At 32.8% G+C, this 115,343-nt stretch carries 121 protein-coding genes (2 of these 121 cut by a window edge); 90 read left to right on the top strand and 31 right to left on the bottom strand.

Going from position 1 to position 115,343, the window contains the following annotated elements:
• Together QMO72_RS11555 and QMO72_RS11550 are read right to left on the bottom strand one after the other, a co-directional pair.
• A protein-coding gene (locus QMO72_RS11555) for an agmatinase family protein (protein WP_103266100.1) crosses the window boundary here: on the bottom strand, nt 1–206 show its start. It extends 739 nt beyond the left edge of the window; 206 of the gene's 945 nt are visible here — the first part of the coding sequence; the start codon lies at nt 204–206; its stop codon lies off the left edge, out of view.
• Between the two features lie 296 nt (nt 207–502).
• Nucleotides 503–1,747 carry a Glu/Leu/Phe/Val family dehydrogenase gene (locus QMO72_RS11550; protein ID WP_103266101.1) on the bottom strand — a complete coding sequence of 415 codons (1,245 nt, stop codon included), beginning with the start codon at nt 1,745–1,747 and terminating at the stop codon, nt 503–505.
• A 451-nt stretch (nt 1,748–2,198) separates the two neighbouring features.
• On the opposite strand from QMO72_RS11550, the gene QMO72_RS11545 reads away from it, so the two are divergent.
• Nucleotides 2,199–3,536, top strand: coding sequence for an amino acid permease (locus QMO72_RS11545; protein WP_103266102.1), 1,338 nt, complete (start codon nt 2,199–2,201; stop codon nt 3,534–3,536).
• The gene (mmuM, locus tag QMO72_RS11540) at nt 3,537–4,445 is read left to right on the top strand and encodes a homocysteine S-methyltransferase (RefSeq protein ID WP_103266103.1); all 909 of its coding nucleotides are present in this window, start codon (nt 3,537–3,539) and stop codon (nt 4,443–4,445) included.
• 87 nt (nt 4,446–4,532) lie between these two features.
• Here mmuM and QMO72_RS11535 read toward each other — a convergent pair whose 3' ends face one another.
• Complete coding sequence (locus QMO72_RS11535; protein WP_069823435.1) at nt 4,533–5,555, bottom strand: fatty acid desaturase; 1,023 nt, start codon at nt 5,553–5,555, stop codon at nt 4,533–4,535.
• 631 nt (nt 5,556–6,186) lie between these two features.
• On the opposite strand from QMO72_RS11535, the gene QMO72_RS11530 reads away from it, so the two are divergent.
• The 6 genes from QMO72_RS11530 to QMO72_RS11505 all read left to right on the top strand — a co-directional run bounded on the left by QMO72_RS11530 (nt 6,187) and on the right by QMO72_RS11505 (nt 10,540).
• Nucleotides 6,187–6,333 carry a hypothetical protein gene (locus tag QMO72_RS11530; protein ID WP_241966296.1) on the top strand — a complete coding sequence of 49 codons (147 nt, stop codon included), beginning with the start codon at nt 6,187–6,189 and terminating at the stop codon, nt 6,331–6,333.
• 9 nt (nt 6,334–6,342) lie between these two features.
• The gene (locus tag QMO72_RS11525) at nt 6,343–6,570 is read left to right on the top strand and encodes an SRPBCC family protein (RefSeq protein ID WP_241966297.1); all 228 of its coding nucleotides are present in this window, start codon (nt 6,343–6,345) and stop codon (nt 6,568–6,570) included.
• A 223-nt stretch (nt 6,571–6,793) separates the two neighbouring features.
• Nucleotides 6,794–7,753 (top strand): NAD-dependent epimerase/dehydratase family protein, encoded by a 960-nt coding sequence (locus QMO72_RS11520; protein ID WP_069823436.1) that lies wholly within the window; start codon nt 6,794–6,796, stop codon nt 7,751–7,753.
• Nucleotides 7,754–8,051: 298 nt separating this feature from the next.
• Nucleotides 8,052–9,128: a branched-chain amino acid aminotransferase gene (locus QMO72_RS11515; RefSeq protein WP_069823437.1), complete on the top strand. Its 1,077-nt coding sequence runs from the start codon at nt 8,052–8,054 to the stop codon at nt 9,126–9,128.
• 247 nt (nt 9,129–9,375) lie between these two features.
• Nucleotides 9,376–10,068: an HAD family hydrolase gene (locus tag QMO72_RS11510; protein ID WP_103266104.1), complete on the top strand. Its 693-nt coding sequence runs from the start codon at nt 9,376–9,378 to the stop codon at nt 10,066–10,068.
• A gap of 82 nt (nt 10,069–10,150) precedes the next feature.
• Nucleotides 10,151–10,540 (top strand): UCP033725 family protein, encoded by a 390-nt coding sequence (locus QMO72_RS11505; RefSeq protein WP_069823439.1) that lies wholly within the window; start codon nt 10,151–10,153, stop codon nt 10,538–10,540.
• A gap of 105 nt (nt 10,541–10,645) precedes the next feature.
• Here the strand turns inward: QMO72_RS11505 and QMO72_RS11500 are convergent, their stop codons facing one another.
• Both QMO72_RS11500 and QMO72_RS11495 read right to left on the bottom strand, forming a co-directional pair.
• On the bottom strand, nt 10,646–11,308 hold the full coding sequence (locus tag QMO72_RS11500; RefSeq protein WP_103266105.1) for a deoxynucleoside kinase: 663 nt from the start codon (nt 11,306–11,308) through the stop codon (nt 10,646–10,648).
• On the bottom strand, nt 11,301–11,918 hold the full coding sequence (locus tag QMO72_RS11495; RefSeq protein ID WP_069823441.1) for a deoxynucleoside kinase: 618 nt from the start codon (nt 11,916–11,918) through the stop codon (nt 11,301–11,303). Before QMO72_RS11495 ends, QMO72_RS11500 begins: the two co-directional genes overlap by 8 nt.
• Before the next feature lie 62 nt (nt 11,919–11,980).
• Between QMO72_RS11495 and tadA the strand changes: the two genes are divergently transcribed.
• From tadA to QMO72_RS11480, 3 genes are all read left to right on the top strand, one after another.
• Nucleotides 11,981–12,472 (top strand): tRNA adenosine(34) deaminase TadA, encoded by a 492-nt coding sequence (tadA, locus tag QMO72_RS11490; protein ID WP_103266106.1) that lies wholly within the window; start codon nt 11,981–11,983, stop codon nt 12,470–12,472.
• Nucleotides 12,473–12,572: 100 nt separating this feature from the next.
• Nucleotides 12,573–13,445: an HAD family hydrolase gene (locus tag QMO72_RS11485; RefSeq protein WP_103266107.1), complete on the top strand. Its 873-nt coding sequence runs from the start codon at nt 12,573–12,575 to the stop codon at nt 13,443–13,445.
• Between the two features lie 18 nt (nt 13,446–13,463).
• Nucleotides 13,464–14,030, top strand: coding sequence for an NADPH-dependent FMN reductase (locus QMO72_RS11480; RefSeq protein WP_103266108.1), 567 nt, complete (start codon nt 13,464–13,466; stop codon nt 14,028–14,030).
• A gap of 100 nt (nt 14,031–14,130) precedes the next feature.
• On the opposite strand, the gene QMO72_RS11475 is transcribed toward QMO72_RS11480, so the two are convergent.
• The 5 genes from QMO72_RS11475 to QMO72_RS11455 all read right to left on the bottom strand — a co-directional run bounded on the left by QMO72_RS11475 (nt 14,131) and on the right by QMO72_RS11455 (nt 17,571).
• Nucleotides 14,131–14,463, bottom strand: a complete 333-nt coding sequence (locus QMO72_RS11475) for a transcriptional regulator, SarA/Rot family (protein WP_103266109.1) — start codon at nt 14,461–14,463, stop codon at nt 14,131–14,133.
• Between the two features lie 19 nt (nt 14,464–14,482).
• A complete protein-coding gene (locus QMO72_RS11470) occupies nt 14,483–15,301 on the bottom strand; it encodes a transcriptional regulator (RefSeq protein ID WP_286093191.1) in 819 nt (272 codons plus the stop codon).
• A 336-nt stretch (nt 15,302–15,637) separates the two neighbouring features.
• Nucleotides 15,638–16,516, bottom strand: a complete 879-nt coding sequence (gene folE2, locus QMO72_RS11465) for a GTP cyclohydrolase FolE2 (RefSeq protein WP_103266573.1) — start codon at nt 16,514–16,516, stop codon at nt 15,638–15,640.
• A 14-nt stretch (nt 16,517–16,530) separates the two neighbouring features.
• Nucleotides 16,531–17,199 (bottom strand): bacillithiol biosynthesis deacetylase BshB2, encoded by a 669-nt coding sequence (bshB2, locus tag QMO72_RS11460; RefSeq protein ID WP_103266575.1) that lies wholly within the window; start codon nt 17,197–17,199, stop codon nt 16,531–16,533.
• Nucleotides 17,200–17,211: 12 nt separating this feature from the next.
• Nucleotides 17,212–17,571, bottom strand: a complete 360-nt coding sequence (locus QMO72_RS11455) for a YojF family protein (protein ID WP_046837751.1) — start codon at nt 17,569–17,571, stop codon at nt 17,212–17,214.
• Nucleotides 17,572–17,947: 376 nt separating this feature from the next.
• Between QMO72_RS11455 and nagB the strand changes: the two genes are divergently transcribed.
• The 8 genes from nagB to QMO72_RS11415 all read left to right on the top strand — a co-directional run bounded on the left by nagB (nt 17,948) and on the right by QMO72_RS11415 (nt 24,934).
• Nucleotides 17,948–18,676: a glucosamine-6-phosphate deaminase gene (gene nagB / locus QMO72_RS11450; RefSeq protein WP_103266576.1), complete on the top strand. Its 729-nt coding sequence runs from the start codon at nt 17,948–17,950 to the stop codon at nt 18,674–18,676.
• A 119-nt stretch (nt 18,677–18,795) separates the two neighbouring features.
• Nucleotides 18,796–19,428: a 3-hexulose-6-phosphate synthase gene (gene hxlA / locus QMO72_RS11445; RefSeq protein ID WP_073504981.1), complete on the top strand. Its 633-nt coding sequence runs from the start codon at nt 18,796–18,798 to the stop codon at nt 19,426–19,428.
• 1 nt (nt 19,429) lies between these two features.
• Nucleotides 19,430–19,978 (top strand): 6-phospho-3-hexuloisomerase, encoded by a 549-nt coding sequence (hxlB, locus tag QMO72_RS11440; protein WP_103266578.1) that lies wholly within the window; start codon nt 19,430–19,432, stop codon nt 19,976–19,978.
• 242 nt (nt 19,979–20,220) lie between these two features.
• Entirely contained in the window at nt 20,221–21,594 is a 1,374-nt protein-coding gene (locus QMO72_RS11435) for an AMP-binding protein (RefSeq protein ID WP_103266580.1), read from the top strand.
• On the top strand, nt 21,591–22,733 hold the full coding sequence (locus QMO72_RS11430) for a thiolase family protein (RefSeq protein ID WP_103266582.1): 1,143 nt from the start codon (nt 21,591–21,593) through the stop codon (nt 22,731–22,733). Before QMO72_RS11435 ends, QMO72_RS11430 begins: the two co-directional genes overlap by 4 nt.
• On the top strand, nt 22,705–23,091 hold the full coding sequence (locus QMO72_RS11425; protein WP_103266584.1) for a hypothetical protein: 387 nt from the start codon (nt 22,705–22,707) through the stop codon (nt 23,089–23,091). The genes QMO72_RS11430 and QMO72_RS11425 overlap by 29 nt, the downstream gene beginning before the upstream one ends.
• The gene (locus tag QMO72_RS11420) at nt 23,069–23,332 is read left to right on the top strand and encodes a hypothetical protein (RefSeq protein ID WP_103266586.1); all 264 of its coding nucleotides are present in this window, start codon (nt 23,069–23,071) and stop codon (nt 23,330–23,332) included. The genes QMO72_RS11425 and QMO72_RS11420 overlap by 23 nt, the downstream gene beginning before the upstream one ends.
• Before the next feature lie 189 nt (nt 23,333–23,521).
• The gene (locus QMO72_RS11415) at nt 23,522–24,934 is read left to right on the top strand and encodes an MFS transporter (RefSeq protein WP_103266587.1); all 1,413 of its coding nucleotides are present in this window, start codon (nt 23,522–23,524) and stop codon (nt 24,932–24,934) included.
• Nucleotides 24,935–25,335: 401 nt separating this feature from the next.
• Here QMO72_RS11415 and vraX read toward each other — a convergent pair whose 3' ends face one another.
• The gene (gene vraX, locus QMO72_RS11410) at nt 25,336–25,506 is read right to left on the bottom strand and encodes a C1q-binding complement inhibitor VraX (RefSeq protein ID WP_158262872.1); all 171 of its coding nucleotides are present in this window, start codon (nt 25,504–25,506) and stop codon (nt 25,336–25,338) included.
• Nucleotides 25,507–25,787: 281 nt separating this feature from the next.
• Between vraX and isaB the strand changes: the two genes are divergently transcribed.
• Nucleotides 25,788–26,297: an immunodominant staphylococcal antigen IsaB family protein gene (isaB, locus tag QMO72_RS11405; protein WP_103266589.1), complete on the top strand. Its 510-nt coding sequence runs from the start codon at nt 25,788–25,790 to the stop codon at nt 26,295–26,297.
• A 128-nt stretch (nt 26,298–26,425) separates the two neighbouring features.
• On the opposite strand, the gene thiD is transcribed toward isaB, so the two are convergent.
• On the bottom strand, nt 26,426–27,256 hold the full coding sequence (gene thiD, locus QMO72_RS11400) for a bifunctional hydroxymethylpyrimidine kinase/phosphomethylpyrimidine kinase (protein ID WP_103266590.1): 831 nt from the start codon (nt 27,254–27,256) through the stop codon (nt 26,426–26,428).
• Between the two features lie 252 nt (nt 27,257–27,508).
• Here thiD and QMO72_RS11395 point away from each other — a divergent pair, with 252 nt between their 5' ends.
• The 4 genes from QMO72_RS11395 (at nt 27,509) to QMO72_RS11380 (ending at nt 30,476) form a co-directional block, all read left to right on the top strand.
• The gene (locus QMO72_RS11395) at nt 27,509–28,165 is read left to right on the top strand and encodes a uracil-DNA glycosylase (RefSeq protein WP_103266592.1); all 657 of its coding nucleotides are present in this window, start codon (nt 27,509–27,511) and stop codon (nt 28,163–28,165) included.
• Nucleotides 28,166–28,167: 2 nt separating this feature from the next.
• Nucleotides 28,168–28,545, top strand: a complete 378-nt coding sequence (locus QMO72_RS11390) for a DUF5327 family protein (protein WP_103266593.1) — start codon at nt 28,168–28,170, stop codon at nt 28,543–28,545.
• A 24-nt stretch (nt 28,546–28,569) separates the two neighbouring features.
• Nucleotides 28,570–28,932 carry a DUF423 domain-containing protein gene (locus QMO72_RS11385; RefSeq protein ID WP_199196641.1) on the top strand — a complete coding sequence of 121 codons (363 nt, stop codon included), beginning with the start codon at nt 28,570–28,572 and terminating at the stop codon, nt 28,930–28,932.
• A gap of 62 nt (nt 28,933–28,994) precedes the next feature.
• Nucleotides 28,995–30,476, top strand: a complete 1,482-nt coding sequence (locus tag QMO72_RS11380; protein ID WP_103266596.1) for an APC family permease — start codon at nt 28,995–28,997, stop codon at nt 30,474–30,476.
• 494 nt (nt 30,477–30,970) lie between these two features.
• On the opposite strand, the gene QMO72_RS11375 is transcribed toward QMO72_RS11380, so the two are convergent.
• The 3 genes from QMO72_RS11375 to hemQ form a co-directional block, all read right to left on the bottom strand.
• Nucleotides 30,971–31,423 carry a threonine/serine exporter family protein gene (locus QMO72_RS11375; protein ID WP_046837043.1) on the bottom strand — a complete coding sequence of 151 codons (453 nt, stop codon included), beginning with the start codon at nt 31,421–31,423 and terminating at the stop codon, nt 30,971–30,973.
• A gap of 11 nt (nt 31,424–31,434) precedes the next feature.
• Nucleotides 31,435–32,208, bottom strand: a complete 774-nt coding sequence (locus QMO72_RS11370; RefSeq protein ID WP_103266597.1) for a threonine/serine exporter family protein — start codon at nt 32,206–32,208, stop codon at nt 31,435–31,437.
• A gap of 506 nt (nt 32,209–32,714) precedes the next feature.
• Nucleotides 32,715–33,464 carry a hydrogen peroxide-dependent heme synthase gene (gene hemQ, locus QMO72_RS11365; protein ID WP_046837045.1) on the bottom strand — a complete coding sequence of 250 codons (750 nt, stop codon included), beginning with the start codon at nt 33,462–33,464 and terminating at the stop codon, nt 32,715–32,717.
• Between the two features lie 164 nt (nt 33,465–33,628).
• On the opposite strand from hemQ, the gene pta reads away from it, so the two are divergent.
• From pta to QMO72_RS11335, 6 genes are all read left to right on the top strand, one after another.
• Nucleotides 33,629–34,618 carry a phosphate acetyltransferase gene (gene pta / locus QMO72_RS11360; protein WP_103266599.1) on the top strand — a complete coding sequence of 330 codons (990 nt, stop codon included), beginning with the start codon at nt 33,629–33,631 and terminating at the stop codon, nt 34,616–34,618.
• Nucleotides 34,618–35,454, top strand: coding sequence for a lipoate--protein ligase family protein (locus tag QMO72_RS11355; protein ID WP_103266601.1), 837 nt, complete (start codon nt 34,618–34,620; stop codon nt 35,452–35,454). Before pta ends, QMO72_RS11355 begins: the two co-directional genes overlap by 1 nt.
• Nucleotides 35,455–36,207: 753 nt before the next feature.
• Nucleotides 36,208–37,131 (top strand): mevalonate kinase, encoded by a 924-nt coding sequence (mvk, locus tag QMO72_RS11350; RefSeq protein WP_103266603.1) that lies wholly within the window; start codon nt 36,208–36,210, stop codon nt 37,129–37,131.
• A gap of 5 nt (nt 37,132–37,136) precedes the next feature.
• On the top strand, nt 37,137–38,120 hold the full coding sequence (gene mvaD, locus QMO72_RS11345) for a diphosphomevalonate decarboxylase (RefSeq protein ID WP_103266627.1): 984 nt from the start codon (nt 37,137–37,139) through the stop codon (nt 38,118–38,120).
• A 12-nt stretch (nt 38,121–38,132) separates the two neighbouring features.
• On the top strand, nt 38,133–39,209 hold the full coding sequence (locus tag QMO72_RS11340) for a phosphomevalonate kinase (RefSeq protein WP_069823468.1): 1,077 nt from the start codon (nt 38,133–38,135) through the stop codon (nt 39,207–39,209).
• Nucleotides 39,210–39,443: 234 nt separating this feature from the next.
• Nucleotides 39,444–41,057: an alpha-glucoside-specific PTS transporter subunit IIBC gene (locus QMO72_RS11335; RefSeq protein WP_103266604.1), complete on the top strand. Its 1,614-nt coding sequence runs from the start codon at nt 39,444–39,446 to the stop codon at nt 41,055–41,057.
• A gap of 52 nt (nt 41,058–41,109) precedes the next feature.
• Here QMO72_RS11335 and QMO72_RS11330 read toward each other — a convergent pair whose 3' ends face one another.
• Nucleotides 41,110–41,871 (bottom strand): MurR/RpiR family transcriptional regulator, encoded by a 762-nt coding sequence (locus tag QMO72_RS11330; protein WP_103266605.1) that lies wholly within the window; start codon nt 41,869–41,871, stop codon nt 41,110–41,112.
• A gap of 201 nt (nt 41,872–42,072) precedes the next feature.
• Here QMO72_RS11330 and QMO72_RS11325 point away from each other — a divergent pair, with 201 nt between their 5' ends.
• From QMO72_RS11325 to QMO72_RS11260, 14 genes are all read left to right on the top strand, one after another.
• Nucleotides 42,073–43,158 carry a Gfo/Idh/MocA family protein gene (locus QMO72_RS11325; RefSeq protein ID WP_103266607.1) on the top strand — a complete coding sequence of 362 codons (1,086 nt, stop codon included), beginning with the start codon at nt 42,073–42,075 and terminating at the stop codon, nt 43,156–43,158.
• Nucleotides 43,159–43,175: 17 nt separating this feature from the next.
• The gene (locus tag QMO72_RS11320) at nt 43,176–43,892 is read left to right on the top strand and encodes a ThuA domain-containing protein (protein WP_103266609.1); all 717 of its coding nucleotides are present in this window, start codon (nt 43,176–43,178) and stop codon (nt 43,890–43,892) included.
• A 19-nt stretch (nt 43,893–43,911) separates the two neighbouring features.
• Nucleotides 43,912–44,949 carry a Gfo/Idh/MocA family protein gene (locus tag QMO72_RS11315; protein ID WP_103266611.1) on the top strand — a complete coding sequence of 346 codons (1,038 nt, stop codon included), beginning with the start codon at nt 43,912–43,914 and terminating at the stop codon, nt 44,947–44,949.
• Nucleotides 44,950–44,976: 27 nt separating this feature from the next.
• Nucleotides 44,977–45,945 (top strand): sugar phosphate isomerase/epimerase family protein, encoded by a 969-nt coding sequence (locus QMO72_RS11310; RefSeq protein WP_103266614.1) that lies wholly within the window; start codon nt 44,977–44,979, stop codon nt 45,943–45,945.
• A 291-nt stretch (nt 45,946–46,236) separates the two neighbouring features.
• Nucleotides 46,237–46,578, top strand: a complete 342-nt coding sequence (locus QMO72_RS11305) for a YuzB family protein (RefSeq protein WP_069823475.1) — start codon at nt 46,237–46,239, stop codon at nt 46,576–46,578.
• Nucleotides 46,579–47,121: 543 nt separating this feature from the next.
• Nucleotides 47,122–48,057 carry an aldo/keto reductase gene (locus QMO72_RS11300; RefSeq protein WP_103266615.1) on the top strand — a complete coding sequence of 312 codons (936 nt, stop codon included), beginning with the start codon at nt 47,122–47,124 and terminating at the stop codon, nt 48,055–48,057.
• A gap of 233 nt (nt 48,058–48,290) precedes the next feature.
• Complete coding sequence (locus QMO72_RS11295; protein ID WP_069823477.1) at nt 48,291–48,833, top strand: flavodoxin family protein; 543 nt, start codon at nt 48,291–48,293, stop codon at nt 48,831–48,833.
• A 134-nt stretch (nt 48,834–48,967) separates the two neighbouring features.
• A complete protein-coding gene (locus tag QMO72_RS11290) occupies nt 48,968–49,447 on the top strand; it encodes a GNAT family N-acetyltransferase (protein WP_103266617.1) in 480 nt (159 codons plus the stop codon).
• A 35-nt stretch (nt 49,448–49,482) separates the two neighbouring features.
• Nucleotides 49,483–50,781, top strand: a complete 1,299-nt coding sequence (locus QMO72_RS11285; protein WP_046837060.1) for an HD domain-containing protein — start codon at nt 49,483–49,485, stop codon at nt 50,779–50,781.
• 182 nt (nt 50,782–50,963) lie between these two features.
• The gene (locus tag QMO72_RS11280; RefSeq protein ID WP_069823479.1) at nt 50,964–51,476 is read left to right on the top strand and encodes a YwhD family protein; all 513 of its coding nucleotides are present in this window, start codon (nt 50,964–50,966) and stop codon (nt 51,474–51,476) included.
• 201 nt (nt 51,477–51,677) lie between these two features.
• Complete coding sequence (locus QMO72_RS11275; RefSeq protein ID WP_103266619.1) at nt 51,678–52,091, top strand: YwiB family protein; 414 nt, start codon at nt 51,678–51,680, stop codon at nt 52,089–52,091.
• The gene (gene argS / locus QMO72_RS11270) at nt 52,092–53,759 is read left to right on the top strand and encodes an arginine--tRNA ligase (protein WP_103266621.1); all 1,668 of its coding nucleotides are present in this window, start codon (nt 52,092–52,094) and stop codon (nt 53,757–53,759) included.
• A gap of 169 nt (nt 53,760–53,928) precedes the next feature.
• Nucleotides 53,929–54,567: an endonuclease III domain-containing protein gene (locus tag QMO72_RS11265; RefSeq protein WP_103266623.1), complete on the top strand. Its 639-nt coding sequence runs from the start codon at nt 53,929–53,931 to the stop codon at nt 54,565–54,567.
• A gap of 58 nt (nt 54,568–54,625) precedes the next feature.
• Nucleotides 54,626–55,516: an ABC transporter substrate-binding protein gene (locus QMO72_RS11260; protein ID WP_103266624.1), complete on the top strand. Its 891-nt coding sequence runs from the start codon at nt 54,626–54,628 to the stop codon at nt 55,514–55,516.
• A gap of 206 nt (nt 55,517–55,722) precedes the next feature.
• Here the strand turns inward: QMO72_RS11260 and QMO72_RS11255 are convergent, their stop codons facing one another.
• On the bottom strand, nt 55,723–56,145 hold the full coding sequence (locus QMO72_RS11255; RefSeq protein WP_103266625.1) for a VOC family protein: 423 nt from the start codon (nt 56,143–56,145) through the stop codon (nt 55,723–55,725).
• Nucleotides 56,146–56,991: 846 nt separating this feature from the next.
• Here QMO72_RS11255 and QMO72_RS11250 point away from each other — a divergent pair.
• The 6 genes from QMO72_RS11250 to QMO72_RS11225 all read left to right on the top strand — a co-directional run bounded on the left by QMO72_RS11250 (nt 56,992) and on the right by QMO72_RS11225 (nt 62,134).
• Nucleotides 56,992–57,942 (top strand): FecCD family ABC transporter permease, encoded by a 951-nt coding sequence (locus QMO72_RS11250; protein ID WP_103267798.1) that lies wholly within the window; start codon nt 56,992–56,994, stop codon nt 57,940–57,942.
• A gap of 87 nt (nt 57,943–58,029) precedes the next feature.
• Nucleotides 58,030–58,728, top strand: coding sequence for an HAD family hydrolase (locus QMO72_RS11245; RefSeq protein WP_103267797.1), 699 nt, complete (start codon nt 58,030–58,032; stop codon nt 58,726–58,728).
• A 4-nt stretch (nt 58,729–58,732) separates the two neighbouring features.
• Nucleotides 58,733–59,533 carry an alpha/beta fold hydrolase gene (locus tag QMO72_RS11240; RefSeq protein ID WP_069823486.1) on the top strand — a complete coding sequence of 267 codons (801 nt, stop codon included), beginning with the start codon at nt 58,733–58,735 and terminating at the stop codon, nt 59,531–59,533.
• Nucleotides 59,534–59,718: 185 nt separating this feature from the next.
• The gene (locus QMO72_RS11235) at nt 59,719–60,225 is read left to right on the top strand and encodes an SA0570 family protein (RefSeq protein WP_103267796.1); all 507 of its coding nucleotides are present in this window, start codon (nt 59,719–59,721) and stop codon (nt 60,223–60,225) included.
• A 201-nt stretch (nt 60,226–60,426) separates the two neighbouring features.
• A complete protein-coding gene (locus QMO72_RS11230) occupies nt 60,427–61,137 on the top strand; it encodes a hypothetical protein (protein ID WP_069823488.1) in 711 nt (236 codons plus the stop codon).
• A gap of 196 nt (nt 61,138–61,333) precedes the next feature.
• The gene (locus QMO72_RS11225; protein WP_103267799.1) at nt 61,334–62,134 is read left to right on the top strand and encodes an alpha/beta fold hydrolase; all 801 of its coding nucleotides are present in this window, start codon (nt 61,334–61,336) and stop codon (nt 62,132–62,134) included.
• 288 nt (nt 62,135–62,422) lie between these two features.
• Here QMO72_RS11225 and sarA read toward each other — a convergent pair whose 3' ends face one another.
• From sarA to QMO72_RS11210, 3 genes are all read right to left on the bottom strand, one after another.
• Nucleotides 62,423–62,797: a global transcriptional regulator SarA gene (sarA, locus tag QMO72_RS11220; protein WP_069823490.1), complete on the bottom strand. Its 375-nt coding sequence runs from the start codon at nt 62,795–62,797 to the stop codon at nt 62,423–62,425.
• Between the two features lie 359 nt (nt 62,798–63,156).
• Nucleotides 63,157–64,089, bottom strand: a complete 933-nt coding sequence (locus tag QMO72_RS11215) for an efflux RND transporter periplasmic adaptor subunit (RefSeq protein WP_103267683.1) — start codon at nt 64,087–64,089, stop codon at nt 63,157–63,159.
• 116 nt (nt 64,090–64,205) lie between these two features.
• A complete protein-coding gene (locus tag QMO72_RS11210) occupies nt 64,206–65,135 on the bottom strand; it encodes a DMT family transporter (RefSeq protein WP_103267682.1) in 930 nt (309 codons plus the stop codon).
• 264 nt (nt 65,136–65,399) lie between these two features.
• Between QMO72_RS11210 and QMO72_RS11205 the strand changes: the two genes are divergently transcribed.
• Complete coding sequence (locus QMO72_RS11205; RefSeq protein ID WP_103267681.1) at nt 65,400–65,645, top strand: hypothetical protein; 246 nt, start codon at nt 65,400–65,402, stop codon at nt 65,643–65,645.
• A gap of 289 nt (nt 65,646–65,934) precedes the next feature.
• Here the strand turns inward: QMO72_RS11205 and QMO72_RS11200 are convergent, their stop codons facing one another.
• A complete protein-coding gene (locus QMO72_RS11200) occupies nt 65,935–66,162 on the bottom strand; it encodes a DUF2922 domain-containing protein (RefSeq protein ID WP_069823494.1) in 228 nt (75 codons plus the stop codon).
• A gap of 22 nt (nt 66,163–66,184) precedes the next feature.
• Nucleotides 66,185–66,391, bottom strand: a complete 207-nt coding sequence (sroA, locus tag QMO72_RS11195) for a sigS mRNA-stabilizing protein SroA (RefSeq protein WP_103267680.1) — start codon at nt 66,389–66,391, stop codon at nt 66,185–66,187.
• A gap of 146 nt (nt 66,392–66,537) precedes the next feature.
• On the opposite strand from sroA, the gene QMO72_RS11190 reads away from it, so the two are divergent.
• From QMO72_RS11190 to QMO72_RS11150, 9 genes are all read left to right on the top strand, one after another.
• Nucleotides 66,538–67,089 (top strand): tyrosine-type recombinase/integrase, encoded by a 552-nt coding sequence (locus tag QMO72_RS11190; RefSeq protein WP_103267679.1) that lies wholly within the window; start codon nt 66,538–66,540, stop codon nt 67,087–67,089.
• A gap of 22 nt (nt 67,090–67,111) precedes the next feature.
• Nucleotides 67,112–69,508: a DUF4040 family protein gene (locus tag QMO72_RS11185; RefSeq protein WP_103267678.1), complete on the top strand. Its 2,397-nt coding sequence runs from the start codon at nt 67,112–67,114 to the stop codon at nt 69,506–69,508.
• Nucleotides 69,495–69,920, top strand: coding sequence for a Na+/H+ antiporter Mnh2 subunit B (mnhB2, locus tag QMO72_RS11180; protein WP_046837082.1), 426 nt, complete (start codon nt 69,495–69,497; stop codon nt 69,918–69,920). Before QMO72_RS11185 ends, mnhB2 begins: the two co-directional genes overlap by 14 nt.
• Nucleotides 69,917–70,267 carry a Na+/H+ antiporter Mnh2 subunit C gene (mnhC2, locus tag QMO72_RS11175; protein WP_069823498.1) on the top strand — a complete coding sequence of 117 codons (351 nt, stop codon included), beginning with the start codon at nt 69,917–69,919 and terminating at the stop codon, nt 70,265–70,267. The genes mnhB2 and mnhC2 overlap by 4 nt, the downstream gene beginning before the upstream one ends.
• Entirely contained in the window at nt 70,257–71,759 is a 1,503-nt protein-coding gene (mnhD2, locus tag QMO72_RS11170) for a Na+/H+ antiporter Mnh2 subunit D (RefSeq protein WP_199196652.1), read from the top strand. Before mnhC2 ends, mnhD2 begins: the two co-directional genes overlap by 11 nt.
• Nucleotides 71,759–72,241 carry a Na+/H+ antiporter Mnh2 subunit E gene (gene mnhE2, locus QMO72_RS11165; RefSeq protein ID WP_069823499.1) on the top strand — a complete coding sequence of 161 codons (483 nt, stop codon included), beginning with the start codon at nt 71,759–71,761 and terminating at the stop codon, nt 72,239–72,241. Before mnhD2 ends, mnhE2 begins: the two co-directional genes overlap by 1 nt.
• Nucleotides 72,238–72,540, top strand: coding sequence for a Na+/H+ antiporter Mnh2 subunit F (mnhF2, locus tag QMO72_RS11160; protein WP_046837085.1), 303 nt, complete (start codon nt 72,238–72,240; stop codon nt 72,538–72,540). The genes mnhE2 and mnhF2 overlap by 4 nt, the downstream gene beginning before the upstream one ends.
• A complete protein-coding gene (locus QMO72_RS11155; RefSeq protein ID WP_046837086.1) occupies nt 72,515–72,961 on the top strand; it encodes a Na+/H+ antiporter subunit G in 447 nt (148 codons plus the stop codon). Before mnhF2 ends, QMO72_RS11155 begins: the two co-directional genes overlap by 26 nt.
• A gap of 431 nt (nt 72,962–73,392) precedes the next feature.
• Nucleotides 73,393–75,444 carry a cation:proton antiporter gene (locus QMO72_RS11150; protein ID WP_103266349.1) on the top strand — a complete coding sequence of 684 codons (2,052 nt, stop codon included), beginning with the start codon at nt 73,393–73,395 and terminating at the stop codon, nt 75,442–75,444.
• 302 nt (nt 75,445–75,746) lie between these two features.
• On the opposite strand, the gene mntC is transcribed toward QMO72_RS11150, so the two are convergent.
• Genes mntC through QMO72_RS11135 form a run of 3 tightly spaced genes read right to left on the bottom strand, consistent with a single transcriptional unit; the run spans nt 75,747 to nt 78,249 of the window.
• Nucleotides 75,747–76,670 carry a manganese ABC transporter substrate-binding lipoprotein MntC gene (gene mntC / locus QMO72_RS11145; RefSeq protein WP_103266350.1) on the bottom strand — a complete coding sequence of 308 codons (924 nt, stop codon included), beginning with the start codon at nt 76,668–76,670 and terminating at the stop codon, nt 75,747–75,749.
• Entirely contained in the window at nt 76,667–77,500 is an 834-nt protein-coding gene (locus QMO72_RS11140; RefSeq protein ID WP_046837089.1) for a metal ABC transporter permease, read from the bottom strand. Before QMO72_RS11140 ends, mntC begins: the two co-directional genes overlap by 4 nt.
• A gap of 26 nt (nt 77,501–77,526) precedes the next feature.
• Nucleotides 77,527–78,249, bottom strand: coding sequence for a metal ABC transporter ATP-binding protein (locus QMO72_RS11135; protein ID WP_103266351.1), 723 nt, complete (start codon nt 78,247–78,249; stop codon nt 77,527–77,529).
• A 120-nt stretch (nt 78,250–78,369) separates the two neighbouring features.
• On the opposite strand from QMO72_RS11135, the gene QMO72_RS11130 reads away from it, so the two are divergent.
• Complete coding sequence (locus tag QMO72_RS11130) at nt 78,370–79,014, top strand: metal-dependent transcriptional regulator (protein WP_073504939.1); 645 nt, start codon at nt 78,370–78,372, stop codon at nt 79,012–79,014.
• A 125-nt stretch (nt 79,015–79,139) separates the two neighbouring features.
• On the opposite strand, the gene QMO72_RS11125 is transcribed toward QMO72_RS11130, so the two are convergent.
• Complete coding sequence (locus QMO72_RS11125) at nt 79,140–79,892, bottom strand: M50 family metallopeptidase (RefSeq protein ID WP_103266352.1); 753 nt, start codon at nt 79,890–79,892, stop codon at nt 79,140–79,142.
• Nucleotides 79,893–80,132: 240 nt separating this feature from the next.
• On the opposite strand from QMO72_RS11125, the gene tarA reads away from it, so the two are divergent.
• Complete coding sequence (tarA, locus tag QMO72_RS11120; protein ID WP_103266353.1) at nt 80,133–80,879, top strand: N-acetylglucosaminyldiphosphoundecaprenol N-acetyl-beta-D-mannosaminyltransferase TarA; 747 nt, start codon at nt 80,133–80,135, stop codon at nt 80,877–80,879.
• Between the two features lie 84 nt (nt 80,880–80,963).
• On the opposite strand, the gene tagH is transcribed toward tarA, so the two are convergent.
• Nucleotides 80,964–81,758, bottom strand: coding sequence for a teichoic acids export ABC transporter ATP-binding subunit TagH (gene tagH, locus QMO72_RS11115; RefSeq protein WP_103266354.1), 795 nt, complete (start codon nt 81,756–81,758; stop codon nt 80,964–80,966).
• Nucleotides 81,759–82,155: 397 nt separating this feature from the next.
• Here tagH and QMO72_RS11110 point away from each other — a divergent pair, with 397 nt between their 5' ends.
• The 4 genes from QMO72_RS11110 (at nt 82,156) to tagD (ending at nt 85,763) form a co-directional block, all read left to right on the top strand.
• On the top strand, nt 82,156–82,956 hold the full coding sequence (locus QMO72_RS11110; protein ID WP_046837095.1) for an ABC transporter permease: 801 nt from the start codon (nt 82,156–82,158) through the stop codon (nt 82,954–82,956).
• Nucleotides 82,957–83,125: 169 nt separating this feature from the next.
• Nucleotides 83,126–84,217, top strand: a complete 1,092-nt coding sequence (tarB, locus tag QMO72_RS11105; RefSeq protein WP_103267692.1) for a teichoic acid glycerol-phosphate primase TarB — start codon at nt 83,126–83,128, stop codon at nt 84,215–84,217.
• Nucleotides 84,214–85,272 carry a glycosyltransferase family 2 protein gene (locus QMO72_RS11100; protein ID WP_103267691.1) on the top strand — a complete coding sequence of 353 codons (1,059 nt, stop codon included), beginning with the start codon at nt 84,214–84,216 and terminating at the stop codon, nt 85,270–85,272. Before tarB ends, QMO72_RS11100 begins: the two co-directional genes overlap by 4 nt.
• Nucleotides 85,273–85,364: 92 nt before the next feature.
• A complete protein-coding gene (gene tagD, locus QMO72_RS11095; RefSeq protein WP_069823508.1) occupies nt 85,365–85,763 on the top strand; it encodes a glycerol-3-phosphate cytidylyltransferase in 399 nt (132 codons plus the stop codon).
• Between the two features lie 326 nt (nt 85,764–86,089).
• Here tagD and pbp4 read toward each other — a convergent pair whose 3' ends face one another.
• Nucleotides 86,090–87,385, bottom strand: coding sequence for a penicillin-binding protein PBP4 (gene pbp4 / locus QMO72_RS11090; RefSeq protein ID WP_103267690.1), 1,296 nt, complete (start codon nt 87,383–87,385; stop codon nt 86,090–86,092).
• A gap of 239 nt (nt 87,386–87,624) precedes the next feature.
• Between pbp4 and QMO72_RS11085 the strand changes: the two genes are divergently transcribed.
• The 12 genes from QMO72_RS11085 to QMO72_RS11030 all read left to right on the top strand — a co-directional run bounded on the left by QMO72_RS11085 (nt 87,625) and on the right by QMO72_RS11030 (nt 100,827).
• The gene (locus QMO72_RS11085) at nt 87,625–89,343 is read left to right on the top strand and encodes an ABC transporter ATP-binding protein (RefSeq protein ID WP_103267689.1); all 1,719 of its coding nucleotides are present in this window, start codon (nt 87,625–87,627) and stop codon (nt 89,341–89,343) included.
• A gap of 381 nt (nt 89,344–89,724) precedes the next feature.
• Nucleotides 89,725–90,954, top strand: a complete 1,230-nt coding sequence (locus QMO72_RS11080; RefSeq protein ID WP_046837101.1) for a NupC/NupG family nucleoside CNT transporter — start codon at nt 89,725–89,727, stop codon at nt 90,952–90,954.
• A 508-nt stretch (nt 90,955–91,462) separates the two neighbouring features.
• Nucleotides 91,463–92,299, top strand: coding sequence for a YitT family protein (locus QMO72_RS11075; protein ID WP_103268121.1), 837 nt, complete (start codon nt 91,463–91,465; stop codon nt 92,297–92,299).
• A 341-nt stretch (nt 92,300–92,640) separates the two neighbouring features.
• A complete protein-coding gene (locus QMO72_RS11070; protein ID WP_103268120.1) occupies nt 92,641–93,444 on the top strand; it encodes an ABC transporter ATP-binding protein in 804 nt (267 codons plus the stop codon).
• Between the two features lie 10 nt (nt 93,445–93,454).
• Complete coding sequence (locus QMO72_RS11065; protein ID WP_046837104.1) at nt 93,455–94,456, top strand: FecCD family ABC transporter permease; 1,002 nt, start codon at nt 93,455–93,457, stop codon at nt 94,454–94,456.
• Nucleotides 94,453–95,469 (top strand): FecCD family ABC transporter permease, encoded by a 1,017-nt coding sequence (locus QMO72_RS11060; protein WP_103268119.1) that lies wholly within the window; start codon nt 94,453–94,455, stop codon nt 95,467–95,469. Before QMO72_RS11065 ends, QMO72_RS11060 begins: the two co-directional genes overlap by 4 nt.
• Before the next feature lie 156 nt (nt 95,470–95,625).
• Nucleotides 95,626–96,591, top strand: coding sequence for a dihydroxyacetone kinase subunit DhaK (dhaK, locus tag QMO72_RS11055; RefSeq protein WP_103268118.1), 966 nt, complete (start codon nt 95,626–95,628; stop codon nt 96,589–96,591).
• Nucleotides 96,592–96,624: 33 nt separating this feature from the next.
• Nucleotides 96,625–97,200: a dihydroxyacetone kinase subunit DhaL gene (gene dhaL / locus QMO72_RS11050; protein WP_103268117.1), complete on the top strand. Its 576-nt coding sequence runs from the start codon at nt 96,625–96,627 to the stop codon at nt 97,198–97,200.
• Between the two features lie 2 nt (nt 97,201–97,202).
• Nucleotides 97,203–97,565, top strand: a complete 363-nt coding sequence (dhaM, locus tag QMO72_RS11045; RefSeq protein ID WP_103268116.1) for a dihydroxyacetone kinase phosphoryl donor subunit DhaM — start codon at nt 97,203–97,205, stop codon at nt 97,563–97,565.
• Nucleotides 97,566–97,764: 199 nt separating this feature from the next.
• Nucleotides 97,765–98,265, top strand: a complete 501-nt coding sequence (locus tag QMO72_RS11040; protein ID WP_069823517.1) for a hypothetical protein — start codon at nt 97,765–97,767, stop codon at nt 98,263–98,265.
• 339 nt (nt 98,266–98,604) lie between these two features.
• A complete protein-coding gene (locus QMO72_RS11035) occupies nt 98,605–99,672 on the top strand; it encodes a YkvI family membrane protein (protein ID WP_069823518.1) in 1,068 nt (355 codons plus the stop codon).
• Nucleotides 99,673–99,795: 123 nt separating this feature from the next.
• Complete coding sequence (locus QMO72_RS11030) at nt 99,796–100,827, top strand: alpha/beta hydrolase (protein WP_069823519.1); 1,032 nt, start codon at nt 99,796–99,798, stop codon at nt 100,825–100,827.
• A 114-nt stretch (nt 100,828–100,941) separates the two neighbouring features.
• Here QMO72_RS11030 and QMO72_RS11025 read toward each other — a convergent pair whose 3' ends face one another.
• Nucleotides 100,942–101,448 carry a GNAT family N-acetyltransferase gene (locus tag QMO72_RS11025; protein WP_103268115.1) on the bottom strand — a complete coding sequence of 169 codons (507 nt, stop codon included), beginning with the start codon at nt 101,446–101,448 and terminating at the stop codon, nt 100,942–100,944.
• 120 nt (nt 101,449–101,568) lie between these two features.
• Between QMO72_RS11025 and QMO72_RS11020 the strand changes: the two genes are divergently transcribed.
• The 5 genes from QMO72_RS11020 to QMO72_RS11000 all read left to right on the top strand — a co-directional run bounded on the left by QMO72_RS11020 (nt 101,569) and on the right by QMO72_RS11000 (nt 106,361).
• On the top strand, nt 101,569–102,486 hold the full coding sequence (locus QMO72_RS11020; RefSeq protein ID WP_103268114.1) for an NAD-dependent epimerase/dehydratase family protein: 918 nt from the start codon (nt 101,569–101,571) through the stop codon (nt 102,484–102,486).
• Nucleotides 102,487–102,500: 14 nt separating this feature from the next.
• Complete coding sequence (locus QMO72_RS11015; protein WP_103268113.1) at nt 102,501–103,181, top strand: response regulator transcription factor; 681 nt, start codon at nt 102,501–102,503, stop codon at nt 103,179–103,181.
• Nucleotides 103,168–104,190 (top strand): sensor histidine kinase, encoded by a 1,023-nt coding sequence (locus tag QMO72_RS11010; RefSeq protein ID WP_103268112.1) that lies wholly within the window; start codon nt 103,168–103,170, stop codon nt 104,188–104,190. The genes QMO72_RS11015 and QMO72_RS11010 overlap by 14 nt, the downstream gene beginning before the upstream one ends.
• Before the next feature lie 532 nt (nt 104,191–104,722).
• Nucleotides 104,723–105,340, top strand: coding sequence for a DUF47 domain-containing protein (locus QMO72_RS11005; protein WP_069823523.1), 618 nt, complete (start codon nt 104,723–104,725; stop codon nt 105,338–105,340).
• Between the two features lie 13 nt (nt 105,341–105,353).
• Nucleotides 105,354–106,361, top strand: coding sequence for an inorganic phosphate transporter (locus QMO72_RS11000; RefSeq protein WP_046837117.1), 1,008 nt, complete (start codon nt 105,354–105,356; stop codon nt 106,359–106,361).
• Nucleotides 106,362–106,808: 447 nt separating this feature from the next.
• Here QMO72_RS11000 and QMO72_RS10995 read toward each other — a convergent pair whose 3' ends face one another.
• A complete protein-coding gene (locus QMO72_RS10995) occupies nt 106,809–107,618 on the bottom strand; it encodes a LysM peptidoglycan-binding domain-containing protein (protein WP_069823524.1) in 810 nt (269 codons plus the stop codon).
• A gap of 439 nt (nt 107,619–108,057) precedes the next feature.
• On the opposite strand from QMO72_RS10995, the gene QMO72_RS10990 reads away from it, so the two are divergent.
• The 4 genes from QMO72_RS10990 to QMO72_RS10975 all read left to right on the top strand — a co-directional run bounded on the left by QMO72_RS10990 (nt 108,058) and on the right by QMO72_RS10975 (nt 110,931).
• Nucleotides 108,058–108,711 carry a Bax inhibitor-1/YccA family protein gene (locus tag QMO72_RS10990; RefSeq protein ID WP_069823525.1) on the top strand — a complete coding sequence of 218 codons (654 nt, stop codon included), beginning with the start codon at nt 108,058–108,060 and terminating at the stop codon, nt 108,709–108,711.
• Nucleotides 108,712–109,140: 429 nt separating this feature from the next.
• Nucleotides 109,141–109,488 carry a transcriptional regulator, SarA/Rot family gene (locus tag QMO72_RS10985; protein ID WP_103268111.1) on the top strand — a complete coding sequence of 116 codons (348 nt, stop codon included), beginning with the start codon at nt 109,141–109,143 and terminating at the stop codon, nt 109,486–109,488.
• A gap of 218 nt (nt 109,489–109,706) precedes the next feature.
• Nucleotides 109,707–110,423, top strand: coding sequence for a YebC/PmpR family DNA-binding transcriptional regulator (locus QMO72_RS10980; protein ID WP_069823527.1), 717 nt, complete (start codon nt 109,707–109,709; stop codon nt 110,421–110,423).
• A 1-nt stretch (nt 110,424) separates the two neighbouring features.
• Nucleotides 110,425–110,931 (top strand): cupin domain-containing protein, encoded by a 507-nt coding sequence (locus QMO72_RS10975; protein WP_103268110.1) that lies wholly within the window; start codon nt 110,425–110,427, stop codon nt 110,929–110,931.
• A gap of 73 nt (nt 110,932–111,004) precedes the next feature.
• Here QMO72_RS10975 and QMO72_RS10970 read toward each other — a convergent pair whose 3' ends face one another.
• Entirely contained in the window at nt 111,005–112,117 is a 1,113-nt protein-coding gene (locus tag QMO72_RS10970; RefSeq protein WP_103268109.1) for a 5-methyltetrahydropteroyltriglutamate--homocysteine S-methyltransferase, read from the bottom strand.
• 213 nt (nt 112,118–112,330) lie between these two features.
• Here QMO72_RS10970 and QMO72_RS10965 point away from each other — a divergent pair, with 213 nt between their 5' ends.
• From QMO72_RS10965 to QMO72_RS10955, 3 genes are all read left to right on the top strand, one after another.
• Nucleotides 112,331–113,089 carry a ribonuclease FAU-1 family protein gene (locus QMO72_RS10965; RefSeq protein ID WP_286093190.1) on the top strand — a complete coding sequence of 253 codons (759 nt, stop codon included), beginning with the start codon at nt 112,331–112,333 and terminating at the stop codon, nt 113,087–113,089.
• A gap of 206 nt (nt 113,090–113,295) precedes the next feature.
• Nucleotides 113,296–114,156 carry a LysR family transcriptional regulator gene (locus QMO72_RS10960; protein WP_069823531.1) on the top strand — a complete coding sequence of 287 codons (861 nt, stop codon included), beginning with the start codon at nt 113,296–113,298 and terminating at the stop codon, nt 114,154–114,156.
• A gap of 83 nt (nt 114,157–114,239) precedes the next feature.
• A protein-coding gene (locus QMO72_RS10955; RefSeq protein WP_103268108.1) for a sugar efflux transporter crosses the window boundary here: on the top strand, nt 114,240–115,343 show its 5' portion. 108 nt of this gene lie beyond the right edge of the window; 1,104 of the gene's 1,212 nt are visible here — the first part of the coding sequence; its start codon is at nt 114,240–114,242; its stop codon lies off the right edge, out of view.

The raw sequence follows: 115,343 nt of genomic DNA, 5'->3' as shown, positions 1-115,343 counted from the left end.
TTGAGTTCAGGTAAATACTGACTATAACGCGCTGAAGATACTCTGATTTGTTTAGGACCAAGTTCGACACCTGTATAATCGCCCCAGGTGCTTTCCCCTTCAAATGGAGCGCCATAAACAATGACATCTGTATCGAGTGTATGAGATTGTGCTAAGTTTTTACTATTTAAAAAGCATGGTACATTACCGTAAATATTATGCTTCATTATGTAAATCATCCCCTTTATTGTAAATAATTATATAGAGCAATCTTTAGTATTTCAAATAAATCTGAAAATTCTAATATTTAATATAGTAAAATGATGGAAAAGTTAATTATATTTTCAGGAAAAGTCAGAAGCTTTAAAATGTATTTTGAAGCGTATCGTCAATAGATTATTCATAGAAAGGGTATATTCTATAAATAAAAACCAAACGCTTTTTTAACGTTTGGTTTTCTAAGTTTTGAGAGATAGTCGTATAAAGCATTACAATCATTTGGACGAGTGCTTTAGTTATAAGGCTACGCCCACCCACGAAAACGAGAAGCTTCAGCTGTACGTTTAATACCTATCACGTAAGCTGCTAAGCGCATATCTATTTTTCTGTCATGTGCTAAATCATATATATTATTAAAGGCATCAACCATTTTATGGCGTAGTTTAGTATTTACTTCTTCTTCGGACCAATAATAGCCTTGATTATTTTGCACCCATTCAAAGTATGATACCGTAACACCACCGGCACTAGCGAGAACATCAGGGATTAATAATATACCACGCTCATTTAAAATACGTGTGGCTTCCTGAGTAGTAGGGCCGTTCGCCGCTTCTGCAATAATATTAGCTTTAATATCATTGGCATTGTCGGCAGTAATTTGATTTGATAATGCAGCCGGTACAAGAATATCACAATCTAGTTTTAGTAAATCCTTATTAGAAATAACGTCATCAAATAAATGTGTCACGCGACCATGTTGTTCTTTAAGTTCGAGTAAATGTTCTATATCTAAACCATTTGGATCGTAAAGAGCGCCATAGCTTTCGGAAATCGCAACGATCTTTGCACCCATGTCGTGTAGAATTTTAGCGATAAAACTACCTGCATTCCCGAATCCTTGAATGACAACACGAGAATTAGTAATAGAAATATTGCGACGTTTTGTAGCTTCTTCGATAGTAATAACTGCACCAAGTGCAGTCGCACGATTACGTCCTAGGGAACCACCTAAAGCTAATGGTTTGCCAGTAATGAATGCGAACGCGTTTGAGCGATTAATCATGCTATATTCATCCATCATCCATGACATAATTTGAGGGTTAGTATATACATCTGGTGCGGGTATATCGCTTGAAGGACCTACAAATTGCGATATTGCTCTAACATAAGCGCGTGATAAACGCTCAAGCTCTTGGTTGCTCATTTGTCTAGGATCACAAATAATACCGCCTTTACCACCACCATAAGGTAAATTTGCAATGCCACATTTTAACGTCATCCACATTGAAAGGGCTTTGACTTCTTCTTTAGTGACATCCGGGTGAAAACGAATACCACCTTTAGTAGGTCCGACCGCGTGATTATGTTGTGCGCGATAACCTGTAAAGGTTTGCATAGTGCCATCATCCATACGGATAGGGATGCGTACTTCTAAAAAGCGTAAGGGTTCTTTAATTAATTCATACATGCCTTCATCGAATCCTAATTTATTTAAAGCTTCCTTAGTAATCTGTTGTGTTGAAGATACTAAGTTATTATGATCTGTCATAGTTATTCTCCTTAATGCGTTATGATTATATTTTATGTACTTACTATTAGAATGTTATCTTTATTGAGAATTAAAATCAATGAAGAAATCTAATTTTTATAAATATTTTGAAAATTCAGACTCGTGGATAACGATAATATTATAGGCGCAAACTATATACAGCAAAGGATTCAGGTTGATTATAAGATTGCTATTATAAAAATATGGAATGTATGAAATTATTAAATAATGAATATATATGAGCTTTGTATTTTTTCAAAGTATTTTAATATGCCTTTAAAATGAATTTGATTAATGTATATTTTAATAACGTATAGCTTAACATTATAAAGTAACTTCTGTAGTTGGCATTTATTTACTATTGACTAAATTTTCAGAAATAAATAGAATGATTAATTATACTCAAATTTTTTATAAGTATTGAGTGCTTAAAGATGAGGAGAAGAGATATATGGAACAAACAACGTTTAAACGTGCCATGAAACAACGTCATCTAATGCTATTGAGCTTTGGTGGTGTAATTGGTACAGGCCTATTTTTAAGTTCTGGATACACATTGCAACAAGCAGGGCCATTGGGGACGGTCTTATCTTATGTTATTGGTTCTATTTTAGTCTACCTAGTCATGTTATGTTTAGGGCAATTAGCGATAAAACATCCAGTGACAGGAGGGTTTCATGTATATGCTAGTAAATACATACATCCTGCAGTTGGTTACATCGTTGCATGGTTCTATTGGCTAACCTGGACAGTAGCACTGGGGTCAGAATTTACAGCAGTCGGTTTGTTGATGCAGAAATGGCTTCCAGATATACCCGTATACATATTTGCAACCATAGCAATTATTTTAGTACTAGTATTTAATATTATATCGACACGTTTTTATGCAGAGGTCGAATTTTATTTCTCACTAGTTAAAGTAATCGCAATTATAGTGTTCATCCTTCTAGGTGTTTTAGTCATTATCGGATTGATTCATTATGCTGGATATCAAGGTTTACATACAATTACACAACGATATACAAATCCTACGTTCCCACATGGACTAGGTTCTGTATTTTTAACGATGCTGGCGGTTAATTATGCTTTTAGTGGTACGGAATTGATTGGTATAGCAGCGGGAGAAGCTGAAGAACCTGAAAAAGTTATACCGAAAGCAATCAGAGCAACGTTATGGCGCTTGATTGTCTTCTTTATAGGAACCATCGTTATTATTTCTATTTTAATTCCTAGCTATCAGGGTAAATCATTAAAAAGTCCCTTTGTAGTTATTTTTCAAGAAATGGGCATTCCTTATGCTGGGGACATTATGAACATAGTTATCATCACTGCTTTGCTTTCTGCTGCCAATTCAGGTTTGTATGCAGCAAGTAGAATGATTTGGAGTTTATCCAATGAAGGTATGTTCCCTAAATGGTTTGGTCATCTCAATAAATATCAAATGCCAATTCGAGCAACGTTATTTAGTATGATTGGTGGTTTGTTAGCATTATTATCGAGTGTATATGTAGCAGATTCATTATACGTAGTCCTTGTGTCGATAGCTGGATTAGCAGTTGTGATTGTCTGGATGAGTATCTGTGTTTCATATTTCAATGCTAAAAGAATAGATCGAAGTTTGAAAATACACCAATCTGTTCCTATAATTGGTTTTACGCTTTGTCTTGTTTCATGTATTGGTATGATCTTTGACCCGAATCAAGCCCCTGCGTTATACTTTGGTTTACCATTTGCAGTACTTGCTTTAGCCTATTACTATATTAAATATAATAAAAAAGGAGACGCATAAATGCGCTTATTAGAAAAATTAACTGCACAACGTCCTATTATATTAGATGGCGGTCTTGCCACAACATTAGAACAAGCAGGTTGTAATTTAAATTCATCTTTATGGTCGAGTGAAGTATTGCGACATCAACCAAATAAAATTCAACAAGCCCACAGTGCTTTTACAGAAGCAGGTGCTGATATTATATTAACAAGTACATATCAAGCCAGTTATGATACTTTTTCAGATATTGGTTTAGAGATAGAAGAAATTGAACAATTATTTTCAACTGCTGTGGACGAAGTTAACAAGGCCACATATGATAATCAGGTTGTAGTAGGTAGCTTGGGGCCTTATGGGTCATATTTAAGTGATGGTTCTGAATATACGGGGAACTATGAACGAACTCAAGAAGATTACTATCATTTTCATAAGGCAAGAATCGATGCACTGATCTCTAGGGGGATTAATGATTTTGTATTTGAAACTGTACCAAATTTTAGTGAAATTAAAGCGATAGCCGAATACATTATTCCTCGTTACAGTAATACACAAACGTTTTGGTTATCAGTGACTGTTGACGAACAAGGGGATTTGTCAGATGGCACAGCATTTGAAACATTATGTGAATATATGACACATCATAGCCAAACACTCCCTATATTTGGTATTAATTGCTCAACAGTAGAAGGTATCAATCAAGCTATGAGTAAAGGTTTAAAGGACTTGTCGCAAACTATTGCACTATATCCAAATGGTGGTGCGCATTATGATGCAGAAACCAAGCAGTGGGAAAATGAAGGGGATAGTAGTCAAATTATAGACCAATTACCTAGTTGGATTGAACAAGGTGTTAGAATTGTGGGCGGTTGTTGTCAGACAACGCCAGAAGATATTAAAGCGATTAAAACATTACTTATTGAAAAATAGTGAGAGTAATAAAAAAATAGCATCACAAAAGGGAACACCTACTTTTTAGTAGGCGTTCCCTTTTGAATTGTTGTACCTAGCACTCAATTAGCGTTGTGATTGTGTGCGTGGTATTTTATATTTTTTTGAAAACTCTTTAAATGTAATGAAGCGTTTATGGCTTTCATCATACAATTTGAATTTCAATGAAGATAAGCTTTCAATAAGTGTAATTGAAGTTGCATGATGCAATGGTTTAACATTTTCATGTGTAGCTTCTAAAGCATAGTTAGGAATTCTAGGATTTAGATGATGTACGTGATGATATCCTATATTTCCAGTAACCCATTGAATAAATTTTGGTAATTTATAATAAGAGCTACCATCTATTGCTGCTTTAACATAATCCCACTCAGAAGCTTCTTCAAAATAAGAATCTTCAAAGGTATGTTGGATATAAAATAACCATATACCAAGCATGCCAGAAATAAATACCATAGGTGCAATCATAGCAAAAAATTGCCCTGGACCTAAAATAAATATAAGACCAACATGTAATATAATTAAGAAAATATTATTGAGGTATGTGTTTAGACGTTCATTCCATTTAGCATCTTTTGAATTAAAGCGATTTGACACAAATACTAAGAAAAATGGGCCAATTACAAACATCACAAAAGGATTACGATAAACTCTGTAGGATAAACGTGTGAACTTAGATGATGCTTGATATTCTTCAACCGTCATTACCCAAATATCGCCGATGCCACGTTTTTCTAAGTTACCACTACCCGCATGGTGTATGAGATGTTCTCTACGCCATTTTCTGTATGGGAAGAATGTGAGGAATCCAGTAATATTTCCCAGTAAATCATTGTGCTTTTGTTTTTTTAAATAAGATCCATGACATGCATCGTGAAAAATAATAAATGTTCTAATTAAAAATATTGAAGCAAAAATACTACAAATGATTGCTAATGACCAATGTACATTGTATAAAAGGCCTCCCAAAACAATGAGTGCAAAAAGAGGTAGTAATGTATTTATAATTTGAATTGTACTTTTTGTATAACTTGTCTTCGCGAATGGCTTAACCATCTTGTGTAATAATTTCTTTTTATCTTTTTCCATATTCACCAAACTTTCTTTACTTAAAAAGTCAAAAGGATCATTTCAGACTTTTAAGCATTTAATTTATTGTATATAATTCCCGTACCGATTACAAATATTTGCAAGAAAAGTTTGAATAATTCAAATGAATATATAATGCTTATTGAATCTACCGGCTACTTTAAGAATAAAATAAATTTTTTAACTTTATTTACTATATGGTAATTGAACAATTCGAAATGGATGCAATTTAAATCTTTGAATACATTAGCATTTTATCAAAATGAAGTTTAGGGGAATTGAATATTTAAATTTTCTAATGGTATTCATACGACTGGGTTAGTACAAATCTTTTTTGTACTTGTAATTGGGTCTTATTTATCACATCAAATACGCGTATAGGTGTAGTGGCATCGCCACTATGGTTTATCTTTTCAAAGTATTATTCACTTAAGGTATAAAAAAGTAACTCAAAAATTCTAGATAATTTTAAAAGAAAATGGGTAGAGTATAGTAACGAAAGTCAGAAATAGTCATCGGAGTGTTAAAAGCACAACGTCATGATATTTCTGGCTTATTTTTATGAGATATAAGGGGTGATATATAAATGATAGAGGTAGAATATGATAAAGGTTATATTGGGGTTTAACAAATGCTAACAGTACCTATAAATAAGACAGCATCAAATATTTTCAACTATTTAAGCACGACAGAAGGGATACAACAGTGGTTTCCTCAATTAGAAATTTGTGAAAGAAAAATAGATGGCAAAATGTTATTTCATATAGATGGGCATTAATATATAGGAATGTACATTACTGATTTTGAGCAAAATAAAGTGATTGGTTATACTTGGGATCTTGGACAAGTGAAATTTGAGTTGAATCAGCTTGAAACAACAAATGAGCGGGTATTCAAGGAATTTTTACCATATGAGTTTCCACATATTGGACTAGATTTTGCTGGATGGCAATTCCAAATGGAAAACCTAAAAGCGCTTATAGAAAGTAATAAGAAATTAGACCAACAACTATAAGATTTTGATTATAGAAAAGTTGAAATAGAAAAAGTATTACATTTAAAAGAATAACAGTATATTAAAACTAGACATTAGTAATTGACCTTGATAGAATATACAAAGATTGTACACACAAAGTATACATAAAAGCGCTTTCATGTTATTGTATATATGAAAAAATGCTTTTTGTCCATGTCAAAAAAACATTACAATTTCTGTAATGCACAAGGGAGATAGAAATATGAAAAAAATTATGATTACTGGTGCCTTAGGACAAATTGGAACAGAACTCGTTGTTAAATGTAGAGCATTATATGGGAATGACAATGTATTAGCGACAGATATTAGAGAACCTGAAGCAGACTCAGCTATAGCGAATGGACCATTTGAAATATTAGATGTTACAGATAAAACACGTATGTATGAATTGGTAGAGTCATTTAAACCAGACACGTTTATGCATATGGCTGCGCTATTATCAGCAACTGCTGAAAAAAATCCATTATTTGCTTGGGACTTAAATATGGGAGGACTTATGAATGCATTGGAGGCTGCACGTGAATTTAACTTACAATTTTTCACACCAAGTTCAATTGGTGCTTTCGGACCTTCCACACCTAAAGTAAATACACCACAAGTCACGATTCAACGTCCAACGTCTATGTATGGTGTGAATAAAGTCGCAGGCGAATTATTATGCCAATACTATTTTGAAAAATTCAATGTCGACACGCGTAGTGTGAGATTCCCAGGTTTAATCTCACACATTAAAGAACCAGGTGGTGGGACAACAGATTACGCCGTAGATATTTACTTTAAAGCAGTAAGAGAAGGACGCTATGCAAGTTTCATCGATAAGAATACATTTATGGATATGATGTATATGGAAGATGCAATTAATGCAATTATTCAATTGATGGAAGCAGATGGCGTTAAATTGATTAATCGCAACGCTTATAATTTAAGTGCTATGAGTATCGAACCAGAAATGGTCAAAGAAGCAATTCAAGAATATTATCCAGAATTTGAATTAGACTATGAAGTGGATAGCGTTCGACAAGCAATTGCTGATAGTTGGCCGAATAGTATTGATGTAAGTTGTGCTAGAGCAGAATGGGGCTTTGATCCACAATATGATTTAAACAAAATGACTAAAGTGATGTTAGAAGCGATTGAAGACAAAGAAAAAGTACAATCATAATATCAATAGCCTAAATAGATGCTTAATCATAAATAATTAAAAACCCATAAAAACCTGTCTGACTTTTAAATGTTAGACAGGTTTTTATCCATTTATATGAGCAGTATATTTTATAGAAAAGCATGTATTTATAAAAATAAATAGAGAATAGTATGGCTTAAATTAATTGGAGTAGTGTTCAATAGTAGTAAATTGTATTGTTGATATATTTTAAATTTTTTGAAAATTATTGAACAGAAGTTCTCATATTGGTATAATTTAATATAAATACTTAAAATTGCATTGGGAGGAAATCATCATGTCAGAAAAAATTAAATTTGAACAACGTGAAAACCTAAAAGAGAAGCCGGATCCAACTGATTTAGGTTTTGGAAAATACTTCACAGACTATATGCTAAGTTTCGACTATGATATTGACCAAGGATGGCATGATTTAAAAATCGTACCTTATGGTCCGATTGAAATTTCTCCAGCAGCACAAGCTATCCATTATGGCCAGTCTGTATTCGAAGGATTAAAGGCTTATAAACATAATGGTGAAATTGATTTATTCCGCCCATCTGAAAACTTTAAACGTATAAACCATTCACTAGCACGTTTAGATATGCCACAAGTAGATGAAGCGCAAATCTTAGAAGGATTGAAACAACTTGTTGATATCGAACGCGATTGGGTACCAGAAGGTGAAGGCCAATCTCTCTATATAAGACCATATGTATTTGCTACAGAAGGTATTTTAGGCGTTCGTCCATCTGCTTCGTATAAACTATTAATTATTTTATCACCATCAGGATCATATTATGGTGGTGCATCATTAACACCAACGAAAATCTATGTTGAAGATGAATATGTACGTGCGGTTCGTGGAGGTGTTGGTCACGCGAAAGTTGCTGGGAACTATGCGGCGAGTTTACTTGCTCAAACAAATGCAGCTGCCCAAGGTTATGATCAAGTATTGTGGTTAGATGGTGTGGAACAGAAATATGTAGAAGAAGTGGGTAGTATGAATATCTTCTTCGTAGAAAATGGCAAACTTGTCACACCAGAATTGAATGGTAGTATCTTGCCTGGTATTACACGTAAGACTATCATTGAATTAGCAAAAGAATTAGGATATGAAGTTGAAGAACGTCGTGTATCTATTGATGAGCTAATCGAAGCACATAATACAGGTGCTCTTACAGAAGTGTTTGGTACAGGTACTGCTGCAGTTATCTCTCCAGTAGGTCAATTGAAATACGGTGGCACTGAAATCGTAATTAACAATAATGAAACTGGTGAAGTTACTCAAAAATTATACGATAATTATGTTGGTATCCAAAGTGGTAAACTTGAAGACCCTCAAGGGTGGAGAGTTGTAGTACCTAGATATTAATTACATGTTTTATACAATAAGCGCTTCAACCATGATGTGATGGTTGAAGCTTTTTTGTTGTTTGAAATTGAAAAAATAAATATGATAAAGTACTGCACAATAGCTATTTAACGATACGAATACTACCCTAAATATTGAAATTAAATGACTTACAGTTCCATTATTTGTTTCGTATTACTAGTTTATATTAAAATATAATATGGTGATAAATTTAATAGATAGTTAATACATAGGAGCTGTTCAAACAATGAAGTGGATTTTATTTGATAAAGATGGAACATTAATCTATTTTGATCGTAGTTGGATGAAGATTGGTTTACAGTTAGTAGAAGACTTTATGACAACTTATCAAGAAGATATCAAGGATGTTGAAGCAGGATATGTGTATTTAGGTATTATAGATGGAGAGATACAACCTGGTACAATTATGGCCTCAGGTGCATTAGATGAAATGGTGCAAGCATTCTGCGAAATTGCTAATCAAGATGTTACCCAATGGGCCCAAAATAGAAGTCAAACACTCGTTGATAATCGAATTCCTGAAAATGTCGTTGTAGAAGGTATAGATGAAACATTAGCAACTTTGAAAAATCAAGGCTATAAAATGGGCATTGTTACAAGTGACTCTAACAAAGGCGTACAACAATTTTTAGAAGCCACAAATTTTAGTCAATTCTTTGATGTTATTATTTCTACTGAAGCTGATGCTGTTGAAAAACCAAATCCAGAAGTGTTAAATCCATTATTTAATAATTATAAAGTAGCTCCACACGATGTAACGATTGTAGGTGATACTGCAAATGATATACAAACAGGAGTGAATGCCAAGTTAGGTCTATCTATTGCAGTATTGACAGGTGTTGGTTTAGAACACGAATTTGATAAAGCTGATCACGTTGTCGCAACTGCGAATGATGTTATAGGTATATTAAATCAATAGGCGGCGCGCTCAAATTATGTCATAATATACATAACGTATATTATGATTTTTTTATATTTAATAATAGCATTGAGGTGGTCAAATGATAGATGGTAAATATGCAACTTATCAAGGAGACACATATAAAGTAGTTGAGATTATTAGCAATGAAGTAGTGTTAGTAACTGAGGATGCCGAAGCGCTGGACAAAGGTTTTGAAGCACAAACGATAAACACTTCCGCACATACATTATATTTCAAGCGTGTTGCAAGAGATGATTTAGACGAACTATACGCATTGTATCAAGAAGCAAGATATGAAGGTGCGATTTTTGACTTATATCAAGATACAGAAGGTCAACTCTATATAGGTACGGAAGACCAAGACAAGGCAAGTACATTTGGTTTAGAACAAACCGATGAAGATTATTATAGTAAATATGTAACAGATGATGAGATAGAAAAGATTATTTATCGTAGTCACATCGAGTAGACAATAAATCATTAAATAGAATAAGCGTCCTATCAGAGTTTAATGTTCTGGTAGGACGCTGCTAAAGAGTATAGATAAGTCGAGATTTTTGGTTAGACAGAGTGACTAACGTTGATCGACCTTGCGATAGGCTTCAATAATATGACTGATTTTATCAATGACAGGATCTAATGAATCTGGATCAGCATGTAAATCATATTCATTAATATTAACACGTACAACAGGACATGCATTAAATTCACTAATCCAGTCGTCGTAGCGTTTGAATAATTTCTTCCAATATTCAGGCTCAGTTTCAATTTCCATCTGGCGACCACGTTGGTTTATACGATCAATCACTTCATCATAGTCACACTCTAAATAGATTAAAACGTCTGGTTTTGGGAAATAAGGTGTCATAACCATTGCATTAAATAATTCTGAATATGTCTTGAAGTCTTCAGGCGTCATCGTACCTTGTTCTTCATGCATTTTTGCAAAGATGTCGACATCTTCGTAAATAGAACGGTCTTGTACAAAGCCGCCACCGTACTCAAACATACGTTTTTGTTCTTTGAAGCGTTCTGCTAAGAAGTAAACTTGTAAATGGAAACTCCAACGCTCAAAATCATTATAAAACTTATCTAAATAGGGGTTGTGGTCAACGTTTTCAAATGAAGTTCTAAAGTTTAAACGTTCGGCTAAAGCACTTGTTAAAGTTGATTTACCTACACCAACTGTGCCAGCAATCGTAATCACAGCATCTTGAGGGATACCATATTTATTCATGAATTTTTCCTCCAATTAGGGATTGTAATAAATTTAAAATATATTGATAATCATCATTGTGTTTTACAAAATCAAGGTGTGTCGTATCGATGCGCATGACACGTTCGCCATCATTTTTTAATGACTGGTAATAAGCGTTGTAATCACGTTTTAAATTTAGTAAGTAATTATCTTCAATTTGATGTTCAAAACTACGATTACGGTGTGCAATACGCGCTTTTAAAACTTCTAAATCTGCATCTAAAAAGATGATGATATTGGGCATTTCTAAATCTTCAGTTAAAATATCATAGATTCTTGAAAATTTATTGTATTCTGTATGTGTGAGTGTATTGTGTGCAAAAATTTTATTTTTATAAATGTGATAATCACTTACAATACCTGAATGCAAGGCTGCAATATCTTGAAATTGTTTGTAACGATTACATAAAAAGAACATTTCTGTTTGGAAACTCCATTTAGAAATATCTTCATAAAAATCAGATAAAAAAGGATTTTCATTTACAATTTCTTTTTCGTGATAGTAGTTGTAAGATTGACTAAGTTTATCTGCTAGAGAAGACTTGCCGACACCAATCGGGCCTTCCACAGCTATAAAAGGTTTTTTCATATTTACCGCTCCAATGTTAAAATAGACAATAAGTATTGTACCATATGTGAGGTGTGAGACACATGACAAGAGATCAATTTTATATGAAAGTTGCGATTGCTGAAGCTGAAAAGGCAGGGGCCATTGGTGAAGTACCGATAGGAGCAGTCATAGTTAAAGATGATGAAGTTATTGTTCGAGCGCATAATTTGCGTGAATCACTGCAAGATCCAACGGCACATGCTGAACACATAGCGATTCAAAAAGCAGCGGCTTTGTGTGGCAATTGGAGATTAGAAGGGTGTACATTATATGTCACATTAGAGCCTTGTGTGATGTGTGCGGGATCAATTGTTATGAGTCGGATTCCACATGTAGTATACGGCGCTAAAGATCTAAAAGGGGGCTGTGCAGGAAGCCTAATGGACCTCTTACAAGAATCTAGATTCAATCATCGTGCAACAGTAAAAACAGGCGTTTTAGAAGAAGAATGTGGGCAATTATTAAAAAATTTCTTCAAAAATATTAGGAAAAATAAAAAAATCAATCAAACAGCGGATAATACAAATGAGTGAACATTTGGTAGAATATGAATATGTTACAAAATTATGGCAAATGAGAATGATGTGTAATTCAATTTGTATTATTGATCATAGTAGGAAATGAGGAGAACGAATGATTAACTTAATTGCGACAGATATGGATGGTACTTTATTAAATGCAGCGCATGAAATATCCGAAGAAAATATTCAAGCAATCCAATATGCACAATCTCAAGGAATTACCGTGGTTATAGCTACAGGACGTGCTTTTTATGAAGCAAACACGCCGATTAATCAAACAGATTTAAAAGTGCCATATATATGTTTGAATGGTGCTGAAGTCAGAGACGAATCATTTAATATCATGAGTACATCTAATTTAAATCGTGAGCTTATCAATAGAGTCACAGCTGAACTTGATAACGAAAACGTGTATTATCAACTTTATACCAACTTAGGTATCTATACAGAAAATCCTCAACGAGATTTAGATATATATATTGATATTGCAGAACGCGCAGGTCAAACAGCAGATGTAGAAAAAATAAAAAGCGGTATTCAAAAACGTATAGATAATGGGACTTTAAAAGTTGTAGATAACTATGACAAAATAGAAAATACACCAGGTGAAATCGTTATGAAAATACTTGCTTTTGACAGTGATTTAACAAAAATTGATCGTATGAGTAAAAAATTAGCAGAATCAGAAAGTCTTGCGATTTCTTCATCATCAAGAGGCAATATTGAAATTACACATGCGGATGCACAAAAAGGCATTGCATTAACAACCATTGCAGAGCGTCTTAATATTGATATGGCAAATGTTATGGCGATAGGCGATAATTTGAACGATATATCTATGCTAGAACGTGTTGGTTATTCTGTAGCAATGGACAATGCGACTTCAGAAGTTAAAGAAGTAGCGAAATATGTAACAGATACAAATGAACAAAGTGGTGTAGGGAAAGCCATTATGAAATTACTTAAAGAAAATAATGAAAAATAATATGAGGTGAATGAAGAAATGAAAGGCTTAATAATCGTAGGTAGTGCGAAAGTCGGTTCGCATACAACTGCATTAGCACATTTTTTAAAAGGGCATTTCGAAGCACATGAATTTGAAGCGGAGATTTTTGATTTAGCTGAACGTCCCATCCATCAATTAGATGTTTCAGGTGCGTCACATCCTAGTGAGACTTATAAAGCAAATATCCAAGCATTACAAACTAAAGCTAGAGAAGCAGACTTCTTTGTTATTGGTACGCCAAACTATCATGGCTCTTACTCTGGTATTATAAAAAATGCTTTAGACCACTTAACGATGGATGACTTCAAGATGAAGCCAGTAGGTCTTGTTTGTAATAGTGGTGGTATCGTAAGTTCAGAACCACTATCTCATTTACGTCTTATCGTTCGTACATTGCTTGGAATTGCTGTTCCAACACAAATTGCTACGCACGATACAGATTATAATAAATTAGAGGATGGTACTTTATACTTAGATAACAATGAATTTCAATTACGCGCAAAATTATTCGTAGATCAAATCATTTCATTTGTGAAGAATAGCCCATATGAACATCTAAAATAAGGTCGTTTGTCCAATGACGAGAAATGATTAAAGACTGGAAAATCCCTAGTACATATTGTAAGGGGTTTTCCAGTTTTTATATACGAAGAATCAATTTTATTTAAGCATTAATGATTGAAGTGACAATAACATGGTATTGCTCTATAGTGGCTTTAATTTTAATTAAATTTATATCAAACAAGTAAATGCAGCGTTCGTCTTGGACACCTCTCGATTTATTGAAGAAACCGAGTTCTATGAGGTGATTAAGCTGTGTAGAAATAGGTGTGTGTGTTAATTTTAGCGCTTGCCTCAGTAAGGATAAATCAACTTTTTCTTTATTAAGCATAAGTAATTTATCTAAAATTATTATTTCCGAAAAATTGAGACTTAAATTTTGTTTTATAACTTTTTTTATTAAAAGCCTTTTTTCTTCATAAGCTATTGTATTCATATTTATCACCTCAGTAAATTTATAACTTAATTTGAATTTGTTTAAGTATTTGTTGTTGACTTAAAGTCAAAGCGTTTATATTTTTATATTTAAAAAGCTTGAATATATTTTTATTAGGAATATATCCTGTAATAGTTTGAAAATGATATATATAGCTCTCGTAAGAGTGAAATTGATATTTTTTCCAAACTGTTTCTAGTAATAATCCAGATAATAAATCACAAATTGAAAAATAAATTTTTGAAGCAATAATGTAGTTTGAAAGTGTGCAGTGCATCATTACGGAAAACTCACGAGATAAATAGCTAGGTTGTACAAAAAATGTGTTAGCAATATGCTGACAAGTCAGTTGATATTGATTATTGTCATTAATATAGGCTGTGACATTTTTGATTAAAGTCAAAGTAGTATGATCAGTTGGTGCCGGCTCCATTTCATATTGAACTTTAATATGATTTAACATATTTAATTGCTTTGTTGTTTGAATACTGGAGTCATTTATAATAGAAAAGATAATATCAATAAAATTTGACTTTAGATGAGATATATTAACTGTATTTAATAATTCTTTAGTTGTTGATTGAGTCATCGACTTGTTGTAAATATAGTAATTATTTATAGATAAACATAAAAGGATGCCTTCAAAGGATAATACGCTGATAACATCACTATCATAAACATAAAATAGATACCCTGGGGTAAGTTGTTGAAAATGCATATTGCGTAGTATGGTCATTGTGCCTTCTAATAATAGGTAAATATTTAAAAAATGATTTGTTTGTAGACGATAAATAGGAGAAGTTGTGTTGTTATATAGAGTCAAACGATAATCAAGCATAGGTATTCACCACAAGTGTAAATGTTGTAATTAATGGTACTTTATAATAGTAAGTTTAATATAAAATTTACATACATAACACTATCAAATTTTAATATTTAATATGCAAAATTTTAAAAAATAAGAGATTTCTCAAACAATTATGTAGGATATTTTAATGAAATTTAAAAAAATATAACTTTAAACTGAATGTAAGGGGGCATTATTTTTGGAAAATGAAGTTAACTGCAAAAAAGTATGGATAATGAATTGGAAATTTGTAAAAAAAGAGTGTTAACACGTCATCTCGTAGATGCATGTTAACACTCTGAATAATTATGAGTTGAAAATAAAAAATTATTTTCTGTATTTTAATTTGGCAAATGCATCATGTTGATGAATAGATTCTTCGTTTCGACATTCGATGTCAAAGCCGTCTATCCATTCAAAGTCAACTAAATCGGCAGCTATCAAACGGATAAGGTCTTCAACAAATCTCGGATTTTCATAGGCGCGTTCAGTAACACTTTTTTCATCTGGGCGTTTTAAAATTGGATATAAAATAGAGCTGGCATTCGCTTCCATAGCATCTAAAATTGTATCTTTATAATCGTCAGTTAACGCAACATTTTTATTAATATATGCTTTAACAGTGACGATACCGCGTTGATTATGTGCAGAATACTCACTTATTTCTTTTGAACAAGGACATAATGTTGTAACGGCAGCTTCAATAGTAATCTCTTTTCGCGTTACATCTTTTTTATCAATTGCTAAACCATACGTAACATCAGCATGACCAACTGCTTTGATTTGAGTCACTGGACTATAGCGATCATAGAACCATTTTGCAGATACATCTAGGCCTGCAGCATTTTGATTCATACTGTCTTGTAAACTACGTAATAATTGATAAAGTGTGTCGAAATTTAACTCAATACCATTATTATAATGCTTTTCAACACTTTCTAAGATACGGCTCATATTAATGCCTTTTTCATCTTGATTTAAACTGGTGGAGAAACTAAAGTTACCAGCAGTTTGAAATCGATCTAAAAGTACTGGATACACTAAGTTTTTAATTCCAACTTCTTCTATTTCGAACAAGAAGTTTTTATGTGTGCTTTGTAGATCTTTCATTTTTTCTTTTATTGTTGGTTTAGTACCATCGATAGGGTCTACGGAACCAAAATGCTTCCAACGACCCTCTCGTGTAGATAAGTCAAATTCAGTCATGCTATTGCCTCCACTTAAGATTCAAAGTTATAAGTCCAATAAGGTTCTACTTCTAAGAAGCTGTGTACTTTCTCGCCAGGGACATCCGGTGTTGCAAGTTGTTCTAAAAACGGACCTGTTTGAGATGCATGAGCTTCAAATGCGCGTAGTTTAACCTCTTTATAATCACTGATCTCATTTAGAATGTCCGGTTTACCTAATTTTTCAGGTGCGTCATTACTAAATGCTACAAGTTGTAAACGTGGTCTTTCTGATTCAGGCATACGCCCAACAGTTCTTACGACCGCTTCTGCAGTCGCTTCGTGGTCTGGGTGAACAGCGAATTGTGGGTAGAAAGAAATAATCACAGATGGGTTTAATTCATCTATAAGTGATTTTACCATTGCATCCATTTCATTATGAGGTTCAAATTCTACTGTTTTATCACGTAAACCCATTTTGCGTAAATCAGTAATACCGATCGCTTCCATTGCATTTTCTAATTCTTTTTCTCGAATGTTGGGTAACGATTCACGTGTTGCAAATGGTGGGTTACCTAAATTGCGGCCCATTTGTCCGAGTGTTAAGCATGCGTATGTGACTGGAATCCCGTTGTCAATATATCTTGCTAAAGTTCCTGCAGATGAGAACGATTCATCATCTGGATGTGGAAATATTACTAAAACTTGGCTTTCCTCTGCCATGATTCGCCCTCCTTATACTTGAAACGGTTGCGTACTAATTTCTAGAGCAGCAGCAAGTTGACCTTCATAGTTAAAACCTGCTAATAGAAATTCACCGTTATCATTAACTTCATAGTGCGTTAATCCTTGAACATAGACCCAACCATTATCTTTAAGTTTAAGTCCAACACGATAAGGGTCTTTGTTACCACCTTTAAGTTGTGCATGTTCGTAAGTAACTTGAATGTTTCTTAAAAAAGTTCCTGCATTAAATACACGTTGGTCGAAGTGTGCAGCGTATGCACCATTTGTGGTTTCGACATGTAAGTATACAGGCTGATTCGCATATGAAGAAAGTAAATCTTGTACTTTTTCCGTATTTATTTGTTCCAAAATTTTGCCTCCTTGCTTTCATAACCTAACACTACAAAATTCAATTATAGTCATTGCTCTTCGCAATTATTTTAGAATATATAAGTCTACCTTATAGTTTAAACTGACTTGTATACATTTTCTACTAGTAATGTGAATTTTATATATAACAAGCGCACTTTATTTTAAGATTATTTATCCATTCTACTAAAAACCACACCAGAAATGTATAACTCTGCTCAATTATTTATAAAAGAATTTATATTTAGCTTAAAAATGATTAAGGAAGCCTATTTCTGTCAAATATAACATAGACACGTATAATGAATATATGTAAGTAGTACGACATACTAAAATTATAGAAATGCTTTTATTACATGTTTAGGGGGGAGAAATAATGAATATAACTAATTTAGGTACAAGAGACTATGCATCTTTTTATGTAGCCTGTGAATTATATAAACAAATAACACAGCATCCCCATAGTAAATTAGGGTTAGCTACTGGCGGTACGATGATAGAAGTTTATCGTTTTTTGGTAGAGTTACTTTCTCGTAATAATATAGATGTTTCTGGAATTGAAACATTTAATTTAGATGAATATGTTGGGCTAGCTGATAACCATGAAGAAAGTTACCACTATTATATGAATGAAAATCTATTCAAACGTTATCCTCATTTTAATGCTTCGCTTATACATTTACCTAATGGCAACGCTGAACATCTGGATGAAGAAGCGCAAAGGTACGAAGCACTCATCAATCAACAAGGACCTGTTGACATTCAAATTTTAGGCATAGGTGAAAATGGACATATTGGTTTTAATGAGCCAGGCACAGATATAAATAGTCGGACGCACATCGTGGACTTAACTTATAGTACAATCAAAGCCAATAGCCGTTACTTTGAAGATGAAGCAGAAGTTCCGAAACAAGCTATTTCCATGGGCTTATCAACTATAATGCAGGCAAAGAAAATTATTTTGTTAGCTTTTGGTGAGAAAAAGAGTGTAGCAATTGAAAAGTTATTACAAACTAAATTAGATTCCCAATTTCCAGCATCTATATTGCATACACACCCTAATGTCGAAGTATATGTTGATGATGCATCAGCACAACAACTATAAATTCGTTTAATATCATGCACTTCGGGTAAACATTTTATGTAAAAGTATTTGATGTTTCATGATGTGATATGAGTTATTAAGTTATTAGTGATACATTAATTCAAGAAGGGATGATCATATTGGAATTACAACTTGCAATTGACTTATTAAATAAAGAAGAGGCTGCAGAACTTGCCAATAAGGTTAAAGATTATGTTGATATTGTAGAAATTGGCACGCCAATCGTTATTAATGAAGGATTACCTGCAGTACAATATTTAAATGATAATATTGAAGGCGTTAAAGTATTAGCAGATTTGAAAATTATGGACGCAGCAGATTATGAAGTTAGTCAGGCAATAAAATATGGTGCCGACGTTATAACAATTTTAGGTGTAGCTGAAGATGCTTCAATAAAAGGTGCGGTCGAAGAGGCACATAAAAATGGTAAGGAATTATTAGTAGACATGATTGCAGTACAAGATTTAAAACAACGTGCTAAAGAATTGGATGCATTAGGTGCAGATTATATCGCGGTTCATACTGGATATGATTTACAAGCAGAAGGAGAATCCCCACTAGAAAGTTTACGCCAAGTTAAATCCGTAATTACCAACTCTAAAGTTGCAGTAATTGGTGGTATCAAACCAGATACAATTGAAGAAGTTGTTGCAGAGGACCCTGATTTAGTTGTAGTAGGTGGCGGTATTGCCAATGCAGATGATCCTGTTGAAGCAGCAAAACAATGTAAAGCTGCGATTGAAGGAAAATAATATGAGTGAAATTACAAATTATCGTTTAATCTTAGATGAATTGGATCATACACTGTCTCACGTTAGAGATAGTGAAGCACAAGCGTTCTTAACGCAGGTGGTTAATGCAAACCAAGTATTTGTCTCAGGAAAAGGGCGTTCAGGTTTCGTTGCAAATAGTTTTGCGATGCGTCTGAACCAGTTAGGTAAGTATGCATATGTTGTTGGAGAATCTACTACACCTTCAATTACCGAAAATGATATATTTATAATTATTTCAGGGTCAGGTTCCACGGAACATTTAAAATTATTAGCAGATAAAGCGAAATCTATAGGCGCTGAGGTCGTATTATTAACGACGAATCCAGCATCAGCCATTGGTCAACTTGCTAGTTCTATTATTGAATTGCCTGCAGGTACTAAGTATGATGCTGAAGGTTCAACACAACCATTAGGTAGTTTATTTGAACAAGCGGCACAAATATTTTTAGATAGCATTGTGTTAGACTTGATGTCTGAATTCAATATTGATGAAGAAACAATGCAACAAAATCACGCAAATTTAGAATAGTTGTTTATATTTCAAAGCATTAACAATATTTATATTGTTAATGCTTTTTAAATACATAAAATGGGAATACTAACCCAATTTTACTTTTTCAATAACTTATAGGGGAACGTATGAGCGATTGTTAATCGTTTTTGTAGAAAAATGGGAATTTTATTGAAGTAGTCACCACAATCTTGGGAGGATATTTTAATTTAGTAATGTTAATATAAAAAGTATAAAAGTTTACAAAGTGGTGTGATTATATGTTAGAACTATTAAATAAAATAAGACAACATGCACGGATGCAACCCACCCAATGTGCATTAAAATTTGAACAATCTGCTGTGAGTTATCAAACATTAGAACAAAATGTTCAACAGTGCGCGCGATCGTTATATGAAATTCCGAGAGAGAGTTATGTAGCATTAATTATAGAAGATCCGTTACAAACAATTACTTATTATTTAGCTTTGTTAGAAAGGGACTGTATCCCGTGTTTATTAGATTATAGGTGGCCGCAACAACAAATAGATACGTTAATAAGCTATTATGGAATGTCTTATATTATTGATAGTAATAATCAAGTTATCAAGGTGATGAGACAAGATAGTAAATTAATTAAGCAAGATGCAACATTATTACATGTTGGATTTACATCCGGAACAACTGGTTTGCCAAAAGCCTATTACCGTAATGAGCCCTCATGGATTTATTCATTTGAACAGAATGACAAGCTCTTTGATACAGTGGTAGATTTGATAGTTGCACCAGGGCCTTTGTCACATTCGTTATCTTTATACGCATGTATCTATGCATTGTATAGTGGGAGAACATTTATAGGACAAACGCACTTTGATGCGAGTAATTTATTACATTCTATACAGCTTCTTAAGTGTGAACATATGGCTATGTTTTTAGTACCTACAATGTTAGAAGCATACACTGCGCATCGTACAGTGATATATCAGCGGCATTATATTTTTACAACGGGGGATAAGCTCCAATATAAAGTTAGAAATAGAGTAGAACAACTTCTACCGAATGCTATTTTAATAGAATTTTTTGCTACATCTGAAGCAAGTTTTATTAGCTATAATTATCATGATAAAGCGCCTCATTATTCTGTAGGTATGCCTTTTGAAAATGTGAATATCCAATTAATCAACCAGGATGAAAAGGGGATAGGTTTGCTAAATATTCAAAGTAATATGGCGTTCAGTGGTTATGTTGGTGAAGAAGATTCAGAAAAAGAATGGATAGAAACTGGAGACTTTGCTTCACTTGATAAACAAGGATATTTATTTTTACATGGTCGAAGATATGACCTTATGATTATTGGCGGAAGTAATGTTTATCCTACTGAAGTCGAACGTGTGGCGCAATCCTATGAATATTTCGAGGAGGTGTTAGTTATTGGAGTACCTCATGCAAAATTTGGTGAAATTTCAGTTTTACTTTACACAGGCGATATAAAGATCGCATACCGAGCATGTAAAACCTTTTTATCAAAGCATTTAGCGCGGTATCAAATACCATCGAAATTAATTAAAGTAGATAAAATGGAATACACACAAAGCGGTAAAATCGCACGTAAGCACATGAAACAGCGCTATTTAGAAGGAGGGTTCAACTCATGAAAGAAGCGGTTATTGTAGCAGCTAAAAGGACAGCTTTTGGTAAATATGGAGGAATGATTAAACATTTAGAACCTGAACAATTATTAAAACCTTTGTTTAATCATTTCAAAGATGTACATCCACAGGTTATGTTAGCGATAGATGATGTCATTTTGGGGAATGTGACTGGCAACGGAGGAAATATAGCGAGGAAGTCATTACTAGAAGCTGGATTAAACCAACAAATCCCTGGTGTGACGATTGATAGACAGTGCGGTTCAGGATTAGATGCTGTTATTCATGCGTGTCGGATGATTCAAGCAGGTGCAGGTACAATATTCGTAGCAGGCGGTGTTGAGAGTATCAGTCGTGCACCGTGGAAAATTAAAAGGCCACAATCTATATATGAGACACATTTACCTGAGTTCTATGAGAGAGCCTCCTTTGCGCCAGAGGGACAAGACCCATCAATGATAGAAGCGGCAGAGAAAGTAGCTCATGTATATCAAGTATCACGAGAAACACAGGACGATTATGCGTGGAAAAGTCATAGAAAAGCTATAACAGCATATGAAAATCAAACTATTTCTCGAGAGATACTGTCTTTTAATGTCAATGGTAAAGCGTTTAACAAAGATGAAAGTATAAAACCTAAATTAACTCAGCGTACTTTATCTCGTTTGAAACCGATATTACCTAATGGAACAATCACAGCGGGTAATTGCTGTATGAAGAATGATGGCGCGGTCTTACTAATGGTGATGGAAAAGGAAACCGCTCATGATTATGGATTTAAGGCAGGGTTAGATTTTATAGACAGTACTACAGTTGGTGTTGATCCAACATTATTAGGTATAGGTCCTGTACCAGCAGTTTCGAAATTATTGAAAAGACAAAACTATGCAATAGAGGATATCGATGCATTCGAGTTAAATGAAGCTTTTGCCTCTCAAGTAATAGCAAGTCAGCATGCATTAAACATACCAGAAGTGAAATTAAATGTCTTTGGTGGTGCAATTGCCACAGGACATCCCTATGGTGCAAGTGGTGCAGCGTTAGTAACAAGATTGTTTTACATGGAACAATACCATAGAACAATTGCAACGATGGGCATTGGGGGTGGAATGGGTAATGCAATCTTATTTGAACGATGGTCATGAAGTATTAGAAATTATGTTTGATGAAATAGAAGTTCAAACATATAATCGTTTGTTTAAGCTTCAACCATCAACTATAGTTCCATCTTTATTTTGTGCACGGTTGTGGCCAAAATTTCAACTGTTCCAACCGTTTTTACGTCAAAATATATTGTTGAGGGAAACAAAAATAGATCAAAGGGCAACAGTTCATATAAACGAAAAATACATTGCCCACATGTATTTTTTAGGAAAACAAAAAGTGCGTCAATTTATGAAATATACCTTTAGATTAGAAATAAATAAAAATGAAGAAAATTGTATTTCTATTACACAAATATTTTTGGAGGATATTTCAAATGATACAAATGACTCCCTATGAAGTGAAAACATATTTACAACTTATAAAAGATGAAAATCCACTACATAATCATATAGTGCCTGGACAAATGATAGTGCAAATCGTTTTTGCAGAGCTGAAAATAAACTGGAGTGCTTATAAAATAAAGTATATTGAAAGTGTTGAAGTATATGAGTTTATTCATTTTGAATATATTGAGAATGAGAAGGTAATTGTTTCAAATCTTGATAAGAGGGTAAAAATCCACATCCTTAAAAATTAAATGACAGCGTATTTTTATATAGTGTTAATTTATTAAAAAAAGTAAATGTGATTACTTTTTTCTTTTTCATTCTAATTTATTGCTTTTTGAATAAAAATAATAAAATAGAAAATTAGAAAATTGTATTCAATTTGACAAAATAAATTAACTACGTATAATAATATAACATGTTAAAGGAGTGACATGTTCATGGATTATGACAAGGATTTTGATAAAAGTAACATAAATAAGGTGGATCCTAAAGCTGCCAAAAAGACTGTGTTTGCTACAGGTATTGGTAATGCCATGGAATGGTTTGACTTTGGCCTATATTCTTATTTAGCAGTTATACTCGGACAAAACTTTTTCAGTTCGGTAGAAAATGATCAACTCAAAACAATTTTTACATTTGCGACATTTGCAATTGCGTTCCTACTTAGACCAGTAGGTGGAATTATCTTTGGTATGATTGGAGATAAATACGGTAGGAAAGTAGTATTAACCACAACAATTATTATGATGGCATTCTCAACGCTACTCATTGGTTTATTACCTACATATGATCAAATTGGTGTTTGGGCACCAATATTACTCTTGCTTGGTAGAGTATTACAAGGATTCTCAACAGGTGGAGAATATGCAGGCGCAATGGTTTATGTAGCAGAGTCTACACCAGATAAAAAACGAAATACGCTTGGTTCTGGCCTTGAAATAGGAACATTATCAGGTTATATAGCAGCATCAGTATTAAGTGGTTTATTATTCTACTTCTTAAGTGATGATCAAATGGCATCATGGGGCTGGAGAATTCCGTTTATACTTGGTTTATTCTTAGGTATTTTTGGTTTCTATTTAAGAAGAAAATTAGAAGAATCACCAGTTTATGAAAATGAAATAGCAACTAAAACCAAGAGAGACAACGTAGGTTTCTTAACAATTGTAAGATATTATTATAAAGATATACTGGTATGTTTCGTAGCAGTAGCATTCTTTAATTGTACAAACTATATGGTAACGTCTTATATGCCATCGTATTTACAAGAAATCGTAAAACTTGATAGCACAACAGTTTCTTTACTTATTACATTGGTTATGGCTGTAATGATTCCATTAGCATTAATGTTTGGTAGACTTGCTGATAAAATAGGCGAGAAAAAAGTATTTTTAATTGGTTTAATTGGTACAGCAGTATTTAGTGTAATCTCATTCTCATTATTCCAATCTTCATCATTAGTGTTGATTTGTGTAGGAATCTTTATCTTAGGCTTTTTCTTATCAACTTACGAAGCGACTATGCCGGGTTCATTACCTACAATGTTCTACACACATATTAGATATAGAACATTAGCTGTGACATTTAATGTATCCGTATCATTATTTGGTGGTACGACACCATTAATTGCTTCTTCATTAGTAGCTAAGACAGGCGATCCATTATCTCCTGCGTATTACTTGGCAGCAATTAGTGTGGTAGGTATCATAGTTATTTCATTGTTACATGTGAGTACTTCAGGTAAATCACTCAAAGGTTCTTATCCTAATGTAGAAACTGATCAAGAAGCTGAGTATTATGCAAATAATCCTGATAAAGCTATGTGGTGGGCAAAAGATAAGCGCGTATAATTAAAATAAAACATAAAATCTGTTTCCGACTCGAACTAAGTTCGAGTCTTTTTTTATTTTTAAAATGATAGAATGTTGATAAAAGTGATGATTTTTATGTTATGTAATTAGGATAAATGATTTTTGCATATAAAAAAGAGTGACGCATGAATTAGAATAGCTTCGAGGTTGCTCTCCAAGCAAAAAACAAAGGGGACAATCTTTGTCTAATTCATGTGTCACTCATAAGGGGTGAGTGTTTATAGGGATGTGTTATGCAAAGTATAGATAAGGGGACAGCCTATCCGTACTTTGATCTGTTACCTTTTTTAATTCTTATCGGGAGTTATTTGTATATCGTTTCTTCTAATTTTATATTTCAATAGGACTTCTGTTGTCTCTTCGATGGATTGAAAATGCTTTTAATAACTTAATTTCATGTTATCAACATCATCTTCAAGTAGAGAGAGTAACTTATATAATTCATTTTTGCTGAAGTTTTCATCGAATTTAACAGTTATCGCTTTGAAAGTTTTGGTGATAATTTCATATATGGGGTTACCATTTTCAAAAGCCTGTTTGTAGATAATCATGTTGTAATTCCCTCCTTTATCTCTCTACACTTATTATACTAATACATATATTGATCAATCACATGGGGCTTCCGTATCAACTTCATATCCGACTATTGTAGGATGAGGTAGTGAAATAGTGTGAAACCAGTAAATTTCATAGCGCGCATAGTAAATAATATAAAAGAGGAAGCATTTAATTGGCTATTATATAAAAAATACACGTTGCATATTTTGTAATATAGATGTAACATTGTAATTGAATAGTAATATTACTCTAAAAAGATAGGGAGTGGTGCTTTATGAACAAGATTGCTAAAGTAATGATAGCAACTAGTATGGTATTCGGAACTGCACTCGGAGTAAGCATTACAGAAGGAAGTATCCCTCAGAATGAAGCGACAGCAACTACGACGCAATCCTCCTTTAATTATTACGGCTATACAGCAGATGGCGGCGAATTTGTGTTAAGCCAATCTTTTTATAATGGATTAAATTCAGGGGATGTTGTGTTTAATGGTATTAAGGTAAACAGTCGATATGTAGCTCAGCCATCAGTTAAAATCATTAATGATCAAATTTTCCAACAAGTACATGGCGATAAAGCAAATTCAGTTGAATTTGATTTACAAAAGCATGCAGTTAGTTTAGAAGAAATGAGAGTACAATTTGGAGCGAATTTCACATATCAGCCACCAATTCATGGTGAGAAGGTAAGTGCATCAGATGGCCTATATGAATATCAAGTTGGCGAGGGAAATATTATTTTTCATATGACTAATGGTTATGTGAATAGTGTTACAGTATCTTAAAAAATGAGCTAAATGTAAAACTCCCACACTATATCAAATTACAGTGTGGGGGTTTTACTATTAAATAATAAAAATAAGTAAAAGTGTAAATTTTTCTTGTATCAACACATTAAAGTGAGATTATTTTTTTAAACTTCAGTCACTTCAATGTCGATATGTTCAATACGGTTGTATGCACCGTGGTCAACAGGTCCTACAAAATCATTCATTTTCCAACCATTTTTAATAGCAGATGCAACAAATGCTTTAGCTGCAATGACAGCTTCTTTTGGTGATTTTCCATTTGCCAAGTAAGCCGTGGTAGCAGCTGCAAAAGTACAACCAGCGCCATGATTATAACTTTGTTGGAACATGTCTGTTGATAATTGATAGAATTGTGAGCCATCAAAATAAAGATCATATGATTTATCTTGATCTAGGGCTTTTCCACCTTTAATAATAACATGTTGTGCACCTTGTTTATGTATAACTTCAGCGGCTTTTTTCATGTCTTCAATAGTGTGTAGTGTTCCCAAGTTTGAAAGCTGTCCTGCCTCAAACAGATTAGGTGTTACGACAGTTGCTTTTGGTAATAAGTGTTCAATCATCGCATCTGTATTCCCGGGATTTAATACTTCATTTTCCCCTTTACAGACCATAACAGGATCAACCACAAAGTAATCAGCACCGGATTCGATATATGCTTCACCAGCACGCTTAATGATTTCTTGCGTTCCTAACATACCTGTCTTTACAGCATCTGGTCCGATTGAAATTGCTGTTTCTAATTGTTTCTCGAATACATCAAATGGAATTGGAGTCACATCGTGAGACCAAGTTGCTTTATCCATTGTAACGATTGATGTAAGTGCTACAATGCCGTATGTATTTAGCTCTTGAAAAGTTTTTAAATCTGCTTGCATACCTGCACCAGCGCTCGTATCTGAACCAGCAATTGTTAATGTTTTTTTCAATGCCATGAATCTTCACTCCCTAAATATCTTTTAATATATCATATCACGTTTGTCGAGTATTCTAAATATGCAGTTATTGTTATATCAGCGTTAAAATGAGACCTTAAAATTATTTTTTTGATAGGATAAGTGGATGGTTTGTATGCCATAGTATTAGAACATATGAGTGCATAAGCACCACGCATCACAATAAATTGAGAAGTGGTTCTAACTTACGTAATTGGGATATGTTAATATATTAAATGAGGTGAGACGCATATGGAATGGTCAGATGTTTTTCATGAAATTACCACGAAACATGATTTTAGTGCTATGCATGAGTTTCTAGAAAAAGAATATACAACAGAAATCATATATCCAGACAGAGATAATATATATCAGGCTTTTGATCTAACGCCATTTGAGCATGTGAAGGTTGTCATATTAGGTCAAGATCCATATCATGGGCCAAATCAAGCGCATGGTTTAGCATTTTCAGTACAACCAGATGCCAAATTTCCACCTTCACTCAAAAATATGTATAAAGAGCTTGAAGATGATTTAGGTTGTAAAAGGACTACGCCTCATTTACAAGATTGGGCTCAAGAAGGGGTCTTATTGTTGAATACAGTACTTACGGTTCGTCAAGGTGAGGCGCATTCACATAAAAATATTGGTTGGGAAACCTTTACTGATGAAGTAATAACAGCTGTTTCTAAGAAGTTATCCAATGTTGTGTTCATTTTATGGGGGAAACCCGCACAGCAGAAAATTAAATTAATTGATACCACGAAACATCATGTTATTCAGTCGCCGCATCCCAGCCCGTTATCTGCTTATCGAGGTTTCTTTGGTTCTAAACCATATTCACAAACGAATATGTACTTGCAAGAAAAGGGGATGACTCCTATAAATTGGTGTGAAGGTGAGGAATAAAAATGGAAAAAGAGAAAATTATACAACTGATTGAACAAGAACTAGTGCAAGCAGATGAAGCGCATAACAGTGTAGAATTTGAAAAGCATATGTATGCCATTCACACACTTACCGGTCTTATTACACATACGTCAAATCAAACTTATAAAGATGATTTGTCTTCAGTATCTAACTCATTCAAATCGACAGCTCAAAGCAATGTGGATAAACCATTGTCTCAAACAAAGCAAGAGCATCACGGAATATCTGCTGAAGAGCTTCGCGCAATGGGGGGAAACGTAACATCACAAGCACATACAGTTTCAGATACCTCGCTTTCATCTAATAAGTTAGTAACTGATGATGAAATAGGCAATGGCGATTCGATTTTTGATTTTTAAATTTGGAAGGATGTAATTTATATGATGAAAGTGTTTATAATATTAGGTGCACTAAATGCGATGATGGCAGTAGGAACAGGGGCCTTCGGTGCACATGGATTAGAAAATAAATTATCAGAAAAATATATGTCAGTTTGGGAAAAGGCAACTACTTACCAAATGTATCATGGTCTAGGATTAATAGCTCTTGGCATCATAAGTGGTACTACTTCTATCAATGTTAATTGGTCGGGTTGGTTATTATTCTTTGGTATTGTATTTTTCAGTGGCTCTCTATATGTTTTAGCACTAACACAAATTCGTATACTTGGTGCCGTTACACCAATCGGAGGGGTTTTATTTATCGTTGGTTGGTTAATGCTCGTCATCGGAACGTTTAAATTATAAAAATATAATTGTTTAAGAATTCGCCTTGGGGTTATAATACAACCCTGAGGTGAATTTTATTTATGAGTGAAAATAACAATCAAGTCGATAGAGGCGATTTAAAGCAAAACTTATCTGAAAAATTTGTGTGGGCAATTGCTTATGGTTCATGTATAGGATGGGGTGCATTTATTCTCCCTGGTGACTGGATAGGACAATCTGGTCCTATATCTGCAGCAATAGGTATTGTCATTGGTGCGCTATTAATGATACTTATCGCAGTAAGTTATGGCGCATTAGTCGAACGTTTTCCAGTTTCTGGTGGCGCATTTGCATTTAGTTTTTTAGGTTTTGGAAGATACGTTAGTTTCTTTTCTTCCTGGTTTTTAACGTTTGGATATATTTGTGTTGTAGCATTAAACGCAACAGCATTTAGTTTACTAATTAAATTTCTATTGCCAGATGTTTTGGAGACTGGCAAACTTTACACCATTGCAGGATGGGACGTTTATATTACTGAAATACTTATTGCATCAGTTTTATTAATCGTATTTATGTTCATTGCTATTAAAGGCTCTAGTGTGTCCGGATCATTGCAGTTTTATTTCTGTGTAGCAATGGTTATTACAATCTTACTATTGTTTTTCGGATCATTTTTTGGCAGTAATTTTTCTTTAGAACATTTACAGCCGTTAACAAATGAAAAGAAAGGTTGGTTTACATCCATTATTATGATTGTGGCAGTGGCGCCATGGGCATATGTTGGTTTTGATAATATTCCTCAAACAGCAGAAGAATTTGATTTTTCACCTAACAAGACTTTTAAATTAATTGTCTATAGTTTGTTTGCTGCAGCACTTACTTATGTATTGATGATACTTTATACAAGTTGGTTAAGTACTGCTTCTACAAGCTTAAATGGTAATTTATGGTTAACTGGTGCAGTAACACAAGATGCTTTTGGTTATATTGGTTTAGCTGTATTAGCAATCGCAATAATAATGGGCATATTTACAGGATTAAATGGATTCTTAATGAGTTCTAGTCGCTTGCTATTTTCAATGGGGCGTTCAGGCATTATGCCTTCGTTATTCAGTAAGTTACATAAGAAATATAAAACGCCATATGTGGCAATTATTTTCTTAGTGGCTATTACGTTAATTGCGCCATGGTTAGGACGTACAGCATTAACGTGGATTGTTGATATGTCTTCGACAGGTGTATCTATTGCATACTTTATTACTTGTTTATCAGCAGCCAAACTTTTCAGCTATAAAAAAGCGAGTAATACATATGGTCCAATATACAAGACCTTTGCAATCTTAGGCACAATTGTATCATTTGTGTTCTTACTCCTACTTTTAGTCCCTGGCTCGCCAGCATCGCTTTCCGCGCCGTCTTACATTGCGTTAGGTGGTTGGTTAGTGATAGGTCTTATATTCTTTGTAGTACGTTATCCGAAGTTGAAAAAAATGGATAATGATAAACTGAGCAGACTTATTTTGAATCGAACAGAAGATGAAGTTGAAACATTAATCAATGAAAATAAAGTAGATAAAGCATAATATTTAAGATTTCTAGAATTTAAAATATGTCATTTACATGCGATAGTTATAACTTGTGTCATTTTAAAAGCCAACAAAGTTCACATACTTTGTTGGCTTTTAATTCGTATATTGTTCTACCGGATATGTAGAGGTGTCATGATGCTTTCTTTTTAAAAATAGGTTTAGATACTTATCAATTACCTAAATATGGGGTTATAGGATAGGTATAAATAGGATTGATAATGTTAGGGGAAGTGTTGCATCGGCACTGATAGCTACTATAGTAACAACAATATGCCAGATGCAATGCACAGTTCTTGTTGCATATTAAGGAAGATTTTTGAATATCTATAAGTATATTGATTATATTATTTCTACCCATATTTTTTCTAAGTAGAAAAGATATGAGCACCAATCAACAAGTACTTGTTGAAGAAGTATGGATCAAAAAACGACCCAGTCCACTAAGGATTGAGTCGTTTTTTGATTTGCATTAAATAGAGCGTTGTATTTTAAATTCGCTTTTTTCGTTTTGTATTACCAGAAATAATGAGCTTTGAAATCTGGTCAGCAAAGAGTAAACCTAATGCAATTGCACCAGCGATTAACATTACTTCTAATATGGTATTAATTGCTTTACTGAATTGTAATATTATAAGGTTTTTAGTGGCATCAAATGCGAGGCCACCTGGTACAAGTGGAATGATTCCGGGTATCATAAATAGAATTACGGGTTCTTTTTTTAATCGGGCCATAATATGGCTTAAAAGTCCAAGTGCCAGACTGCCAAAAAAACTTGAATATATAGTGTGTAATTGAAAGGCTTCGAAAAAAAGTGTATATATCATCCAACCACAAGCACCTACAATACCAACTGTATTATACAATCGTTTCGGCACATCAAATATGACACCGAAGAATAGTGAAGCCGTATAACTAAATAATAAATTTAATATCCAAAACATAGGCATTGCTCCTAAAAAATAATGAGTATTGTACCAACGCCAGCCCCGATTCCGAAAGCAGTCACTAGAGCTTCTAAAGACTTAGTAGTAAACATTAACATATGACCGGCAAATAAATCTTGAATTGCATTTGTGATTAATACACCAGGTACAATGGGCATTACTGCCGCTATAATGATTGTTGATATTGAACCACCTGGTATAAAATAATGACCAGTTACAGCAAACAGTCCGATGACAAGTGCTCCCATGAATTCGGGTATGAATTGTGTGTGTAATTTACGATCTAATATTTCGACAACGATATAGCCAAAGGAACCAGCCACAAGTGTTGAAATTACATCGACGAAATGACCAGCTTGTAAATATAAAAAGCTGATTGAAATGATTGCAGAAGCTATAAATTTGAAAAGCAAATCATGATTCATACTTTGTTCCGTGTGAATCTGAGTTAGTTCTTGATAAGCATCTTCAAGAGAAAGATTACCTAAGGATAATTGTCTAGACACTTCATTTGTTCTTGAAATTCTATGAAGGTTAGTATCTCTCGTTTTTATTCTGAAAATTCTCGGGTATGACTCGTTATGCAACACAAAGTTTATGACTGTGTTTGTAACAAAGCTATGACTCTCTGTATAGCCTAACGTATTTGAAATACGTGTCATGGTATCTTCCACACGGGAGGCTTCAGCACCAGATTCAAGTAAAATTCTCCCAGCAAGTACGATAACATCTTTAATTAATCGTTCATCATAACCGTCTATATTTTGAGTGTATGTTGTCATTTAATCACCAATAATAAAGTATTTAACTAACCCAATGTTTATTGGAAACATTGGGTGGAAATAAGTTATTGAATTATTATTTTTTATTGTAACACTTTATTATTACGAATTGGCGTATTAATTACGAGGAAAGTAGTGGGGAAATAAATTTTGTACAATTCTAGGAAGTCATTTATGTTTCAAATGTTTCAAATAGGTTAATATAAGATTAGTTAACTGTTACAGACATATATTGAGTAGCGACAATATAGCAGTTAATAATGAAGTAGTGATTAAAGTTCTCCCAGACACACTACATAAAAAGGCCCCTTATATTTAAGTAAGGGTGCCTTTTTATATTTATACACAGTCACATTACTGAATTGTTATGAATCAGCACCATAAATGCTGTATCTGTAGTCAATGGCATATGCTATAAAAGCACAAAAACTGCCAACAAGGTGATGAACCTTATCGACAGTTATACGTAATACACTCCATATTAAGTAGCTATTAGTGACAGTAAATTATACTGAAAAAAGACTTTGTAAATTTTCTTTTGTAATGATATGGCCAACATAAAAACTTCCAAAGTCGCCATATCTTGCAGTAGTTTCATCAAATCTCATTTGATATACAATTTTTTTGAATTGTAATGGATCTTCAGCAAATAGGGTAACACCCCATTCATAGTCATCAAAACCGACTGAACCAGTGATGAATTGTTTAATTTTTCCAGCATATTGACGACCAATTTTACCATGGTTATACATAAGCTCTTGTCGTTCTTCTAATGAAAGCATATACCAGTTATATGTTTCGTTACGACGCTTATCCATTGGATAGAAGCATATATATTCGGATTGTGGTAATTCTGGATAGAGTCTTGGTTTAATATGTGGGTTCTCATATGGATCTTCATCTGATTTTCCGGCAAGATAGTTACCTAATTCAATAATTGATACAAATGAATATGTTGGAATTAAGAAATCCGTAATCTTTAATTTATTAAATTCATTTTCAAAAGCATTTAAGTCTTTCAGTTCAGGACGTAATGCCCATAAAAGAATATCAGCTTTTTGACCTGTAATATTATAAAGTGCGTGATCGCCAACGTGATTTGTGCGTGCCTGTTCGTGCTTATTTAAAAATGATTGCAACTCTTCCACGAGAGATTGTCGTTCTTCTTCTGGAACTAAACGTAGGCTAGACCAATCAATAGCATATAATAAATGTAAACTATACCAACCGTCTAATGTTTCTGGTGCTTGTGGCATTTGAATCGCTCCTTTAAAGTTTCTTTGTCTTTACAACAAAATTCTACCATAAAGGCAAGAAGATAACATAAGCAAATGATTACAAATTGGTGACATGGAATTCTATAAAAAAATGACGTATAATAGTGATGGAAAATAAATAGATTTAAAAATTCGAGGAGGCCATTATGTCTTTATTAGATGTATTACAAGAAAAACTTTCAGGTGAAAATGTAAAAATCGTATTACCCGAAGGTGAAGATGAACGTGTATTAACAGCAGCAACTCAATTACAAGCTACAGATTATGTTACACCTGTGTTATTAGGTAACGAATCCAATGTGAAAGCTCTAGCTAGTGAAAAAGGATTGGATATTTCTGAGCTAGAAATTATTGATCCAGAAACAAGTGAGTTAAAGCAAGAATTAGTGACAGCTTTTGTCGAGCGCCGCAAAGGTAAAGCGACTGAAGCACAAGCACAAGAAATGTTGAAAAATGTAAACTATTTCGGTACGATGCTTGTTTATACAGGTAAAGCTGATGGTCTAGTAAGTGGTGCAGCACACTCTACAGGAGACACAGTGCGTCCTGCATTACAAATTATTAAAACAAAACCCGGTGTAACAAAAACCTCTGGTATCTTCTTTATGATTAAAGGAGAAGAGCAATACATCTTTGGTGATTGTGCAATCAATCCTACGCTTGAGGCACAAGATTTAGCTGAAATTGCAGTAGAAAGTGCTAAATCTGCGAAAAGCTTTGGCATGACACCACGTGTTGCAATGTTAAGTTTTTCAACAAAAGGTTCTGCAAAATCAGACGATGTTGAAAAAGTATCAACTGCAGTAGACTTAGCGCAAGAAAAAATTGAAGCTGACAACATTGAAGACGTTATTGTTGATGGAGAATTCCAATTTGACGCAGCAATCGTGCCTGAAGTTGCTAAGAAAAAAGCACCTGATGCTAAGATTCAAGGAGATGCAAATGTATTTATCTTCCCAAGCTTAGAAGCGGGTAACATTGGATACAAAATTGCGCAACGTCTTGGAGGTTACGATGCAGTAGGACCTGTATTACAAGGACTTAATTCACCAGTGAATGATTTATCTCGTGGTTGTTCTATAGAAGACGTGTATAACTTATCAATCATCACTGCTGCGCAAGCATTACAATAATGGATTTAGCAAGTAAATATTTTAGTGGTATAGATTGGCGTTATATTGACCACTCTTCTGGATTAGCACCAATGCAGTCATTTGCATTTGATGATACATTTTCAGAAAGTGTGGGCAATGATTTATCTAGTAATGTGGTACGTACGTGGATACACCAACATACTGTTATTTTGGGTATACATGACTCACGTTTACCATTTTTACAGGATGGCATACGATACTTAACTGAAACGCGTGGGTATAATGCGATTGTAAGAAATTCCGGTGGACTTGGCGTTGTATTAGATCAGGGTATACTTAATATTTCACTTATTTTTAAAGGGAAAAATGAAATTACAATTGATGAAGCATTTACAGTTATGTATTTATTAATAGCTAAAATGTTTGAAGATGAAGATGTGGAGATTGAAACACACGAGATAGAACAATCTTATTGTCCAGGGAAATTTGATTTAAGTATTGATGGCAAAAAATTTGCCGGCATTTCTCAGCGGCGTGTTCGTGGTGGAATTGCTGTCCAAGTGTATCTTTGCGTAGAAGGTGATGGTAGTGAACGTGCAGCTATGATGAGAGCTTTTTACCAACATGCACTAAAGGGACAAGAAACAAAATTTAAATATCCTAATATAGATCCACTATGTATGGCTTCACTTGAAACATTGTTAGGTAGAACAATTACCGTACAAGATGTGATGTTCCAATTATTATATGCACTCAAAGATTTAGGTGGACGTTTAAATATGGAGCCTATTACAGATGATGAATGGGTGAGTTATGAAGGCTATTTTGAAAAAATGATAGAGCGTAACGCAAAAATTAATCGTAAAATGGAATAATATAAAAAAACGCAGACCGATACTTTGTTTAACAAATATCGATTTGCGTTTTTTTATTAAATATAGCGATATATTTAATGTTTGTACTTACAACAAGTTATATAAAGCTCAAAATATTTAATGATTTACCACAGGTACGGTCTAAATAGCGTATGATGTAGAAAGTGATTAAACTTTCGAAACAAATTTTTTTGGGAATTAAGAGTGATAATTATGCAGTAATCAAGAAATTTTCCTAGTTGGTTTTTTCTAATTGTTGAATTATAGAAGGTAAAAAAGTAATATAGTGAAAGTGTAGTTAAAAATACGTTTATGAATAAATTCATTGAAATTCAACTTAACTTTTTGAATATAAGACTGTAGAGTTTTATAATGGGAACGTATTGATTATAATTAGTAGCAGGTGTTAACTTTTTTATGACTTCAAATACTATGAATAATTATAATAATAGAAGAAATAACTATGACTTGAGATGTATAGCATTATATGAAAAATATGAGATAATATATAATGATAAAAATGAAATTTAGCTAAACATCTATATATTTATCACAGCATAGACAGCAAATATATATACTTAAAATAAATGTGTAGTAGATTGTCGAATAATTGAACTCAGCGTAAAATTTCCTGGGAAATTATTACGTTAGCATAATGATATGCGAAGTAACGTAAAATAAGGTTTCGTCTAAGATGATGTGTGAAGTACATAAAATATAAATTTAAAGAATATACTAAAGGTGATTGAGAATATGGCACAACATGGATATGGGGAAGCGAATGGTAAAGTAATATTAATTGGAGAGCATGCGGTGACTTTTGGAGAACCAGCAATTGCCATTCCTTTTACAACTGGAAGAGTGAGAGCCACTATAGATGCGATTGAAGATTCACATTCTTCATACATAAGTAGTGATGTTTATGATGGCGAGTTAGAATACGCACCTGAACATTTGAAGGCTGTCATTACACGTTTTATAGAAAAGTACAATATAGCAACGCCAATTAAAGTTTCAATTGATACGAATTTGCCAGCTTCTAGAGGCTTAGGGTCTAGTGCAGCAATGGCAGTAGCATTTGTACGTGCAAGTTTTGACTATTTAAATAAACCCTTATCAGATGAAACACTGATAGAGGAAGCTAACTGGGCAGAGCGCATTGCACATGGTAAGCCAAGTGGCATCGATACGCAAACTATTGTTTCAAATAAACCAGTGTGGTTTCAGCAGGGTGAAGTAACTATGTTAAAACCTTTGGAATTAAATGGTTATATGGTTGTCATTGATACAGGTGTACGTGGTTCTACAAAACAAGCTGTAGAAGATGTTCATAATTTATGTGAAGAAGACGAAATGTATCTACAATATGTGGAACATATTGGGAAACTGGTCTTTGAAGCGAGCGATGCAATTGAACACCACAACTTTGAAAAATTAGCTACAATCTTCAATCTGTGCCAAGATAATTTAAGAACTTTAACAGTAAGCCATGATAAAATTGAAACATTACTTGAAGCAAGTATAAAGCAAGGTGCGATCGCAGGAAAACTAACAGGCGGGGGACGTGGCGGTAGCATGATTGTACTTGCTACAAATTTAGAGATTGCTGAAAAAATCGCACAAAGCGCACAGGACTTAGGCGCACATCATACATGGATTGAATATTTAGGAGGTTAATGACATTGGTTAATAGTGGTAAAGCACGTGCGCATACAAATATTGCATTGATTAAATATTGGGGAAAAGCGGATGAAACTTACATTATTCCAATGAATAATAGTTTATCTGTGACATTAGATCGCTTTTATACAGAAACAAAAGTTACATTTGATGAGCGCTATACAAAAGATACGCTTATTTTAAATGGAGAGGCTGTAAATGAAAGTGAAGCGACTAAAATACACAAATTCATGAATATCGTGCGAGAACAAGGTCAGACTTCAATGTATGCATATATTGAAAGTGATAATTTTGTTCCCACAGCAGCAGGTTTAGCATCTTCAGCAAGTGCATACGCTGCATTAGCAGCAGCCTGTAATGCAGCTTTAAATTTAGAATTAACAGATAAAGATTTATCTAGACTTGCACGTAGGGGGTCTGGATCGGCTTCTAGAAGTATTTTTGGTGGTTTTGTGGAATGGGAAAAAGGGCATAATGATAAGACGTCATACAGTTTTCCTATTGATGCAGATCATTGGGAAGATGATTTAGCGATGATTTTTGTTGTGATTAATAATAAGTCGAAAAAAGTTTCAAGCCGCGCCGGTATGTCTTTAACACGTGATACATCACGTTTCTATCAATATTGGTTGGATCATGTGGATGAAGATATAACGGCAGTTAAACATGCAATCAATCAAAAAGATTTCGTGCAATTAGGTGAAGTAATTGAAGCAAATGGTTTAAGAATGCATGCTACGAATTTAGGAGCACAACCACCATTTACTTACATGGTAAGTGATAGTTATCAAGTGATGGAAATTGTCCATCAATGTCGAGAAGCTGGCTACCCTTGTTACTTTACAATGGATGCTGGACCTAATGTTAAAATACTAGTGGAAAAGAAAAATCAAAAAGCTGTAATAGATGCGCTACATAAATCATTCGATGAAGAACAAGTGATTGCAAGTGATATCACACGTACAGGCGTTGAAATTATTGAATAAGGAAGAGATAAAATGATTCAAGTAAAAGCACCAGGAAAGCTTTATATTGCAGGTGAATACGCGGTTACTGAACCTGGATATAAATCCGTGTTAATTGCAGTAGACCGTTTTGTAACAGCTTCAATAGAAGAATCAAATGCAATCCATGGCACTATACATTCTAAGACTTTACATCATGAGCCTGTAACATTTCAAAGAAATGAAGACGAAATTGTAGTCTCAGACGTACATGCAGCCAAACAGTTAAAATATGTAATTACAGCAATAGAAGTATTTGAACAATATGTTCGTAGTAATCAAATTCATCTAAAACATTTTAATTTAACAATTGATAGTAACTTAGACGATGCAAATGGTCATAAATATGGTTTGGGTTCAAGTGCGGCAGTCTTAGTATCAGTCGTTAAAGTGCTAAATGAATTTTACGATACGCATTTGTCAAATCTCTATATCTATAAACTTGCTGTTATCGCTAATATGAAATTACAAAGCTTAAGCTCATGTGGTGATATTGCTGTAAGTGTCTATACAGGTTGGTTAGCCTATAGCACGTTTGATCATGAATGGGTCTCACAGCAAATAGAAGATACTTCAGTAAATGAAGTGCTAAAGAAAAATTGGCCAGGTCTTCATATTGAACCGTTGCAAGCACCTGAGAATATGGAAGTACTTATTGGTTGGACTGGTTCTCCGGCTTCATCACATCATCTTGTGAGTGAAGTTAAACGCTTGAAGTCAGATCCTACATTTTATGGTAAATTCTTGGAACGCTCACATGCATGTGTTGAAAAGTTGATTCATGCGTTTAAAACGAATCATATTAAAGGTGTACAACAAATGATTCGCTTGAATCGTGAAATTATACAATCTATGGATAAAGAGGCTACGATTGATATAGAAACGTCACATTTAAAAGTGTTGTGTTCGGTTGCTGAAAAATATGGCGGTGCAGCTAAAACGTCTGGTGCAGGTGGTGGCGATTGCGGTATCACAATTATCAATAGTGACATTAATAAGCGCTCGATTTATGATGAATGGATAGAAAACGAAGTAAAACCACTAGAATTTAATATATATAACGGACAATAATAAGGAACAGTATTCTAGTATCAATATTAGAATGCTGTTTTTTGTTTACAAAATGTTGTAATTATTTGTGATAACGAATCAGTGGAACGTTGGAAAATTTACCACTTAGTGAAAAAGAAATCATTCCTCGATATCTTTTCTCTAAATGTTGAGCGAACATTGAACTAGAAGTGAATTAAGCATATCATCACCTTAAGAAATCGTTTTCAAAATACCACATGAAAAGGTGATTTTATGAATATTGCACGTAATTTTGGAGGAGCAATACGTAGATTTGGTGGCGCAATGATTGTGCCAGTGTTATTGTTTCCTTTCTTTGGTATTATCATTGGTATCGCAACACTTTTTAAAAATGAGGCAATTATGGGGAAATTGGCTGATAGCCATAGTTTGTGGTATCAAATATGGTCGTTAATTGAAAATGGTGGTTGGACATTATTTGAAAATATTGAACTTATTTTTGTGATTGGATTACCGATATCGCTTGCTAAAAAATCGGCAGGACATGCAGTCATGTCATCCGTAGTTACTTATTTAATGTTTAATTATTTTATTAATGGCATATTAAGCACATGGGGACCTGTTTTTGGCGTTGATTTTAAAGGTAGTGCAGGTGAAGGGACAGGAATCACAGAATTAGCAGGTATTAAAACTTTAGATACAAATATCATAGGTGCACTGATCATTTCAGGGATTGCGATTTGGTTGCATAACCGGTATTACGATAAAAAATTACCCGAATCTGTGGGTATTTTTCAAGGATCACCATTTGTTATAATGATTGCTTTCTTTTGTATGATTCCGTTAGCGTTTCTGACAAGCTGGGGATGGCCAATTGTACAAGGTTGGATTGCATCATTACAAGTGTTTTTAGCCTCATCTGGTTATATTGGTGTATGGTTATTCCACTTTTTAGAAAGAATATTAATTCCAACAGGACTACATCATTTTATTTATACGCCATTTGAGTATGGGCCAGCTGTTGTGAATGGAGGTGTTAAATCTTATTGGATTTCTCATCTTACCGAATACTCTAAAACGACTAAGCCATTAAAAGAAATCTATCCAGGTGGGGGTTTCTTACTACAAGGAAATATTAAAATGTTTGGTTCTATTGGTATTGCGCTAGCGATATATTCTACAGCGAAAGCTCATAAAAAGAAAGAAGTGGGCGCGCTATTAATTGCAGCAACATTAACAGCAGTTTTTGCAGGTATAACGGAACCGTTAGAATTCACCTTTATTTTTGTAGCCCCATTTTTATTTTTAATTCATGCTATATTAGGTGCGACAATGGTTACAATTATGAATGCATTCGGATTAGTAGGAAATTTAGGTGGCGGTTTTATTGAAATAGCCGCTACGAATTGGATTCCACTATTTGGGGCTCATTGGGGGACATATATTGCTCAGTTTGTAATAGGTATTCTCTTCATATTTATATATTATTATCTATTTAAATGGATTATATTGAAATTTGATATACCGATGCCTGGTAGGGAAAAAGAAGATATCGACGCAAAACTGTATACAAAAAAAGACTATAAATCAAATAAGAAACACGATAATGAAAATCAACAAACATCAGAAAATGAATATGTTGAAAAGGCAAATGTGTATTTAGAAGGTTTGGGTGGCAAGCGTAATATCGTCGATGTGACAAATTGTGCGACAAGGTTACGCGTTACTGTAAAAGATCCTGAAAAGGTCAAAAATGACAGTTACTTTAAAATATCTGGTGGCGCGCATGGTTTGGTAAAGAGTGGTCAAAATGTGCAAGTGATTGTCGGCCTATCTGTGTCACAAGTTCGTGAAGCGTTTGAACAACTTATAAATAAAGACAATTAGCATTTATTCATAAGTTGTAAATATGTTTTTCAATATAAAACAACATAAGACTTTATGTTGAAGAAAATTTAGAAATTTTATAGTTATGGTAGGATCTTGCGATAAAGTCAAAAACAACATAATAAGGTGTAAAACTAAAATACTCAGTTTTGTTAAAAAATTGAATCGGTGCACTATTAACATATATATTGAAAGCTGCATTTTTAGCAATATAATTATCGTGTAATGTCGTGATAGACACATAACGAAATTCACGTGATTTAATTAATTGTATAGGTTCTTTTAAATTTTTAGTTTCACCTGAAAGAGAAATAATAAATAATAAATCATCGACGTTCATTTGATTGATAGCTAATTTAAATTCTGTTTCATCATTAAGCACAATAGATTTTTTAGAAATGGACAACATATGACGCTGTGCTTCACGTGCCACATTTTGTTGGGCCATGCCAGTGCCAAAGATATAGATGAATGGTGCTGCCTCTATTAATTGATTAAGTGGTTTGTAATCGAACATTTCGAGGTGTTCCACTGTTCTTTGAATATCTTCAATAATAGGATCGATACCTACTGGATGAGAAGGTGGCACATTACTTTCCATTTTCAAGTAAAATTTGAAGTCACTATATCCTTCAAACCCAAGCTTTTTAACTAACCTGTGGATTGTAGAAATTGAGGTATGTGTTTTTAAACTTAAGTCGTGAATTTTCATATTTGAAATTTGATCATTGTATTGGTGTATGACATTGATAATATGTAAATCATTTTCTGTTAAATGTTCAAAGTGTTTATTTATGAGTTGATCCAGTATCATGTGAAACGAGGCCACCTATTCATTGGAAAATTTTCCGAATTTTGAAAATACATTCTAATCTTAATATATCATTTCTAAATACGTCAAACTTATTGGTGTTTTTAACATTATATTTTACTATGAATGAAAGATATAAAAAGTTTACAAAATACTTTTTGTAAGCGTTTTCTTTAAATGGTGATTAAAAAAGGGGATGAAACTATGAAGTTAAACGTAGGGATCATTGGTTGTGGCGGTATTGCTAATGGTAAGCATTTACCAAGTTTAAAAAAAGTAACAGAAGTATCGATGGTGGCTTTTTGTGATATAGATATTAACAAAGCAAAAGATGCAGCTGAAAATTATGGTGTAGAAAATGCACGAATACATGAAGATTACAATGATTTACTACAGGATGAAGCTATTGACGTCATTCATGTATGTACGCCTAATAATACACACAAAGACATAACTGTTGCAGCATTAGACGCTGGAAAACATGTCATGTGTGAAAAACCCATGGCTAAAACATCCAAAGAAGCGAGAAGTATGATTGAAGCTGCGAAACGTAATAATAGAAAACTAACTATAGGTTATCAAAATAGATTTAGAGCTGATAGTCAATATTTGCATGAAGTGACGCAGCAAGGTGAGCTTGGGGAAATCTACTATAGTAAGGCACTTGCAATTCGTAGACGTGCTGTTCCTACATGGGGCGTATTTTTAGATGAAGAAAAACAAGGTGGTGGACCATTAATAGATATTGGAACGCATGCTTTAGATTTAACGTTATGGATGATGAATAATTATGAAGCAGAATCTGTTATGGGTTCGACTTTCCATAAATTAGGAAAAAAAGAAAATGCTGCAAATGCATGGGGACCATGGGACCCTGAACATTTTACTGTTGAAGATTCAGCATTTGGATTTATTAAGATGAAAAATGGTGCAACCATTATATTAGAGGCGAGTTGGGCGTTAAATTCCTTAGATGTAGATGAAGCGAAATGCTCCTTGTCTGGAACAGATGGTGGTGCGGATATGAAAGATGGCTTACGCATTCACGGTGAAAATTTAGGAACATTATATACTTCGAAAATTGAAGTCGATAATGCAGGAGTGGATTTCTACGATAGTGAAAAGATTGATGAAGCTGAAGAAGAAGCCCGTTCATGGATTCAAAGCATCATTCACGATACGGAACCTGTCGTTAAACCACAAGAGGCCTTTGTAGTAACACAGATATTAGAAGCTATTTATGAATCAGCGCAAACTGGAAAAGCAGTTTATCTTAATGATAATGCATAAAAGGAAGGAGAAAATATATGAATATTACAATATGGAATGAATATCGTCATGAAAGAGAAAATGTTGAAGTAAAAAAAGTTTATCCTGAAGGTATTCATCACGCGCTTGCTTCTTTTTTAAAAGAAACACATCATGTGGAAACAGCAACTTTAGATGAAATAGAACATGGGTTAACTGAACAATTACTAGAGCAAACAGATGTTTTAATTTGGTGGGGACATAAAGCACATGAAGAAGTAGATGAATCAGTTGTAGAAAGAGTAAAAGCACGCGTATTAGATGGCATGGGTCTTGTAGTTTTACATTCCGCTCATTTTTCTAAAATCTTTAAATCATTAATGGGAACAACGTGTGATTTGAAATGGCGAGAAGCAGATGAAAAAGAGCGGTTATGGGTAGTTGATCCTACACACCCTATTGTTGAAGGGTTAGATAGTTATATTGAATTAGAGCAAGAAGAGATGTATGGTGAACATTTTGACATACCTGTTCCTGATGAGACGGTGCTCATTAGCTGGTTTGAAGGTGGAGAAGTATTTCGAAGTGGTGTGACATTCAAGAGAGGGAATGGCAAAATATTTTACTTTAGACCAGGTCATGAAAGTTATCCGACATACTATAATAAACAAATACAACAAATTATTAAAAATGGCGTGAAGTGGGCGTGTAATAATCAAACGCCGAAACACCAATATGGAAATGCTCAACCATTAGAAAAAATAGATGAGAAATAGGTTGGGGAGGTTTGATACTATGGATAAGTTGAAAGTAGGCATTATTGGTTGTGGTGGCATCGCATGCCAGAGACATATACCAGCTTTTCAAAATTTGAGTCATTTAGTTGAAATTGTTGCAGTTCAAGATATCAACTCAACATTGGCGCAAAAAACTGCGCAAGATTTTCACATTGAGCACACGTTTGAACGTTATGAAATGTTATTTGAATACGTGGATGCTGTGGCTATTTGTACACCAAATAAGTTTCATGCAGAAATAAGTATTGCAGCATTAAATGCAGGCGTACATGTATTTTGTGAAAAACCTATGGCCATGAATCAGTTAGAGTGCGAACAAATGATAGAAGCATCAACACGCGCTGGAAAACTGCTTGCAATAGGATATCATTATCGTTTTACAGATGCGGCTATTACTGCCAAAAAAGCTATAGATGATAAAGTGGTTGGCGAGGCATTGGTAACGCGGGTGCAAGCGTTACGAAGAAGAAAAGTACCAGGATGGGGCGTTTTTACGAATAAATCCTTACAAGGCGGTGGCAGTTTGATAGACTATGGCTGTCATTTATTAGATTTATCAATGTGGTTGTTAGGTGATGTTGAACCAGTAGAAGTAATGGGTAAGACCTACAATAGACTCAGTAAGATACCTAACCAGATTAACGACTGGGGGGCGTTCGATAATGAATTGTTTGATGTTGATGATCATGTCACAAGTTTTATTACTTTTGAAGATCAATCTTCCATGCAGTTTGAATGTTCATGGTCGGCCAATATCAAAGAAGATACAAAACAATTGAGTATTTCTGGTGTGGATGGCGGGGTCAGTCTATATCCTTTTGAAATTTATCAGCCGCGATTCGGTGCATTTTTTACAGAACAAGCAACTGCTGAACATGATGAGGATATTGCTGCACAAAGACAAGCACTTAATTTTGTGAAAAGTTGTCTTGGGCAAGCATCCTTAGTAGTACAACCAATGCAAGCACAAAGAATAAATGTTCTAATAGATGCAATATATAAAAGTGATGAATTAGGTCATAGTATTCGCTTGTAATATGATTAAAATAAAGGGGCGTTGTATATGAAAATAGGTGTGTTTTCAGTTTTATTTCAAGATAAAAATTTTGAGGAAATGTTAGATTATGTTGCGCATGCTGGGGTTGATATGATTGAAGTTGGTACAGGTGGCAATCCAGGAAATCACTTCTGTCCATTAGAGGAATTATTATCAGATGAAAGTAAACGCAGTAAATTTTTAGAAACGATTCAACAAAGGGGATTAAGTATTAGCGCGTTGAGTTGTCACAATAACCCGATAGCACCTAATTTAGCAGATGCACAGCGTGACCATGATACGTTATTTAGAACGATTAAATTAGCTTCTTTACTGAAGGTTCCAGTAGTTAATACATTTTCTGGAGTAGCAGGATCAGATGAAACAGCTAAACTGCCGAATTGGCCAGTCACACCATGGCCTACAGCTTATTCTGATATTTTAGAATGGCAATGGGAAGAAAAGTTAATACCGTATTGGAAAAAAGCAGCAGATTATGCTAAAGCACACAACGTGAAGATTGGTATTGAGCTTCATGCGGGTTTTTTAGTACATACACCTTATACTTTGTTGAAATTGAGACAAGCAACGAATGATGCTATTGGTGCTAACTTGGATCCGAGTCACTTATGGTGGCAAGGTATTGATCCGGTGGCTGCTATAAAAATATTAGGACGTGAAAATGCCATTCATCATTTTCATGCCAAAGACACATATATTGATCAAGAAAATGTGAATATGTATGGTTTAACAGACATGCAACCCTATGGTAATGTACAGACTCGAGCTTGGACATTCCGCACGGTAGGTTACGGTCATAGTCCACAAGTGTGGGGGGAAATGATTAGTGCACTTAGAATTAATGGTTATGATTATGTAGTGAGTATAGAACATGAAGATCCTATCATGTCGATAGAAGAAGGATTTAATAAAGCTGTGAGTAATTTAAAAGCAGTGAATATAGAACAGGCTTCACCAGAACTATGGTGGACATAAAATAATAATATGATTTAAGCAAATTATAGTATGAGCAATGCGCATGCTATAGTTTGCTTTTTAAATTTATTAATATACGACATGTGAACTTTGATAGGTGTATGATTATACGACATGCTTAATTTAAAACTTGAAATTTTTATTGAAAAGAGTAAAATAAGTAGAGTTGAAATTGCTAAGTATAAGGCTCACAATACATTAAATATATCGATATATATCTATACTATTAAAACAGAAACTTAACGTTGTGCAACTTAAATTAGTATTCTATTTAGAAAGGTGGAGACGTAGTTGCAAAATAAATTTTTGATTTGTGATGATTGTCAGGGCGTTAATTGTAAATCGTTGGAAAAAAAATTAACAAAGCTAGATCCTGAAGCAGAAATTGAAATTGGTTGTCAGTCTTATTGTGGCCCTGGTAGACGAAAAACATTTGCGTTTGTGAACAATCGGCCGCTAGCTGCACTGACAGAAGAAGAACTTATGGATAAAGTAGTCAAGCAACTACAGAAACCAAGAGATCCAGAAGAAGAAGAACGTTTAAGACAACGCAATGAAGAACGCAAGCGTCGTAAAGAAGAGCAAGATAAAAAGCTCAAAGAGAAGTTAGCACGCCGAAAAAATACGAACTAAATACAAAAAGAGGCGCTTGTATAAGTAGCTTATTTAAGATAAAAGTACACTGCTGTTTAAAAACAGAGGTGTATTTTTTAAATGCACAATTATTTAAATGAGATGATTTGATACTATAGACAATTCATCGTCCAATGTTTATGGGAGTTATCACATTGTTATAAACTGAGTGTTATAGAAAGCTTTGCAATAAGAGCAGTGAGCGAGTACTATATTAGATTCTTTATAGACTTATTGCATTGATAAATGGATAAAAGCAATTTAACAATGTGATTTTTTATAAAATTACCATAAATAATTAAAAAAAGCCGTTTTATAGGCAATATATTTATCATATTAGTAAAATAATGCTAAATTTTATATAGATTATTTGTTTAGTGAGAAATTATAATGTTCTTATATAAAAATATTATGATAAAGGACTATTAAAATGGTTCGAATGGGGTAAACATAAAAGTGAAGTTTGCTTAAAAGAGTGATTCAAGCGCTATATGTTTAATCGAGATAATTTTAAATCAACAATTTTTACAGGGAGCTGAGATAATGACTAAAAAAGTACAACTAGGAAAATCAGATGTATATGTATCACCAATTGCGCTAGGTACAAATGCAGTAGGTGGACATAATTTATATAATGATTTAGATGAAGAACAAGGTAAAGAAACTGTTCGTACGGCGGTTAGAAATGGTATTACATTATTGGATACTGCTTTTATATATGGTCCAGAGCGTTCTGAAGAATTAGTAGGAGAAACAGTGAAAGAATTTTCAAGAGATGAATATGCTATTGCTACAAAAGGTGCACACTATTTTGATGAAGACGGCAATGTACATTTATCAAATGATCCTGAGTTTTTAAAAGAACAAGTTGAGCAAAGTCTAAAACGTCTTCAACTAGATTATATTGATTTGTATTATATACATTTCCCTGATGAATCTACACCTAAAAATGAAGCAGTGGCGGCACTTAAGGCACTTAAAGATGAAGGCAAGATTAAAGCGATTGGTGTTTCGAATTTTAATTTAGACCAATTAAAAGAAGCGAATAAAGATGGTTATGTAGACGTGGTACAAATGGAATATAACTTATTGAATCGTGAAAATGAACATATTTTTAAATATGCTGAAGAAAATCAAATTACATTTATTCCATATTTCCCATTAGTATCAGGAATTTTAGCTGGTAAATATACAGAGCATAGTACATTTAATGATTTGCGAGCTGAAAACCCTGAGTTCCAAGGTGAAAAATTTAAAGAAAATCTAGAAAAAGTAGAACAACTTAGAGATATTGCAGATAATCATAAAGTAGATGTGGCACATATTGTATTGGCATTTTATTTAACTAGACCTTCTTTAGATGTAGTAATTCCTGGGGCTAAACGTCCTGATCAAGTTGTTGATAATTTAACAACACTGGATGTTAAGTTAACAGATGAAGAAATAGAGAAAATCGAACAAATATTTCCAGTAAAATAGTCGCAAGAAGTAGATGAACCCAAGTGCGTTTGTCTACTTTTTATATATTATATACAAATGTATATCGATATTCGTAATAAATAATTTAAATTGTGAATGTATTTTTAATCTACTATTTAATAATCTTCTCTTTTAGTGTAGGATTATTAATTAAGTTAAGTAGAGTGATAAAAATATAATTTTTTGAATTTTGGATAGGTATATCATTAAAAAGGTAGTAGAAGGAGATTAATATGATCACAGTTTTATTTGGGGGCAGTCGACCAGATGGGAATACTGCTCATTTAACTAAGATGGCCATAGAAGGATACGACTACGAATGGATAGATTTAACAGAATATCAATTGAATCCGGTTAGAGATGTAAGGCATGATAATACGCTTATAGAAGCTTATGAAGATGACTATAAAATGATTATTGATAAAGTGTTAGCAAGTGATACTGTCATTATCGCTTCTCCAATTTATTGGTATAGTTTATCTGCCTCTATGAAGGCATTCATTGATCATTGGTCTGAAACATTAATGGATCCTAAATATAAAGATTTCAAAGCACAAATGTCTAAAAAAGATTTCAGATTGATTATTGTTGGTGGCGATTGTCCTAAAGTAAAAGCAAAACCCTGTATTACACAGGTTAAATATAGTTTGGAGTTTTTAGGGGCAAGTTTATCTGGCTATATTATTGGAACTGCTGAAAAACCAGGTGACATTGAAAAAGACATTTATGCACTGAAAAGAGCAGAAGAATGGCAACAAACATTAAGTAATAAATAAATATATGGATGGAAGTTTGAGCGATGATTTTTATTGCTCAAACTTTTTTTATCTAATCAGATAAAGTATTTTGAATACTAGAATTATGATATAATATAGCTATTATTACCTATCGTAAATAAGGGGAGAGCATCATGCATAAAGTTAGAAAAGCAACGCCAGAAGATGTTGTTGGCATCAGAGATGTAGCAACGAAAGCTTGGTATAACACATATTTAAACATCTATGCAGCTAAGACAGTAAATGAATTGTTAGCTGCTTCATATAATGAGCAACATCTGTTGAAACGATTAGAAGATCAATTGTTTTTAGTTGTTGAAGAAGATGATGAAATCATAGGATTTGCCAACTTTATAAATGGGACTGAGTTATATTTGTCTGCGCATTACGTTAGACCCTCATGGAAACATAATGGTTATGGCTCAAACCTATTAAGTGAAGGATTGAGTTACTTTAAAAATGAATATGACGATATTTATTTAGAAGTCGATAATAAAAACGACGATGCTGTATCATTCTATGAACAAAAAGGTTTCGAAAAAGTGCGTTCATATACGCATATAATGTATGGTGAAGCTATGGACTTAGCATTGATGCGTAAATCGTTAAAATGATATGCCAAGTATAGTGGTGAACTAGGAGGACTAAATTGACATTTACAAGTTATGCTACACAGAAGTTACCTGAAGAAAAAGTATTTAAAGATCCAATTCATAGATATATTCATGTTAAAGACCAAGTCATTTGGGATTTAATCAAGACAAAGGAATTTCAACGGTTAAGACGCATTAAACAATTGGGTACTTTATATTTATCGTTTCATACAGCAGAGCATAGTCGATTTGGCCATTCTCTAGGAGTATATGAAATTGTGCGTAGATTGATTGATGACTCCTTTGATGGGAGAGAAGCTTGGAATAATGAAGATAGACCATTAGCGCTATGTGCCGCACTCTTACATGATTTAGGACATGGGCCTTTTTCACATAGTTTTGAAAAGATATTTAATACTGACCATGAGGCATTTACACAAGCTATCATTACTGGAGAGACAGAAGTAAACGAGGTGCTGCGTCGTGTTTCTGATGATTTTCCGGAACAAGTAGCAGAAGTTATTAATAAAACACACGATAATAAGTTAGTCATTTCTATGATCTCGTCACAAATTGATGCAGACAGAATGGATTATTTGCAACGAGATGCTTATTTTACAGGCGTCTCTTACGGTCAATTTGATATGGAACGTATTTTAAGATTAATGCGTCCTTCTAAAGATGAAGTGCTAATTAAAGAAAGTGGTATGCATGCGGTAGAGAACTTTATTATGAGTCGCTATCAAATGTATTGGCAAATCTATTTCCATCCTGTAAGCAGGGGTGGGGAGGTGCTACTCAATAGTTGCTTGAAACGCGCTAAACAACTATACGATGAAGGTTATATATTTAAAATGCAACCTAACGACTTTATCCCGTTCTTTGAAGGAACAATGACAATTGAACAATACGTTGATTTGGATGAAGTTGTTGTATTATATTACTTAAAAGCATGGGTTAATGAAGAAGATGAAATATTAAGCGATTTAGCACGTCGTTTTATCAACCGTGATTTATTTAAACACATGCCATTTGATGGTTCTATCATAACAATCACTGAATTGAATGACTTATTCATACAAGCAGGGATAGATCCTAATTATTACTTTGTAAGTGAATCATTTACTGATTTACCTTATGATTATGATCGTCCAGGTTCAAACAGACAGCCAATCCATTTATTGAGACGCAATGGCAAGATTAGAGAAATTAGTAGCCAATCACTTGTGATTTCTAGTATTACAGGAATAAATAGAGAAGATTATAAACTGTATTATCCGAAAGAACTTATTACTGAAATAGAAGATGATCATGTGCGTAATGCGATCATTAGTATATTAAACGAATTAAATTAATAACAATTGCGAAACACAGTCCTGCGGATAATCTAGTGATTTGAGTTTTATAGTATAAAAGTTGTAAAATACAATTAACTGTATGACGAATAAATCATAGTTTTAAAGTGACAACTTAAAGTGTATTTATGAGTATAGTTGACGTAAGCTAAAGAGTTTGAAATTACAGGAGGTGCTTTCTAGTGGCTGAAAATAAAGGATTTAAGTTTAATATAGTAAAAAATGATCCGCTAGATGGACATAAAGGTACGAATATTGGTTCAATTAGTTTAGATAATGTAGCTCCCGTATTTATTGATGTTGAGAATAAGGAAGCTTTTATAGATATTGGTGGAATGCATGCGCGTGCTAGCGTTGAAAAAGGCGTGAAATGGATCAAAGAAAAAGACGTAGTAGAAGGTGAAGGCGCAAAAGCATACTGGCTTTGTTGGGTTACTACTGAAAGAGGAGAAAATGGTCCTTACTATGCTGGGGTAACGGGATGCTATTTATTGGTAAATAAAAGTATTCGTAGAGGGTATAAAAGTATGCCTGAACACGTAAATATGATGGATAAATCGATGAAACATCAAATAGACATTGACCATATAGGTGAAGCCAACAAGGAAGTTTTAAGAGATTTCTTGAAAACACATGATATAAATATGTGGAACAATTCGGACGAAGCATTGCACAAAGTATTGGAAAGTAAATAAGTATCACTGAAGAAACCAAGTGCTAAACAATAAGTAGTTTGGTTTCTTTTTATTTTATAGTAGCCATGCGCACAGACTAGAATGAAAAGAAAGCTGTAAACATTAAAGCCATGGTGTTAAAATTATTTTAGCAACTGTAATGCACATTTCAAGTATGCTATAATGATGTGTATTATTTTAAAGATTAGGGTGAAACGTACATTGGAAAACAATGTTGAAATCCATACAAAACAAGTGGTAAAACAAAAAGATCATAAAGAAAAATTTTCATTAAATACACAAGGGTCTTGGCAAAAACGTAAAGCAGAGTTTATACGTTATCAGGAACAAATCGAAGCAGCAACTGTAAATGTTACAGTTAAAATCGAAGCGACCGGCGTGAAAATTATTCGCAATGGAGAAATAAAAATGAATCTTCATTTTGTAGAAGGTGAAGATACCATTACTTTATATGAAATTAGTGGTGGTCGTATACCATTAACCGTACGTACACATTCCATTTTGCACTTTGTAACAGGTGATGGCGGAAAATTAAAAGTACATTATGATTTAATTCAAGATGAAGAGAAGATGGGTTCTTATCAATATGAAATAACTTATAAGGAGACACCGTAAATGAATATAATTGACCAGGTGAAACAGACATTAATCGAAGAAATTTATAAAAGTATTCAGCAGGCACAACTTGTGGATGTAAGTGAAGTGCCAGAAATAAAAATAGAAATTCCAAAGGATAATAAAAACGGAGACTATTCAACAAATATTGCAATGGTCTTAACTAAAATAGCAAAACGTAATCCTCGTGAAATTGCTCAAGCAATTGTAGATAACTTGGATACATCTAAAGCAAAAGTAGAAAAAATAGATATTGCTGGTCCTGGATTTATTAATTTTTATTTAGATAATACGTATTTAACAGCTATTATATCTGAAGCAATTGAAAAAGATGAAAAATTTGGACATGTAGAAGAAGCTAATGGTCAAAATGTCTTATTAGAATATGTGTCAGCAAATCCAACAGGTGATTTACATATTGGCCATGCACGTAATGCAGCTGTAGGTGATACGTTAGCGAACATTTTAGAAGCGGCAGGTTATCATGTAACAAGAGAGTATTATATTAATGATGCAGGTAATCAAATTACTAAATTAGCACGTTCTATTGAGGCACGTTATTTTGAAGCACTAGGCGAGACGGCTTATAAAATGCCAGAAGATGGTTATCATGGTAAAGACATTATTAATATTGGTAAAGATTTAGCTACTAAACAACCTGAATTAAAAGACCTTTCTGAAGACGAACGCATAAAAACGTTTAGACAACTTGGCGTTGATTATGAAATGGGCAAATTAAGAACAGATTTGTCTGATTTTAATACACATTATGATAATTGGTTTAGCGAAACTTCATTATACGAAAAAGGTGAAATTCAAGTAGTTTTAGATAAAATGGCTGAACTTGGTTACACATATGAACAAGATGGTGCGACATGGTTACGTACTACAGATTTTAACGATGACAAAGATAGAGTGCTAATTAAAAAAGATGGTAATTACACTTACTTCTTACCAGACATTGCTTATCATTTTGACAAGATACAACGTGGTAATGACATTTTGATTAACTTATTTGGTGCAGATCATCATGGTTATATAAATCGTTTGAAAGCTTCAATGGAAACATTTGGTGTTGATAGTGATCGTCTTGAAATACAAATCATGCAAATGGTGCGTTTAATGAAAGATGGCGAAGAAGTTAAGATGAGTAAACGTACAGGGAACGCGATTACTTTACGTGAAATCATGGACGAAGTGGGCGTAGATGCAGCACGTTATTTCTTAACTATGCGCAGTCCAGATACGCACTTTGATTTTGATATGGAACTTGCTAAGCAAGAATCTCAAGACAATCCAGTGTACTATGCACAATATGGGCATGCGCGTATTTGTTCTATTTTAAATCAAGCAAAAGAAAGAGGGATTACACCTTCAACTGATGCAGATTATGCGCTTATTACCAATGATAAAGCCATTGATTTATTAAAAAAAGTTGCGGAATTTGAAAAGACAATCGAAAGCGCAGCAGAGCATAGAGCGCCACACAGAATTACAAATTATATTCAAGATTTGGCTGCACATTTCCACAGATTCTATAATGCTGAAAAAGTATTAACAGATGATGTTGAGAAGACAAAAGCGTTAATTGCTTTAATTGATGCAGTTAAAATTACTTTACGCAATGCATTACATTTAGTAGGTGTCAATGCACCAGAAGCTATGTAAATAATAAAGCAGTTTAAATTGAATGTTTAATAGAGCTCGTGATAGATTTGTAACACTGTTGGATGCAAACCCCAAACCGTGTTAACCAATCATTGCAGCTCTTTTTTTCTTTTATACTATAATAATTAGAATGCTATTTATTTTAAGTGAATAGGAGTTGAGTTAAATTATGCTAGATACCTACACCTTATATCGCAAGTTATATGAGCACATGGGACCCCAAGGTTGGTGGCCAGCAGAATCTAAAATAGAAATTATTTTGGGAGCGATATTGGTACAGAACACAAACTGGAGAAACGCGGATTACGCCATTCAAACATTAAAAAAGAAGACGCAATTACAAGCGCAAAACATTTTAACGTTAGAAGTAGAAGAACTTCAAACATTGATAAAATCTAGTGGCTTTTATAAAAATAAAGCCCAAACCATCCGCTCACTATTACGCTGGTTGCAGCAATTTAATTTTGACTATCAAGCAATAGCCGAAAAATATAAAAATGATTTAAGAGCAACTTTATTAACCATTAAAGGTATTGGGAGTGAAACGGCTGATGTACTTATCGTATATATATTTGGTGGTGTAACCTTTATTCCCGATAGCTATACACGTAGAATTTATAAAAAACTCGGTTATAAGCATACTGAGAACTACGAAAAATTAAAAAAACATATTATGTTACCGGAAAATTTTACAAATGAAGATGCGAATGAATTTCATGCATTATTAGATAACTTTGGGAAAAATTATTTTAATGGTAAAGATAAAAAGAAATACACATTTTTAGATTATTATTTTGAAATAACATAGTAGATAAGCACTGAGAATTTGATATGATAGATGTAAAAGACAATGAGGAGACAATAACATGAAAAAAATATACAAAATACTCTATCTTTCTACCATTTTAGTGTTATTGTTAGCGGCTTGTGGGACAGGGCAAGATCAAGCTAACCATAAAACTGAAAAGTCGGATACCCCTTCTTATCATAGAATCATATCATTGATGCCTAGTAATACAGAAATACTGTATGAATTAGGTTTAGGAAATAAAGTGGTTGGAGTATCAACTGTGGATGACTATCCAAAAGAGGTAAAAGACAAAAAACAATTTGACGCGATGAAATTAAATAAAGAAACTTTGTTGAAGACAAAACCAGATTTAATATTAGCACATGAGTCACAAAAAGCGACAAGTGGTGAAGTATTAAAGGCATTGAAAAAAAGTGGTGTAAAAGTAGTTTACGTAAAAGATGCGCAATCTATTAATGAAATGTATGACACATTCAATCAAATTGGTACAATAACAGGTAAAGAAAAAGCTGCGAAAGCGCTTGTAAAAGAAACAAAAAATAATATAGAAAAAGTAAAAGCATCAATTCCTAAAAATAGTAAATCCCAGAAAGTATTTATGGAAATTTCCTCACAGCCAGAAATATATACTGCTGGCAAACATACTTTTTTTGATGATATGTTAAAGCAACTGAAAACCCAAAATACCTTTTCTAATTTAGAAGGATGGCAAAAAGTGAGTAAGGAAGCAATTATTAAGAAAAATCCAGATATCATGATATCTACTATGGGAATATCTAAAGAAGATTATAAAAAAGAGTTATCTCAACGTGGTGGATTTAAAGATATAAACGCTGTGAAGCAATCTAACATAGAAGCGGTAAATGGTGACGAAATTTCTAGACCAGGCCCACGTATAGACGATGGTTTAAAAGCTCTGAGAGATGCTATTTATAAAAATAATTAACATGAATGGCAACTTCATTTTTTTAGTTCAATCTGGTATTTAAACTGCAAGTGAAAAATATTTCGTAACATACCTTAATACTTCAACGTAGTTCTTTTAAAAATCAAATAAAGGTATATAAAATGAATAGCCAACCCAAATAAAATGGGTTGGCTATTCTATTTCAAAGGATAGGGTGGTTTGTATTTAGAAATCATAATGCAGATTTATTCTTTAATTTCTAAATCGGGGTTCCATACTACTTCCCATAGATGACCGTCTGGGTCTTGAAAATACCCTGAATAACCACCCCAAAAAGCTTTGTGAGGTTCAGTTATGATAGTAGCGCCAGCGTTTCTTGCTTCTTCAATGACCTGATCTACTTCCTCTTTATGTTGAACATTATGCCCTAGTGTAAATTCTGTTGGACTAGCGGCGCCTTGGCTTAATTGAGCATCATGAGCAATGTTTTTACGTTCAAATACTGAAAACATTAGTCCTGAATTTAATGTAAAAAAGGCGACAGCGCCATGTTCAAATTCTTGACCTATAATACCTTCTGTAGGTAATCCCAAACCATCTTTATAAAATGATACTGCGCCTTCTAAATCATCTACGCCTATAGTGATAACTGTTATTCTTGGTTTCATAATAAGGTCTCCTTAATTTTGAAATGACTTTTATAATCAGTAATTTTAATAATGGTAATTATTCACTACAAATATTCATTATATTTATTATATAAAAAGAATGAGTAAAGTTTTGGTTGTATTGATACTATCATAAAAATAACTCCAAATTAAAATATATCACTAAATATTACAATAGTTACGTTGTTAAAAGGATATTCATCATGAAGAACTTCATACTAGGTGCATATATAATAGCTTTCACATTTTAGGTATTTTTACCAATTACCTATCATTTACAATAATTGATTATATTGGATTTGGGGTAATGCTTATCACACTGAATAGTCTATCAATCGGGCAGTATAAATGAGCAATCGTCGTAATGTTAAACATTGTTTCGATGATAAGATCCATCATATTTTCTTTATATCTATTGAATTTTAATGAACAGGCAGTAAGTTAATTCAAGCCAGAAACGCCTGTTAAATTAATTGTTATTTATACAATTATCATTTACTTTATTAGCATATTAATCGCTAAGCTACTTACATATGTAAACACAGAATAACAAATGATTAGAGCATAAGTTGATTGTTTGTTATTTATTTTATGATCTAGTTATAGCAATAAAAGAATAAAGTTAACTCCATAATTTAAGGGATTTCATTTTGTCTTTTTGATAACATTGGGTTAGTAATTAATTGTGTGCTTTTCCACTTTTTAGGTGCTAGGTTCCTTGAGTATTTAAAAAGCACATACCATCTTAGTAGATATTGTTGTCCATAATTTAAAATACTATAGTTTTAATTTTGAACAGATGGTATTGTAATAATTGAAAGATACTACTGAAAGCGTGGCAAAAAAATGAGGTACTATAAGACATTAATCATTTGGATAAGTGTACTTATTATAAGTATATTATTAAGTTTATTATGGGGTATTGGTGACTTAAATGGTTTATTATCAAAAACCATCCTCTTTCAGGTCAGAATTCCAAGAACGTTAGAAGCGTTATTAGCTGGTGTAGGTTTAACGCTTGCTGGGCATATGTTTCAGACATTGTTAAATAATCCATTGGCAGATAGTTTTACTTTAGGATTAGCAAGCGGTTCTACATTTGGCTCAGGTTTAGCAGTAGTACTTGGTTTATCATTTTTTTGGTTACCGCTGTTTTCTGTTATATTCAGTATTACTACGCTTATTTTAGTTATTGCTTTAACTACAGCAATGTCGAGAGGTTATCCAGTACGTACATTAATACTATCAGGGATAATGATAGGCGCATTATTTAATGCATTGTTATATGTACTCATAATATTTAATCAAAATAAGTTGAATAATATCGTGAATTATATGTTTGGTGGATTCTCTTCTGCAGAATATAATGAAGTTATTTATATCGGCGTTGTGTTAGTTATAGGTGGGTTGATTTTATTCGGTATGATTTCAAAAATCAAATTATTACAACTTGGACATTTACGTGCCAAATCATTAGGGTTAAATGTTCAAAGTGTTACTTATGGGGTTTTGCTTATTGCATCTATCTTAACTGCTGTTATTGTCGCATATGTAGGCGTTATTGGCTTTGTAGGTATGGTAATACCACAACTTGTAAAAAGGCACAGCCAAAATTATGATTTGGGACAACAAATGATACTTAATATGATAATTGGTGGTACAATTATGGTGCTTTCAGATTGGTTAGGAAGTATTATCTTAGATCCATTCCAAGTGCCAGCAAGTATTATACTGGCTTTATTGGGTATTCCTGTTTTATTTTATATAATGATTTCACAACCCCGTATATATGAATAACACAACTCATTTAAAAGCCATCATGGAATATAAATTGTAGTATTTATAAAAAAGAAAATAAACGTTTGAAATAAAGAGGTTATGAATATGGACTTAACTCAAGTAAAAGCAGTTGTATTCGATTTAGAAGGTACACTATTAGATCGTAAAAAATCTAGAGATAAATTTATAGAAGAACAATATGAAAGATTTCATGATTATTTAGTGCGTATTCAACTTGCAGATTTTAGGAAAAAATTTATAGAATTAGATGATGATGAGGATCATGATAAACCAGAATTATATAAAGCAATCATAAAAGATTTCCATGTTGATCGATTAACATGGAAGGACTTGTTCAATGATTTTGAAATGCATTTTTATCGTTATGTGTTTCCTTATTATGATACTTTATATACACTTGAAAAGTTATCGACATATGGATATTTGACTGGGGTAATTGCGAATGGTAAATCAAAAATTAAGCAATATCGCTTACATGCTTTAGGGGTTGAAGATGCTATTAACTATCTTACTACGTCTGAAACAGTTGGATTTCGTAAACCGCATCCAAAGATTTTTGAGGATATGTTATCTCAATTGGGTACCAAGCCCGAAGAAACGATGTATGTTGGCGATGACGCGCTCAATGATGTGGCCCCAGCGAGAGCAATGGGGATGATTAGTGTGTGGTTTAAAGAAGATGATGATGTTGAAGTAGAACCTTTACCAGAAGAGGTGGATTTTACTATTACAACGATGGAAGAACTATTATCGATATTACCAATTGCGAAGAAAGGAAGCTGACAGTATGGAATTATTTACCACAAATGATGGCATAACATTAAACTATAGAACGAGTGGTGAAGGCAATGCCATTGTTATGATTCACACTGCGTTTGATAATTTAACTGTTTTTAATGAGATTGAAAAGAAATTTAATACAAATCATCAAGTTGTACTTATTGATTTGAGAGGGCACGGTTATTCTGATAAACCAAATAATATACATTTTAAAACATATGCAGAAGATGTTAAAGCTTTATTAGATTATTTGTATATTGAAAAATGTGCATTTATAGGTCATGAGATGGGCGCTTCTATAGCAGTTTCAATTGCAGCAGAATTTCCAACACTTGCTACATCCTTAACATTAGTTAATCCAACAATGTTAAATGACATGAATCCAGCTGAAAGATTATATCGTAAATATGCTAACAAAATAAGGAATTGGGATGAAGAGAACCAACAAAAATTTCTTGATAATCATTTATATTATTCAAAACGAAAGGTTAAGAAATTTTTGAAGCAGTTAGATAACACAAATGGCATCGCGACAAAAAATGAATTATCGGCTGTAAAACAGTCATTTAATGATAATAATATTTCTTATTATTTAGGGAAAGTCAATTTACCAACATTAATTATTGTTGGTCAACATGGAGAGCGGACTAGTGTTGTTGAAGCTAAAGAGTTTGGTGATTATATTGGCAATGTTAAATTTGAAGTTTTTAAAGAATCAGGTCTTTATCCGTTTGTAGAAGAAAAATCTAGATTTATTGAACTTAGTAAAGATTTTATTAAGGAACATGAAACGACGGTAACAAATTAATTGAATAAGGTAATATGAATAGACATTAAGACAATAATAGTAAATATACCTCTTTAAATTGCTTTCTTATTACAGTGACGAAAGTTTTGTAATATTTCTGTAACCTCACTGTTAATTAAGTAATATTTATAGTACAATATGAATAAGGAAAAAGTAACGCATAATTAATAGAAGGAGAGAGTGCTATGAAAAAATTAGTAGCAGCAGTTTTAGTCACAGGTTTGGCATTTTCTGGAGTTAATGCAGGAAGTGCTTCAGCAGCTTCAGGTAACTCTATCCAAAGTGTTGATCAACTTCAACAAGGTGACACAACTTTAGAAGGCGCTAAATTAGGATCATCCATTCAAAGTGTATTGAAAAATAATAGCAAACCTATTTATTCACATAGACCTGATGGTAAAGAGCATTACTATGAGTTTAAACAAGATGATGGCGTGCTAGTCGTAACTACGGACGGTAAGAAGAACGAAGGTAAGATTACACGTGTTTCTATGAGCTATAATGATACAGATGGCCCATCTTACAATGAGGTAACTGAGCATGTAAGCCACAATGCTATTACACGTGAACATTATAATAATGTGACAGGTAATTTTGGTTATATTCAAGATGATGATGTGTCATATCAATTTAGTTCAGCATCACCAAGTGATAAAGATATTAAACTATATCGCATAGATATTAGTAAATAAACATCACTGGAAACACATAAAGTGAATAACATAACCGGCAAGTGTGAATTTAATACTTGTCGGTTATTTTATTTTCAAATTATGAAAAAGTATGAGATTATAAATTAAATTGCAGTAAACAAATACAACATTTATCAATAAAAAGGTAAATATTATTATTTACTGGATAAATTTTTAATAATATTTTTTAAGGAGCCTACCATGAGAGTTAATGACAAAGTATTAGTAGAAAATATTAATGATTACTTCACTCATAAAGGTCTTTCACCGAATTTAATAGATGATATTAAGGAAAAATTGAAAAAAGATTTTCATAAATCGGAAGCTCAAGACAAGGATTATATTGAGTATAGAAGTAAGTCGCCAGCAGAAATTATTTTGACCATACAACGCAATTTATTTACATTGCAGCTCAACCCTATTGTATTTTTTATTGTGAATTTTATATTATTGTCCTATTTATATGATAAACATTATGTATCATTTCAAGCTGCTTCAGGATTATCAATATTCTATTGTTTGGTGATTTTACCAATTTCAATATTTATTTACTTGCGGATTGATTGGAAAAACTATTTGTACAGTAATAAATTTGAGAGGATTATTGGTTTGATTGTGGCAGGTGCTGCGTTTGTGCTCGTTATTGTTCATGCATTTGATTTGAATTTAGGTATCGTAGCAGTAACCATATACGCACATCAATTTGTATTTTTTGTAGGAATTATATTTAGTATTTCAGGGATTTATTTTAGAAGGTTAGAATTTACTGGCATTGGATTATTATTATGTCAAAAAACAATAGATGCTATGATAAAGAATTCAAGCATTGCCCAAATCGGATCCATAGTTATATGGGTATTATTACTCATTGTGATTATTTACTATACGATACGTATATCATCAAGAAATTAAAGTAAGCGTGAATATATATATGAAAAAGCATCCATCAATAAGATAACGATTGTTTCGGTTATCTTGTTGGTGGATGCTTTTTATGTAGGATAACATAAAGGGATTTGTAGTAAATCAAATATAGAAGAATAATGAATTGTAGCGTAATAAACTTAAAATAAGGGTATATTACTTTTGTAAAGGGAGGTGACCCATGATGAAAAAAATTGAAACGAGTTTCGGCAACAAGATTGCATACATCCGCGAGGGTCAAGGTATTCCTATTATATTAATTCACGGGCTTGACGGAAACATGGCTTCTTTATATGACTTAAAAAATAAATTAAAAACCAATTTTGAAGTTATTATTTATGACGTAAGAGGTCATGGTAAATCATCAAAACCCAATTCTTTTCATTTGCAAGATCATGTCTCAGATTTGAAGATATTGATGGATAAATTGAGCATTGAACCAGCACATTTAATTGGATACGATATGGGAGGGGTAATTGCAAAGCACTTTACTGATCTATATGAAACAAGCGTAAGATCACTCACACTCATTGCTTCTAACTTAGATAATAGTGTGCATGGATTAAATAAGTTGATGATTGAACATCAAGATGAAATTGAAGGCTTTGATAAATCTGAAGCGCTCATTATTTTATTTCCTTATTTGTACAAAAAACAAGATATTGCTAAAAAGTGGTTTCAAAACCAATTGATATATAGTCGCCAGTCGTCTGAAGATAGTGCTATTGCAACAAGAGCTTTGATGAATTTTCCGGAGTATGATAAAGATAATGTAATTCAGCATGTGAACGTTCCTACTTTAGTTGTCTATGGTCACTATGATCCGTTATGCTCTAAAGAAAGTTTTCAACAATATTATGATGCATTTACCTCATTAAAAATATTTGAATTTAATCATTCAGGCCATGCACCACATGTAGAAGAAACTGAGCATTTTATGGAGGTTTATCTTGAATTTGTAAATGCTTTGGAATATCAAAATTAAAACTAATAATTAAATAAAAATAACTTTGGAATTCAAGGAAAAAATAATAGTTTGATTATGAACAGGAGCAATTACTATCATTTAGTAATTGCTCCTGTTTGCATAAATATTACTTTTTGAGTATTATAAAATATGTTGAAAATTAGCGTTTGAATTAAATTAAGCTTTATAAAATATTGAGGCGAAATGTTATTTATTATTATATTGGAATTAAGGCACAATAAAAACCCACCAACTATTGTAAGTGGTGGGTAGTTTGTATGCATGGGTTAGTACCTTTAAGCCTTTTTAAACTTCTTTATCGTCATTAGCATCTTTAATGCGTTGATTAACACGTGACAATAACTCATTGATTTTTTTACGTTGTTTAGTATTAACTAAAATTAAAACAGTTCTTTCATCGTGTTCGTTACGTTTCTTATCGAAGTAATCTTCTTGTGACAAGTTTTTAACAGCTTTAACCACTTGGGGTTGTTTGTAGTTTAAATGGTTAATGATATCTTTTAAATAATATTCTTCATTTTCGTGTTCGCTAATATATGTTAATACTGCGAATTCCTCGAAACTTACAGAAAATTCCTTTTTAATAATACCTTTTAATTTGTCAGCATATGTGACCATAGCTAATAATTCAAAGCAATCATTGATTTTTGTGATAGCCATCTTAATTCCTCCCTATTTCAATTCCCAATTTAGTATACATATTAAAAATATTTTTGTATAATTATTTGTCTTAATTCAAAGTTGAATACAAAGATTCTTCATAATTTATGACTCAATTATATTTGAATAAAATTTATTAAAGCCTCTTTTATTTAGTTTATTATAACTAAATAAAAATAGAAAGTAAACAAAAAAGTGTTTAAGCGTTACAATAATGATTTCTGTATTTAATACAATTATTTACAGACCAATCAAAGAAAATAATTTTATTCTACTACATTTCAATTCCTTGTCATTAGATAAAAATCAAACAAGAATATTAAAAAAATTAAAGCGCTTACTAATTATGATGTGCACATCTAATTTTTAGAGCGCATGATATCAGCATTTTTAACAACTACATCTCCGGGTTTTAATCCGTCAACGATTGTTACATGTTCTTTATTACCCATATTTTTAGTTTTAATAACCCGTTTAATAAATTTATTATTTTTTCGTATAAAAACAAATTGTCCGTGATATATTGTGGATTTTGGTAATTCAATCATATGATTTGGAACTTCAATTTTGACATGCTTCCCAATCGGGAGATTGTTTTGGGAAATAATTTCTACTAAATAGCGAGAATATTTAAGGTTTTTTTGAAAATTAATCGGTAATTTTGCAATATAGCATATTTCACCAGAAAAAGTCTTTTGTGTTGAATGGCGTATCGTCACTTTATCTTTTAAATGTAATGATTCGATTATTGATTCAGGAACTGCTGCTTTTATGAGCATTTTGGAATTATAAATATGAAGGATGATATCTTCATTTTGAGAAGGGGAATGATTATTCATATAGATGGTACCTGTTTCGGGAGCGTATACTTTTGTACGAAGTTGGTTTTGTAATTGCTCAATATCTGCTTGCAACTTTAGCATTTCTTGTTTAAGGAAGTTTAAGTGGGAACCTTTATTTTGTTTTAAATAGAATAGTTGTTTTTGTTTAGAGGTTATTTGCTGTTCAATCGATGGGTTATAATATTCAAAAAGAACTTGGTTTTTTTTAATTTTATCATTGGATTTTACAAACCAATCATTAATATAGCCTTTGTTTTTGTCATATACAATGGAAGTAATTTTCGCGGGCACTTTTTTGCCAACGAACATGAAAGGCTTGTTATACGTTATTTTAATTGTTTCAATAGAAGGATTTGTGGAGGAAAGTTGTGTTTTAAAATAGATACTGCAGAAAATGATTATAGTTGTAATTATTGTTATGATCACACATATCATAATCACTTTTTTCATGGATGTCACCTCTAGTAATAATGGTGATTATATTATACATCCAAATCATATTTGTGAGGATAAAAAAAGCGAGTCATTTACTATATATTGAAAGTAAATGACTCGCTGCTACAATTTTAAAATAATCTTAATAAAATAATACCAATCATAATTGCTATAATGCCACTAACTTTTCGAAGGGTAACTTTATTGACATGAGTGCCAAGTAAACCAAAGTGATCAATAATGATGCCCATCAGCATTTGACCTAGCATAACGATAATTGTAGTGAGCGCTGCGCCCAGGTGAGGCATCAAAATAATATTCGTAGTGACAAAAATAACGCCTAAGATGCCACCAATAAAATAAAGGGGCTTAATTTTACCTGGTTTCGTATCATACGAACTCAGCTTAAGGCTACGGTTAAAGATGAGTGTTAAGACAAATAATGCTATTGTACCCACAGTAAATGATATCAGAGCTGCCATTACTGAAGAGTGTATTTGTTGTCCTAATGCACTATTTGTAGCCGTTTGGATTGGTGGACAAAACCCAAAAATAAAACCAACTATAATCCAAATATAGATTTTCGAATGTGTCTGTGTAGCTCTTTTATTACTGCGAACATAGTTCATTAAGACAATTCCTATGATTAAAAAGAGAATACCGAACACTTTAAATAATGTAAAAGTTTCTTGTTCTGCACCAAACCAACCCAATGTGTCTATTGTGACGCCCATGATGATTTGCCCTGCTACTGTCATTACGACAGTTAAAGAAGCGCCTAAACGAGGTAACAGCACTAAATTGCCAGTGAGAAAAATAACCCCTAGTAGACCACCTAAAAACCATATATAACTAAAAGATTGATTATCATAAAAATGCGGTGAGAAAACATGAGGATTGATAATAATGTTAAGTAAAATTAAAAAAATTGTACCTGTTGCAAATGATATTGTGGATGCGTAGAAGGAAGATCGTGTATAAAGACTTAATCTAGAATTAATAGAAGTCTGAAAAGGAACGACCATACCTGCAATAATGCCTACTATATATAAGAGAAACATTAAATCACTCTTTCTGAAAAGTTTGTCTATATCATTATATAGTAAAGTATAAAATAATCATATGTATTAATTTGAGGAAAAAGGTTTTGTAGTTGTAATAAATAATGATGTACACAATACACAAAGTGTAATAAGATATATAAGGTGAATCTTTTCGGAAATAAAAAGGTTAACTATTATAATGAATATTGAATATACACAACTTAGAAAAATAAATATTATTAAATAATAAGAATGTTATTAAGAAGTGAGTGACTGAATATATTGAAGCAACTTTCCATAATTCGTCTTTTAGATGAGGAAACTTTTTTTGTAGGAGCAGGTAATGACGAAGGTATACAAAATAATCAATTTATTGAAATATTAAATCCAAGAAGATCTTATAAAAATTTGGCGCAGATTATCGAAGTTTATGACCAATACGCATTATGTAAAAAATTAGGTAAAAAGAAGATATTTTTTGGTGATAGAGTCAGATTGAGACCGCTGAAAATTAGTGATATTGAATGATTAAATAGAGTAATAAAATAATTTATATATTATATCAAGGATATTAAAATAGTGTATTTTAAGCCACAGAATACAAAAACCAAACGCAAATGACGTTTGGTTTTTTATTATTATCGAGATAAATATAATGAGTAACAAAAATTTGGCGTGAATATCCAGGAATTAATGCAGTTGAATATTGAGGGTTAAACATGTGCTTCAATAAATTATGTCATTTTGAAAAACTGTCGACAAAGTCGCGCGTCTTTGCCAACAGTTTCTACATATATCATATAAGCAATAGTGACATTTATTTTGTAAGTGTTTCGAAGATGACTTTGGTTGATTTATCTATAATTTGGGCTGAATGCACCTTTGTAGGAATACCGGCTTTAGGTCTGAAGATATCTAGTGCGATTAATTTGTTCATACCTTCTTTTACAGCAGTATCATTGAGAAAATGCTCAATTTTGGGCAATTGAATTTTTATAGACTTGTTTACGGCATCGTTGAAAATAAGTTCGAGTGTTTGTGCCATTGCAATGCGTCCTCCTTAATATTTAATTAATCGTTTCGGTTTTGATAACTTCTAGTGTTTCAAAACGTTCCCCTGTGATTTGTTCGATAATAGATTTAAAGCTCTTTAATTGCTCAGGCGTTGCTTCTGTATTTAGATTAGCAAAGTGGCGTTTGAAAAGGGATGCTTTTCCATCTTTATCGTACAATACACGTGACAATGTAACAGCAAGTTGATTGATTTGATTCATATTGTAACCTCCTTTCATTATATATATCGAAATAAAAAGGCAAAATGGTCAAAAAAGTTTAAAAAAATATTCTTAAACACTTTCATGTTACTTAAATATCATATATCATTAAATAAGAAACATTTAAGATGGTCAGAGGTGAATGTATGAATCAAGTGGATCCAATTAGGGATATTAAAGAAATAAAGGCGATGTATGAAGTGTTAAGCCGTAAGTCTAAAAGAGATTATTTATTGTTTAAGTTTGCTATACATACGGGGGTTAAGTTATCGGAGTTATTAAACCTATGTGTAGTAGATGTTAAAGGAGAACATGATGATATAAAGATGTATTGGTTAGAAGACCATGCGCCGAGTATTTATATAAAATTACCTGAAACATTACGACATGAATTATCACAATTTATTGCACAAGCACAATTGAAGGATGATGAATTATTGTTTCAATCGAATCGTACATTAAAAGGGCTTTCTAGACAACAAGCATACCGTATTATTCATGCTGCGGCAGATGAATTAGGTATGCTACATATTGGTCTAACAACATTAAGGAAGACGTTTGCATACCATGCTTATCAGTCCGGCATTTCAATTTCAATTATTCAAAAATACCTTGGGCATCAGACGACATTCGAAACGATGAAATTTATTGGCATTTCGACAAAAGCGAGTAAAACAACCATCGCTTTGAGTTTATAATTAAATAAAAAGGAGGAATAGGATGAGCTTAGTATATCTGCTTAGTGCTTTGTTACTCATAATGATTTTACTATTATTTACGTTAACAAATCACAAGTTACAACAATATGTCGGGCAATTTGTATTGATAGCACCAATTATTTCATCAATATACTTTTTGTGGCAAATACCACGAGTTATGCAAGGACATTTCGTAACGGTTCAAATCCCATGGCTTACGCTATTAGATATTAATATTGATTTTAGAGTTGATGGTTTAAGCTTATTTTTTAGTTTATTAATATCATTGATCGGTTTAGCAGTTTTTTATTATGCGACACAATATTTATCTAAAGAACATGATAACTTACCACGTTTTTATATCTACTTATTATTATTTATGTTCAGTATGATAGGTGTTGTAACTTCTAATAACACAATACTTATGTATGTATTTTGGGAATTAACGAGTGTATCTTCATTCTTACTTATCGCGTATTGGTACAATAAGGGAGAAAGTCAATTTGGTGCTATACAATCATTTATGATTACAGTATTTGGTGGTCTTGCCTTATTAGCTGGATTTATAATGATTTATATAGTGACCGGAACCAATTCAATTTCTGAAATTATAGGACAAAGTGATAAAATAGCACAAAGTAATTTATTTATTCCTATTATTATCATGATCTTATTAGGAGCATTTACAAAATCTGCACAATTTCCATTTCATATTTGGCTTCCTAAGGCCATGGCAGCACCGACACCGGTAAGTGCATACTTACATTCAGCTACAATGGTTAAAGCAGGTATTTTTTTACTATTTAGATTTACGCCAGTGTTGGGGTTGAGTGATTTCTACATTTACTGTGTTACATTTGTTGGTCTAATAACAATGATATTTGGTGCAATTAACGCTACTCGCCAGTTCGATTTGAAGGGAATATTAGCCTACTCTACAATTAGCCAACTAGGAATGATTGTATCAATGGTAGGTCTTGGTGGAGGATTTGCACAACACCCCTCTGGTGAAGCTTCTAAGGTCTATGGATTAATACTATTTGCAGCATTATTTCACCTTATGAATCATGCGCTCTATAAAGGTGCATTATTTATGGGGGTCGGAATCATAGATCATGAAACAGGTACACGAGATATTCGAAGATTATCAGGGTTAAGAAAGGTATTTCCTATAACACATATAGTCATGTTACTTTCTGCATTATCTATGGCGGGTATACCTTTTCTAAATGGATTCTTAAGTAAAGAAATGTTTTTTGAAAGTTTAGTTAGTACAAATGAATTACCACAGTTCAATATGATACTTACTATAATTATCACAGTGATTGGGGTAGTGGCGAGCATATTTACGTTAATCTATGCTGTTTATATGATTAAAGAAGTTTTCTGGGGGGATCCTCAACAAGCAGATCTACCTTTAAAATCGCCACACGAACCATTCTTATTCACACTACCTTCTGCAATTATGATGATTTTGTTGCCGGTGATTTTTTTCATCCCCAATCTATTTGGAGAATCGATCATTCTACCGGCATTACGAAGTATCACAATTGGAGAAAATGTAGATGGATTAGCGCCACATATTTCACAATGGCATGGTTTCAATTTACCCTTAATGTTAAGTGCTATCGTAATTATAGTTGGTTTTATAGCAGCACTTAAAATAGATTGGAAACAATATGCCAATCATATTAAAGTGAAATCAATTACGGAAATTTACTTAGGTTCATATAAACATTTCGAACATTATTCAGGATATAGTATTCGTGCATTGATGAATAACCGTTTAAATCATTACATCACGTTAACACTATTGATTTTTATAATGATTGTAACTTACGGCATTATTGAAGCAGGATTTCCAGAAGTGCATCAAATTCATGTAAGTGAGTTTGGACCACTGGAAGTCATTACCCTCATCGTTGTATTCGTTCTAGGAATAGCTTTAACATTTATTCGTCAACGTTTAACGATGGTTATACTAAATGGTATTATCGGTTATTGTGTAACCATTTTCTTCATATTAATGAAAGCACCTGATTTAGCATTGACACAACTGGTTGTAGAAACAATTACTACCATATTATTTATCGTCAGTTTTTCAAGGTTGCCAAACGTGCCGCGTACAAAAGTACATAAGAAACGTGAAGCAGTGAAGATTGTTGTTTCACTGATGATGGCAGTTATCGTCGTGACGCTTGTATTTATTGCACAACAAAGTGATTCAATGCCTACGATATCAACGTTTTATCATGATGCATATAAATTAGCAGGTGGTAAAAATATAGTGAATGCGATACTTGGAGATTTCCGTGCTTTAGATACATTGTTTGAAGGACTGGTACTTATTATTGCTGGTTTAGGTATTTATACATTACTTAACTTTAAAGATAGGAGGGGTCAAGATGAAAGAGAATGATGTAGTATTACGAACGGTAACCAAAATTGTTGTATTTATATTATTAACTTTTGGGTTTTACTTGTTTTTAGCAGGACATAATAATCCTGGAGGAGGCTTTATTGGTGGTCTCGTATTTAGTTCAGCCTTCCTATTGATGTTCTTGGCCTTCGATGTTAAGCAAGTGTTAGTATCTTTACCACTAGATTTTAGAATATTAATGATTACAGGATCTTTAGTATCATTTGCTACAGCAGTTATACCTATGTTTTTTGGTAAACCGTTCCTTTACCAAACAGATGCACATGTACAATTACCAATTTTAGGGGAAGTACATCTAACGACGGTTACGCTATTTGAAGCGGGAATCGTATTAGCTGTTGTAGGTGTAGTTGTAACAGTAATGCTGTCCATTAGTGGTGGTCGCTCATGAATTTAATCTTATTATTAGTCATTGGCTTCTTAATATTTATTGGAACGTATATGATATTATCGGTCAATTTAATCCGTATTGTAATAGGTATTTCGATATTTACCCATGCAGGTAACTTAATTATTATGAGTATGGGACACTATGGTAAAAATATGTCTGAACCATTAATTGGAGAGGGGAACGAACATTTTGTTGATCCCTTATTACAAGCTATTGTACTAACGGCAATAGTCATTGGGTTTGCTATGACTGCCTTTTTATTAGTTCTTGTATATAGGACATACCGTGTTACAAAAGAAGACGAAATTGATGTGTTGAGAGGTGATGATGACAATGATGATGAGTAATTTGTTGATTTTGCCATTACTTCTACCTGCAGTGTGCGCTTTAGCGCTAGTCTTCATACGTACACAAAGTAGATTATCTAGAATTTTTTCAATTGGTACCATGGCAGTGAGTACGATAATTTCATTATTATTACTTGTTTATGTGATGTACAATAAGCCTATTGCTTTAGACTTTGGAGGATGGAAGGCGCCGTTTGGCATTCAGTTTGTAGGAGATTCGTTAAGTTTGTTAATGGTAACGACTTCGAGTTTTGTTGTAACGTTAATCATGGCGTATGGTTTTGGGAGAGCAGAAAAAAGGGCGATCCGTTACTACTTACCAAGTTTTATTTTATTCTTAACAGTTGGTGTCATTGGTTCATTTTTAACAGCAGATTTATTTAACGTATATGTAATGTTTGAAGTGATGTTATTAGCGTCTTTTGTATTAATTACATTAGGACAATCAGTAGAACAGTTACGTGCAGCTATCATATATGTTGTTTTAAATATATTAGGATCGTGGCTTTTACTTTTAGGTATTGGACTATTGTATAAATTAACAGGTACATTAAACTTTGCATTAGTAGCCCAAAGAATAGGTGAAATGGATAATCAAAGTTCGATTGTTATTGTATCTATGGTCTTCCTTATCGCATTTGGTGCGAAGGCAGCTTTAGTACTCTTTATGTGGCTTCCTAAAGCTTATGCAGTACTTAATACTGAGCTAGCGGCACTATTCGCTTCATTAATGACTAAAGTGGGGGCTTATGCCTTGATTCGTTTCTTTACATTAATATTTGATGAACATGATGGTATAACACATCCACTGCTCGTATTTTTATCTTGTATTACAATGTTAATTGGTGCATTTGGTGTACTTGCTTATAAAGATATTAAAAAAATTGCTGCATACCAAGTCATTCTATCAATTGGTTTTATTATATTGGGGCTAGGTTCAAATACTTATGCAGGCGTAAATGGGGCAATATTTTATTTAGCTAACGATATGGTCGTTAAGACGCTATTGTTCTTTCTTATAGGAAGTTTAGTTTATGTTACTGGATACAGACAATATAGACATTTACATGGTTTAGCCAAACAAGAGCCGTTTTTTGGTGTAGCTTTTGTGATTATGATATTAGCTATTGGCGGCGTGCCACCATTTAGTGGTTTTCCAGGAAAAGTATTTATATTTAAAGGTGCGATTGAAAATGGTAATTATATAGGGCTAGCGTTAATGATTATTACCAGTCTCATTGCGATGTTCAGTTTATTCCGTGTATTTTTCGTGATGTATTTAGGCAATGAAAAAAAAGGCGAAGAAAAAATATTTAAAGCTATTCCTGTCTATCGTAAGAGTCTCATAGCTATTTTAGTAGGCACAGTATTAGCAATGGGTATTATAGCACCACTTATATTTAAAGTTACGGATAATGCTACACACTTAAATATGGATGATGGACGCTATGAAAAAGCGGTTAATCCTCATTTGAAGAAGGAGGCTAAATAATGAGACAAGTCTTACTTAATATTGTCATTGCTTTTTTGTGGGTTTTATTTCAAGATGAAGACTCTTTTAAAGCATCTACCTTCTTCGCTGGCTATCTTATTGGATTGTTAGTTATTTATATATTACATCGCTTTTTTGGGCAACAATTTTATTTGAAAAAAGTTTGGGTAGCAATTAAGTTTTTAGCGGTCTACCTGTACCAATTAATTACATCTAGTATTACTACAATTAACTATATATTATTTAAAACAAAGGATTTAAATCCAGGTTTAGTAACATATGAAACAAAGTTAGATAGTGACTGGGAAGTTTCATTTTTAACAATATTAATTATAATTACTCCAGGGTCCACAGTTATAAGAATATCGAAGAAGAAGCAAAAGTTCTTCATACATGCTATTGATGTTTCAGATAAAGAAAAACAAAAATTGCTAAAAAGTATTAGACAATACGAAGGACTCATATTGGAGGTGACAGAATGATAGAATCTCTTATTGATTTTTTCATTACAAGTGCCTTAATCATATTTGGAATAGCATTATTATTAACGTTGTTCAGGTTAATTAAAGGCCCCACAACTGCAGATAGAGTCGTAGCATTTGATACAGCAAGTGCAATTCTTATGTCAATTGTAGGTGTGTTAAGTATTGTATACGGGACATTTTCATTCCTAGATTCAATTTTACTTATTGCTATCATTTCATTTGTTAGTTCCGTGTCAATTTCCAGATATATAGAAGGGGGACACGTGTTCAATGCAAATAACAAGCGAAATCGTTAATTTATTAGCTGCATTTATGATGTTTTTAGGAAGTATTATAGCGCTAATCAGTGCGATTGGATTGATTAAGTTCCAAGATGTGTTTCTACGAAGTCATGCATCGACAAAAAGTTCTACGCTTTCGGTTTTGTTAACGTTAGTAGGCGTTATTATTTATTTTATTTCTTCACAGGGCTATTTGAGTGTAAGATTAATTTTAGCGTTAGTGTTCATTAATTTAACAGCACCAGTTGGAGGGCATTTGATCTCACGTGCTGCTTATCGTACAGGCGCTTATATGTATCGCAAAAGTGATGCACCGAGACAAACCAATATTCTATTAAGTTCCACTGAGAATAATACATTCGATCAATTGAAAAAACGTGCACAAGATAGGGAAAAACGTAGACGTGAAACATATGAAAAAGAGCAGGATTATTAACACATAGACTATAAATGATTGGAAATCACAATCCTCTCACCAAGGTTGACACTCAAAAGTGCGCACTTTGTTGAGGGGATATTTTTTAGGCGAGAATAAATGTGTAATTTCACACCATAAAGAAAGTTGCATTTTTATTATTAAATAGTAAAGGTATAACGAGTTGAATGTAATGGTTTAACTTTAATAATTTTAAAAAATACCACTTGAGAAGTGCAATACATTTAAGAAGTGGGTAAAAAAATGATAAAATAATATATATTTGTAATTGTGTTAATTTTTAAATTATTAGTCGAACAGTAAACCCTAAAGCTGTTTGTAAATAATCTATAAGGGTTTGGGACACATTATGTTCATTAGAAGACAGTTTAATTTATGTTTCAACCTCAACAATTATGAAACAAATAATTTAGTTGAAAAGAGGTGAAACCTTGCAAATATTTGAAACGATTCTTGTTTTTTTAGCGTTAGTCATCGCTAGCTCCTTTGTGCATACTTTCCTTCCTAAAGTACCATTAGCTTTCATTCAAATCATTTTAGGTGTGTTGTTATATGTAACGCCGGTCCCTGTCGAATTTAATTTCGATTCTGAATTGTTTATGGTGGCATTAATTGCGCCATTGCTATTTGTGGAAGGAGTTAAAGTTTCGCGTGTGCATTTAAGGCGTTATATTAAGCCGGTATTAATGATGGCGTTAGGATTAGTGGTCACCACTGTAATTGTAGTTGGATTATTTGTTCATTGGATATGGCCAGATTTACCTATGGCTGCTGCTTTTGCACTTGCTGCAATTCTATGTCCTACTGATGCCGTAGCTGTTCAAGCAATCACTAATGGGAAAGTTTTACCAAAAGGCTCTATGACAATTTTAGAGGGTGAATCACTTCTGAATGATGCGGCGGGTATCATATCTTTTAAAATTGCTGTAGCTGCACTAGTAACAGGAGCATTTTCAATGGCAAACGCTGTTGAACAATTTCTTGTTTCGTCGATTGGTGGGTTTATAGTTGGTATCTTAATCGGTGTTGCGTTAGTAAGGTTTAGGGTAACTTTATCTCGACGTGGCATAGAAAATATAAATATGTTTACATTTATTCAACTCGTCACACCTTTCATCACATATATAGTGGCGGAAATGTTCCATGCATCAGGTATTATTGCCGCTGTAGTTGCCGGTTTAGTGCATGGGTTTGAACGTGATCGTATCGCGCAAGCACGTACCAGACTACAGATGAGTTATAATCATACTTGGAATATTTTGGGATACGCTTTAAATGGCTTTGTCTTTACAATTTTAGGCTTTTTAGTGCCTGAAGTAGTGGGGAGAATTATCGAAAATGAACCACACAATTTAATATTCTTAATTGTCGTTACATTTTTAATTGCATTAGCAATTTATTTATTTAGATTCTTATGGGTTTTTGTATTATATCCATATTTTTATTTACCAGTCAGTCCGTTCCAAAAAATGATTTCTCATAATGAAGATGAAGATAAAGCAACAGAATCACCACCGAGAAGAGGGATGTATGCTTTTATTATGTCATTATGTGGTGTGCATGGAACGATTTCGTTAGCTATAGCACTGACTTTACCCTATATGCTAGCAAATCATCACTCGTTTATTTTTAGAGACGATTTACTTTTTATAGCATCAGGTATGGTGATTATCAGTTTGATTGTTGCACAATTTTTATTACCTTTAGTCACACCTACTGCTAAAAAGCCTAAGATACAAGGCATGAATTTCAAACAAGCCCGTGTTTACATTTTGGAAAAAGTAATTGATAGTTTAAATCAAGCTTCTACGGTAGAATCTAGTTTTCAGTATGGGAATGTGATTAAAGATTATCATGATAAATTAGCATTCTTAAGAACAGTTGAGAATGAAGATGAAAACACGAAAGAATTGCAACGATTGCAAAAATTAGCTTTCGATGTAGAGAATAATACTTTAAATAGCTTGGTTGAGAATGGAGATATTACTACGAACGTATTAGATAACTATATGCGTTATTCAGAACGTACTCAAGTATATAAACAAGCATCTTTGCTACAGCGTATTAAAGTTGAAATTCGAGCCATGTTGTTAAAGAGAAGAATTAAACATAAAGTTAAAACGAACGCTGCTTCTTCTTTATCTGTTGTAGATAACTTGCAAGAAATTTCAAATGTAATGCGTACGGTACATTATCGTGTAGTAAGCCGTCTTGCAAAAGAGACTACAGAAGATAATAAACTAGAAATAGGTATGATTTGTGATAGTTATCTGTTACGAACAGATAATTTAACGCCATCCAATTTCTTTAATCCTAAAAATGAAAATTCAATAACAAAAATCAAATTAACTGCGCTTAAAGAACAACGACGTGTGTTAAATGAACTTATTGAAGATGAACAAGTAAGTGAAGTGACAGCTTTGAAAATACGTGAAGCTATAAATTATGATGAAATGGTTATTGTTGATAGTTTAACGGATTAAAATTTGAAATAAACATAAAAAACAGTTTTCCTATATTGGAAAGCTGCTTTTTTATGTTAAGCATTGTATGATCAATAATTTAAGAAAATAGTGCCTTTTTACGTCATATATATGTGTCACTGAATTTCATTTGATGAAATTCCTGACTCTAAAAAACTCCATCAACGGGGGGAGGAACCAACCGTTGATGGAGTATGGGAGATGATTATAAGGCTTGAATACCACCATGCCGTACGTTTTAAGGAGGGTAACGTACGACATGGGGCTATTCACCTACGAGTGAGGTTAATAGCCTAAAACTTTTATTTCATACTGCCGTGAATCGTTTCGATATTTTCTTTCATCATATCGTAGTATGAATCTCCTTTAGATCCTTTTTTACCAATAGAATCAGTGAATACTTCACCATAGATATCTTTCTTAGTTTCTTCGCTTAAACTTTGCATGCTCTTATGGTCTACACTTGTTTCGACAAGTAAATGTTTTAAGTTGTTATCTTTAACGAATTCAATGGCTTGTTTCATCTGTTCAGGTGTACCTTGTTTTTCAGTGTTGATTTCCCAAATATAGCCTGGTTTAATGTCATACTGTTTAGAGAAATATTTAAAGGCACCTTCACTTGTTATCATGGCACGTTGATTTTTCGGAATGTCATTAAATTTTTCGTGACTTTCTTTATTAAGCGTTTCTAATTTAGCAATGTAATCTTTACTGTGACCTTGAATATCATCCGCATGTTTCTCGTCATGCTTTAGTAATGTATCTCTAATTTTTTCAACATATTTTATACCATTTTCTAAGCTTAACCATGCGTGAGGGTCTTGTTTAGACGCATCACCTTCAGCATCATTTAAATATAATGGTTTAACATTTTCAGATACTTTTACTACAGAGCTATCATCAGGTGATTTATCTGCTTGAGACAATGCTTTATTAAACCAACCGTTACCTGTTTCTAAATTTAAACCATTGTAAAATACAATGTCAGCATCAGTTAAAGCTTTAATGTCCTTAGGTTTCACCTCGTATTCATGAGGATCTTGTCCAATTGGAACAATGCTGTGAATTTCAATGTTATCTCCAGCTGTATGTTTGACCATATCGTATAATATAGAATTGGTTGTAACTACTTTTAGTTTTTCATTAGAGGATGTATCGCTTTTATCATTACTACACGCACCTAAAAAAAGTAATAAAATAAGAGCGAGTGATATTAATTTTTTCATGAAACCTGTCCCTTCTTATTGAAAAGTTGTAATTTATTGCATATAAAAATAATAATGTAAATAAAGAATGCACATAATACAATTGTAGCGCCACTAGGTATGTTATATACATAGCTGAAATAGAGACCAACAATAGCGCTAATAGTACTTATAACACTTGAAATAATCATCATGGTATGTAATTTTTTGGCAATTAAAAATGCAGCTGAAGCGGGTGTGATTAATAAGGCAACAACTAAAATAATACCTACAGTTTGAATGCTAGCAACTGTTACAAGAGACAATAAGAGCATTACAAAATAATGTATTAATGTAGTGTTTAAACCGCTCATTCTACTAAATATTGGATCAAATGTTGATACCATCAATGGTCTGTAAAAGACGATGATTAATAACATGACGATGATACCTACAACAATTGTTGACCAAAACGTAGAATGTGTAACTGCTAGTAAGTTACCAAATAAAATATGATATAAATCTGTAGAGCTATTAATAAGGCTAATTAAAATAACTCCCGTTGCTAAAAAAGCAGTGAAACTTATACCTATGGCAGCATCGGGTTTAGTTTTACTACTTTTGGTAATAAACCCTATAAAAATACTAGCAATCATGCCCGTGACTAATGCGCCAATAAACATTGGTATGCCGAATAGGAATGATAAGGCAACACCTGGTAAAACAGCATGGCTCATAGCATCTCCCATGAGAGAGAGGCCTCTAAGTACGATGAGACAACCAACTGTACCGCATACGATTCCCACGACGATTGAAATAATAAGCGCATTGCTTAAAAATTGATAATCAAATAAATGGTTAAAAAACTCCATGTTAAGTTACGTCCTTTCTAATGCATTTAAGCCATGTTATTTTGAATCGGAGCATTTAAAAACGTATGATTCAAATGTTCTGGTTTCATGGCGGTAACACTATCTCCAAAATAGCGAATGGATTTATTTAATAGGATGACACGATCAAAATAAGTTTCAGCTTTCGATAAATCGTGATGAACGATTAATAGTAACTTTCCTTCTCTTTTTAGTTGTCTTAATTGTGACATAATGATTTCTTCACTATGGAAGTCAATGCCAACAAAAGGTTCATCCAATAAATATAATGTACTCTCGGTCATTAATGCTCGAGCGACAAGTACACGTTGCAATTGGCCGCCACTTAATTCAGATATTTGACGGTGTCTTAAATCTTCTAATTCCAAAGTTTTCATCAATTGATTTAATTTGGTTTTAGTTTCTGCATTTACCCATTTAAACCACCCAATATCTTTGTATGCTCCTGATATAACGACATGTTCCACATCAATTGGAAAATCCAAATCGATATGTGCTTTTTGTGGAATGTAGGTAATAGACTTCAAGACATTTTCGACAGGGGTTCTATTTAAATGTGCTGTTCCAGTCGATTTAAATTCACCTATAATTGATTTGAGCAGTGATGATTTACCAGCACCATTTGGCCCCATAATTCCAATGATTTCACCTTGAATAGGGATGTCCAGATTAATATGTTGTAAGACCAATTTATTACCTAAAGTGAGATTTAAATCTTTAATTTCTAACATATTAGCCCTCCTTAATTTAATTTTTAGGTTAACCTAATTTAATTAATCATATACTATGAACTTTTAGCGTGTCAAGTCAATTCATGGTATAATAAGGACAATGAGTTGAGAGGTGAGATAATGCTAACTGAAGAAAAAGAAGACTATTTGAAGGCGATTTTAACGCATGATGGTGACCGTTCTTTCGTTTCAAATAAGACACTATCCCAATATTTAAACATTAAGCCACCATCCGTCAGTGAAATGGTAAATCGTTTAGAGAAGTCGGGATATGTAGAAACAAAACCGTATAAAGGCGTACAACTTTCTAAGGAAGGTTTAACATATACATTAGATATTATTAAGCGACATCGTTTACTAGAACTATTTTTAATAAAGATTCTGCAATATAATTGGGAAGAAGTGCATCAAGAAGCAGAAGTTTTAGAACATAAGGTTTCGCATTTGTTTGTAGAGCGCTTGGATAAGTTATTAGATTATCCAACGACATGCCCACACGGAGGTGTTATTCCTCGTAATAATGATTATAAAGAGATTTATACAACGAATTTATTATCATATGAAGCAGGGGACAAAGTAACGGTTAAACGTGTGAGAGATCGAACAGAATTGTTAGTTTATCTTACGAGCAAAGACATTCTAATTGGAGAAGAAATTACGCTTATTAATAAAGATGATACGAATAAAGTGATTATTGTACAAAAAGAAGAAAACATCACTATTTTAAGTTATGATAACGCAGCACATATATATGTAGAAAAATAGAAATGCTCTTTTGGAAAGCGTGGAGCTGTAGTTGACTTTTTATAAATGGAAATAAAAGCATAGAAGATTATAGTAATACAAGAAAAAGCATGGTATTTATGTAAGAGACATAAATACCATGCTTTTTAGCTAGGAAAAAAATAGGAAAGCAATAGTTGATAGACGGTAAATAAATTGATAGCAATCCAAAGTATACTATATAAGAACGTAGGGATATGTGTTAATTCTTTTAAAGTACTGCCATCCCATGATATAGATTGTTGTGAAAAAGTAAGTCTAAAAATAGTCCAAGACGATTGTAGGACTTCGCCTAATAACACTGCTAATATGAAATGATAAGTGATTGTTAAGATATAGGACATCATGAAGTGGCTATCATTTTGAAATAATAAGTAAAGCAATATAATAAGTAAAATAACCATAATAATCGGAACTAACTTTCGTGAAGTTAATATTAAAAAATAAACAAAGATCAATAAGTAGGACGCTATAAATAAGCTAGGGTATTGCGTATCTATAGCTAAAAAACCTAGTAGTAACATGAGTGGTGGCATGACATAACCACCAAAAGTTGTAATAGTTTGGCCAAGACGATGTTTTGATTGTGTAATAGCATATCCTTGTTGAGATGTTTCCATCCGTTCGGTAGGAGAAGCTACAATGACCAAATCTTTTGCCTTTCCTCCACTAATTTTATTGAAGAGTATATGTCCGAATTCGTGTGTGAGCACTGGTATATAATTTAAATAAATATCTAAAATACGATTTATAGGTTTGTTGCGGTAGTTATGAATAATTATGTATAGTAATGCTACAAACATCACCCAGTAAAGATTGAGTTGGATAGCAAAACTGAAAAATTCATGTAGTTTTGTCATAGTATAACCTCGATTTAAATTTTCAAAAGCATGTATACATTAGCTTTATATTTTTTGCATATAGTTTAGTATAAAGTATTGTTGATGAGAAAGCATTTAGACTTTGGATGTATATTTTATGTGCGAGACCTTGAACAATTACATTTTTATATGTGTTAAGCGGGTCATGTGTTAAAATTACAATAATTAAAATAAAGATTAATCAATTATAAGGTATATTGAGTTAGGAGCATATGCATAATGACAGAAAGCAACAAGCTGAACAAGGTTGATATTTTATCAGTATATTTTGATAATGTCACTTTAATTGATATGCAAGAAAATATTAAGCAATTTTTCTTATCAGAAGCAAAAGATAATTTATTTATCGTTACTGCTAATCCTGAAATCGTAGATTATGCAACTGAGCATAATGAATATCGTAATTTAATTAATCGTGCTGATTATGTTATTCCTGATGGGACAGGCGTTGTTAAAGCCTCTAAATTATTGAGAACACCACTTAAAGAACGTGTTCCTGGTATTGAAATGATGGAAAGCTGCTTGGACATCGCTAACGATAAACATCAAAATGTATTTTTATTAGGTGCAAAAAATAATATTGTCATACAAGCGAAACAAAGATTAGAACAAAAATATCCTAATATTAATTTTAATTACCATCATGGCTTTTTTGATTTCTCAGATGAAAGGGTATTGGAACAAGTGATATCTTTTAATCCAGATTATATATTTGTTGGTATGGGGTATCCTAGACAAGAACAATGGATTGAACGTCATATGGAGTGTTTTAATCAAACTGTTTTGATGGGCGTTGGAGGCGCTCTGGAAGTGTTTAGCGGAACTAAAAAAAGAGCACCGATGCTATTCAGACGTTTAAATATAGAATGGATTTATCGAGTAATTATAGATTGGAAAAGGTTAGGTAGATTAAAATCTATTCCTAAATTTGTTTTTAAAGTTATTAAAGTAGCGATAAAAAAATAAAAACCAAAAGCGTGAATTACAAGTTAATATTAACTGTAATTCACGCTTTTAATCAATCTGATAAGTTATATGGATAATGTACTTTTATTTAACCACAAATCTTGAGTTGTCTAACTCGCTTCTAAATTTCTTTTGTTCAGCTTTTGAACGTTTTTTGAAGTCATTTAAGAATTTTTCATACTCTGGCAACACTTCTTCTAAGTCCCCATATTGTTTGAGTTTTCCGCCTTCAATCCAAGCGATTTTAGTACAGAATTCACGAACTTGTTTCATATTGTGGCTTACAAAGAAAATTGTTTTTCCTTGGGCTTTATATTCGAAAATTTTGTCTAAACATTTTTGAGCAAACGTTTGATCACCAACAGATAGGGCTTCGTCAATAACTAAGATGTCAGGGTTTGTAGTAATGTTAATTGAGAAACCTAATTTTGCGCGCATACCACTAGAATATTTTTTAACCGGTTGGTAAATAAATTCACCTAATTCACTGAATTCAATAACTTGTGGTGTTAATTCTTTAATTTCTTTTCTTGAGAATCCCATACAGAGCATTTTAAATTCAATGTTTTCGACGCCAGTTAATTGACCATTTAGGCCGGCATTGATAGCGATAACGCTAACGTCACCATCACGCTGAATATTGCCTTCAGTAGGTGATAAAGACCCACCAATCATATTGCTCAAAGTAGATTTCCCAGAACCATTGATGCCTACAAGGCCGATGACATCGCCTTCATAAGCTTTTATAGATAGGTCATTTAAAGCGTAAAATGTTTTGTTCTTATGAAAAGGCACAATAGCATCCTTTAAACGCTCTTTATTATTACGATAAATACGATACTCTTTAGTTACATGTTCAATGTTAACCGATACATTCATAATTTAACCTTCCTTATTTACAGTTACTTTAAGTATATTATATATTATATTAGTTGTTAAATTTATTAACCTATTGTAAAGTAAGTGAGTACAATTTAACGATTTCAACTCTTATACAGTTGTTAAATTTTACTGAATTTAGAATGTAAAATCAACTATAAAGATAAAATAAATGGAAATATAAAAAATAAAACAACTTTTATTTTGTTTTCACTAGCTTTTGCTTTCATCTTTAGTATACAGATTAATATATTCATAGCATATCTAATAGTGGAAATTTACGAAAGTAAAGAATTGTTGTTATGATAGGGAGCAAGTCGTATATTAAACTTGAATGCTTTATTGTCATGAGAAAATAGTGATAAAGTCAAATCGATTGAAAGTGTGGTTTAGTTAAATGAATGCAGTTTGGGTAGTTTTGAAGGAGCATTTAAAAAATTTCTATCTTATTCAAAGGTTAGCACAGTTCCAATTAAAAATTTCTAATACGAATAACTATTTGGGAATGGCGTGGGAATTAATTAACCCAGCATTACAGATAATGGTTTATTGGTTTGTATTTGGTTTAGGAATTAGAAATAATGGTCCAGTAGACGGCGTTCCATTTATTTATTGGTTACTTGTAGGTATTAGTATGTGGTTCTTTGTAAACCAAGGTGTTTTAGAAGGTACCAAAGCGATAGCGACGAAATATAATCAAGTGGCTAAGATGAACTTTCCATTGTCCATTATACCTTCATATATCGTTATGAGTAGGTTCTACGGGCACATTGCATTATTGGCAGTGGTCATTTTATTGTGTATGTTATCAGGTTTTTATCCAACGATATATACTTTGCAGTTATTGCTTTATGTGCCATTCGCTTTAATTCTCACAACAACCATAGCTTTGTTTACATCTACTTTAGGTGTATTAGTTAAAGATACACAACAGGCGATTCAGGCTTTAATGAGAATGGTGTTTTTCGCATCATCTATTTTAATTGTACCACCAGAAGGTATTGTTAAAGATGTAATGCAATTAAATCCAATATACTATTTGGCAGAGGCTTACCGCTCTGCAGTGTTACATAAAGAATGGTATTTTATTACACATTGGGAGTTAACATGCTATAACTTGTGTATTATACTGCTATTATTTATGGTAGGTTCTTTCTTACACATGAGATACAGAGATCATTTTGCAGACTTTATGTAAGGCGCATAATCAGATTCTTGGTTAGGTAGATAAATGAAACTTTAAATGACTAAATAGATATCCTTTAATGACTTGCATAGAGTCGTTAAAGGATTTTTCTATAATTTTAACTATAAGATAGATATAATATAAGAAATGGAATTCATAATTCAAGTTGGCGGTGGAAATGTTGAGGCAAATAATTAAAAAACTTTATATGACTATTATTAGTTTTTTAAATTTAATTTATAGTGGAAAAAAAGTGCAAGACCATCATATTGCGGTAATCATGACGTTTGCAGAAGATGTGTTACCAATTATAGAAGCATTAAATAAAAAAGATTATCAAATTACTGTTATCAGTAAAGAAGAAAATAGAAGATATATTCAACCATTTGAAAATGCGACATTTATACCTGCAGGAAACAAACAAGTTTTCAAACATATAAAGGCGTTAAGTGTAGCTAAAATAATAATTATAGATACTTATTATTTAATGTTAGGTGGTTTTAAAAAGAAAACAAATCAGACCGTTATACAAACTTGGCATGCTGCAGGTGCATTAAAAAATTTCGGGCTGACAGATCACCAAGTTGATTTATCCAATAAGCATATGGTTAATCAGTATAGAAAAGTGTATCAAGCTACGGATAAATATTTAGTTGGGGGAGATGCCATGGCCACTTGCTTTAAAAATGCTTTTGAAGCAACAGATGATCAATTCTTAAAAACAGGTTTGCCGAGACTTGTGCCCTATAGCACTATAGATATTGTAAAAAGGCAACAAGAATTAAAAATTCAATATGGCATAGAGGGCAAGGTTGCGATATATGTCCCTACGTATCGAGAACATCAACAATCTAATCGCGATATTGATAAGGAGAAATTCGAATCAGAATTACCGCATTATACTTTGTTGAATAAACTACATCCATCTATCGCAAGCGACAATCAAACAGAAATAGATTTACAATCTTTAATGATTATGGCAGATATCATTATTAGCGATTATAGTTCATTAGCGATAGAAGCGAGTCTGTTAAATAAACCTACATTATTTTACGTTTATGATGAACAACGGTATGAGAAAGAACGTGGTTTAAATGAATTTTATAATAACATTCCAAGCCAATATAAAGTTTATGACGAAGTTCAATTAGTAGGAAAATTAAAAGAAGATTCAGTACCTTTCATGCCATTGTTTGAGTCATGGCATGAATACAATGGTAAAGATAGTTTGGAACAAGTCGTTAATTATATAGAGAAAATGGTGAAAGTATGAAAATATCAATAATAATTCCTGTATATAATGCAGCACATACGTTGCGTAGAGCTATTGCTTCAGTAGATACCAAACATCAATACGAAATTATATGTATTAATGATGGCTCTACTGATGAGAGCGCAATGGTTCTAGAACAGTTGCAAAAAGAATATAAAAATATTGTCTGTATAAATCAAGAAAATCATGGGGCAGCAGCAAGTAGAAATAAAGGGCTGTCATATATGACCGGTGATGTATTTATGTTCTTAGATGCAGATGATGAATTTTTACCAAGTCGTATTGATTTTATGGCAGATTATTATCAACAGGATGAGCATGTGGACATCGTTATTGGCCAAATAGCTAGAGAGAATAATGGTGAATGGCAGACCATCGCAACACACCATGCTATACAAAAGCAAGAAAAAGTAAGTTTAGCGCAATGTCCAGAAATCATGCAGTCCATCGGTCCGGGTGGTAAAATGTTTAGTAATCGATATGTTGATATACGATTTGATGAAGATATTGTGTTTTGTGAAGAACATTATTTTATGATTCAAGCATATAAAAAAGCAAGAGATATACAGCTTTTACCAAATATTGTTTACGGTTATAATGAAGTTGAAGGCTCTGTAACTGATCAACGGGCAGAGCAATTTGAAACTTATATAAGAGATGCAATAAATGTAAGAAGACGTGTTATGGAGACTTTATTGTTACCTGAAGAACGAATATACTATAGTTATCGTATGGATGAATTAATTGTCAGTTATTTGTTACAAGCACATTTGATGAAACACAAGGCAATGACACAGCAATTATTACAAACGATAATCACATATATTAAAACGATGCAATCAACGGATTATTCTGGTGAGGCACTGTTTAGAATTGTGAGTGTCCTTGAACGTGGAGGTAGCAACTGGACTAAATCGCTTTACACTCAATGGAGAGAAGCACTATTGAGCGTAGGTATAGGCAGACCTAACTATTATCGTTTTAAAGTGGAAATATTACCGAGACATGCAAAATTCAGAGGAAAAATGAAGTTGAAGCGGTATTTGAAACGATGAATTTTTGCAGAATTCGTAAACTTTGTATCAATATGCTATAATTTTTAAAAATGTAAAATTAAAATAAATTTTTTGTTAAGGAGTAAATAAAAATGAAACGTGTTATCACTTATGGAACGTACGATTTATTACATTACGGTCATATTGAATTATTAAGAAGAGCCAGAGAAATGGGCGATTATTTAATCGTTGCACTTTCTACAGATGAATTTAACCGTGTTAAAAATAAGAAATCTTATTATAATTATGAACAACGAAAAATGATGTTAGAATCTATTCGTTATGTTGATCTTGTTATTCCAGAAAGCGGATGGGGTCAAAAAGAAATAGATGTTGAACGTTTTGAAATAGATAAATTTGTTATGGGCCATGATTGGGAAGGTGAGTTTGACTTCTTAAAAGATAAATGCGAAGTTACTTATTTAAATCGTACAGAAGGTATTTCTACAACTAAAATTAAAAAAGAACTTTATGGCGATTCAGAAAAATAAAGATTATTCTTTTTGAATAGTAAAATGAGTAGCTTTAAAAGTAAAATATGATATTCGAAATCACAGTATATCGTGCGTCTAGTTTTTATCACATGGATTGTATAATGTGTTCTTACATTAGAAAATAATATGGGTGAGACATTACAGCATCGAATTTATACTTAAACAAGTAAGTATGTTCAAAATTGTGAAAGTTCAATCATAAAAAAGTACACCTCCATTTTAATGGGGGTGTACTTTTTTATGATTGAAGATGGTTATATATTAGCCTGTTTGACTTGTTATTAGATATAGCTCATTTTAATGATGAACTAGAGTGATGACTTCTATTTACTTTTTCTTTTTCTTTTTTTAACGGTATCGATGATTAAAAAAATTACAATGGCGAGTGCTGCAATGATAAACAATGTTCCTATTAATGTTAATAATGGATGTTCATCCCATGAAGATTTTACAATTGTTGTCGCTTTGTGTACAAGCGGCTTATTAACATCTACAGATGGAGGGCCATATTTACTAGAAATAAAGTCACGGTCGTATTCAATATGTACTTTACCATCCTCTACAACAAATTTGTAATCTTTTTTGGTGAAACCGCGTGGGATGACATCATAAAAGTCTTTCTCTACAAAATACGTATGACCATTAATCTTATGTTCCCCTTTAGCTAATATCTTTTGATATTTGTACTGATCAAAGGACATATTCATTAATGCGTTTCCCATCATATTACGTTGTTTTTCTCCACCGAGATTATCATAATTGCCTGCTCCCATAATGGTTTGAACAATCCTAAATCCATCACGCTTAGTAGTAATTGTATGATTATAGTCTGCTTGATCGCTTGAGCCAGTCTTCAAACCGTCAGTCCCTTTTAGACTCATGTCTGCACCTTCAAGTGAATGGTTGAAGGTGTAGTAGGTTACACCATGTTGAGTTGGAGCAAGTTGCTTGGTAAAATATAAAATTTTAGGTGTATCTTTAATCGTGCGTTGTGCTAAAATATCGAAATCTTTTGCTGTAGATGTTGTACTGTCCTCAGCTTTGTATTTCTTTGGTGCAAAATCTTTCAATTGATTATTTTCAGCACCGGTAGGATTAACGAAGTGTGTATCTTTCATACCTATAGATTTAGCTTTCTCATTCATCTTATCAGTAAAGTCAGAAGTATTCCCAGATACTTCATTTGCTAAAATTAAAGCAGCAGCGTTACTAGAAGCTGAAACAGTGATTTGTAGCAATTCTTTAATAGTATAAGTTTCCCCAGGATATAATTTTGTATTGCTTAATTCTGGTAGGGTAGACATTCGATAATGGTCATCTGTAATAGTAACCTTATCGTTTAAGGATAAATCTCCTTTTTTAATAGCTTCAAGTGTTAGGTACATCGTCATCAGCTTGGTCATTGATGCGGGATACCATTCTTTATTCATATTATATTGATAAAGAACTTGTCCCGATTGTGCAATGTTAACTGCGCCCTCAGGCTGATAGTTGTCAGATACATTATAACCATATTGATTTGCTGCTTGAGTAGGCGTTACTGTTTCGGCATCTGCAAAAGGTGTTATAATTGTACTGGCAAAGAGTGCAGTTATAATTGTCAGAACTAACTTTTTCATAATTACATTCCTTCTTACATATTCAATTTTTGTATAATAGATTTATTTTAGCATATTGAAGTGCTATTTAAAAATTTTATTTCTAGCTTATGATGTATAATGTTGTGTAAAATATGTTATATATAAGTAGTGAGAATATATAATAAATATTTAAGTGGAAAATTCAATTAATGTATCATTTAACTGCTTTTAAAACAGAGTAAAGATTTTTTGAAAATATTTTAGAAGAGGTATCAGACATGAATCAAAAAAATCCATTATTTTATTTGTTTAAAAGATTATCATGGCCAACAGGGCTTATAATTATTGCTGTGCTCATTTCATCTTTAGGAAGTATTACAGGACTAGTTGTACCATTTTTCACGGGTAAACTTGTAGATAAGTTTTCATTCGAAAATTTTAATTGGGGTTTTGTAGTTGCATTTATAGCAATATTTATATTGAATGCTTTATTGAGTGGACTAGGGTTATATTTATTAAGTAAGATTGGCGAAAAAATAATATATGCGATTCGTTCGATTTTATGGAAACATATTATCCATTTGAAAATGCCATTTTTCGATCAAAACGAAAGTGGACAATTAATGAGTCGTTTAACAGACGATACTAAAGTCATTAACGAATTTATTTCTCAAAAGTTACCAAATTTATTGCCTTCTATTTTAACAATTATAGGTTCGTTAATTATGTTATTTGTGATGGATTGGAAAATGACATTACTGACCTTCATTACTATTCCAATTTTTGTATTGATTATGATTCCATTAGGTAAAGTGATGCAAAATATATCTAAAAAAACACAGGCAGAAATTGCTAATTTTAGTGGCTTGCTTGGTCGTGTGTTGACAGAGATGCGTTTAGTGAAAATATCAAGTACAGAACATTTAGAGTTAGATAATGCACATAAAAACTTAAAAGAAATATATTTTTTAGGTTTAAAACAAGCAAAAATCACTGCAATTATTCAGCCGATTTCTGGTTTGATTATGCTATTAACTATTGCTATTATATTAGGCTTTGGCGCGATTAGAATATCGACGGGTGCTATTACGGCAGGTACATTAATTGCCATGATTTTCTATGTTATTCAATTGTCTACGCCATTAATCAATTTATCGACATTAGTTACTGATTATAAAAAGGCTGTAGGAGCTAGTAGTCGTATATATGAAATTATGGAAGAGCCAACAGAGCCATTATATTTAACGCAAGAAGATGTCATTAAAGATGGGGATTTAACCTTTAAAAATGTCGATTTTAAATACGGGGTTAAACCTATATTAAAAGATGTATCTTTTAATATTCCACACAGCAAGGTAACTGCGTTTGTAGGTCCGTCTGGATCAGGTAAGAGTACGATATTTAATATTATCGAACGAATGTATGATATTGAAAAAGGGGATATATCTTATGGTGGTAAATCAATATACGACATATCTTTAGTAGATTGGCGTGAAAAAATTGGCTATGTTATGCAATCTAACGCTTTAATGAATGGTACGATTAGAGATAATATTTTATATGGTATTAATCGTGAGGTAACAGATGAAGCATTAATCCATTATGCACGTTTAGCGAATTGTCATGAATTTATTGAACAGTTTGATGACGGCTATGATACCCTCGTCGGAGAGAGAGGATTGAAGCTGTCAGGTGGTCAGCGTCAACGTATAGATATCGCACGAAGCTTTGTTAAAAATCCAGATATTTTATTGCTCGACGAAGCAACGGCAAATTTAGATAGTGAAAGTGAACGTAAAATTCAAGACGCATTAGAAGAATTAATGGAAAATCGTACAACCGTAGTTATCGCTCACAGACTATCGACTATTAAAAAAGCAGAACAAATTATCTTTATAGATGGTGGAGAAGTCACTGGGAAAGGTACGCATCAAGAATTAATGGCATCACATGAAAAATATCAACAATTTGTAAATACTCAAAACCTAGCAGAATAAAAATGTTAATTACAAATAAACAGACTTTAAATGTATTCGTTTTCACGTCAAAACACGTATGTTAAATGATTTTTATAGGTTACTTTAGATTGTTAATCGAACTTTGAAATAGTTATTTTCACTAAAGTACATACATGCTATAATTATTGTGAATTATTCAAAGAAGCATTGGATGAGAAGCGTGGTCATTAATATTTGTAAATTATATTTATTTAAATAGATAGAAAGGTTAAGGTGCACATAGTAAGTATGATTTCAAAATGAGTGCAAGTTATTTTGGATTGACGATGTGTTCACCTTAACTTTTCTAATACATAACGACGAATTATTTTCAAAAATTCTTTGCTGTCCTTGATATAAAATAGAAATGGTGGGTGTATTATGTTTTTAGTAATTAACATAATTGGTTTATTTGTGTTCTTAGGGATTGCCGTATTGTTTTCTAGAAATAGAAAAAACATACAGTGGACATCTATTGGAATACTTGTCATTTTAAACTTATGTTTAGCGTGGTTCTTAATTTATTTTCCTTGGGGGAAAAGCGGCGTACAAGGATTAGCGAACGGCATTTCTTGGATGATTGATTCTGCACACGCAGGTACTGGATTTGCGTTTGCAAGTTGGGTTAAACCTGGTGCAATGGATATGGCAGTAAGCGCGTTATTTCCAATACTATTAGTGGTGCCATTATTTGATATTTTGATGTATTTAAATATATTACCTAAAGTTATAGGCGGTATTGGTTGGGTTCTAGCAAAGATTACACGCCAACCTAAATTTGAATCATTCTTTGGTATTGAAATGATGTTCTTAGGGAATACAGAAGCGTTAGCAGTATCTAATGAACAGCTGAAACGTATGAAAGAAACTCGTGTATTAACTGTAGCCATGATGTCTATGAGTTCTGTATCAGGTGCTATTGTAGGTGCATATGTTTCTATGGTTCCTGGAGATTTGGTGTTGACTGCGATTCCATTAAATATTATCAATGCAATTATCATAACTTCGATATTAAATCCTGTTACATTAAAGGAAAAAGAAGATATTATTTACAGTATTCAAAATAATGAAGTAGAGCGTCAGCCGTTCTTCTCATTCTTGGGAGACTCAGTATTAAATGCAGGTAAATTAATTTTAATTATTGTTGCATTTGTTATTAGTTTTGTTGCATTGTCTGATTTAATCGATCGAATCATTAACTTAATTACAAGTATTGCAGCTGGTTGGATAGGAATCAAAGGAAGCTTTGGTTTAGATCAAATCTTAGGTGTATTCATGTATCCATTTGCTTTATTGCTAGGTTTACCGTGGGATGAAGCGTGGATAGTTGCTCAACAAATGGCTAAGAAAATCGTTACCAACGAATTTGTAGTAATGGGGCAAATTAAAGATGTAATTGATTCATATTCACCTCATAGACGTGCAGTACTGACGACATTCTTAATTTCATTCGCAAACTTCTCTACAATAGGTATGATTGTTGGAACGTTAAAAGGCATAGTTGATAAAAAAACTTCGGACTTCGTATCTCAATATGTTCCAATGTTATTGTTATCAGGTATTCTTGTATCATTAATGACAGCCGGTTTTGTAGGGTTATTTGCTTGGTAACTAGAAATAATAGAATTATAAAGAACTGGTGTGGGACCTTAATGAGGTTCTACATCAGTTTTTTTATTGCACTGAATGTGTATGTTATATATTTAAATGAATTTTTTAAAGACAAAATAAAATAAAGCCAAGTGAATGAAGTGAGGAGACACATTCATCATTACTTGGCTTTTACGGGAAATGAATTAATTGTATATTAGTAGTAAGGACTAGGTACTATTAATATACTCGAGCAAAAATTGTTTTGTTTGTTACTATAAACAACACAAAGGAGATGGCTTCTTATTGGCTATCAATAAGAAGATAAATTTTATTATAGCAAAGTAGCACGTATAAGTAAATCGAAAATTCAGAATTTTTAAAAATTAAGTATGTGTTGCTAATTAAGGGTCAATACAATCAATTTTATAGAAAAAATGGAACATTATTTATTCATAATGATGTTGTGGTATGTGTTGATATTTGCTAACATTCAATTGATTGAACCAAATATAAGGGGGTTGTGTGGGTGAATAAAACAGCGCGTGATTTAATATTAATTGTTTTCGGATCGTTTGTATTCTCAGCAGGCGTAAATACATTTATTATATCTGCTGATTTAGGTGAAGGAGGCGTGACTGGTCTAGCAATTGTACTTTACTATGCCTTTCACATTTCTCCAAGTATCACTAACTTCGTATTAAATGCCGTACTTATTGCTTTAGGCTATAAGTTTTTGAGTAAGCGAAGTATGTATTTAACAATTGTTGCCACTATATTAATATCAGTATTTCTAGAACTGACTGAAAGTTGGCATATTGAAACTGGAAATTTACTAGTCAATGCAGTTTTTGGTGGCTCGTGTGTTGGCCTAGGAATTGGCGTTATCGTACTAGCAGGTGGTACAACTGCAGGTACTACGATCTTAGCGAAGATAGCTAATAAGTATTTAGATGTCAGCACGCCGTATGCTTTATTGTTCTTTGATTTAATTGTAGTAGCGATTTCTTTAACAGTGATACCTATTGCCAGTGCCTTAGTTACAGTAATCTCATTATATATTGGCACAAAAGTAATGGATTATGTTATTGAAGGTTTAAATACGAAAAAAGCAATGACCATCATTTCAAGTAAACCTGATGAAATTGCAAAAGTTATTGATGAACAAGTTGGACGCGGGCTTACTATACTCAACGGTAGAGGCTATTTTTCAAAACAAGATAAAGATATACTTTATGTTGTTATTACAAAGACGCAAGTCACAAAGGCCAAACGGTTAATTAGAAAAATAGATGACGACGCCTTTTTAGTTATTCATGATGTACGCGATGTATATGGTAATGGTTTTTTAATAGATGAACATTAATTTAATTACAATGTACAATCAATGTGCGATGCCTTGTCTTTTGGTCTGTTACCAAGAAACAAGGCTTTTTTAAATAAAATAATCTTTGTCATCATCATATCATCATCCCACAACTCAAAAATAAAATTCACCATAGTTTCCTACTGGGCATAGTAGCTATAATTAATAATTACAGTAATAATATTTGATAGTCAATATTAGTAAAAAATGATATAATGACACCTGTGATAATGATTATCATTTACAAAAATTAATTAAAAATAAAATAAATATATTGTCGTAAATTATAGAAGGAAATTATAGATAAAGAATTATGCTTATTATAAGGAAGAAGGGAACTTATGAACCGTTTATTAGGAGAGCAAGTTACTATAGGTTATGGAGATAATGTCATTGTAGATCATTTAGATATTCATATCCCAGATGGGAAGATCACTTCAATAATTGGGCCTAACGGTTGTGGGAAATCAACGTTATTAAAAGCATTGTCGCGTTTATTGCCAATTAAAGATGGTCAAATAAAATTAGATGGTGAAAGTTTGCATGCGCAATCTACAAAAGATGTAGCTAAAAAAATTGCAATCTTACCTCAATCTCCTGAGGTTGCAGATGGACTGACAGTCGGAGAATTAGTTTCATATGGTCGTTTTCCACATCAAAAAGGTTTCGGTCGGTTGTCTGCTGAAGACAAAAAGGAAATCGATTGGGCTATGACTGTTACGGGAACTTATGATTTTAAACATCGCCCAATTAATGATTTAAGTGGAGGACAACGTCAAAGAGTATGGATTGCTATGGCACTAGCACAACGCACAGATATCATTTTCTTAGATGAGCCTACTACGTATTTAGATATTTCTCATCAATTGGAAATTTTAGAATTAATTACGCAGCTAAATCGTGAACAAGATTGTACAATTATTATGGTGTTACATGATATCAATCAAGCGGTACGTTTCTCAGATCACTTAATTACTATGAAAGATGGGGATATCGTTGCGCATGGAGATACTGAAGCAGTTTTAACTAAAGAAAATTTAGAAAAAGTATTCAACATTGATGTTGAAATTAGCACGGATCCTAGAACGGGAAAACCTATGTTAGTGACGTATGATTTATGTAGAAAGAGCTATACAGAGGTTTAGGAGTTAATTTATGATGACAAAGAGAAAAGGGAAACTAAACTTTACGACAACACTACTTGTGAGTGTTGTCTTATTATTAATTGCACTTACTGTGTCTATTTTATTGGGTGATGCCAAGATTCATATAACTACAATCTTTGATGCGGTATTCAATTATGATTCTAAAAACCAACAGCACAATATTATTAGTGAAATCAGAATACCCAGAGATATAGGTGCAATATTAGTAGGTGTTGCATTGGCTACCTCAGGAGCTGTGATTCAAGGTGTTACTAAAAATGGATTAGCAGATCCAAGTTTAATTGGCTTGAACTCTGGAGCTTCATTTATGCTCGCACTCACTTTTGCACTTTACCCTTCTGCGCCTTTTTTAGTACTGATGTTTGCTGGTTTTATAGGCGCGTTGTTAGGTGGTTTTATCGTATTAATGATAGGAAAGTCAAGAAGTGATGGTTTTAATCCTATGCGCATAATTCTTGCTGGTGCAGCAGTCAGTGCGTTATTAACTGCATTAAGCCAAGGTGTCGCACTTTTATTTAGATTAAATCAAAGTCTTACTTTTTGGAGTGCTGGCGGTGTTTCTGGTACGACGTGGGGTCAACTAATTTGGGCCGCCCCATTTATTATTATTTCACTAGTTGTACTTATTATTATGAGTAAACAATTAACCATATTGAATTTAGGTGAAACTCTAGCAAGAGGGTTAGGGCAAAACGTAGCTTTCACTAGAGGCATTACATTGGTCTTATCTATGGTACTTGCTGGTATAGCAGTCGCTATGGTTGGACAAATTGCGTTCGTTGGACTCATGGTTCCACATATCGTACGTTATTTAGTAGGTACAGATTACGCACGTGTTGTTCCATTAACAGCTGTTGTCGGTGGTTTGTTAATGCTTGTGGCAGATACTGTTGCGCGCATGTTAGGCGAAGCACCAGTGGGAGCAATCATTTCATTTATAGGCGTACCTTACTTCTTATATTTAGTTAAAAGAGGAGGTCGCTTCTCATGATAAATCCAAAACTTAGGTATAAACAATGGATAACAATGGTTATTTTATGTGTACTCGTCTTGCTTGCTTGTGCATGGAGTATGACCTCAGGGGAATATAAAATGTCGATAGGTACTTTCTTTAAGACGTTGGTAGGTCAAGGAGCATATACAGATACACTTATTTTGATGGAATTTAGGCTGCCACGTATGATAATTACTATTTTGGCAGGCGCAGCACTAGCTATGAGTGGTGCTGTGATACAAAGTGTTACAAGGAATCCATTAGCAGAACCAGGGATTTTAGGAATCAATGCAGGTAGTGGTTTTGTTATAGCATTATTTATCGTTGTTGGACAAGTCAATGCGGATAACTTTGTGTATATCCTGCCTTTTGTAAGTATGGTTGGGGGCATATTAACAGCATTGATAATCTTTTCTTTTAGTTATAATAAAGGGGAAGGTATTACACCTGCGAGTATGGTACTTGTGGGTGTAGGTATGGCTGCAGCACTGAGTGGTGGTTCACTGACTTTAATGTCCAAATTTGATGAAGACCAATCTGAATTTATTGCCTCGTGGTTTGCAGGTAATATATGGGGAGATGAATGGGCATTTGTTATAGCGTTCTTACCATGGGTTATTATTTTAATTCCATTCTTATTGTTTAAATCCAATGTGCTCAATTTATTAAATACACATCAATATATTGCCCAAGGTGTAGGCGTGAAAATAGGAAAAGAACGTATTGTCCTTCTCTTGGTGGCAGTGATTTTATCGTCAGCAGCTGTATCAGTTGCTGGTGCAATAGGATTCATTGGTTTGATGGGGCCGCATATCGCTAAATCTATTGTTGGTCCAAGACATCAATTGTTTTTACCTATATCCATATTGATAGGTGCGTTTTTATTAGTATTAGCAGATACGATTGGTAAAGTTATTTTACAACCTTCTGGCGTGCCGGCAGGAATCGTAGTTGCGATTATTGGTGCACCTTATTTCTTATATTTGATGTATAAAACGAAATCTGTATAAATGAGTGATAATGAGGATGTATACCATGAAAGTGGTGTACATCCTTTTATTGTACCTTGTAAATGAATATTAAATAGATTTCTTTCTTAGTGTTAGCGTTTACATTTGTGAGTGGGGTATAATGTAAGAGAACAATGATAACAGGAGGTTAACCTTATGAAAAAGTTAATTAAAGAAAAGACATCTTTCTTAACTGATATGTTAGAAGGACTTTCAAAAGTGAATGCTCAAATTGAAGTCATTGCAGATACTGTTGTTGTAAGAAAAGAAAAGAAAAAACAAGGTGTCGCTATTGTGTCTGGAGGCGGGAGCGGGCATGAGCCGGCACACGCTGGATACGTGGCGGATGGCATGTTAGATGCTGCTGTATGCGGGGAAGTCTTTACATCACCCACACCTGATAAAATACTAAGCGCAATTAAAGCTGTAGATAATGGGGATGGCGTGCTACTCGTAGTGAAAAACTATGCCGGTGACGTTATGAATTTTGAAATGGCACAAGAGATGGCAGAAATGGAAGATATTCAAGTGGCCACAGTTATTGTTAAAGATGATATTGCAGTGAGTGATGAAGATAAAAGGAGAGGGGTTGCAGGAACTGTCTTAGTGCACAAGTATGCTGGATATTTGGCCGGTCAAGGGGAGCCCTTAGATAATATAAAAGAGAAGGTAGAACAATTTATACCTAACATTAAAACGATTGGAATGGCAATAACTGCACCAATGGTACCTACTACAGGACAATATGGCTTTGATATTGAGCGTGATGAAATGGAGATTGGCGTCGGTATTCATGGTGAAAAAGGATTGTCTAGAGAAAAAATATTGCCAGTAGATCAAATTGTAGAACGATTAATTTCGGAATTAATGAAAGAAGTTGAAGCGAAGCAGCTTATAGTTATGGTCAATGGAATGGGGGCTACGCCGTTATCAGAATTGAATATAGTAACGAAATATGTAAACGATAACTTGAAGCAACGAGATATTGAAGTCAAACATTGGTTGGTTGGAGATTATATGACTGCGCTTGATATGCAAGGTTTTTCATTAACTTTTATACCATATAACGAAGCTGTATTAACGGCACTGTCAGAACCCACTGAAAGTTCGTACTTTAATTAAGACATATAACTTTGTGAAAAGGAGCGAATAAATATGAATGTTGCCGAATTGAAAGATAGATTACTTAATTTAGTAGAAATATTTGAAGAAAAAGAAGATTTATTGACTGAATTAGATCGTGCGATTGGTGATGGCGATCACGGGGTAAATATGGTTAGAGGATTTAAAGCACTGCCAGATAATATTGATGATAGTTCTATGCAGAGTTTGTTAAAGTCTACAGGTATGACATTAATGTCAAATATTGGTGGTGCTTCAGGACCATTATACGGATTTAGCTTTGTTAAGATGTCTCAAGTAGCAGAAGATGACATTAACGATAGCAACTTAAAAACGATATTAAATACTTTTGCGGAGGCCATTGCTCAAAGAGGAAAAGTAGAGTTAAATGAAAAAACGATGTACGACGTAATTAAGCGTGCAAGTGAAGCGGCAGAAAATGATGAAAAGTTAACGGAAGAAGTTTTACAATCGTATGCAGATTTAACGAAAGATATAGAAGCAACTAAAGGAAGAGCTTCCTACTTTAAAGAGGCATCTATAGGTCATATTGACCCAGGCGCACAAAGTAGTGTTTATATTTTAAACGCATTGATTGGAGATGAATAATTATGACGACAATTGTAATTGTTAGCCATAGTAAAGATATCGCAAATGGAACAAAAGATTTATTGAATCAAATGGCAAATGGAGTGCCTGTGATTGCACAAGGTGGTGTCGAAGGTAACATCGGTACTTCATATGATCACATTCAAACTTTAGTCAATGAGTTAGATGACGATGCACTTTGTTTTTACGATATTGGTTCGGCAGAGATGAATTTAGATTTGGCTATTGAAATGTACACGGGAAATTATCAAATAGAAAAAGTGGATGCCCCAATTGTCGAAGGCAGTTTTACAGCAGCGGTAAAATTATCTGTTGGTGGTTCGATTGAAGATGCTATTGCAGATTTAAATAAAACCTTTGGTTAATACTGAGCAGTATATACGGGTAAATCGTTTGGAATAGGTGATTTTAGTTCTAGCTCATTTAAGGTAGTGTTCTTGTAACTAGTGATCAAACTTCAGTTAATATAGTGAAGAGCTTCTTTTTTAAATGAATAAATAGTTATATTATGGTAAAATAGAAGCTAACTATTATAGAAATCTGGAGACTTAGGAGGACATTGCCATGAAAGAGTTAATTAAAAAGCATGTCTTAAACGGCGAATTTGAGTCAGTTAAACGTTTGATGTCCGAAGCAGATTTTATGGAATTTGAAGAAGCTTATATTTCTAGTGCACATGAAGTAGAAAGTATCATGTTTTATACATGTATCTTAGATATGATGAAAATGGAAGAGACGGCAGAAATGCATGATTTAGCTTTTCTATTATTAGTTTATCCGCTTAGTGAACTACAAGGGGCTTTAGATTCTGCTTTTTATCATGCAGAGTCATCCATAAAACTTACTGATGGCAAAGAAGTGAAAAGTTTATTACAAATGTTATTGTTACACGCAATTCCCGAACCAGTTATTTCTGATAAAAAAGCATTCGATGTTTCTCGTCAAATACTTAAATTAGATCCGTCTAATAGCGTTGCGCGTAACGTACTTAAAGAAACTGCTAAACGTATGGACAATGTAGTGGTAGATTTCAATGAACTTAATCGATTTAAAAATGCACATTAATGTACGATATACTTTAATTGAAAGATTAGTATTGGACTTTGACGTGATGAATAAAAACCGGAGAACTCACTTAAATATATGAGTTCTCTGGTTTTTTATTTAAAAAACCTTGCATAGTTGTTGTTAAATTTTTCTAAAGTAAAAATTAAATTAAAAAAATCGAATTATGATTATTAAAGTATAATCAAAAAGACATTGTATAACCAAAGGTTTTTTAAATTTAAATTGGTAAGTAGTGTATTGAATTTTTTTTGTAATTTTATATTTTACTATGTTGCAAAATATATTCTATGAGTTATAATAACTCAATGTGTTAACAATGAGGAGGTTTTTTAGTAGATGGGGCTGAATAAAGAAGCTATAAAAATTGGTTTTGCTTATGTTGGCATCGTTGTAGGTGCTGGTTTTTCTACTGGTCAGGAAGTCATGCAATTCTTTACACCATTTGGTTTATGGTCTTACATAGGTGTTCTACTTTCTGGTTTGATTTTAGGGTTTATTGGAAGACAAGTTGCTAAAATAGGAACAGCATTTGATGCACAAAATCATGAATCAACATTAGATTACTTATTTGGTGGTGCATTTAGTAAAATTATAGATTATTTACTAATCTTTTTCTTATTTGGTATCTCGGTGACAATGATTGCTGGTGCTGGTGCAACATTTGAAGAAAGTTTTAGTGTACCAACTTGGTTGGGCGCCTTAATTATGGTAATTGCAATATATATCACGTTATTGATGGATTTTAATAAAATTGTCCGTGCATTAGGTGTGGTGACGCCATTTTTAATTATTTTGGTAGTAACCATCGCAGTATATTATTTGTTTAATGGAAGCATTTCATTCGATAAAGTAAACCAAACAATGCCAGAAACGAGTATTTGGAAAGGTATTATGTATGGTATTAATTATGGTGGTTTAGCATTTGCAGTTGGTTTTAGTACAATAGTTGCAATAGGTGGAGACGCTTCTAAACGTAAAGTTGCGGGTTCAGGTGCATTATTTGGTGGTGTTGTTTATACTGTTTTACTTGCACTGATCAATTTTGCATTACAAGCAGAATATCCAAAAATTAAAGATGTCTCTATTCCAACGTTAACTTTAGCGAATAATATCACTCCATGGTTAGGGTTAGTATTATCAATCATCATGTTGGCGGTAATGTACAATACAATTCTTGGACTCATGTATTCATTTGCAGCAAGGTTTACAGAGCCATATAGTAAAAAATATCATATATTGATAGTTGTTATGTCATTAGTAGCATATGGTTTAAGTTTTGTCGGTTTCGCTGGCCTAATTAATTTCTTATATCCAATTATGGGTGTGATAGGATTAATTGTAGTTGTTGCAGTACTTATTAAATATTATTTTAGAAAGAGTCAGAATAAAAAGCATATTGCTTAATTAAATAGATCTCAGCCACTTAAAAAAGTAGGCTGGGGTTTTGTTTATATAACGATAGTATTTACATTTACTACAGTGTCATTATAAATTATGTTACAATGCATCCGAAAGGAAAGGTAAGGCATGAAGAAAAAACACAAATGGACCATTATTACGCTTTTTATATTTGTAATTGTTGCAGTTGTTACTGCAGTGTTGTTGAAACAGCAATTTGATCGACAACATGCACAAGAAGTAAGAGAAAAGGTGCAAATCAATAATAAAAATGTAAATGCATTTACAAATATTACTTATAGTAAAGGGCTACCCAATAGTAGACTAGATATATTAACACCGACTGAATTAGAAAGAGATAACAAATTACCTGTTATCTTTTGGATGCATGGTGGTGGCTATATCGCTGGCGATAAACAATATAAAAACCCATTACTCTCAAAAATTGCTGAACAAGGATATATAGTGGTAAATGTAAACTATGCCCTTGCGCCTGACAATAAATACCCAACTCAATTAAATCAGATTGATCGAGCAGTACAGTTTATTAAAAAGAATCAGCATGAATTACCTATTGATTTTAATCAGGTTGTGTTTGGTGGAGATTCGGCCGGAGCACAATTGTCTAGCCAATATACAGCAATACAAACCAACAAAGCTTTACGAGATGATATGAAGTTTAAACAACAGTTTAAACCAAATCAAATTAAAGCGGCTATTTTTTATGGTGGTTTTTATGATATGAAGACAGTGAAAGCTACAGAATTTCCTAGAATACAGCTTTTTATGGAAAGTTATACAGGTCAGCGAGATTGGGAACAACAATTTAAATATATAAGTGAAATGTCTACAATAAATCAGGTTACAAAAGATTATCCTCCTACATTTTTATCGGTGGGCGATGCTGATCCATTTTATAGTCAAAACATAGCATTTTATAAGAAGTTAAAATCTAAAGATGTGCCTACTGATAAATTATTTTATGATGGTTCGCACCAATTGAGGCATCAGTATCAATTTCATATGAATAAGCCAGAGTCACAACAAAATATGAAAGATACATTGAGATTCTTAAGTAGAAATACAAGTGCTTCAGGTGTAGAAACAGAATTAAAATCTGGAGAATCAAATCCAAATGGCATCGAATTAAATCCGTATTAAAAAATAAAAAACTTAATAATAAAAGCCAAATAACAATATTGTTATTTGGCTTTTATTGCTTTTATTATTAGAATAATAATAAAGAAACGTTTACTTCATGATCTAAGAGGTAGATTATAATAATAATTTAGATAAAACATATTTGTTGTAATAGCGACCATCAATATAAAGTTTATCTCTTAACTCGCCTTCTAGTTGGTACCCTGCAGATTTAAATAAGTCGACGGCAGTTGCATTTTCCGGTACTACTGAGACTTCGATACGACGGATTTCATGATTTAAACACCATGCTTCTATAGAATTAATTAGCGCTTGTCCCAATCCTTTTTCTCTGTAGTGTTTAATTACACCCATTGAAAAGTTGGCTTCGTGACGTGCACGTTCTAAATTTTCTGTAGTAACAGTCGCAAAACCAACAAGCTCGTTATTGTTTTCAGCTACGTAAATGGCATTGGAAGACGATGTTATGAAATGTTCCAAATGAGATATGGCATCTGTAGTAGATGGTGCATATTCACCAGGATTATATATCAAATAGTCAGATTCATCATAAATTGTAGTTAATAATTTTATGAAAGCATCTATATCATTGATACTAATTTCTCGAATTTGATGAACCATAAGTGTCCACTCCTCATTTCTAATTTGCTAATGCTCAATTATAGTATAACTTAACATCATTAGCATGATTTTACTAGACAATAATAAAATTGAGGTAAACTAATATCAGGAGGTAAGGCTATGAAACCTAATATTTTATTGGCAGGTGTAACAGGATATATTGGAAAGCATCTTATCCAATTTATCAATTCAGAGGCGAATCTATTTACAATGTCTAAATACCCAAAAGAAGATGATTTTAAAGATATAACATGGTTAAAGAAAGACATTTTTAATTACAATGACGTGTTAGAATCAATGGAAACGATGGATATAGCTATTTTCTATTTAGATCCTACGAAACATTCAGCCAAACTCACTCAAGCTACTGCTAGAGATATGAACCTTATTGCTGCAGACAACTTTGGGCGCGCTGCTGCTAAACAAGGTGTGAGTAAAATGATTTACATCAGTGGCGGGCGATTTGATGATGAAACGGTACAGCGCTTATCTGCGTATGGTGTGTCAGTAGAAAAAACAGAAACGAAAGTACCACGTCCGCATGTGGCTGTAGAACTTCAAGTTTCAAAATATGATGATGTACGTAGTGCGTTAAGTATGCAACTACCAATGAATTGGTCACTTAACCAAATGGTAGACTATTACATGAGTTGGTTAAATGAAACAAATGGCACATTGTTACATACTTACAGGGACGATAATAATTATATGATATATATTAAAGATAAAAGTAAGCCATTACTTGTGTTGCACAAGGCGTATACAGAAGAAAATATGATTACATTACATCTAGTGGGTGGTACCTTAGTTAAACCCAATTTAAAGAAACAAGGTAAATTAGAATTTCGAAAATTACAAGGTACACAAACAGTTATCGTTCATTTGTATGACTATATACCTAAATTAATATGGCCTATATATTATTTAATTCAATCGCCATTTCAAGGTTTAATGATGAGAGGTTTTGAAATAGATTGTCGTATTAAACATTTTAATGGGCGTATTCAGTCAGGTGAAGATATAAAATACACAAAATAAAAAGAGGTGGAATTGTGAATATTTTATTAGTAGAGGATGATATGTCATTATTTAAGGAATTAAGTGAAGAACTTGAACAATGGGATTTTCAAGTTAATGGTATCGATGATTTTAATGACGTATTGACGCCATTTAAAGAAGTGAATCCTGCTATTGTAATTATGGATGTCAAATTACCTAAATACGATGGTTTCTATTGGACTCGAAAAATAAGAGAAATTTCCAATACACCGATTTTGTTTTTATCATCTCGAGATAATCCTATGGATCAAGTAATGAGCATGGAATTGGGTGCAGATGACTATGTACAAAAGCCTTTTAATACTAGTGTACTTATAGCTAAACTTCAAGCTGTCTATAGAAGAGTGTATCAATTTAGTATAGAAGAAAAACGGGTGTTATCTTGGTTAGATGCAACACTTGATTTGTCTAAAGATAGTATAACTAAAGCGGATAATGTAATTTATTTATCTAAAACTGAAATGATTATTTTAGAAATGTTAGTGAAAAAGCAAGGTGAGATTGTAACGAGAGACACATTAATTACAGCGTTATGGGATGATGAAGCCTTCGTGAGCGATAATACACTTACAGTTAACGTGAATCGTTTAAGAAAAAAATTGGCAGATATTGATATGAAAGATGCAATTGAAACGAAGATAGGTAAAGGATACATGGCGCATGACACATTTTAAATGGATCTTTAAGTTTATCCATTCACGTATAAATTGGATATTGTGGCTAATTGCATTACATCTTATAGTTTTAGGTATAGCATATATTGATGTTGATATAAGTGTGAACAGTATTTTATATATCATAGTATTAAATCTAGGATTATCAGTTGTTTTTCTGATGTTTACTTATATTAAAGAAATAAGGTTTTATTTACATTTGGAAAATAATATAGAACCCGAAGCACTTAAACATAAAGCATTAGCTGATACACCGTTTCAAAAGGAAGTTGTCGATTATTTATATCAAAAAATTACAGACCCAAAAATGGTGGTCACTGAGCAAAAAAAACAAATTCGTTCAACTGAAGTTTCGCTCACTGATTTTGTACATGATATTAAAACACCGGTGACAGCTTTAAAATTAATGATTGAAAAAGAACAAGATATAGAAAGAAGACGTGCACTTCTTTTTGAATGGTCACGCATTAACGATATGCTAGACAGACAACTCTATTTAACAAAGTTAGAGTCACGAAATAATGATGTGTTTTTTGAATATGTCGATTTGAAAAGATTAGTTATAGAAGAGATACAAATCACACGATATATTAGTCAGGCTAAAGGTATTGATTACGATCTTAATTTTGAAAATGATTATAATGTATATACAGATAGTAAATGGTCACGCATGATGATTAGGCAAATATTATCTAATGCTATTAAATATAGTAACGAAGGGACAATTCATATTCAAAGCTTTAAGGATCATAATCATGTGACATTAGTTATTAAAGATGAAGGTAGGGGGATAAGTAAGAAAGACTTACCGAGAATTTATGATAAAGGGTTTACCTCTACGGGATTTCGAAATGAGACCACGTCTTCGGGCATCGGCTTATATCTTGTAAATAATGTTAAGGATAGTTTGGGCATACGGGTAGATATTACTTCTCAGGAGCTAGAAGGAACAGAAGTTAAATTTATGTTTCCTAATCAAAACGAAATAATAGAAAGATTATCGCAATAACTTTGGAAGTCATTTTATATTCCAAAGTTTTTTTATGTACTAATGTTATGACTTTAGCATAGTAGAAAAATAAGCAATTACAATAATATAAGCAGCGATGAAATTACTAGTTGAATCACTATAACAAATATGCAATTATATGTAGTGTGATATTGTTTTATAATAGAAATGGAAATGCGTACAATTTGATATTGAACATAAATTAAGATTTATAAATCACTAGGTTTACCAAGTGTAAAAACACATAATTGTTATATTTACAGAAATGTAATGTTAAGAATTTGTAAATTTAATTGTGGGATTGTAAATTTTGTGCTATTTTCAATTAAGGACAAATCGACATTTTGTGAGATTTTTTAAAACTATACGAGCAAAAACTCATTAATATACATATAACAAACAAACATATTGATTAATAAAATGATGAGTGAATTGTAAATCTTACCAATCTTAGTTTGTCTGAAAGGATTTTAATTTTTTAAATTTATTGAAGGTGATTGGAAACAGTCGCTGTAAATGGAGGATTTTTTGGATGTTTAACAAGAAAAAAGATAAGTTCATGGTGCAACTTGAGGAAATGGTCTTTAACTTAGACCGAGCAGCAATTGAATTTGGTAAAATGGATTTTAATAGTCACTTAGATCTTAAAGCATATTCAGACAACATTAAAACGTATGAATCACATGGTGACGAATTGATGCATCAAGTCATTTCAGATTTAAATCAAACTTTTATCACACCAATTGAACGTGAGGATATCCTCTCTTTATGTAACGCAATTGACGATGTTTTAGATGCAATGGAAGAAACATCAGCAATGTTTGAAATGTACTCTATTGAATACACAGATGAATATATGGCTGAATTTGTCGACAACATTCAAAAAGCTATTGCAGAAATGAAACTAGCTGTTGGATTACTTGTTGATAAAAAATTATCACACATGCGCATTCATTCAATTAATATTAAAGAATTCGAAACAAATTGTGATGGTATTTTACGTCAGTCTATCAAACATATTTTTAATAGTGAGACAGATCCAATCACACTTATTAAAATTAAAGAGATATATGAAAGTATGGAAGAAATCGCTGATAAATGTCAGGCTGTAGCAAATAACTTTGAAACTATAATTATGAAAAATAGCTAAGGAGTCCTAACTTATGGAATATATTTTGATCATCACAGTAGCTATCGTAATTTTTTCACTTGTATTTGACTTTATCAATGGTTTCCATGATACAGCCAATGCTGTTGCTACTGCTGTTTCAACGCGTGCTTTAACTCCTAGAACTGCTATTCTATTAGCAGCAGTTATGAACTTTATTGGTGCATTAACTTTTACTGGGGTTGCAGGTACAATTACAAAAGATATTGTAGACCCATTTAAATTAGAGAATGGGCTAGTTGTAGTATTAGCTGCAATTATTTCAGCAATTTTATGGAATTTACTTACTTGGTTTTATGGCATACCAAGTTCATCTTCTCATGCGTTGATTGGTTCAATCGCAGGAGCAGCTATAGCGTCACAAGGTTCATTTGCCGTACTACATTATCAAGGATTTGCAAAAATCATTATCGTATTACTTGTTTCACCAATTATTGCTTTTGGTGTAGGGTTCATTATTTACTCTATTGTAAAAGTCGTATTTAAAAATGCTAATTTGACGAAAGCTAATCGTAATTTTAGATTTTTCCAAATTTTCACAGCATCATTACAATCATTTTCACATGGTACCAACGATGCTCAAAAATCAATGGGAATCATTACGCTAGCTTTAATCGTGGCTGGTGTGCAAACAGGATCAAGTGTAGAACCACAACTATGGGTTAAAGTTGCTTGTGCGACTGCAATGGGCTTAGGTACTGCAGTTGGTGGTTGGAAAATTATTAAAACTGTTGGTGGAAACATTATGAAAATTCGTCCAGCTAATGGAGCTGCAGCAGATTTATCATCTGCATTAACAATTTTTGTAGCTTCATCATTACATTTCCCACTATCAACGACACATGTTGTATCTTCATCTATCTTAGGTGTTGGTTCATCTAACCGTATTAAAGGTGTGAAATGGAACACAGCACAACGAATGATTATAACTTGGGTAATTACATTACCTATTTCTGCAGTATTAGCAGCAGTTATATTTTATATTATGAATATTTTCCTTTAATTTTAAACTTCAATTAAAATAATAGATATTAATATATAGTAGTTTTCACATGAGATGAGAGCTACATTGAAAAATAAGCAATAACCATTTTAGGTTATTGCTTATTTTTTATGATATTAAATACAATGCGAGGAATAAAAAACATTTCTATAAGTGAGCTGTAGAGTATTATTGTGAGCGAATACAAAATGAAAGGATTAACCTCAACAGAAAGTATATATACATCTTGATGAAAGCTGTTACGGCCATACAGAGGTGACATATAGATAATCATATTTGAAATTGACGAATTATAACTATGATAATAGAAATATATGGAATTTTTGTCGTTGAATGTATGTCAATTAAAAAACCGATAAATCTTCGCGAGTGAGTTAAACTCACATTAGAAAATTTATCGGTGAACTATGTCGTTATGGAGATGATCCATAAATGATTTAATTTGAACTAGTGTATATAATTATAGCTTGAAACTTCTGAAGCAGGAATAGTACGATAATCTACTGTACCTGGAGGTGTATTGTAATTCATTTCTGAAATTAAAATACTTCCATCAGGATTCACTTGTTCTACATATGCAACGTGACCTACAGCGCCTGAATATGTTTGTAAGATTGATCCAGCGCTTGGCGTATTATTAACAGTATAACCATCAGCAGCAGCATTGTTTGCCCAATGGTCAGCGTTCCACCAATATGTACTAATCGGTTGGCCAGTCTCAGCTCTACGATTAAATACGTGCCATGTACATTGTCCCCAATCGTATAAGTTTTGGTCACTAGCTGTTGAAGCAGTGTTTGTGTTAGTTGTTTGTGTAGTGCTACCACCAGAGCCACCTGCGCCTGTAGTACCAGGAATAGTTAGTGTTTGGTTAGGTTGTATAATATAACCATTTAAGTTATTTGCCGAAACGAGTTCATCTACAGTAACACCATAATTATTAGCGATTATATTTAATGATTCTCCAGACTTAACCGTGTGTGTAGTGCCACCAGATGATTGTGAAGTAGTATTTGAACTTGAGCCTTCTTGTGATGCACTTCCACCAATTTCAATAACTTGTCCCGGAAATACAATATTATTATTGATATTGTTGTTTTGTTTGATCTCTTCTACGGATACACCGTATTGTTGTGAGATAGTCCAAAGTGACTCACCAGATTTTACCGTGTGCTGAGTTGAAGCATCGGCTTCATGATTAGCGATAAATGCCGCTGCACCTGAAGCAGCTGTAACTGCAAATGCTAACTTTTTCAAAAGAACTCCTCCTCTGATTCCTATTATATTTAACGCCCGATTAAGTAATCAAATAGATTTTTAAGATTTTTAATCTAAATTCACGTTTCATACTAACAAAAAAGCATTGCTTTGTGTTTGTTGTTATAGAGTTGTAATATTATTAACATTTAAAATTAAATCACAATATATTGGTTGAATACCCTCACCATGCAGTTTGGAAAGCATCGTATCCCTATAATTAATCCTATCACTTTAACATTCTGTAATATTTCTTTTGACTATTTTTGCAACTTATAGTTAAATTTGGTAATGATAACTTCAAAATGATGTTTGCAATATAAGGAATGAGTGAAAATATAAATATTACAGCAATTGAATGAGTGAACGATATTAACTTTGCCTCAGAAATGTTATATTGGCTACAAAAGTAATGATAGATAATTAAGGAGTGGGACAATTGGCTGAATCAGCACAACGCACACATCAGCAACAGTCTAAAAATAAATCTAAGTCACATGCTTATGGTAAAGTTTGGCTGTTTTTTGTATATTACTGGATTATTTTTGGCATAGGTTGTTACTTTGGACAATACCTACCTATGGAGTGGAGAAAACCATTATCATTTGTATTACTCGGGCTGGTACTTATTACGGTTATCTCAAATCGAGCACGTAAATATGGGCTCGTGATTTCCCATATATATGCAATAGTAGTCGGTTTATTATCATATGCGACCTTCACAATATATTTGCAAAATCTAGGGCCAGAAGTATTCTATAAAAATATTATATTAGCTATTGCGGCATTTATAGCTTTTGGTATTATTGGCTATTTCTTAATTGGAAATGCTTCTAGTATGGGAAAATATTTATTTGTAACATTGATTGCTTTAATTGTTGCGAGTCTTATAGGGATGTTTATCCAAAATCCAATTTTCCATACAATTATTACCGTAGTCGGTTTATTACTCTTTCTTCTATACACATTATATGATTTTAATCGTATGAAACGAGGGCAATTTTCGCCACGAGAAATGGGCTTTAATTTATTTATCAACCTATTACACATCATAAAGTACGTATTAAACTTAGCAAATCGATTCAAAAAGTAACTTCACGCAAAATGTTTATGTTTGATAGGTTATAGATATTATATTGGATGACCCTAAAAATTAGTTTTTAACACACTTTAAGTATATTTTGAGTGTGTTTTTTTATTGGAAATCATTATTTCAAATTAAATATAATAATATGACGTTTAAAGGGTATGAGTATAAGGATTGAATCGCTTAGCAGATATAGATTAATGTCATAAAATATGAAAATTATCATTACAATCGATAAATTGACACCATAAATGGAATATAATACTATGCATATTAGTGTTCTATTGAGAATAGGAACAATATCGATCTAAGTAAAGCATATAAATAAGTATTTAATACCATACATGAGTGAATGCCAAATGATATTAAAACAGAATATATAGAATAATGATTATCTGATAGTTGGATAATTCATAATTATTGGAGGTATAAAGCGTGAAGGAAGAAAAGAAAGCATACTATTTAAATGTCTATAAAAAATACAATAGTTTAATGCACTATATCGATGCAACTTATAAATTAACTATGAATGATATAGCGGTATTAGAACTCATTCAGAAACATTGTAGTGAACAAAAAATGCTGTTACAGCCATTCTTAAAAATAGTTATAGACGAGTTAGAGTTAAGTCGAACGAAAGTTCTCGCTTCTATTAGACGATTAATTGACCAAGGAAGAGTAAATAAAGTGCGTTCATCAGAAGACGAACGCAAAGTATATCTTTTAATGAATAACGCAAATATCAAAAAATATAATGCATTGTTAGAAGATATTGAAATGTAAGCAACATAGATTAAAAGGGTCGTTTGGATAAATAATAAAATATTTAAAATAAAAAATAAATTAGCAAAAACGTGTTACTTTATTTTCTGAATTTATCATCCATAATGTGATGTTCAGTTTAAGAACGATATGTGCATCCGTCTATGTTATATTAATAAAATATTGTATAATATATCTTGTTAGTAAATTAGTAGTTATCGAGAAAGCGAGATGAAATTATGGGACGTAAGTGGAATAATATTAAAGAAAAAAAGGCCCAAAAAGATAAAAATACAAGTCGCATTTATGCAAAATTTGGCAAAGAAATATATGTAGCAGCTAAATCAGGTGAACCCGACCCTGAATCTAATCAAGCGCTACGTTTAACGTTAGAACGTGCTAAAACATATGCAGTTCCTAATCATATTATAGATAGAGCGATTGAAAAAGCAAAAGGCGCGGGAGAAGAAAATTATGATGAATTAAGATATGAAGGATTTGGGCCAAATGGTGCAATGATTATCGTAGATGCGCTTACAAATAATGTTAATAGAACAGCATCAGATGTACGTTCTGCTTTTGGTAAAAATGGCGGTAATATGGGCGTTTCTGGTTCTGTTGCTTATATGTTTGACCATACAGCCGTATTTGGTATTGAAGGTAAAAGTGTAGATGATACATTAGAAGCATTGATGGAAAAAGATGTCGATGTTCGCGATGTCGTTGATGACAATGGTTTGACGATTGTATATGCAGAACCAGATCAATTTGCGCAAGTCCAAGATGCTTTACGTGAGATTGGTATTGAAGAATTTAAAGTAGCTGAATTTGAGATGTTACCACAATCTGATATAGAATTATCTACAGAAGATCAAGAAACATTTGAAGGACTCGTTGATGCTTTAGAAGATTTAGAAGATGTTCAAAATGTCTTTCATAATGTGGATTTAAAATAAGATGAAGCAAGAAATACAAAATTGGATAAAACAATTACAGCTACTACCACACCCTGAAGGTGGTTACTATAGAGAAGTGATAAAAGGGACATATGATAGCACGTTACGACGTGAATCTTACTCAAGTATATATTTTCTCTTAACACATGATAATATATCGCATTTTCATCGTATCGATGCAGATGAAATTTGGTATTATCACGCTGGGCAATCTTTAACTGTTCATATGATAAACTCAGAAGGCACGTATCACCAAGTCACGATTGGCAAAGATTTAGAAAATGGCGATGTCTTACAATATGTTGTTCCAAAAGGGACGATTTTTGCATCATCAATTGAAGGTACAGACGGATACGCATTAGTAGGTTGTATGTGTCAGCCTGCATTTAAATTTGAAAACTTTGAGTTATATAGTAATGAATGGCTGAATAATCAATATCCAGAGCTTAAAGATATTAATGAAAAATATGCTTTGTCATTAGAAACAATCAATAAAAATAACAAATGAGCGTATTAGTAAAGCGAATGATACCTTCACTCAAATTGTGAAGGTATCATTCGCTTTTGCTATATATTCATTTTTACTTAGCTGTGCCAAAAACTTCATTTGCTATTTCTACTACATAAGCTAATTTTTGCCATTGTTCATCTTCAGTGAGTTTATTTCCTTCTTCAGTAGAGGCAAAACCACATTGTGGACTTAAACAAATTTGGTTTAAATCGATATAGTTTTGTGCTTCTTGAATACGTTTTAAAATACTTGATTTGTCTTCCAAGTCACCTGTTTTTGAAGTGAATAGTCCTAATACTGCTGCTGACTTATTTTTTGGGAAAAAGCGTAATGGTTCGAAATCACCAGAGCGTTCATCATCATATTCTAAGAAAAAACCACCCAACTTTTCTTTGAATAAATATGGCGCCACTGGTTCATAACCACCTGAGATAGCCCATGTAGATTTATAATTACCGCGACAAATATGAGTCGTAATTAGTAAGTCTTCAGGTAAATCTTGTACTGCGTCATTGATTACGCGATAAGCAAGTTGACGAGCAACTTCTTTTTCTTCTTCAGAACGATCACGACCGCGTGTCTTTTGAGAACCAGAAGTTAAGTTCGCCCAATATACATCATCAAGTTGAATATAGCGTGCACCTAATTCATAAAATTTGAGTAAACTTTCTCTATAAGCTTGAGAAACATCTGTAGCAAAATCTTCTATGTCAGGATAGATAGTTTCATTTAATATATCAGGGTGGAAAAGTTGGTTAGGACTTGGAATTGAAACTTTTGCTGTTGCACGTCCATCAACTTTGTTATGTAAAAATGAAAAGTGATCAAAATGAGGGTGGTTTGGATTAAAAGTAACTTTATCTATAACTTTAACATTGTAACTTCTAGTTTCAACGCCTGCGAATGATAAACCATGTTCAGGTTGATAACCTTCGACGCCATCTAAGTGTTCTAAAAAGTCAAAATGCCACCAACTTCTACGAAATTCACCATCGGTAATGCTATGTAAACCTATATCTAATTGTTTTTCTATGATACGTTCAATTTCTTCATCCTCGATTTTACTTAATGTTTCTTGAGTGATGACATTATTTTGATAATCTGTACGTGCATCTTTTAAGCGTTGTGGTCGTAATAAACTACCGACATGATCTGCTCTGAAAGGCCTCTGAATGACTGTCATGTTTAAATCTCCTTTAATTATAGAATTTTCTGAAAAATATATGTAAAATTTAACAGAATTCACTAGGATTGTCAATTTCGCTTTTACACTATGAAATATAGTACAATAATAATAAATAAATTTCGCGGCACAAAATTATGAGATGGTTAATATTAAGTATGGGATGACATGCAGAAATCAGTTTTATATAATAATGACAAGGAGTTGGTGGCAGTGAAAGTAAAATATATCGATAAGCGTCACTGGCGTCGCATCGTTGATAGAGAATATACCGAAGTAAAAGTGAATAATAACAAGTACAAAGGTATCATTGGATTAGTTACAATGAAAAAAGTGCGTGAACCATTAGAAGTAAATGTTGTAGGTCAGAATATTATCGTTGCAGATGACAATTATCAGTGGTTACAAATTTTACCTGAGAAGAAGCGTTATAGTATCACAGTGATGCTAGATGATAAAGGAAATCCGTTAGAGTACTACTTTGATATAAATATTAAGAATGTTACGCAAAAAGGACATGCGCGTACCATAGATTTATGCTTAGACGTGCTTGTCTTACCTAATGGAGAATATGAGCTTGTGGATGAGGACGATTTACAACGTGCATTAGATCAAGGACAAATTACGAAAAAACAATATCATGAGGCGTATGTCATTGCACATCAATTAATGATTAAGATCGATACGGATTTTCCGACGATGCAAGAAAAAATTATGTATTGTTATTATAAAATTAAACAAAAAGCTAAATCTCAAAAACAAAATAAAGTGCAAAAGCATAAACACAAAGAACATAAACCTAAAGCTAAAGAGCATAAACCTAAAATGCACAGACCTAAAGAACCTAAGCCCACTGAAAACAAACACCAACAAGCAAATAAGCATGTGAAATCTGAGAATTATCATAAATCACAATATGGTAGTTATAAACCGGTAGAACCATCAAAGAATGAATCACACAAACATCAATAACTGAAACATCTGTTAAAGTAATGGTGTAGTGACATATTATCACATGAAGACTCGGTATATGTGTGGGCTTAATCGTGTTATAGTGAACACTATAACTGGATTTAAACATACCGTTTCATTTGTGTGAAATAAGTCAATTTTTTAAAGAAAAATATAAATCAATATGTGAATCAAAGAATGGTGCTTTTTAAATATAGGGGGATAATATGAAGATTGATGATTATCGCTTGTTAACTACTTTAGACGAAACGAAAACATTAAGAAAAGCAGCAGAAATATTATATATTTCTCAACCTGCAGTCACGCAACGTTTAAAAGCTATAGAGAATGCTTTTGGGGTAGATGTTTTTATACGTACGAAGAAACAATTGATTACAACTACAGAAGGTACTATGATTATTGAACATGCGAGAGATATGTTAAATAGAGAGCGTTTATTTTTAGATAAAATGCAGGCGCACATTGGTGAAGTGAATGGCACTATTTCTATAGGATGCTCTTCATTGATTGGACAAACATTGTTACCTGAAGTTTTAAATTTATATACGCGACAATTTCCTAATGTAGAAATTCAAGTACAAGTAGGTTCAAGCGAACAAATTAAAGCAAATCACAGAGATTATCATGTCATTATTATACGTGGTAATAAAATTATGAATTTAAGTAACACACATTTATTTAATGATGAACATTATTTCATTCATCCCAAAGATCGTAATGATGAGGTAGACAAAATGCCTTTTATTGAATTTCAAGCAGATCCTATCTATATCAATCAAATTAAAGAGTGGTATGGTAGCCAAATAGGGCAAGATTATAGAGCAATGATTACAGTTGACCAAGTAGCGACATGTAAAGAGATGCTGTTAAATGGTGTAGGTGTTACGATATTGCCTGAAATTATGATGAAGCGAATTAATCGCGAACAATTTGAGTTTAAACGTGTGAATATAGATGAAAAACCGCTCATTCGTTCGACATTTTTAAGTTATGATTCAAGCATGTTACAGTTACCTCAAGTGGATTCATTTATAAATTTAATGATGGAATATGTTGAAAAAGAGTAACAACAGTATAATTTTTTTGAAATACTGTGATTTAAAGTTGAATGGTAAGTAATACATAATTTATAAGAATAGAGGTCGACTCAATGTTTGGAGCATTATTACATATTAAAAATTATAAATTATTTGTTGTAAATATGATGCTTTTAGGAATGGGGATTGCAATAACAGTGCCATTCCTTATCTTATTTGCTACAAATGAATTAGGTATGACATCTTCACAATATGGTTTACTCCTCGGATTAGCGGCTATTACACAATTTATCATGAATACCATTGTTGCACGGTTTTCCGACACACATAATATTAATAGAAAAATCATTATCGTTGTAGCATTGTTTATGGGAGCACTAAGTTTTTCTATATATTTTTATATTCATGAAATTTGGATATTTATAGCGTTATATGCTATTTTCCAAGGTTGTTTTGCACCAGCAATGCCTCAAATGTATGCATCAGCGAGGGAGTCAATTAATGCTTCGGCTTCTAAAGACAGAGCAAAGTTTGCCAATGCAGTACTACGTTCAATGTTCTCTTTTGGATTCCTATTTGGTCCATTAATTGGTACGCTATTACTTAGCTTGAATGGATACTCAGGTTTGTTTGGTGGTACAATTACAATCATCTTATTCACCTTGTTATTACAGGTGTTTTTCTTTAAAGATATAAAGACGCCTAAAAAGAATGTCACTGACATTACTCATATTGAAAAGGCAGCGCCTAATATGTTGCGAGATAAAAAGTTATTCGTGCCATTTTTAGCATTTATTCTATTACATATTGGGCAATGGATGTACACCTTAAATATGCCATTATATGTTACGAAGTATTTGAAAGAACCAGAAGGTTTTGTAGGTGGTCTTGCAAGTCTTTGTGCTGGTCTTGAAGTACCATTTATGGTGTTGTTAGGCGTATTATCTGCCAAACTTACAACTAGAACTTTGTTAATATTAGGTGGACTTTTTGGTGGGTTGTTTTATTTTAGTATAGGTGTTTTTGATAGTCTAATTATGATGTTTGTAGGACAAGTCTTTTTAGCTATCTTTTTAGCTATCTTACTTGGCTTAGGCATCAGTTATTTTCAGGATATTCTTCCAGACTTCCCAGGCTATGCATCCACGCTATTTGCCAATGCAATGGTAATTGGTCAATTTTGTGGTAACTTGCTCGGTGGGTTTATGGGGCAATGG

This window comes from Staphylococcus casei (assembly GCF_030294405.1).
Classification (GTDB): Bacteria; Bacillota; Bacilli; order Staphylococcales; family Staphylococcaceae; genus Staphylococcus; species Staphylococcus succinus.
This window is presented reverse-complemented; position numbering and strand designations above follow the sequence as displayed.

Excerpts from the sequence above, each read along its gene's own strand:
- QMO72_RS11550 (WP_103266101.1), bottom strand. The coding sequence starts at position 1,747 with ATGACAGATCATAATAACTTAGTATCTTCAACACAACAGATTACTAAG.
- QMO72_RS11545 (WP_103266102.1), top strand. The coding sequence starts at position 2,199 with ATGGAACAAACAACGTTTAAACGTGCCATGAAACAACGTCATCTAATG.
- mmuM (WP_103266103.1), top strand. The coding sequence starts at position 3,537 with ATGCGCTTATTAGAAAAATTAACTGCACAACGTCCTATTATATTAGAT.
- QMO72_RS11535 (WP_069823435.1), bottom strand. The coding sequence starts at position 5,555 with ATGGAAAAAGATAAAAAGAAATTATTACACAAGATGGTTAAGCCATTC.
- QMO72_RS11530 (WP_241966296.1), top strand. The coding sequence starts at position 6,187 with ATGCTAACAGTACCTATAAATAAGACAGCATCAAATATTTTCAACTAT.
- QMO72_RS11525 (WP_241966297.1), top strand. The coding sequence starts at position 6,343 with ATGTACATTACTGATTTTGAGCAAAATAAAGTGATTGGTTATACTTGG.
- QMO72_RS11520 (WP_069823436.1), top strand. The coding sequence starts at position 6,794 with ATGAAAAAAATTATGATTACTGGTGCCTTAGGACAAATTGGAACAGAA.
- QMO72_RS11515 (WP_069823437.1), top strand. The coding sequence starts at position 8,052 with ATGTCAGAAAAAATTAAATTTGAACAACGTGAAAACCTAAAAGAGAAG.
- QMO72_RS11510 (WP_103266104.1), top strand. The coding sequence starts at position 9,376 with ATGAAGTGGATTTTATTTGATAAAGATGGAACATTAATCTATTTTGAT.
- QMO72_RS11505 (WP_069823439.1), top strand. The coding sequence starts at position 10,151 with ATGATAGATGGTAAATATGCAACTTATCAAGGAGACACATATAAAGTA.
- QMO72_RS11500 (WP_103266105.1), bottom strand. The coding sequence starts at position 11,308 with ATGAATAAATATGGTATCCCTCAAGATGCTGTGATTACGATTGCTGGC.
- QMO72_RS11495 (WP_069823441.1), bottom strand. The coding sequence starts at position 11,918 with ATGAAAAAACCTTTTATAGCTGTGGAAGGCCCGATTGGTGTCGGCAAG.
- tadA (WP_103266106.1), top strand. The coding sequence starts at position 11,981 with ATGACAAGAGATCAATTTTATATGAAAGTTGCGATTGCTGAAGCTGAA.
- QMO72_RS11485 (WP_103266107.1), top strand. The coding sequence starts at position 12,573 with ATGATTAACTTAATTGCGACAGATATGGATGGTACTTTATTAAATGCA.
- QMO72_RS11480 (WP_103266108.1), top strand. The coding sequence starts at position 13,464 with ATGAAAGGCTTAATAATCGTAGGTAGTGCGAAAGTCGGTTCGCATACA.
- QMO72_RS11475 (WP_103266109.1), bottom strand. The coding sequence starts at position 14,463 with ATGAATACAATAGCTTATGAAGAAAAAAGGCTTTTAATAAAAAAAGTT.
- QMO72_RS11470 (WP_286093191.1), bottom strand. The coding sequence starts at position 15,301 with ATGCTTGATTATCGTTTGACTCTATATAACAACACAACTTCTCCTATT.
- folE2 (WP_103266573.1), bottom strand. The coding sequence starts at position 16,516 with ATGACTGAATTTGACTTATCTACACGAGAGGGTCGTTGGAAGCATTTT.
- bshB2 (WP_103266575.1), bottom strand. The coding sequence starts at position 17,199 with ATGGCAGAGGAAAGCCAAGTTTTAGTAATATTTCCACATCCAGATGAT.
- nagB (WP_103266576.1), top strand. The coding sequence starts at position 17,948 with ATGAATATAACTAATTTAGGTACAAGAGACTATGCATCTTTTTATGTA.
- hxlB (WP_103266578.1), top strand. The coding sequence starts at position 19,430 with ATGAGTGAAATTACAAATTATCGTTTAATCTTAGATGAATTGGATCAT.
- QMO72_RS11435 (WP_103266580.1), top strand. The coding sequence starts at position 20,221 with ATGTTAGAACTATTAAATAAAATAAGACAACATGCACGGATGCAACCC.
- QMO72_RS11430 (WP_103266582.1), top strand. The coding sequence starts at position 21,591 with ATGAAAGAAGCGGTTATTGTAGCAGCTAAAAGGACAGCTTTTGGTAAA.
- QMO72_RS11425 (WP_103266584.1), top strand. The coding sequence starts at position 22,705 with ATGCAATCTTATTTGAACGATGGTCATGAAGTATTAGAAATTATGTTT.
- QMO72_RS11420 (WP_103266586.1), top strand. The coding sequence starts at position 23,069 with ATGATACAAATGACTCCCTATGAAGTGAAAACATATTTACAACTTATA.
- QMO72_RS11415 (WP_103266587.1), top strand. The coding sequence starts at position 23,522 with ATGGATTATGACAAGGATTTTGATAAAAGTAACATAAATAAGGTGGAT.
- vraX (WP_158262872.1), bottom strand. The coding sequence starts at position 25,506 with ATGATTATCTACAAACAGGCTTTTGAAAATGGTAACCCCATATATGAA.
- isaB (WP_103266589.1), top strand. The coding sequence starts at position 25,788 with ATGAACAAGATTGCTAAAGTAATGATAGCAACTAGTATGGTATTCGGA.
- thiD (WP_103266590.1), bottom strand. The coding sequence starts at position 27,256 with ATGGCATTGAAAAAAACATTAACAATTGCTGGTTCAGATACGAGCGCT.
- QMO72_RS11395 (WP_103266592.1), top strand. The coding sequence starts at position 27,509 with ATGGAATGGTCAGATGTTTTTCATGAAATTACCACGAAACATGATTTT.
- QMO72_RS11390 (WP_103266593.1), top strand. The coding sequence starts at position 28,168 with ATGGAAAAAGAGAAAATTATACAACTGATTGAACAAGAACTAGTGCAA.
- QMO72_RS11385 (WP_199196641.1), top strand. The coding sequence starts at position 28,570 with ATGAAAGTGTTTATAATATTAGGTGCACTAAATGCGATGATGGCAGTA.
- QMO72_RS11380 (WP_103266596.1), top strand. The coding sequence starts at position 28,995 with ATGAGTGAAAATAACAATCAAGTCGATAGAGGCGATTTAAAGCAAAAC.
- QMO72_RS11375 (WP_046837043.1), bottom strand. The coding sequence starts at position 31,423 with ATGTTTTGGATATTAAATTTATTATTTAGTTATACGGCTTCACTATTC.
- QMO72_RS11370 (WP_103266597.1), bottom strand. The coding sequence starts at position 32,208 with ATGACAACATACACTCAAAATATAGACGGTTATGATGAACGATTAATT.
- hemQ (WP_046837045.1), bottom strand. The coding sequence starts at position 33,464 with ATGCCACAAGCACCAGAAACATTAGACGGTTGGTATAGTTTACATTTA.
- QMO72_RS11355 (WP_103266601.1), top strand. The coding sequence starts at position 34,618 with ATGGATTTAGCAAGTAAATATTTTAGTGGTATAGATTGGCGTTATATT.
- mvk (WP_103266603.1), top strand. The coding sequence starts at position 36,208 with ATGGCACAACATGGATATGGGGAAGCGAATGGTAAAGTAATATTAATT.
- QMO72_RS11340 (WP_069823468.1), top strand. The coding sequence starts at position 38,133 with ATGATTCAAGTAAAAGCACCAGGAAAGCTTTATATTGCAGGTGAATAC.
- QMO72_RS11335 (WP_103266604.1), top strand. The coding sequence starts at position 39,444 with ATGAATATTGCACGTAATTTTGGAGGAGCAATACGTAGATTTGGTGGC.
- QMO72_RS11330 (WP_103266605.1), bottom strand. The coding sequence starts at position 41,871 with ATGATACTGGATCAACTCATAAATAAACACTTTGAACATTTAACAGAA.
- QMO72_RS11325 (WP_103266607.1), top strand. The coding sequence starts at position 42,073 with ATGAAGTTAAACGTAGGGATCATTGGTTGTGGCGGTATTGCTAATGGT.
- QMO72_RS11320 (WP_103266609.1), top strand. The coding sequence starts at position 43,176 with ATGAATATTACAATATGGAATGAATATCGTCATGAAAGAGAAAATGTT.
- QMO72_RS11315 (WP_103266611.1), top strand. The coding sequence starts at position 43,912 with ATGGATAAGTTGAAAGTAGGCATTATTGGTTGTGGTGGCATCGCATGC.
- QMO72_RS11310 (WP_103266614.1), top strand. The coding sequence starts at position 44,977 with ATGAAAATAGGTGTGTTTTCAGTTTTATTTCAAGATAAAAATTTTGAG.
- QMO72_RS11300 (WP_103266615.1), top strand. The coding sequence starts at position 47,122 with ATGACTAAAAAAGTACAACTAGGAAAATCAGATGTATATGTATCACCA.
- QMO72_RS11295 (WP_069823477.1), top strand. The coding sequence starts at position 48,291 with ATGATCACAGTTTTATTTGGGGGCAGTCGACCAGATGGGAATACTGCT.
- QMO72_RS11290 (WP_103266617.1), top strand. The coding sequence starts at position 48,968 with ATGCATAAAGTTAGAAAAGCAACGCCAGAAGATGTTGTTGGCATCAGA.
- argS (WP_103266621.1), top strand. The coding sequence starts at position 52,092 with ATGAATATAATTGACCAGGTGAAACAGACATTAATCGAAGAAATTTAT.
- QMO72_RS11265 (WP_103266623.1), top strand. The coding sequence starts at position 53,929 with ATGCTAGATACCTACACCTTATATCGCAAGTTATATGAGCACATGGGA.
- QMO72_RS11260 (WP_103266624.1), top strand. The coding sequence starts at position 54,626 with ATGAAAAAAATATACAAAATACTCTATCTTTCTACCATTTTAGTGTTA.
- QMO72_RS11255 (WP_103266625.1), bottom strand. The coding sequence starts at position 56,145 with ATGAAACCAAGAATAACAGTTATCACTATAGGCGTAGATGATTTAGAA.
- QMO72_RS11250 (WP_103267798.1), top strand. The coding sequence starts at position 56,992 with ATGAGGTACTATAAGACATTAATCATTTGGATAAGTGTACTTATTATA.
- QMO72_RS11245 (WP_103267797.1), top strand. The coding sequence starts at position 58,030 with ATGGACTTAACTCAAGTAAAAGCAGTTGTATTCGATTTAGAAGGTACA.
- QMO72_RS11240 (WP_069823486.1), top strand. The coding sequence starts at position 58,733 with ATGGAATTATTTACCACAAATGATGGCATAACATTAAACTATAGAACG.
- QMO72_RS11235 (WP_103267796.1), top strand. The coding sequence starts at position 59,719 with ATGAAAAAATTAGTAGCAGCAGTTTTAGTCACAGGTTTGGCATTTTCT.
- QMO72_RS11230 (WP_069823488.1), top strand. The coding sequence starts at position 60,427 with ATGAGAGTTAATGACAAAGTATTAGTAGAAAATATTAATGATTACTTC.
- QMO72_RS11225 (WP_103267799.1), top strand. The coding sequence starts at position 61,334 with ATGAAAAAAATTGAAACGAGTTTCGGCAACAAGATTGCATACATCCGC.
- sarA (WP_069823490.1), bottom strand. The coding sequence starts at position 62,797 with ATGGCTATCACAAAAATCAATGATTGCTTTGAATTATTAGCTATGGTC.
- QMO72_RS11215 (WP_103267683.1), bottom strand. The coding sequence starts at position 64,089 with ATGAAAAAAGTGATTATGATATGTGTGATCATAACAATAATTACAACT.
- QMO72_RS11210 (WP_103267682.1), bottom strand. The coding sequence starts at position 65,135 with ATGTTTCTCTTATATATAGTAGGCATTATTGCAGGTATGGTCGTTCCT.
- QMO72_RS11200 (WP_069823494.1), bottom strand. The coding sequence starts at position 66,162 with ATGGCACAAACACTCGAACTTATTTTCAACGATGCCGTAAACAAGTCT.
- sroA (WP_103267680.1), bottom strand. The coding sequence starts at position 66,391 with ATGAATCAAATCAATCAACTTGCTGTTACATTGTCACGTGTATTGTAC.
- QMO72_RS11190 (WP_103267679.1), top strand. The coding sequence starts at position 66,538 with ATGAATCAAGTGGATCCAATTAGGGATATTAAAGAAATAAAGGCGATG.
- QMO72_RS11185 (WP_103267678.1), top strand. The coding sequence starts at position 67,112 with ATGAGCTTAGTATATCTGCTTAGTGCTTTGTTACTCATAATGATTTTA.
- mnhB2 (WP_046837082.1), top strand. The coding sequence starts at position 69,495 with ATGAAAGAGAATGATGTAGTATTACGAACGGTAACCAAAATTGTTGTA.
- mnhC2 (WP_069823498.1), top strand. The coding sequence starts at position 69,917 with ATGAATTTAATCTTATTATTAGTCATTGGCTTCTTAATATTTATTGGA.
- mnhD2 (WP_199196652.1), top strand. The coding sequence starts at position 70,257 with ATGATGAGTAATTTGTTGATTTTGCCATTACTTCTACCTGCAGTGTGC.
- mnhE2 (WP_069823499.1), top strand. The coding sequence starts at position 71,759 with ATGAGACAAGTCTTACTTAATATTGTCATTGCTTTTTTGTGGGTTTTA.
- mnhF2 (WP_046837085.1), top strand. The coding sequence starts at position 72,238 with ATGATAGAATCTCTTATTGATTTTTTCATTACAAGTGCCTTAATCATA.
- QMO72_RS11155 (WP_046837086.1), top strand. The coding sequence starts at position 72,515 with ATGCAAATAACAAGCGAAATCGTTAATTTATTAGCTGCATTTATGATG.
- mntC (WP_103266350.1), bottom strand. The coding sequence starts at position 76,670 with ATGAAAAAATTAATATCACTCGCTCTTATTTTATTACTTTTTTTAGGT.
- QMO72_RS11140 (WP_046837089.1), bottom strand. The coding sequence starts at position 77,500 with ATGGAGTTTTTTAACCATTTATTTGATTATCAATTTTTAAGCAATGCG.
- QMO72_RS11135 (WP_103266351.1), bottom strand. The coding sequence starts at position 78,249 with ATGTTAGAAATTAAAGATTTAAATCTCACTTTAGGTAATAAATTGGTC.
- QMO72_RS11130 (WP_073504939.1), top strand. The coding sequence starts at position 78,370 with ATGCTAACTGAAGAAAAAGAAGACTATTTGAAGGCGATTTTAACGCAT.
- QMO72_RS11125 (WP_103266352.1), bottom strand. The coding sequence starts at position 79,892 with ATGACAAAACTACATGAATTTTTCAGTTTTGCTATCCAACTCAATCTT.
- tarA (WP_103266353.1), top strand. The coding sequence starts at position 80,133 with ATGACAGAAAGCAACAAGCTGAACAAGGTTGATATTTTATCAGTATAT.
- tagH (WP_103266354.1), bottom strand. The coding sequence starts at position 81,758 with ATGAATGTATCGGTTAACATTGAACATGTAACTAAAGAGTATCGTATT.
- QMO72_RS11110 (WP_046837095.1), top strand. The coding sequence starts at position 82,156 with ATGAATGCAGTTTGGGTAGTTTTGAAGGAGCATTTAAAAAATTTCTAT.
- QMO72_RS11100 (WP_103267691.1), top strand. The coding sequence starts at position 84,214 with ATGAAAATATCAATAATAATTCCTGTATATAATGCAGCACATACGTTG.
- tagD (WP_069823508.1), top strand. The coding sequence starts at position 85,365 with ATGAAACGTGTTATCACTTATGGAACGTACGATTTATTACATTACGGT.
- pbp4 (WP_103267690.1), bottom strand. The coding sequence starts at position 87,385 with ATGAAAAAGTTAGTTCTGACAATTATAACTGCACTCTTTGCCAGTACA.
- QMO72_RS11085 (WP_103267689.1), top strand. The coding sequence starts at position 87,625 with ATGAATCAAAAAAATCCATTATTTTATTTGTTTAAAAGATTATCATGG.
- QMO72_RS11080 (WP_046837101.1), top strand. The coding sequence starts at position 89,725 with ATGTTTTTAGTAATTAACATAATTGGTTTATTTGTGTTCTTAGGGATT.
- QMO72_RS11070 (WP_103268120.1), top strand. The coding sequence starts at position 92,641 with ATGAACCGTTTATTAGGAGAGCAAGTTACTATAGGTTATGGAGATAAT.
- QMO72_RS11065 (WP_046837104.1), top strand. The coding sequence starts at position 93,455 with ATGATGACAAAGAGAAAAGGGAAACTAAACTTTACGACAACACTACTT.
- QMO72_RS11060 (WP_103268119.1), top strand. The coding sequence starts at position 94,453 with ATGATAAATCCAAAACTTAGGTATAAACAATGGATAACAATGGTTATT.
- dhaK (WP_103268118.1), top strand. The coding sequence starts at position 95,626 with ATGAAAAAGTTAATTAAAGAAAAGACATCTTTCTTAACTGATATGTTA.
- dhaL (WP_103268117.1), top strand. The coding sequence starts at position 96,625 with ATGAATGTTGCCGAATTGAAAGATAGATTACTTAATTTAGTAGAAATA.
- dhaM (WP_103268116.1), top strand. The coding sequence starts at position 97,203 with ATGACGACAATTGTAATTGTTAGCCATAGTAAAGATATCGCAAATGGA.
- QMO72_RS11040 (WP_069823517.1), top strand. The coding sequence starts at position 97,765 with ATGAAAGAGTTAATTAAAAAGCATGTCTTAAACGGCGAATTTGAGTCA.
- QMO72_RS11035 (WP_069823518.1), top strand. The coding sequence starts at position 98,605 with ATGGGGCTGAATAAAGAAGCTATAAAAATTGGTTTTGCTTATGTTGGC.
- QMO72_RS11030 (WP_069823519.1), top strand. The coding sequence starts at position 99,796 with ATGAAGAAAAAACACAAATGGACCATTATTACGCTTTTTATATTTGTA.
- QMO72_RS11025 (WP_103268115.1), bottom strand. The coding sequence starts at position 101,448 with ATGGTTCATCAAATTCGAGAAATTAGTATCAATGATATAGATGCTTTC.
- QMO72_RS11020 (WP_103268114.1), top strand. The coding sequence starts at position 101,569 with ATGAAACCTAATATTTTATTGGCAGGTGTAACAGGATATATTGGAAAG.
- QMO72_RS11010 (WP_103268112.1), top strand. The coding sequence starts at position 103,168 with ATGACACATTTTAAATGGATCTTTAAGTTTATCCATTCACGTATAAAT.
- QMO72_RS11005 (WP_069823523.1), top strand. The coding sequence starts at position 104,723 with ATGTTTAACAAGAAAAAAGATAAGTTCATGGTGCAACTTGAGGAAATG.
- QMO72_RS11000 (WP_046837117.1), top strand. The coding sequence starts at position 105,354 with ATGGAATATATTTTGATCATCACAGTAGCTATCGTAATTTTTTCACTT.
- QMO72_RS10980 (WP_069823527.1), top strand. The coding sequence starts at position 109,707 with ATGGGACGTAAGTGGAATAATATTAAAGAAAAAAAGGCCCAAAAAGAT.
- QMO72_RS10975 (WP_103268110.1), top strand. The coding sequence starts at position 110,425 with ATGAAGCAAGAAATACAAAATTGGATAAAACAATTACAGCTACTACCA.
- QMO72_RS10970 (WP_103268109.1), bottom strand. The coding sequence starts at position 112,117 with ATGACAGTCATTCAGAGGCCTTTCAGAGCAGATCATGTCGGTAGTTTA.
- QMO72_RS10960 (WP_069823531.1), top strand. The coding sequence starts at position 113,296 with ATGAAGATTGATGATTATCGCTTGTTAACTACTTTAGACGAAACGAAA.